The sequence below is a fragment of the Rhodococcus sp. AG1013 genome, assembly GCF_003350365.1.
Lineage (GTDB): Bacteria > Actinomycetota > Actinomycetes > Mycobacteriales > Mycobacteriaceae > Prescottella.
The window spans coordinates 1-115343 of the sequence record NZ_QQAT01000003.1 but is presented as its reverse complement, the minus strand read 5'-3'; the positions used below and the strand labels follow the sequence as shown (position 1 = coordinate 115343).

Genomic DNA, 115343 nt, shown 5'->3' with positions numbered 1-115343 from the left:
ACGGGCCCGCCCGGAACCCCTTACCGGGGGTGAGCGCGTTGCCGACGACGATCAGCAGCCTGCTGACCGGGCTGAGCAACGTGCCCAGCGCGACCAGCGGAACCGCCGACGCCAGGGCGAGCGGATACGCGCGCTGCCGACCCAGGGTGCGGGGGCCGACACCGATGGCCACGTAGTCGACGAGCACCATCACCACGATCGTGACCACCATGCCCCATACGGCTCCGAGCAGATCGATCAGCGCGCCCGCGAGCAGGACGGCGGCCGCGATCTCGCAGAGGATCCGTAGCAGGACCATGAGATTGACGTAGCGGGGACGGTCGGAGACGATCCGCACCAGCCGCGCCGCGCCCGGACGGTCGTCCTTGGCCAACTCGTCCACCCGCGCCGGGGAGAGCGTGTTCAGCGCCGAATCGACGGCAGCGAACAGACCACCGAGCGGGACCAGGACGACGGCGAGAACGATCAGGACGACGGCGTCACTCACCGGCCGATCACCGTCCGCCGGACATCACTGCTCGGGGCCATCGAAGAACCCGGCCTTGCCCAGCAACCGCTGGTCCCGGGCGGCGAGTTCGGCCTCACGTTCGGCGCGGCGCAGATCCTCGTACCATTCGGCCAGCAGCTGATTCTGCAGCCCGAACATCTCCTTCTCCTCCTCCGGCTCGGCATGGTCGTAGCCGAGGAGGTGAAGGACACCGTGGACGGTCAGCAGCGCCAGCTCGTGATCGAGCGAATGGCCCGCGTTCTGCGCCTGGTCGGCGGCGAAGGACGGGCACAGCACGATGTCACCGAGCATCGACGGACCCGGCTCCGGCGCGTCCGGGCGACCGCCGGGCTCGAGCTCGTCCATCGGGAACGACATCACGTCGGTGGGGCCGGGCAGGTCCATCCAGCGCATGTGCAGATCGGCCATCGTGGCCGAATCCACGAGCACCATCGACAGTTCCGCTGCGGGATGGACGTCCATCCGGGCGATCACGAAGCGCGCGACGCTGATCAGGTCCTCGTCGGAGACTTCCATCCCCGATTCGTTGGAGATCTCGATACTCATTTACGTCGCTCTTTCGTCGTCCGCGGGCGCGCGGTAGCCGTGCTGGGGCGGAAACAACCCTACCGCCGCTGCGAGCGCGACTGGACCGCTCGTCGGTGCGCACGGTTCCCCAGCGGCATGTCGGCCGCGCGGGTCGACTCGAAGCGGTCGTACGCGTCGACGATGTCGGAGACCAGGCGGTGCCGGACCACGTCGCTGCTGTCGAGAATCGCGAAGTGAATGCCGTCGATGTCGTCGAGGATCTCGGTGGCCGCCCGCAGGCCCGACCGCGCCCCACCCGGCAGGTCGACCTGCGTGACGTCGCCGGTGACGACGATCTTGGAGCCGAACCCGAGTCGGGTGAGGAACATCTTCATCTGCTCGGCCGTGGTGTTCTGCGCCTCGTCGAGGATGATGAACGCGTCGTTGAGGGTGCGGCCACGCATGTACGCGAGCGGCGCGACCTCGATGACGCCGGCCTGCATGAGCTTCGGGATCGCCTCGGGATCCATCATGTCGTGCAGCGCGTCGTGCAACGGACGCAGATACGGGTCGATCTTCTCGTGCAGCGTGCCCGGCAGGAAGCCCAGGCGCTCGCCGGCCTCGACGGCTGGACGGGTCAGGATGATCCGCGTCACCTGCTTGCTCTGCAGCGCCTGCACGGCCTTCGCCATCGCGAGGTACGTCTTGCCGGTACCGGCCGGGCCGACACCGAACACGATGGTGTTCTCGTCGATCGCGTCGACGTAGCGCTTCTGGTTGAGCGTCTTCGGCCGGATCGTCTTGCCGCGCCGCGACAAGATGTCCAGGCTCAGCACGTCGGCCGGCGACTCGGACAGACCCTGCGTGAGCATGCCGACCGTCCGGCGCACCGTGTCCGGCGTGATGGGCTGATTGCGGCGGACCAACGCGGCGAGCTGCTCGAGCACCCGCTCGGCGAGCGCGACGTCGGCGGGGGTGCCGGTGAGGGTGACCGCATTACCGCGGACATGGATGTCGGCGTCGAGGACCTGTTCGAGAGCGGTCAGGTTCTCATCGGAAGACCCGAGCAGGGGCGGCACCACCTCGGGCGGGAGTTCCATGCTCGAGCGCACGGTGCGCTCGGCCGGCTGCGTGGGATCCTGCGGGGAGTCGCTGTAACGCGACCTGCCGTTCTCGACTTGTTCACTCACGTGAGGGCTATGGCCTACTTCCAGGTCCGATCCGTCCACGACGGGCTGTCGTGTGTGCCCAAAGTCTAGCGCCCGACAGTGATCACGCCCACCGAGTTACCCCTCGGACCTACCGCCCGGTTCGCCCGGATCCCGCAACCAGCGCGCCGCCTCCGCCACGATGTCGGCCGCACGCTCGGGCGGCAGACCCAGCAGTACCAGACTCGCGGTCGCGAAGGTCTCGCCGCGGTCGTTGATCACACCCTGATTGGCGCGCTCGAGCAGCGTCAACGTCATACCCTCGTCCATCGCGACCAGAAGGTCGGCGGGCAGGTACGACGAGAACACCCCGTCCCGTTGGCCGCGCTCGACATTGCCGACCGTGGTCGCCCGCAGCGGGTCGAGCAGGTCGTGGATTCGGTCCTCCCCCAGTTCGCGACGAGCGAACGAGAGCAGAACCCGGAAGCGGTCGCCGATCGGCCACGTACGCAGCGCCAGCACCGCGAGCGCCAGGTCGGGTCGTTCGGGCAGGGGCGGGCCGGTGACGAGGCTCACCGCGATCGCGGCGGACGCCTCGGCGACCAGCCCTTCGATCAGCGCGTCCCGGTTCGGGAAATGCGAGTACACGGTCCGGCGCACCACCCCCGCCGCACGGGCCACCTCGTCCATGCTGGAGTCCGGATCGGCCGCGAACGCCGTGATCGCCGCCTCGAGAATGCGGGCACGGTTCGCCCGCGCCTGCGGCCGCTGTTGCGGCGGTGGCGAGGGGGACGTCGAGGACTCGGAACTCACGAAGCCATCCTCCCCCACCCGCCCGCCCGCCGATCGAACGTCGGATACCGGCAGGCGTGTTCGATCCGCGACCACGTGGCCTCCATCACACCCTTCTTGCACACTCGTGTGCAGATAACTAACTTGCACATCAGTGTGCAATGTTCTCGGCGCGGAGGACGCCCGGGGGTAGGGAGGGAACGACGATGACGGTCACGTTGACGCGATTGCCGGGGCTGGCCACCACACCGGTGGACCGCATGACGGAGCCGTATCGGCGACGATGGGCGGCACTGGGAGTGCTCTGTCTGAGCCTGCTGATCGTGGTGATGGCGAACACCGCCCTCATCGTCGCAGCGCCGGACATGACCCGCGACCTGCAGCTGACGAGTTCGGACCTGCAGTGGGTCATCGACGGGTACACCGTCCCCTACGCGGCGCTGATGCTGCTGTTCGGGGTCATCGGCGACAAGTACAGCCGCCGCGGCGCCCTGTTCGCCGGCCTGCTCGTCTTCGGCGGCGGCGCCGTGTTCGGCAGCCTCGCCGACAGCACGACGTCGGTGATCGCTGCCCGGATGATCATGGGCGTGGGTGCCGCGATCATCATGCCGGCGACCCTGTCCCTGCTGGTTGCGACGTTCCCCGCCGCGGAACGCGCCCGGGCGATCGCCGCGTGGGCCGCGACGTCGGGGCTGGCGATCGCGCTCGGCCCGCTGCTCGCGGGCTGGCTGCTCGAAAGCCGCTCGTGGCACTCGACCTTCCTCATCAATGTGCCGATCGCCGCGTTCGCGATCGTCGCCGCACTCGTGCTGGTCCCGCCGTCGAAGGCGCACAGCCTGGGCCGGATCGACTGGATCGGCGGGCTGCTGTCGGTGGTGACGATCGGCGCGCTCGTGTTCGCGATCATCGACGGATTCCACTTCGGCTGGACCTCGCGAGCGGTTGCCGCGGCCGTCGTCTCTGCTGTCGGACTCGCCGCGTTCGTGCTCTGGGAACTGCGGCACGAACAGCCCCTCCTCAACGTGCGCAAACTCGGCGAACGCACGGTCGGCGGCGCGGCGCTCGCGGTGCTGCTGGTGTTCCTCGCCGCGTTCGGCGCGATGTTCTTCGTCGCCCAGCAGTTCCAGTTCGTGCTGGGCTTCGGCCCGCTCGCGACCGGCGTCCGGTTGCTGCCGCTCGCGGTGGCGGTCTCGGTCGGCGCCGCGGCCAGCGCCCGCCTGGTCCCTCGGATCGGCACCCGCGCCGCCGTCGCCGGAGGGATGGCGGTGGCCGCGATCGGCGTGTTGCTGCTCGTCCGCGTCGACGCCGCGTCCGGGTACGCCGACTTCGTCCCGACGCTGGTGCTGCTCGGAATCGGTGTCGGGCTGTCGGTCTCACCCGCCACCGATGCGCTCATGGGCAGCTTCCCCGACAGCGACCTCGGTGCGGCCGGCGGACTCAACGACACCGCGATCGAACTCGGCGGATCGCTCGGCATCGCCATCCTCGGCTCGGTCCTCGCCTCGGCCTACAAGGACGGCATCTCCGGATTCCTCGCTGCGCTCCCGATCCCGAAACTCACGGGGCCACAGGCGGATCTGGTGGCGCAGGGACTCGAGGCCTCCGGCGAGTCGGTGGGCGGAGCCGCGATCGTCGCCGAGGAGATGTCGCAGAACATGCTCGCGCAGGCGCAGGCACAGCCGCTGATGGAGGCCGCCACCGCGGCATTCGCCGATGCGATCTCGCAGGCCAGTCTCGTGGGCGGCCTCGCGCTCGCGGTCGGCGCGGTGGTGGTCGCGGGCATCTTGCCCGGTCGGGCCGTCGACCGTGTCGGCATGGACAACTAAGGTACGGCGTCGGCCGATCATGCTGCTTGCGCGGTCGCACCAGCCAGTTTGCGGCCCGCGGGAAGCGAGAGGAGCGGCATCATGACGGAGGACGCGTCGTCGGGTGGTTTCCCGGACCTACAACGGGCTGCCCTACATCGGCCTGATCGAGGACGTGCGAGAGAGGTCGCCCGATGACTGACTGCCGAATCGCCGAGGTCGGGTTCACTGACACACACATCGTGCTGACGCTCACGAACGGCGACGTGCTGACGACCCCGATCGTGCGGTACATCCGCGTCGAGAAGGCGACACCCGCCGAGCGCGCCCGCTGGGTGCTCGCCGACGACGGGCACGGTGTGAACTGGCCGGAGCTGTGGAAACCCGACGACGAGGGCATGGTGAGCGTCTGGGAGATCCTCCAGGACCGGCTCTACGAGGCCTCGCTCGGTCGCTTGCAGCAGGCCGGCTGGGACGTGGATACCGTGTCGCAGCGCGACCACGAGCTGGTCGCCCTGTGGCGCCTGGAGGCCGACGTCAACAACGGCGGGTTCTTGCAGTTCTTCGGAAACTGGGGCGAGCGAAACCATCTCACCGCTGTCGCCGCGCTCGACCTGATCGGTGCACGCAGGGCCGCAGAGCTCGTCCGCGGGATGTACGCGGTGATCGAGCCGTACGCCGACAAGGTCGTCTCACTCGCCGATCTTCCGGGTCTGCTCACCGACGCCGACCACGACCGGCTGCAGGAGCTCGACGAGGCGTTCTGGGAGTACCCAGACCGGCTCGCGCGGCTCGTCGTGCAGCACTACGGCGTCGACACACACGACGACGGTGGCACACGATGATCACGACCGAAGAGATCGAACGCCGCACCGACGGCGACCGGCTGCCGCTTCTGACGCTGTCCGAGTTCTTCGACGGAAACACCCAGGAGGATTCCTTAGCGCCGAACCAGTGGGGCTACGGTCGTTCGCCGCTCGCGGAGATCGCCACGCGACTACGTGTACTCGAGGCGTCCTCCGACATCGCCTGGGTGCGTGTCGAGTTGCACCCCGACACCGGCGACGGCGTGATCGAGGCACCGCACGGAGGCGCGCCATGACCGAATCTGAATCACGTGCATTCGTCCCGACGGTGGGGGATGTTCTCATGTTTCCCATCGAGCGGATCGACCGGTACGGGGCGTGTCAGGTCGTCGCGGCCGACGAGACCGAGCGGCTGGCAACGGTCGCGGTGCTCGCGTGGACGGGCGCAGCGGTGCCGGACGTCACCGCGTTGGCCGGCGTGCCACGGATGGTGAAGGACTTCATGTTCTGGCGCCCCGAGGAGGTCGTGATGGAGGTGGCGCTCCCGGTGCCCGAGTCGTATCGGCGGATCGGGAGTCTGCCCGTGACCGGCGAGACCGTCTCGCGGTCCTCCGGGTCATGGGATTTCGAGCACGACATCGCGCGCCAGCATCGGTGGGACGTCACGCCGACCGAAACGACCTCGGCGTTCAAGGCGGCCCTGGACAGCGAGGAGATCGCGACAACTCCGGGCCTCGTCTACGCGCGCAACGGTGACCCGTACGAGGCGCGCTTGGCCGCGGCGCGCAGCTTCAGAGACGACGCCGGGTACCGGGTCGGCGACGATTTCTGCATGGAGTCGCTGCGGGCCTGGCCCGCGCTGTACCAGGTCACACTCCACTCCTGGCGCGATGACCTCGTGCCGTTCCTGGAATCGTCCCCGCTGGTCAACGAGTTGACCCTCACCGGGCACGGCCGGCGTGAACTCGACCTCTCCCGCACGAGCCTGGACCGACTGTCGGTGGACATCACGGGGCTGGAACGACTCGTACTCCCGCCGAGCCTGGACCTTCTGCTCCTGCACGGCGCGGGTGCGGTGAATCGCTTCGACTCGCGCGACGGTCTGCTCGACGGCCCGAGCGCCGAGACACCCGAGGCGCTCGCGATGCTGCAGGTCGTCGCCGATCAGGACGGCCGCTGGATCTCGGTGCAACTCACCGGGACGGTGCCGCCGGTGCGCGGACTCGACCGCGTGCAGGGACTGCGGATCGGAGCCATCGACGACCTGGACATCTCCGATGTCGCCGAGTGCTTCCCGAACACTTCCTGGCTGCACCTGTTCGGTGCGCCCGGTCTGCTCCGCGGACTGTCCGAGTTGCCGGCGCTGCCGACCTTGGAGACGCTGTGGCTGTGCGACCTGTTCGGCTACGAGCCCCGCGACTTCCCGGGGCCGGGCGAGCTGCCGGCGCTCACGAGCCTCGACCTCGACAGCATCCCCACCGACGTCGCCACCCGCGTGCGCGCGATGTACAAGAAGGCGTCGCACGTCTCGCTGAGCGTGCGCAGGCCCCGCAAACCCGAGTGGCTGGCCGAGAACTTCGAGAACCCGCTGCGGCACTGGGACGGACGCGACGGCATCCCGGCAGCAACAGCGAAGCAGGCCCGCACCGCATTCGTCACGGCGCTGCGGCAGGTGCGCGACGCCGACGCGTCCCGCACCGACGAGACCGGCTACGTGAAGACCGTGACAGCCTCGGTCACCGAATTCCTCGACGTCATCTCGGGCCTCAACCGCAAGCACCAGTTCCTGTACACCCTGGAACGCGACGAGGTGATCGACGCCGTCGACACCCTGACCACCGGTCTCCCGCCCGAGGCCAACCGCACTCTCGAACCGCTCATCGAGGAGGCACTCGACGACTGAACACCGCCGGGTCCTCGAACGGGAGCCAGTGACCGCTATACCTCGCCACCGACCGACCAAGGAGCCGGATCCAGGGCCGCGCGCAGCGACAGTTCCCAGGACCGCGAGCCGCGGTCGAGGAAATCGTTGTGGCCCTCCCCAGGCACCTCCCACAGCACCGCCCGATCCCCCGCCGCGACGGCCCTCTCCACGTACACGCGGCTGCCCGAGGCCGGGATACGCAGGTCCTCGGCACCGTGGAGGCACACCGTCGGGATCCCGGTCGGGACCCGGTGCAGTGGGGAGGCGTCGAGATAGATCTGCGGATCGCTCGCGTGGTCCACCCCGAACAGATCTTCGAGGACGACGCCGCCACGCCGGGTCGCGGACCGCGAGGCCAGGTCCAGGGCCCCGGCCTGGGACACCACCCGCTCGGGTCGGACGAGCGAATCTCGTTGCCCGGCAACCCAGACCGCGAGTTGCGCACCGGCCGAATGGCCGACGATCCGGACGTTGCCCAGATCCAGCGGAATCGGCGAGTGCTCCGGCAACAGTGTCGCGGTCGCGGCGAGCGCGGCAGCGATGTCCGCGCTCGTCTCGGCCCAGCGGCCGCCGGCACCGACACGGCGGTACTCGACGTTCCATGCCGCGACACCACGCCGGGCGAGCTCGACCGCAAACGCGGTCGCCAGATTCAGGTGGAAGTCGGCACTCCAATAGCCACCGTGGATCAGCATCACCACCGGCACCGGCACCGGCGCCTGCGCGCCGTTCGGAAGGTAGAGATGCCCGAACTGCTGTGGTTCGGGGCCGTACTCGATCTTCGTTCTGCTCATGACTATTGGAGCGGTGCCGTCGTCCAGCGATCCGTCAGCACACCGATCGCACCCAACGCGACGGCCGCGGCCGTCGACGTCCGCAGCACCGTCGGACCCAGCAGGACCGCGGTCGCGCCGGCCGCGGTGAGCGCGGCGACCTCGTCGTCGGATAGCCCGCCCTCGGGGCCGACGACCAGCATCACCTCGGGGGCGTCCCGCAGTGGGAGCGACGCGAGCGGCAACTGCGCCGACTCGTGCAGCACGGCGACGACGCCACCGCGTCCGACCACGTCGCGCACCCGCTCGAGCACCTGCGGGGTGTGATGGAGTTCGGCGACCTCGGGGACCAACGCACGGCGCGCCTGCTTGGCCGCGGCCACCGCGGCGTTCCGCCAGCGCGTGACACCCTTCTGAGTCTTGGCGCCCTCCCAGCGGGCCACGCACCGCGACGACTGCCACGGCACCACCGCGTCGATCCCGGCCTCGGTGGCCAGCTCGACGGCCAACTCGGAGCGTTCCGCCTTGGGCAGCGCCTGCACCAGCGTCACCGCCGGCGACGGCGGCCGCTGATCGCGGCGCGCGGTCACCTCGAGGTCGAGCCGGTCCTTTGCAGCGGCCGTGACCGTCGCGTCGGCGATCCCACCGCGACCGTCCGCGAGGAGCAGTCGCTCCCCCGGCTTGATGCGCCGCACCGTCGCGGCGTGACGGCCCTCGGGCCCGTCGAGCACGGCAAGCTGCCCGACGTCGGGCAGCGGATCGAGATAGAAGACGGTGGCGGCCATCAGCGGACCCCGCGTCGGTCAGCGTCCACTGAACGCATCACGCAGGCGGGAGAACAGGCCCCCGCTGTTCTGCGAACCGGTGGACACGACCTCTGCGTGGTCGCGGTCGCGGTGGTTCTTGAACTCCTGCAGCAGCTTGCTCTGCTTGCCGTCGAGGCGCGACGGGATCACCACCTCGAGGTGGGCGTGCACGTCGCCGCGGACACCCGAGCGCAGCTTCGGCATCCCGTGGCCGCGCAGGATCGACACCGATCCGGGCTGGGTGCCGGGGTCGACGGTGATCTCGGTGGGTCCGTCGATGATGGTGTCGAGCGTGACCGAGGTGCCGAGCGCGGCGTCGACCATGGGGACGCGGATGGTGCAGTGCAGGTCGTCGCCGTCGCGGACGAACACGTCGTGCGGCTGCTCGATCACCTCGACGTACAGGTCGCCGGGGTGGCCGCCGCCGGGGCCGACCTCACCCTGCGCGGCGAGCCGGATACGCATGCCGTTGCTGACACCGGCGGGCACCTTGACGGAGATGTCGCGGCGGGCGCGGACGCGGCCGTCGCCGCCGCACTTGTGGCAGGGGTCCGGGATGGTCTCACCGGCGCCACGGCACGTCGGACACGGACGCGACGTCATCACCTGGCCGAGGAACGACCGCTGCACGGACTGGACCTCACCCGCGCCGCCACACGTCTCGCAGCGGACCGGCTGCGAATCGCCGTGCGTGCCCGAGCCGGTGCAGCTGTCGCACAGGATCGCGGTGTCGACGGTGATGTGCTTGGTGACACCGGTGGCGCACTCGTCGAGGGTCAGCTTGGTGCGCAGCAGCGAATCGGCGCCCGGCTGCACGCGCCCCTTGGGCCCGCGACCGCCGCCACCGCCGCCACCGAAGAACGCCTCGAAGACGTCACCGAGACCACCGAAACCGGCTCCACCGAAGCCACCGGCACCCGCGCCACCGCCGGACTCCATCGGATCGCCGCCGAGATCGACGATGCGCCGCTTCTCCGGATCCGTGAGCACCTCGTACGCAGTGGAGACCTCACGGAACCGCGCCTGCGCCGACTCGTCCGGGTTGACGTCGGGGTGCAGCTCGCGGGCGAGCTTCCGGTATGCGCGCTTGATCTCCTGGTCGGTCGCGTTCGGCCCGACGCCGAGCGTGCCGTAGTAATCCCGTGCCACTTTGGGTATCTCGTCCTTCTCTACTTCGTTCGCATCACACGGTGAGCAGCTCCGGTGCCGGAAGTTCCGGGACCGGTGCGGGTGCCCGGCCGCACGCTATCGCTCGGCGAGTACCTCGCCGATGTACCTGGCAACGGCAGCCACCGAGGCAATTGTTCCCGGATAGTCCATCCGAGTCGGTCCGAGGACCCCCACACCGCCGAGGACGGTGCCGGCGGCCCCGTAACCGGTGGAGACCACCGACGTGCCGCGCATCTCCGCGACCTGGGTCTCCTCGCCGATCCGCACGGTCACGCGACCGGCATCCTGGGTGGCGGCCAACAGCTTGAGCACCACCACCTGCTCTTCGAGCGCCTCGAGCACCGAACGCAGCGACCCCGGCAATCCTGCCTGCATCGTGAAGTCGGCCGCATTGCGGGTGAGGTTGGCGGTGCCGCCGAGGACCAGCCGATCCTCGGGATGCTCCACCAGCGTCTCGACCAGCACGGTCGCCGACCGGACCACGGCGTCACGCAGGTTCTCCGGCGCATCCTCCGCGAGTTCGGACACCGCGATGGACGCCGCCGCGAGTCGCTTGCCTTCGAGCGCTCCGCCGAGCAGGGCCCGCAACCGCGACAGGTCCTCCTCGTCGATCACGTCACCGAGCTCGACGATCCGCTGGTCGACGCGCCCCGAGTCGGTGATCAGCACCAGCAGCAGGCGTGCCGGCGTGAGCGCCACCACCTCGAGGTGACGCACCGACGACGCCGACAACGTCGGGTACTGCACGACGGCGACCTGGCGGGTGAGTTGTGCGAGCAATCGCACACCGCGACGCAGGACGTCATCCAGGTCCACACCGGACTCGAGGAACTCGAGGATGGCGCGCCGCTCGGCCGACGACAGCGGCTTGACCTGGGCGATGCGGTCGACGAACTGCCGGTATCCCTTGTCGGTGGGCACCCGGCCCGAGCTGGTGTGCGGCTGCGTGATGTAGCCCTCGGCCTCGAGTACCGCCATGTCGTTCCGGATCGTCGCGCTGGAAACGCCCAGGTTGTGGCGTTCCACCAGCGCCTTCGATCCGATGGGCTCCTGGGTGGCGACATAGTCGGCGACGATCGCCCGGAGAACCTCGAATCTCCGTTCATCCGTACTCGACACCGCTGCACACCTCCACTTCGCCACGAGAACGGGACCCGACGTGGTGGCCCCCGGTACGCGGGCACCGCCGTGCTTCGTGCCCACCTCGCTACCCAGTCTAATGGCCGGGGCGATTCCGAATGCCGCAGGCCGCGCCGGGCATTCGGTACGAACCGAACAGCCGTCGCAGGCCGTAGGGTGACCGTCGGGGTGACCGGCATTGGTGATCCGGTCCACACGAGGAACTCAGGCGGCTAGAGCGATGATCTTCAAGGGTGTCAGGGACGGCAAGCCGTATCCGGAGCACGGGTTGACGCTGCGGGACTGGGCGCAGATCCCCCCGCGCCAGGTGCGGTTGGACGAGATCGTCACCACCACGAGAGTCCTGGAACTCGATCGACTGCTGTCGGAGGACTCCACGTTCTACGGCGACCTGTTCCCGCACGCGGTGCTGTGGGAGGGCAACATCTACCTCGAGGACGGCGTCCACCACGCGGTCCGGTCCGCGCTGCGCAATCGCGTCGTCCTGCACGCCCGGGTCTACGACTACGACGCCGCCCTCGCCGACGACTGATACCCCCGCCCCTCCGGTTCAGTCGAGGACGTCCCGGACCACGGCGTCGGCGAGCAGCCGACCGCGGTCGGTGAGGATCAGGTGGTCGTCGGCGATCGTCGCGAGTCCGTCGGCGACGACCCGCTCGGCGGCCGCACGCTCACCCTCGGACAGGTCCGCCAGCGGCAACCCGGTCCGCAGCCGCACGGTGAGCATCACCCGCTCCACGTGCACGTCCTCGGCACTGAGGGTCTCGCTGCCGCCGACCGGCAGCTCCCCGGCGGACAGGCGGTCCGCGTACCGCGCGGGGTGCTTGACGTTCCACCACCGCACTCCGCCGATGTGACTGTGCGCTCCGGGGCCGGCGCCCCACCAGTCGCCGCCGTCCCAGTAGCCCAGGTTGTGGAAGCAGCGGGCGTCGTCGTCGGCCGCCCAGTTCGACACCTCGTACCAGCGCAGGCCCGCCTCGGCGAGACGCGCGTCGATGCGCTCGTAGCGGGACGCGAGGACGTCGTCGTCGGGAGCAGGCAGCTCGCCGCGCCGGACCTTGCGGGCCAGCGCGGTGCCGTCCTCGACGATGAGCGCGTACGCGGACACGTGGTCGACGCCGGCACCGAGCACCGCGTCGAGCGAGGCGTCCAGGTCGGCGTCGCCCTCTCCGGGCGTGCCGTAGATGAGATCCAGGTTGACGTGGTCGAACCCGGCTGCGCGCGCCTCACGCGCGGCGGCCACGGCCCGCCCCGGCGTGTGGGTGCGGTCGAGGACCTTGAGCACGTGCGGTGCCGCGGACTGCATCCCGAGCGAGATCCGCGTGTAGCCGGCGCCGCGCAGCGCGCCGAAGAACTCGGGTGACGTGGACTCGGGATTCGACTCGGTGGTGACCTCCGCCCCGGGAGCCAGCCCGAAGCTGCCGCGCACGGCCCCGAGAACCTCCGCCAAACCGTCCGCACCGAGCAGCGAGGGCGTGCCCCCACCCACGAAGACGGTGTCGACCGCGGGCCCACCCGTGATGTCGGCGGCCTGCGCCAACTCCCGCTTCAGAGCCTCGAGCCAGGACTGCGGGGACGCGGACGTGCCCAGCTCCCCCGCGGTGTAGGTGTTGAAATCGCAGTAGCCGCACCGCGTGGCGCAGAACGGCACGTGGACGTAGATCCCGAACGGACGCGTCCCCACTCCCACCAGGGCCGAGTCGGGAAGCTCGAAGGGTATCGAGTCGACGGCAGGGGTCGAGGCAGCAGATCCACTCACGTCTCCAGTGTCCCAGCCGCCGTCATCGGCGCCACGTTCCCCCACGAGATCGGGACATTTCCCGAGAATTTGGGGGAAATATGTCCCCAGTGGTCGGCAGACGGCAAATCCCATGGCAGAATGGCCGCCATGACAGATACCGGGGTGCGATTGGTGGCCAGACGCCACGTCGACCTCAAGCGTGTCTGTAGCTGTTGTTGTCTGCCCTGCGGCGTGTAAAGCAGCCCGGCGTCCCCCTGCCCTGAGTGCAGTCGACGCTCGCCTGTGTTCGTCTCCCCGTTTCTGCCCGCTTATCCCGGCCGGCCGAGGACGATCCCCGCGAGGAAACAGCCCTCCTCCCCTGTCTTCGACCGGTGCACCGTGAGATTCACGAAATTCAGGAGCACCCATGACGTCGACCACCGACGCCGAATCCGCTGCGAGCCCGCCCGCGCCGGCTCGCGCCGCCCGCCCGAAGAAGCGCGCCTCCGAGGGCCAGTGGGCCCTCGGCTACCGCGAGCCGCTCAACGCGAACGAGCAGATCAAGAAGGACGACAACCCGCTCAACGTCCGCGCGCGCATCGAGAACATCTACTCGAAGCAGGGTTTCGACAGCATCGACAAGGCCGACCTGCGCGGCCGCATGCGTTGGTGGGGCCTGTACACGCAGCGCGAGGAGGGCTACGACGGCACCTTCACGGGTGACGAGAACATCGACCTGCTCGAGGCGAAGTACTTCATGATGCGGGTACGGTGCGACGCCGGCGCCCTCACCGCCGCGCAGTTGCGCACGATCGGCGAACTCTCGACCGAGTTCGGGCGCGACACCGCCGACCTCTCGGACCGCGAGAACGTCCAGTACCACTGGATCGAGATCGAGAACGTCCCCGAGATCTGGCAGCGGCTCGAGGCCGTCGGCCTCAAGACCACCGAAGCGTGCGGCGACTGCCCCCGCGTCGTGCTCGGATCCCCACTGGCCGGCGAGTCGTTCGACGAGATCCTCGACCCGACCCCGGCGATCGACGAGATCGTCCGCCGCTACATCGGCGATCCCGAGTACTCGAACCTGCCGCGCAAGTTCAAGACCGCGATCTCCGGGCAGCAGGACGTGGTGCACGAGATCAACGACGTCGCGTTCGTGGGCGTGAACCACCCCGAGCACGGTCCGGGCCTGGACCTGTGGGTGGGCGGCGGCCTGTCGACGAATCCGATGCTGGCGCAGCGCGTCGGCGTGTGGGTGCCGCTCGACGAGGTCCCGGACGTGTGGGAGGCGGTGGTCTCGGTCTTCCGCGACTACGGCTACCGCCGGCTGCGCGCGAAGGCGCGGCTGAAGTTCCTGATCAAGGACTGGGGCATCGAAAAGTTCAGGGAGGTACTCGAAACCGAGTACCTGAAGCGCAAGCTGATCGATGGCCCCGCGCCGGAGAAGCCGGAGCGCCCGATCGACCACATCGGCGTCCAGAAGCTGCGCAACGGCCTCAACGCGATCGGGTTCTCCCCCATCGCCGGCCGCGTGTCGGGCACCATCCTGACCAAGGTCGCCGCCGCGGCCGAGGGGGTCGGCTCCGACCGCATCCGCTTCACGCCGTACCAGAAGCTGATCGTGCTCGACGTGCCCGACGACAAGGTCGAGGAGCTGATCGCCGAACTGCAGCCGCTCGGCCTGCACGCCCGGCCGTCGCACTGGCGTCGGAACCTGCTGGCTTGCAGCGGTATCGAATTCTGCAAGCTGTCGTTCGTGGAGACTCGCAAGCGCTCGCAGGTGCTCGCGCCGGAACTCGAGGAGCGGCTCGCGGACATCAATGCCCAGTTGGACGTCCCGATCACGATCAACATCAACGGCTGCCCCAACTCGTGCGGCCGGTCCCAGATCGCGGATATCGGGTTCAAGGGCCAACTGGTCGACGACGGCGAGGGCAACCAGATCGAGGGATTCCAGGTCCATCTGGGCGGCAGCCTGGGCCTCGACAGCGCCTTCGGCCGGAAGCTACGCCAGCACAAGGTGACCAGCACCGAACTCGGCGACTACATCGACCGGGTGGTGCGCAACTTCGTGAAGCACCGCACCGAGGGTGAACGCTTCGCACAGTGGGCAGTTCGAGCAGACGAGGGGGATTTGCGTTGACGATCGACATCACCACGGCAACCCAGGACGAGCTCCGGGCACTTGCCGCGCAGGGCGCAGCGGAGCTGGACGGCGCGTCCGCTCGGGAACTGCTGCAGTGGACCGAGGACACGTTCGGGGCCGGGGCGAGCGAAGCGGCGGGGTACCGCAACAGCTACATCGTGGCGTCGAACATGCAGGACGGTGTGCTGGTTCACCTTGCGGCACAAGTGCATCCCGGCGTGGACGTGCTGTTTCTCGAGACCGGCTACCACTTCGCGGAGACCATCGGAACGCGCGACGCGGTGGAGCAGGTGTACGGCGTCAACGTCATCAACGCACAGGCCGAGGCTTCCGTCGCCGAGCAGGATGCGGCCGAGGGCAAGGACCTGTTTGCCCGCGAGCCCAATCGCTGCTGCGCGCTGCGCAAGGTCGCGCCGCTGAAGGCGACGCTGAAGAACTACCGGGCGTGGGTCACCGGCATCCGCCGGGTCGAGTCCCCCACCCGGGCGAACGCCCCGCTGATCTCCTTCGACGAGGCCTTCGGACTGGTGAAGATCAATCCCATCGCCGCGTGGTCGGACGACGACATGCAGGCGTACATCGACGAGCATTCGATCCTGGTGAATCCGCTCGTCGACGAGGGATATCCGTCCATCGGGTGCGCTCCGTGCACCGCCAAACCTCTCCCCGGCGCCGATCCGCGTAGCGGTCGGTGGGCCGGTTCCGCCAAGACAGAATGCGGGTTGCACGCCTCATGACAATCGACATCTCACTCCCCGAGCCGCGGCTTCAGCTGGACGGCACCAAGTTCGACACCCTCGACGCCCTCGAGTCCGAGGCCATCCACATCTTCCGTGAGGTGGCGGGCGAGTTCGAGCGCCCCGTGATCCTGTTCTCGGGCGGCAAGGACTCGACGGTGCTGCTGCACCTCGCGATCAAGGCCTTCTGGCCGGCGCCACTGCCGTTCGCGCTGCTGCACGTGGACACCGGGCACAACCTGCAGGAGGTGCTCGACTTCCGCGACCACGTGGTCGCGAAGTACAACCTGCGCCTGCACGTGGCCAAGGTCGAGGACTATCTCGCCGACGGCCGGCTCACCGAACGCCCCGACGGCATCCGCAACCCGTTGCAGACGGTCCCGCTGCTGGACGCGATCGCCGAGAACCGCTTCGACGCGGTGTTCGGCGGCGCCCGCCGCGACGAGGAGCGGGCCCGCGCCAAGGAGCGGATCTTCTCGCTGCGCAACGCGTTCGGCCAGTGGGATCCCAAGAAGCAGCGCCCCGAGCTGTGGAACCTGTACAACGGCCGGCACTCCCCCGGCGAGCAGGTGCGCGTGTTCCCGCTCAGCAACTTCACCGAACTCGACATCTGGCGCTACATCGCGCGCGACAACGTCGAGCTGGCCAGCATCTACTACGCGCACCAGCGTCCGGTCTACCAGCGCGACGGCATGTGGATGACGCCGGGCGTGTGGGGCGGACCGGCCGACGGCGAAGAGCTGCAGACGATCTCGGTGCGCTACCGCACCGTCGGCGACGGCTCGACCACCGGCGCGGTTCTGTCCGACGCCGCCGACAACGAGGCGATCCTCGCCGAGGTCGCCGCGTCGCGTCTCACCGAGCGCGGCGCCACCCGTGGTGACGACCGAGTTTCCGAAGCGGCCATGGAAGACCGCAAGCGAGAGGGCTACTTCTGATCATGAGCGACCTGTTGCGCCTGGCTACGGCCGGCAGTGTCGACGACGGCAAGTCCACTCTCGTGGGCCGGCTGCTGTACGACACCAAATCCGTTCTGGCCGATCAGATCGACGCCGTCACCCGCGCGTCGGTCGACAAGGGCCTGTCCACTCCCGACCTGTCGCTGCTCGTCGACGGCCTGCGCGCCGAACGCGAGCAGGGCATCACGATCGACGTCGCGTACCGCTACTTCGCGACCCCGCGCCGGTCGTTCGTGCTCGCCGACACCCCCGGGCACGTGCAGTACACCCGTAACACCGTCTCGGGCGCGTCCACCGCACAGTTGGTGATCCTGCTGGTCGACGCGCGCAAGGGTGTCATCTCGCAGACCCGCAAGCATGCCGCGGTGCTGGCACTGCTCGGTGTGCCGCGTCTGGTGTTGGCGGTCAACAAGATCGACCTCGTGGAGGATCCGGCGCAGGTCTTCGCCGACATCTCCGCCGAGTTCCGGTCCCTGACCGGTTCGCTCGGCTGGGCCGCCGAGGACGTCCTGGAGATCCCGGTGTCCGCGCTGCACGGCGACAATGTCGCGGTGCGGTCGGAGAAGACGCCGTACTACGACGGGCCGACGCTGATCGAGCATCTGGAGTCGGTGCCGGTGGACAGCGACAATGAAGGCAAGCACGCTGTGGGCCTGCGCTTCCCGGTGCAGTACGTGATCCGTCCGCGCACCGCCGAGTTCCCGGACTACCGCGGCTACGCCGGACAGGTCGCGGCGGGGTCCGTCGCCCCCGGCGACGAGGTGGTGATCCTGCCGTCCGGAACCCGGACGACGGTCGCCCGGATCGATACCGCCGACGGCGAACTCGACTCCGCGCATGCGGGACGCAGTGTGACGCTGGTGCTCGCCGACGACGTGGACGTCTCGCGTGGCGATACCATCGCCTCGCCGATCTCCGCCCCCGAGCCGATCGACACGTTCGACGCCACCGTGTGCTGGCTGGCCGAGAAGCCGCTGCGGCCGGGTGCGCGTCTGCTGCTCAAGCACGGCACCCGCACCACGCAGGCCATCGTCGGGGCCCTCGTCGAGCGCCTCGACGACCAGGAGCTGACGTCCGAGCTGAGCCCGGAAACCCTCGAGCTCAACGAGATCGGCAAGATCACGGTGCGCGTCGCGGAGCCGATCGTGGCGGACGACTACACCGTCAACCGCCACACCGGCTGCTTCCTGCTGATCGACCCGGCCGGCGGCAACACCCTCGCCGCCGGACTCGTCGGCGATGCGATCGCGGCCGTCGAACTCGGTGAGCGGGTCTGAGACCGTGACGCGGCTGATCACGGCGGCGGTGCCGCCAATGATCGCTGTCGCCCACGGCAGCCGTGACCCCCGATCCGCTCGGGTGGTCTCGGCTGCCGTGGCGGCGATCCGCGCCCGGCGGCCGGAACTCGACGTACGGCTGTGCTTCCTGGACCTGAACGCGCCGTCGGTCGATCAGGTGGTCGATGCGGTTGCTGCAGAGGGACATTCGACGGCCGTCGCCGTCCCGTTGCTGCTCGGCAGCGCATTCCATGCACGGGTGGATCTGCCCGGAATCCTCGCCGCTGCCCGGGCCCGGCATCCGCAGCTGACCGTGCTGCAGTCGGGCGTCCTGGGGCACGACCGCCGACTGATCGACGCGGTGCGCGACCGGATCACCACGGCCGGCGCCACCGCCGACGACGCCGACACCGGGGTCGTGCTCGCGGCGGTCGGATCGTCACACACCGCCGCGAACGACGACACCCGTAGGCTGGCCGCGGTCCTCGCGGAGGGTACGCGGTGGGCCGGCGCTGTCACCTGTTTCGCGACCTCCGCGGAGCCCACCGTCGGTCAGGCAATCTCCCTGCTGCGCTCGAGAGGGGTCGAACGCATCGTGATCGCCCCGTGGTTCCTCGCCCCCGGCCGCCTCACCGACCGCCTCGGTGCCGCAGCATTGGCGGCTGCCCCCGAGGTGCTGTTCGCCGACACCATCGGTGCACACCCCCATCTCGCGGACGTCGCGCTCGATCGATACGAAGCAGCGCTCGCCGTGGACGCCCGGATCGAACGGTCCGCTTGACGGTTCCTCGGTACTCGTTGCGGCTCAGGTGATGAGGCTTATTCCGGAACAGGTCGGGCGTTGCGTGTCCGTCGCCATGCGCTGACCGCAATCGCCACTGCTGCCACCGACAGGAGATCGGAGACCGTCAGACCGTGTTCCGGGCTCAGGCTCCACAGGACACCGCCCTCCAACGGGCCGTTGGCGAACACCCACACGACCGCAACGGAAACCAGTGCTGTGGCGGCGGGCCGAGTCGGCTTCGCCAGGCACCACGCCGAGAGAACAACCAAGATGTTCATCGTGAGGGCGGGATAGAAGTAGTCAGCCATCGAAAGTCTCCTGGTTCACACCGGCGATTGCGCACCATTCTCCCTTCTGCTCAGCCGGGCGAGCTGTTCGCCCCGTCCCGCTGAATCACGTTCGAAAGGCCATCCCGCGATCACCCAACGCCTCACCGAGGATCCGGATCGCCTTCGGGCCCACGCCGTGCATCGCAAGCAGTTCGGATTCGGTGTGCCGGGCAACGTCCTCGAGTGACGACAGTCCCGCACCGGCGAGCGCCCTGGTTGCGGGCCGACCGATCGCGGGAGGCAGGTCACCGCTGCCGGGCTCGGACACCTCGGGCATCGCCATCGCGGCCTTGCGGAGGTGACGGATCGTCGTCATACGAGGGATCGTAGGTGCCCGGACCGACGGCCGTGGCGTTCGGCACAACCGCTTTACCTCGAGTGAACTTCAGGTTCTAGCGTCGAGGACGACCCCCTGACGCCCCGACGAAGGACCTCGCGTTGACGACCGCCACCCCGATTTCTCAGCTCAACGGCGACTTCCGCCGGGCGTTCCGCGGCCACCCCGCCGGTGTCGCGATCATCACCGCGCAGGGCCACGACGGGCCTGTCGGACTGACGTCGTCGTCGGTGTCGTCCGTCGCGGTGGACCCGCCGATCCTCGGGTTCTCGCTGCAGTCCGATCGGGGCTCGGCCGCCGTCGTCGGATCCGCCGCCAGCTTCCTGGTGCACCTCCTGACCGCCGAGAACGTCGCCCTGGCACGGCTGTTCGCCACACCCGGGACCCGACGCTTCGGCCCCGAGATGTCCTGGTCGCAGCTCGAGACCGGTGAACCCATGATCCACGGAACCGGGCACGTCCTGCGCTGCACGCCCCTGTCGAGCGTGCATGCCGGCCCGGCGACCGTTCTGACCGCCGCCGTGGAGGACATCTACGCACCCGAGCACCTCGGGGCGCCACTGGTATACCAGGACCGGAGCTACCACTGCGTGAGTCCGTGGACGGCACTCCCCTGATCATTCGCTCGTTCGACTCGTCGATAGTCGCGCGAAAATCTTTACCGCAGCTTTATTCTCGTGGCCATGCAGCGAACTCTCCGCCGAGCCCGCCGAGCCCGCCGACGGGTCGGCGCCACGGCGTTCGCCCTCGCCGCCACAGCATCACTCGCACTCACCACCGCCACCGCGCCGGCATCCGCAGCAACTCCGGTGCTCCCGAATCCGGGATCCGCGATCGGTGACCCCTGGGAACTCCAGACGGTCATGCGCGCCGCGGCCGCGGTCGTCGACCACAGCGCACCGGGCATGTCGATCGCGATCGTCAAGCCCGACCCACACCAGCCGGGCGAGTCGATCACCACGACCTATTACTTCGGGTTGGCGGACAAGGAGAACAAACGCAAGGTCAGCCCGCAGACGCAGTTCGAGATCGCATCGGAGACCAAGACGTTCACGGGTGCACTGCTCGCGAAGAGGATCTATCGGGGCCTTGCGGAGCTCGACGACCCCGCCCAGGACTACGAGCAGAACGTCACGTTCCCGACGATGGACGGATCTGCCATCACGCTCGGGGATCTCGTCACCCACCGGTCCGGACTCACCGACGATCCGGGCAATCTGCATGCGGGCTGCCCGGGCGACGACCCCAAATGTGTGGACGCGAAGGCCCTGTACAACCGGACCCTCCTGTGGGAGGGGCTCGAGGCCCCCGGCGCACTCGCGAATCCCCCAGGCTCGACGTGGCTCTACTCGGATTTCGGGTTCGGCGCGCTCGGCACCCTCATGGCGGACGCCTTCGAACCGGGCCGTCCCGAGCCTCGGTTCGCCGACGTCGTCGAGCGTGAGCTGACCGGGCCCCTCGGCATGACGTCGACCGTCCTCGAGACACGAACACCGGACCTGGCCCAGCCGTACAGGAATGGAGCCAAAGCGGACCTCTGGAACAACACCGGCGCCCTCGCAGGCGGCGGTGGACTGATCAGCACCGTGTCCGACATGGCGAAATGGACCGCCGCGACCCTCGGCTTCGGCGACAGCCCGCTCGTTCCGGTGCTGCAGTCGATGCTCCGTCCCGTTCCGGGCGTTGCACCGCAATCCGATCCGACCATGCAGATGGGCATGGCCTGGCAGCTGTACCCGGCACAGAAGGGCATCGCGTATCCCTACGCGTTCAAGGACGGCGCCTCGAACGGCAGCACCAGCGCCACCTACCTCCTGCCCTCCGAGGGTTGGGGCGTGACCGTGCTCGCGAACGGTAAGAACGTGCTTCCCGACGGCCAGGAGAACCCGACGACCGATCTCGCCGCACTCGAGCTGATGCGTGAACTGGCTCCCGCCGGCCCGCTGTCGGGGGGAAGCAGCAGCGGATCACTGTCCTTCGGTTCCCTCGGCTCCTGAACCGGTACCGGATACACGAAGGCCCGGCCCCGTGCGGGACCGGGCCTTCGTTCTTCCCGCGCTACCCGGTGATGTCTGTGGGCCGGACGTACACCGTCTCGCCCTCCCGCAAGCCGAGCATCTCGGCGTCGCTGCGGGTGATCTGGGCCGAGAGTTCCTGCGCGCCGGTCTTGGGCTGCAACTCCACCCGCACCTCGAACCCGAGGTGCACGACGCGGGAGACTGTGGCCGCGAACGACTGCGGGATCTGGGTGCGCTCGAGCCGCAGATCGTGCGGGCGCACCAGCTGCCCGTTGAGCCGCGCCACGGGCCCGAGGAACGACATCACGAAGTCGTTGGCCGGGGTGTCGTACAGCTCCTGTGGGGTACCGACCTGCTCGATCCGCCCCTTGTTGAGGACCGCGATCCGGTCGGCGACGTCGAGCGCCTCCTCCTGGTCGTGGGTGACCAGGACCGTGGTCACGTGCACCTCGTCGTGCAGGCGCCGCAGCCACGTGCGCAGGTCGTCGCGCACCTTGGCGTCGAGCGCGCCGAACGGCTCGTCGAGCAGCAGCACCTGCGGGTCCACGGCGAGGGCGCGGGCCAGCGCCATGCGCTGACGCTGACCACCGGACAGCTGCGCCGGGTAGCGGTGCTGGAAACCGTCGAGTCCGACGATCGCGAGCAGGTCGTCGACCTTCTTGGCGATCTCGGCCTTGGGACGCTTGCGGATCTTGAGGCCGAACGCGACGTTGTCGCGCACCGTCATGTGCTTGAACGCCGCGTAGTGCTGGAACACGAAGCCGATGTCGCGCTTCTGCGGCGGTACCCCGGTGACGTCCTTCCCGGCGATCGTGATGGTGCCCGAGTCGGGCTGCTCGAGGCCGGCGATGGACCGCAGCAGCGTCGACTTGCCCGAACCGCTGGGCCCGAGCAGCGCCGTGAGCGAGCCCGACGGGATGTCGAGGGTGACGTCGTCGAGCGCGGCGAAATCGCCGTAGTTCTTGCGTGCCCCGGTCACGGTAATCATGTCGTGCTCCTCTTACGGTCGAGCAGAGTCATCAGCAGGAGGGTCACCACAGCGATCGACATCAGCAGTGTCGCCGCGGCGTAGGCCCCGAAGGTGTTGTGGTCATCGATGTAACGGAAGTGCACGAGCAGGGTCAGGGTCTGCGACTGGCCGGGAATGCCCGACGAGACCATGATGACGGCACCGAACTCGCCGAGAGCGCGGGCGACGGTGAGGACGATGCCGTACGTCAGGCCCCAGCGGATCGCCGGAAGGGTGATCCGGGAGAACGTCTGCCACTTGGACGCCCCGAGCGTGGCCGCGGCCTGCTCCTGCTCGTCCCCGATCTCGTGCAGCACGGGTTCCACCTCGCGCACCACGAACGGCAGGGTCACGAAGATCGTGGCGATCACCATGCCGGGCAACCCGAAGATCACCTTGAAGCCGAGCGACTCGACGCCGCCGAACCACCCGTTCGCACCCCACAGCAGGATCAGCGAGACGCCGACAACGATCGGCGACACCGCGAACGGAAGGTCGACGACGGACTGGAGCAGCCCGCGGCCGGGAAAACGACCCCGCACGAGGGCCAGCGCGGTGACGATGCCGAAGATGACGTTGATCGGCACCACGATCGCGACGATCAGCAGCGACAGGTTGAGCGCCGAGATCGCGGCCGGGGTGCTGATCGCGTGGTAGAAGGCGACGAATCCGTGCTCGAAGGTGCGGTACAGGATCACGCCGATCGGCACGATCAGGAGTACGAACAGGTAGCCGAGGACGATGGTGCGCAGGCTTATCCGCGCCCAGGGTGAGATCTTCACTGCGCCTGCTCCTCTCGGCGCTGGTTGCGCGCGGCGAAGATACGCAGCACGAACAACGTCGCGAAGGCGATTGCCAGCAGGGTCACCGACACCGCCGCCGCACTGACGGGACGGTCGATCTCGATCTGCTGCTGGATGTACTGCGAGGCCACCTGGGTCTCGCGCGGGATGTTGCCGCCGATCAGCACCACCGAGCCGTACTCGCCGATCGCGCGGGCGAAGGCGAGCCCGGCGCCACTGATGATCGCGGGTGCGAGCGTCGGCAGCACCACTCGACGGAAGATCGTCCAGTTGTTCGCGCCGAGCGATGCCGCGGCCTGCTCCACCTCGCGGTCGGCCTCCATCAGCACCGGCTGCACCGACCGGACCACGAACGGCAGGGTGACGAACGCGAGCGCCACGATCAGGCCGGGCTGAGTCGCATTGAGATGCACGTCGATCGGGCTCTGCGGCCCGTACAGCGACAGCAGCACGATGCTGGCGACGATGGTCGGCAACGCGAACGGAAGATCGATCAGCGACCCCACGATCCGCTTGCCCGGGAACTCGTCCCGCACCAGCACCCACGCGATCATCGTGCCCATCACCACGTTGATCAGGGCAACGATCACCGACACCACGATCGTCACACGGAGCGCCGCCAGGGCGCCGGGCGCGGTGACCGCGTCCCAGAACCCGGACCACCCGTCCTCGAACGATGTCACTGTCAGCGCCGCCAGGGGCAGCAACACGATGATGCTGAGCCACAACGCCGCGATCCCGATCCCCAACGGACCGACCGCGCCGGTGACGGCGAACCGGCGCCGGAAGCGTCCCTTCGGTTTCCGCGGTGGTGCGGCCGGCACGGTCGGCTGTGGCGCCTGAGTCGTCACTGTCGTCATCACTTCGTCGCGTTCTCGTAGATAGCGGCGATCCGGCCCGAGTCCTGCTCGAACAGATCCTTGTCGACGGTGTCCCAGCCACCGAGGTCGGCGACGGTCCACAGCTGCTGCGGTTCCGGGAAGTCGGCGGCGTACTCGGCCATGACGGCCGGGTCGACGGGCCGGAAGCCGGCCTCCGCCCACTGCCGTTGCGCCGCGGGGGTATACAGGAAATCACGGAACGTGACCGCGGTGGATGCGTTCCGACCGGTCGAGACCACCGCCACCGGGTTCTCGACCTTGAAGGTCACCGGCGGGGTCACGTGCTCCACCGGATCACCCTTGCGTTCGGTGAACAGCGCCTCGTTCTCGTAGCTGAGCAGCACGTCACCGGTCCCCTGCAGGAACATCTCGGTCGCCTCGCGGCCGGACTTCGGCTGCACCTTCACGTGCTCACCGATCAGCTTGCCGAGATAGTCGAGACCGGCCTTCGGATTCCGCCCGCCGTCGCTCGCGGCCGCATAGGGAGCCAGCAGGTTCCACTTCGCCGACCCGGAGCTGAACGGGTTCGGGGTCACGACCTCGACGCCCGGCCGGAGCAGGTCGTCCCAGTCGCCGATGTTCTTCGGATTGCCCTCGCGGACGACGAGCGTCACCACGGACCCGAACGGGACACCGCCGTAGGTGTCCTTGTTCCAGCTGTCGTCGACCAGCCCCTCCTCGACGAGGCGCGTGATCTCCGGCTCGACGGAGAAGCTGACGAGGTCCGCCTGGGCACCGTCCTTCACCTTCCGCGACTGGTCGCCGGACGCCCCGTACGACGGGTTGAACCGCACCCCCGCGCCCTCGCCGGTCTGGGCGAACGCGGCGGTCACCTTGTCGTAGCCGGGCTTCGGGACTCCGTAGGCGAACATGTTGATCGTGCCGCCGCTGCCGTCCGCACCGACGTCGACTCCGCCCATGACATCGCTCGAGCCGCCGCTACACCCGGCAAGAGCGACTGCTCCGACCGCGACGAGCGCAGTCAGGAACGAGCGGGACCGATGCTTCATACGGATTTACCTTCCTACAGTGCCGGCAGATGCAGAAGAGCTCGCGCCGAAGACCCCCGACCGGACGGTCGGTCGGTTCGAATGAGGCCTGGATGCGGGGAGGTGTTCGCGGTGCACGTCACCGCTTGAGCGGAACGGGAGGAGAGAGCGCGTTCGGATCGAACGCGCGTGTCACGACAGAGCGAACACCGAGACAGGAATCAACAACAGTCGATGTCGGCGACTGCGAGTCGGCCGACAGCGATCAACGCCAGTTCATGGCGGACCTGGTGCGCGACGACTACAGACACGCGGCAGACTTTAGCAGAGCACGGAACCGACGTCCGAATGGCGCGATCCGCCGGCACGGACGGTCAGCGGGTGAAGTACCAGGCGATGACGACCAGGACGATCAGCGCGATCAGCGCCAAGGTCACGCGTGAGCGCGGCATCAGGAACCCTCCACCTTCGTGTGTGCGTCCACCCGGACGTCGGAATCGGCCGGATCGGGGCGACCGACCGCCGCAAACAGCGCGGACAGCACGCGGTCGAGCGCCCAGGCGATCCCGAAGCAGGCAGGAATCATCACCGCGATCACCAGGACGACCTGGGGGATGAACGGCAGGCCGGCGACCCACAGTTCGGCGCCGTCCCACCAGTTCGCGAGTTGATCCACCCGACCACCCTAGCCGCTGACGAAACGGTGACCGAACACGGCGCATCAGTCGCCATGTTCGGTCACCGGCGGCACGGGAACCCGCGCGGTCCCTACTTCGTCGCGTTCTCGTAGATGACGGCGATACTGCCCGTCCCCTGCTTGAAGAGTTCCGCGTCGACGGCGGACCAGCCGCCGAGGTCCGCGATGGTCCACAACTGCTGCGGCTGCGGGAAGTCGGCCGCGAACTCCTTCGCGACAGCCGGATCGACAGGCCGGAAACCGGCCTCCGCCCACAGCTTCTGTGCCTCCGACGTGTACAGGTAGTCACGGAATGCGGTCGCCTGGGCAATGTTCGGACTGTTCGAGATCACCGCCACCGGGTTCTCGATCTTGAAGGTGGTCGGCGGGGTCACGTGCTCGACCGGATCACCGTTCCGTTCGGTGAAGAGCGCCTCGTTCTCGTAGCTGAGCAGCACGTCACCGGTCCCCTGCAGGAACGTCTCGGTGGCCTCGCGGCCGGACTTCGGCTGCACCTTGACGTGCTCGCCGACCAGCTTGCCGAGGTAGTCGAGACCGGCCTGCGGGTTCTTGCCACCGTCGCTCTTCGCGGCATAGGGGGCCAACAGATTCCACTTCGCCGAGCCGGAGCTGAACGGGTTCGGGGTCACGACCTCGATACCGGGCCGGAGCAGGTCGTCCCAGTCCTGGATGTTCTTCGGGTTGCCCTCACGGACGACGATCGTCACGACCGACCCGAACGGAATCCCCTTGTAGGCGTCGTTGTTCCAGTCCTCGTCGACGAGGCCGGCATCGACGAGGCGAGTGATGTCGGGTTCGACCGAGAAGTTCACGAAGTCGGCCTGCGCGCCGTCCTTGACCTTCCGCGACTGGTCACCCGAGGCCCCGTAGGACGGGTTGAATCGCACCCCCTTGCCCTCCTCGGTCTCGGCAAATGCGGCGGTGACCTTGTCGAATCCCGGCTTGGGAACCGCGTATGCGAACAAATTGATCGTGCCGCCGCTGCCGTCGGCGCCGGTATCGGCGCCACCGACGACGTCACTCGAGCCGCCGCCGCACGCGGTCAGCGCGACTGCGCCGATCGCGGCGAGTGCGGTCAGGAACGAACGGGAACGGTGCCTCATGGATTGCCTTCCTACCAGGCTCACAGGTGCTGTGGATGCCGTACGAGAACCGACCCGGCACATGCCGGGTCGAGAAGAGCGGAACGGAAAACGGAACACTGAAGTCGGAACTCGGACAGATGTCCTGGAGTTGACGGCGTTCGGCACGAGCCGCGCACGGGAAGTTCCCCGCGGCCGGCGGGGAACTGGGGTTACGACAGAGGTGCGGTCGAGACCGGATCTACGCGCAAGCGAACGCCGAGACCCGCATCAGCAACAGTGAATATCCGCAACTGCAAGCCCGCCGACGGCAATCAACGCCAGTTCATGGCGGATGCGGTGAGCGGCGGCAGCAGACACGTCGCCGACGATAGCAGACGTCCGTCCGTAATCGAACAGTCGGAACGATGCCGAAGAACCCGAACAACCCTGCCGGAGACCTCCGCCGAACTGTGGACGCTGACCGACGCACGGGTCGATGATGAGGGGATGACGTCGCAGGCCGAGCAGTCCGTGACCACGCCGATCAGAGATTCCGACGAGGTCGCACCGAGGCGTCGCAGCGTCTTCCCGCCGATCGACGACTACGCCTTCCTCTCCGACTGCGAGACGAACTGCCTGGTCGCACGCAACGGCGCGGTCGAGTGGATGTGCGTCCCGCGCCCCGACTCCCCCAGTGTGTTCGGCGCGATCCTCGACCGTAGCGCCGGACACTTCCAGATCGGACCGTACGGCCAGAACGTGCCGTCTGCGCGGCGCTACCTGCCGGGTGGGCTGATCCTCGAGACCACGTGGCAGACCCAGACCGGCTGGCTGATCGTGCGTGACGCACTCGTGATGGGCCCGTGGCACGCCAACGAACAGCGCTCCCCCACGCGCCGTCGGACACCGTCGGACTGGGACGCCGAACACATCCTGTTGCGGACCGTCAAGTGCGTGAGCGGCACCGTCGAGTTGGAGATGAGTTGTGAGCCGGCGTTCGACTACCACCGCGCCCCGGCGCACTGGGAGTACACCGGAAACGTGTACGAGGAGGCCACCGCCACGTGCCGCACCGCCGCCCCGGGCGAGCAGCCGACGCTGCGGCTGACGTCGAATCTGCGGCTCGGACTCGAGGGGCGCGAGGCCCGCGCGCGCACCCGCATGGTGGAGGGCGACAACGCGTTCGTGGCCTTGTCGTGGTCGGAGCCGACGGCCCCGCAGACCTTCGAGGAAGCCGCCGACAAGATGTGGCAGACCACCGAGTGCTGGAGACAATGGGTGACGATCGGGCGTTTCCCCGACCATCCGTGGCGGAGCCACCTGCAGAGCAGCGCACTGACTCTCAAGGGCCTGACCTACGCACCGACCGGCGCCCTGCTCGCCGCACCCACCACGTCACTGCCGGAAACCCCCGGTGGCGAACGTAACTGGGACTACCGGTACGCATGGGTGCGGGATTCGACGTTCGCGCTCTGGGGCCTCTACACCCTCGGGCTCGATCGTGAAGCCAACGACTTCTTCTCGTTCATCTTCGACGCTGCGCAGTCGGACGACGGCGATCCGGCCCCACTGCAGGTGATGTACGGGGTCGGCGGCGAGCACACCCTCGTCGAAGAGGAGCTCAGTCACCTGAAGGGGTACGACGGGGCCCTGCCCGTGCGGATCGGCAACGACGCCTACAACCAGAACCAGCACGACATCTGGGGAACCCTGCTCGACTCGGTGTACCTGCACGTCCGGTCCCGCGACCAGGTCCCCGAGACGTTGTGGCCGCTGCTCGAGCGGCAGGTCCAGGAGGTCATCGAACACTGGCGTGAGCCGGACCGCGGGATCTGGGAGGTGCGCGGCGAGCCGCAGCACTTCACATCGTCGAAGATCATGTGCTGGGTGGCGCTCGACCGCGGCGTCAAGCTCGCCAACCTGCACGGCGAGAAGGCCTACGCGGCGCGGTGGTCCGAGATCGCCGACGAAGTCAAGGCCGACATCCTCGAGCACGGCGTCGACGAACGCGGGGTATTCACGCAGCGCTACGGGCACCCGTCCCTCGACGCCTCACTGCTGCTGGCACCACTGCTGCGGTTCCTGCCCGCCGACGATCCCCGGATCCGGGCGACGGTCCTGGCGATCGCGGACGAACTCACCGAGGACGGACTCGTGCTCCGCTACCGCGTCGAGTCCACCGACGACGGCCTGTCCGGCAAGGAGGGCACGTTCACGATCTGCTCGTTCCTGCTCGTGTCCGCGCTCGTCGAGATCGGGGAGGTGCAGCGGGCCAGGGACCTGTGTGAACGGCTGCTTTCGTTCGCGAGCCCGCTCAAGCTCTACGGCGAGGAGATCGACCCCAAGAGTGGCCGACACCTGGGCAACTTCCCGCAGGCGTTCACCCACCTGGCCCTCATCAATGCCGTCGTCCACGTCATCCGCGCCGAGGAAACCGGCCACACCGGGACGTTCCAGCCCGCGCACGGCCCTTCGTGATCGTTGCGGAACGGCCGCGAATGTCGGTGGCCTGTGTGACGATCGACGCATGCTGGATCACCTCGGAATCCAATGTGCCGACCCCGCAGCCGGTGCAGCCTTCTACGACGCGGTGCTCGCTCCGCTCGGCGGTGTTCGAATCAAGGAGTACGGACCCGTCATCGGGTACGGCGTCCCGCCGCATCCAGACTTCTGGATCAGCCCGCGGGTACCCGCCGACGCCGGGTTCCGCGAGTCGCACATCGCGTTCGTGGCCGAGTCTCGCGCCGCGGTCGACGCGTTCTTCGCCGCGGCGGTCGAGTCAGGGGCGGAGGTGCTGCACAAGCCGCGTATCTGGCCGGAGTACCACCCGGACTACTACGGCGCATTCGTGCGCGACCCCGACGGCAACAACGTCGAGGCGGTCTGCCACCGCCCGGAGTAGCTGCGCCGACTCAGAACGTCCGGCGGAGCAGACTCTCCGCGTCGGCCGCGATCGCGCGCACCACATCGCCCGCCGGTCGTTCCGACGTCACGAGCCCGGCCGCCTCCCCCGCGTACACAACACCCTGATTGCTGTCCGCCGGATCGTAAGCGGCGGCGAGGGTTTCGTTGTCCGCACCCTTCGCGTGCCACTTCGCGGTGTAGTCGTTGGACAGCGCGCGACCACCCCAGCGGGCCGGCCACGGCTGATCGCGGGCCTGGTCGAAGATCGACGTGTAGACGGTGTCGGCGCTGCCGGCCTCGATCAGCTTCCGCCGCGCATACTCCGGGCCGATCGTCTCGGGGCTCGCGAGCAGAGCGGTGCCGATCATCGCGCCCACCGCACCTGCGGCGATCACCGCCGCCAGGCCGCGGCCGGTGCCGATGCCGCCGGCCGCGAGCACGGGCAGGCTCGTGGCGTCGAGCACCTCCTGCAGCAGCGGCAGCGTGCCGATCCGTCCGGTGTGCCCGCCGGCCTCGCCGCCCTGCGCGATCACGAGGTCGACGCCCGCCCGCTCCACCACACGGAGATCCTCGACGGTGTTGACCTGCGAGACCGCCAATGCGCCGGCTGCGTGCACCCGGTCGACGTAGGGTGCCGGATCACCGAACGACAGCGACACGACACGCGGCTTCTCGGCGAGCGCCGCCTCGAGCAGCGAGTCGTCGGCGTCGAGCGACCACGTCATGAGGCCGATGCCGAGTGGCCCGCCGCCGATCTCGCGGGCGACCGCCGACTCCGCCGCGATCCACTCCGGCGTCGAATAGCGCGCCGCACCGAGCAGCCCCAGCCCGCCCGCCCGAGTGACCTGACCGGCCAGTTCGCCGCCGGCCCGTCCGCCCATCGGGGCACCGAAGATCGGCACCTCCAGCCCGAGCTCACGGGTCAACCAGGTGCCGATCATCGCGTCCCCTCCTACTTGCCCTTGGGCTTGTCCGCCACCGACTCGTTCGACAGCGCCGCGACGAAGGCTTCCTGCGGGACCTCGACGCGACCGATGGTCTTCATCCGCTTCTTGCCCTCCTTCTGCTTCTCGAGCAGCTTGCGCTTACGGCTGATGTCGCCGCCGTAGCACTTCGCGAGCACGTCCTTGCGGATCGCGCGAATGTTCTCGCGCGCAATGATCTTCGAGCCGATCGCGGCCTGGATCGGCACCTCGAACTGCTGACGCGGGATCAGCTCGCGCAGCTTGGTGGTCATCTTGTTGCCGTAGGCGAACGCGGCGTCCTTGTGCACGATCGCGCTGAACGCGTCGACGGTCTCGCCCTGCAGCAGGATGTCCACCTTCACCAGCGCCGCCTGCTGCTCACCCGACTCCTCGTAGTCGAGGCTCGCGTAGCCCTTGGTCCGCGACTTGAGGGCGTCGAAGAAGTCGAACATGATCTCGCCCATCGGCAGCGTGTAGCGCAGCTCGACGCGGGTCTCCGAGAGGTAGTCCATGCCACCGAGCTCACCGCGTCGGGACTGACACAGCTCCATGATCGCGCCGGTGTACTCGCTCGGCGCGATCACGGTGCACTTGGCCATCGGCTCGTACACCTCGCGCACCTTGCCCTCCGGCCAGTACGACGGGTTGGTCACCTCGTGCTCGGCGCCGTCCTCCATCACGACTCGGTAGACCACGTTCGGCGCGGTGGAGATGAGGTCGAGGCCGAACTCGCGCTCGAGTCGGTCCCGGGTGATCTCCATGTGCAGCAGGCCGAGGAACCCACAACGGAAGCCGAAACCGAGGGCCACCGAGGTTTCCGGCTCGTAGGCGAGCGCCGCGTCGTTGAGCCGCAGCTTGTCGAGCGCGTCACGCAGCACCGGGTAGTCGGAACCGTCCATCGGGTACAGGCCCGAGTAGACCATCGGCTTGGGGTCGCGGTAACCGGTCAACGGCTCGGACGCGCCGTTGCGGAAGGTGGTGACCGTGTCGCCGACCCTCGACTGCCGCACGTCCTTCACACCGGTGATCAGATAGCCGACCTCCCCGACGCCCAGGCCGACGGTGGCCTTGGGCTCGGGCGAGATGATTCCCACCTCGAGCAGCTCGTGCGTGGTGCCGGTCGACATCATCGTGATCTTCTCGCGGGGACGGATCTTGCCGTCCACCACACGCACGTAGGTGACGACGCCGCGGTACGCGTCGTACACGGAGTCGAAGATCATCGCGCGCGCCGGACCGTCCGCGTCGCCGACCGGGGCGGGCACCTGCTTGACGACCTCGTCGAGCAGTTCCTTCACACCGACACCGGTCTTGCCGGAGACCCGCAGCACGTCCTCGGGTTCACAGCCGACGATGTGCGCGATCTCCGCGGCGTACCGGTCGGGATCGGCGGCCGGCAGGTCGATCTTGTTGAGCACCGGGATGATGGTGAGGTCCTTCTCCATCGCCAGGTACAGATTGGCCAGAGTCTGCGCCTCGATGCCCTGGGCGGCATCGACGAGCAGCACCGCACCCTCACACGCCTCGAGCGCGCGAGAGACCTCGTAGGTGAAGTCGACGTGGCCCGGCGTGTCGATGAGGTGCAGGACGATCTCTTCGGTCGTGCCGTCCTCGTTCTCGACCGTCCATGGCAGCCGCACGTTCTGCGCCTTGATCGTGATGCCGCGCTCACGCTCGATATCCATGCGGTCCAGGTACTGGGCGCGCATCGCGCGCTCCTCGACGACCCCGGTCAGCTGCAGCATCCGGTCCGCCAGCGTCGACTTGCCGTGGTCGATGTGCGCGATGATGCAGAAGTTCCGGATCTTCGCGGGATCCGTGAATGTTTTCTCTGCGAAGTTGCTGGTCAAGCCCTATTCCCTCGTCTCACTCGCGCACCTACATCGACCCGGTCCGGTTGCCTGTCCCGCACTGGTCCCGCACCAGAACCATATCCACCGCGTCCCGTGCCCGTTCATCATCTCCCGGCCACAGGTGCGCATAGACGTCCAGTGTGACAGCTGGCGACTTATGTCCTAAATACTGAGCCACCATCGGGACCGACGCACCCGCGAAAATCAGCGTCGACGCGAAGAGGTGCCGGAGGTCGTGGAAGCTCTTCCCGTCAGGCAGACCGCAGTCCCGGCGCACGATGACGCGTTGACGGAGAAGGCAGATCCTGGGCCTGATGGGAAGTGATGGTTCGATCGCGATCGGACGCAACGCGGCAATGACGTCCCCGTCAGGAACGGGCCATGTGGTGATTGGCTCCGGGGCAACGGTAACTGTTCCCGTCATAGGGAACGGCTCTGTCGCGATTCGACTCAACTCATCTGCGGGAGCCACCGCGGCAGCAGTCGGCTGCTCTGCTCAGGCGGCAGACAATGCCACTGCTGTCGGATATACGGCAAAAGCGACCGGAACCTACGACACCGCTTTCGGCTTCAGCACCACCGCCAGTTGCGGGTTCGGCGTGGCTCTTGGGCGGAATGCCGCAACGTCTGGCGACCAGAATGGCACGGCCATTGGATCTGGCGCGAAGTCGACCCACGCGAACTGGTCGTGAAGATCGGCGGCACCGACATCGTCATCGCAACCCAGCCATAGGAGCACCATGCAAATCACCTTCGAACTACCCGACGAACACATGCCCCGCGCATACCGAGTCGCCTGCTACAGCCTCGGTGGACACGATCCCGACACTTGCGCCGACCAGGCTGTGCACCTGCAACGGTTCGCACAGAAAATGGCGCTCGAACACGTCGCCTTCACCGAACGCCGGATGGCGGAACAGGAAGCCGTCGATGCACTCGAACCACTGGCATGACAATGGCCCCCACCCTCACCCGAGGAGTGGGGGCCACTTCTGCGTTCACAGGAACGGTTTCGCGTGCCGGTCAGCTAGCGGCGCTCAGTGCACCGGCGATGCCGAGGATAACGAGACCTCCGAAAGCCCAGCTGACAATGCCGGCAATGTTTTCGACCAGCGTGAACTCGGAGAACGAACCCATAGCTAACTCCTTCAAGTGATAGTGGCTGTACGGCAAATTCTGCCGGATGCCGAAAAACTAGCCGCTTGTGCTGGCTGTGTCACGTTGTGGTGTGGGGAGGGTATAGGTGAAATCGGCAAATTGACAGCCTCCCGAAGGTATGGCTGGCCGCCCCACTCAAAGGGGGGTGAGGCGCGCGGGACGGCTGCCGCCGGCTTCCCTCCGTCCACATCGCGCAACCTACGCGCCGGGTCCGACAATCACATCCGAGCCAGCAGCTCCGCCTTCTTCGTCGCGAACTCGTCCTCACCGAGCACGCCCATATCCGGCAGGTCCGCGAGCTTCTTGATCTGGTCGGCAATATCCGGCGCCGCGGCGGCCTGCATCACGATCGGGGCGGGAGCTGACGGAGCCGACGCATCGGCCTTCACCTTCCTGAACGCCTGGATGAACGTCTCAGCGCGGCCGTGCGCAACCTGCTTGATCTCTGCCGAACGGCCCGAAATCGAGATGCTGATGACCTCGCCGCCCATCTTCTTCGCGTGACCCAGTGACCCGATGGCTGAGAACTCGAACTCTTCAACCTGCGCGCCGAAGAGCGACTTGTCGAAGAAGAACAGGCGCTGCGTGGTCAGGACGAGCATGCCCTGCTTGCCGCCATAGACGCCCTGGGCGAGCTCGACGACGCGCTCATCGGTGTGGACGTACTGAGTGAGGGCTGAGGCCGCCTGGAATCCGAAGAACCGGCCCATCTTCACTGGTCCCGCACCAGCGTCGAAAGCGGGCAGATTCAGCCGACTCAACCGAACCTATAAAACAGCGTGACCTGCAGTAATGCGATCATCCCAGGTGGTGGGACTCGCCGTGCACGATGTGCGCGATGATGCAGGAGTTCCGGATCTTCGCGGGATCCGTGAACGTCTTGTCGGCGAAGCTGCTGATTTCCGGGCCCCTTACCTGGACTGGTACCGGCCCGTTGGCGGGCCACTGTCACGGCGCAAGGATGGTCCAATCACACGCAACGCCGATTTCTCGGTGCACGGTCGGCGGCACCGGACACAACTAAGCTCGGGCACCATGGCGAGCACGTGGGGCAGCATCGGCAGAAAGCTGGGAGACTTCGCCGTCGCGCAGGGCCCGAAGCTGCTGAAGCAATTACAGAACTCCGGGACCGTCAAACGCGCGACCGAGGCGATCAGTGGATCCGGACACCCGGGGGTCAAGCCCGGCCGCCCCGTCGCACACTCCTCGGCGCCCACCGCGCACCGCGCCCGCCGGATCGAATACTCCCCCAGCCTCGACGGGCAGGCCGATCCGGGCGAGGTCGTCTGGACGTGGGTCGCTTACGAAGAGGACCCGCGTCAGGGCAAGGACCGTCCGGTCCTCGTCGTCGGGCGGGACGGCCACACATTGCTGGGGTTGATGCTGTCGTCGAACCGCGAGCGGGACGACGACCGCAACTGGTTGGCCCTGGGCACCGGCACGTGGGATTCGGAGCACCGCCCCAGCTGGGTTCGCCTCGATCGCGTCCTGGACGTCCCGGAGGCGGGCATCCGTCGCGAGGGCGCCATTCTCGATCGCCCCCGCTTCGAGGCGATCGCCGCGCGCCTGCGGTCGGACTACAGCTGGAGCTGAGTTCTCGAACAAACGAAAGGAAGGGTCCGCCGCATCCCGTGCGGCGAACCCTTCCGTCACTTATTGCGGTCAGTCGTTGAGACGATCGAATCGACCGAACAGCGCGCGATAGATGACTGCACCGAGCGCGCCGCCGATCAGCGGGAAGACGATGAACAACCACACCTGACCCATTGCACCGTCCTGGAACGGAGCAACCGCGAAGCTGCGGGCCGGGTTGACGGACGTGTTGTCGATCGGGATCGAGATGAGGTGGATCACCGCGAGGGTGAAGCCGATGGAAACACCCGCGAGGGGCACATCCGAAAGCTGATCGGTCGAGGCGAGGACGACGAACACGAGCAGTGCCGTCAGCAGGATCTCGATCGTCATCGCCGCACCGATGCCGTAGCCGGGCTCGATGAGCTTGCCCAGCGGTCCGCTCTCCGCCGACGGACTGTGGATGCCCCAGCCGTTCGCGGCGAGTCCGTCGGTCTTTCGGTCGTAGGTCGGCAGGCTCTGCGCGATCGCATACACCGCCAACCCGGCGAAAAGACCACCGATCACCTGCGCGAGCGCGTACAGGCCGGCCTTGGCTGCGGAGATGCGGCCGAGGATGAAGTGGCCCAACGTCACCGCGGGGTTCACGTGGCATCCCGAGATCGGGCCGATCGAGTAGACGAGGAACATCAGCGTCAGACCGAACGCAAGCGCGATACCGAGCTGACCGACCTTGGCCCCCGCGAAAACTGCAGTACCGATTGCGGAGAAGACGAGCACGAAGGTCCCTACGCCCTCGGCCAGGTACTTCTTCAGATCGGAGATCGGCTCCTTCTCCGCAATCTCCTGTGCCGTGCCCTCAGCCCGGTACTTCTTCAGGCCGGAATTCGACCCCTCGTCCGCAATATCCTTGGCTGTCGACATACACCCACCTCTCGAACCGCGTTGCCTGCGTTGTCGATCGGGACTTTACGTACAAGAAGGTCGGTTTCCCGGGATTTCGGATAGGCCCGAGTCCGAATCGGTATGCGGGAGCGCCGGTTCCGCCACGAAAACGCGAACCGGACGACCGTCGGTTTGAGATCGCCGTGCCGATGCTGGTAGTGTCGTCGGTCGGCGCACCCATGCGCTCAGAGCTTTTCGACAGTAACCAGCAAAGACGACAGGATTTTACGCGTGGCCAATATCAAGTCCCAGGTGAAGCGGATCCGCACCAACGAGCGCAACCGACTCCGCAACCAGTCGGTCAAGTCCTCGCTGCGTACGGCGATCCGTTCCTTCCGCGAGGCCGCGGCAGCCGGTGACAAGGACAAGGCCAACGAGCTCCTCGTCGCCACCAGCCGCAAGCTCGACAAGGCAGCCAGCAAGGGCGTCATTCACGCCAACCAGGCTGCCAACAAGAAGTCGGCGCTTGCGCAGGTCGCCAACTCTCTCTGACAAGTTTCTGACGGTTCCGCCGTCGCAAGCTCTGTAGAAAAGAGCCCCCGATCATCGATCGGGGGCTCTTTTCCGTGCGCGGACGAGGCGGTGTGGAACTCGGACTGGCGGGAGGCGGATCCGGCCGGGACACGACCCCGACCCCGCCCGAATCCGGCCGGTCGGCGCCCGTCAGCGGCCGCCGTGGAGCGCCACGACCCGCTGGACCGCCCACTCGACGGCGAAGTCCGCGTCGGCGGCCTGGCCCTTCACGTCGGCATTGAGCTTGGCGACCACCTGCAGCGCCTCACCGATCGATGCCGGGTCCCACCCGCGCGCCTGTCCCTGCGCTTTCTTGATCTTCCACGGCGGCATTCCCAGCTCCGACGCCATCCGGAACGGGTCGCCCCGGCCGGCCGAGCCGACCCGCGCGATGGTGTGGACCGCGTCGGCGAGGGCATCGGCGAGGAGGACGTGCGGGACACCGCGATGCATGGCCCACCGTAGGGCCTCCATGGCGCCACGCCGATCGCCGGCCACCGCCTTGTCGGCGACATCGAAGCCCGACACCTCGGCCTTGCCGGAGTAGTACCGCTGGACCGCGACGGCGTCGATCTTGCCACCGGTATCGGCCACCAGCTGCGAACACGCAGCGGCCAGTTCACGCAGGTCCGATCCCACGGATTCGACGACCAACTCGATTACCTCGGGCGAGACTCGCACACCCGCGGCACGGAACTCTCCCCGGACGAATTCCACCCGCTCACCGGGCTTGAGCTTGGCGCACTGGTGCACGGTGGCACCCGACTTCTGGAGCACACCTGCCATCGCCTTCGCCCGGCCGGCGCCGGAGTGGAGCACGACCAGCACCACGCCCTCGGGGAGGTCCGCGGCCGCGTCCTGCACGAGGGCCACCGCGTCCTTGCCGGCCTCGGCCGCGGCCTCGAGCACGAGCACCCGATCCTCCGCGAACAGGGAGGGGCTGAGCAGTTCCGCCAACTCCGGAGCACTGGTGTCCCCCGCGCGCAACCGCGAGACCGGAACGTCCTCCGCCGCCGAACCGGCCGCGGCGCGGACGGCGGCGATGACCGAGGCGACCGCCCGCTCGACCAACAACTCCTCGTCACCGAGAACGAGGTGGAGCGATTCGGGCCGCGTAGAGGTGCTCACCGGACGATGGTGCCATGAGAGCGCCCCACCACCGCAAGTGCCCCGGACCCGGACCGAACCACCGCGACGTCGCCGTCGCGGTCGGTTCGCATCGTCACCGCGCCGAGTGCGCCGACCTTCGCGACGATGCCGGGATTGGGATGCCCGAACAGGTTGTCGGCGCCCACGCTCACGACCGCGACCCGGGGCCGGACCGCGGCGAGGAATTCCGGTGCGGTGGTGCGGGATCCGTGGTGCGGCAACTTCAGGACGTCCGCGCGCAGCGACACCCCCGAGCGCAGCAACGCCCGCTGGCCGGACTCCTCCACGTCGCCGGTCAGCAGGATGCGGCCGGCGGGAGTCTCGGCCATGATCACCAGCGAGCCGTCGTTGGCGGCGTCGTCGGCGGCCGCGGGGTCACGCGGCGTCGGGACCAGAGGACCCAGCACCGTCATCCGCAGGTCGGCCACCGTCAGTTCGCGCCCCGGTTCGAGCCGCAGCAGCCCGGCTCCGGCCCGTGAGGCGGCGGCCGACACGAAGCGGAAGCCGCCCCGGGGAAGGTCGGCCGGACCGATCGCCACCGCGCCGACTGCCCGGTCGCCGAGGACGCCGTCGAGTCCGCCGTAATGGTCGGCGTGTAGGTGGGTGATGATCACGAGCGCGATCTCGTCCACACCGAGACGGCGCAGGCACTGGTCCATTGCCCGCGGCTCGGGTCCCGCATCGACGACGACGGCCCGACCGTCGCCCGCCGCCAGGACCAGACCGTCGCCCTGACCGACGTCGCACGCGATGAACCGCCAACCGGCCGCGGGCCATCCCGGCGAGTACAGCCGCGTCGGTACCCATATCGTCGCGACACCGATGCCGAGCGCCAGCAGCATGCGGCGCGAAGATCGGTACCGCATCGCCAACCCCGCCAGCACGACGCCGACCGACACGATCACCGCTCCGGTCAGCCCACCGGCGACGACCACCGTCCCTCCCGGCACCGCCGCGGCCCGGTCCGCCACCTCGAGGAGCCACCACAGCGGCGGGCCCGCGATCCGGACGACGAGGGCGGCCGCCGGGAGCCACACGGACGCCAGGATCGCCGTCACCGCCCCGACGATCGTGATCGGTGCGACCACCGGCGCGACGAGGACGTTCGCGACGATCGACACCACGCTCACCGTGCCCGACATCGCGGCCACGAGCGGTGCGGTCACGACGAACGCCGCCACCGCGACCGCCCACGTCTCGGCGAGCCAACGCGGCCAGCCCCGCGCCCGGAGCCGTTCCACCAACACCGGAGACACCAGCACCAGTCCGGCGGTCGCGGCCACCGACAGCGCGAACCCGAAATCGACAGCGAGCGCCGGAAACAGCGCGAGCAGCACGATCACCGAGCCGGCGAGTGCGGGGATCGCCTGCTTCCGCCGTCCGGTCGTCAACGCCAACAGTGCGATACAGCCCATCGCCGCGGCGCGCAGCACACTCGGGGAGGGCCGGGCGACCACGACGAAGGCAGCCAGCGCCACGCCCGCCAACAGCGCCCCGGCGCGCGGGCCAACCCCGATCCCCCGCACCACCAACAGGACTGCACCGAGGACGATCGAAATGTTCGCGCCGGACACGGCTGTCAGGTGCGAGAGCCCGGCCGCGGTGAACTCGTCCTTCACTTCCTGCGGCAGCGCGGAGACATCGCCGACGACGAGTCCGGGCAACAACCCGGCCTGATCCGCGGGGAGTGCCTCGGCGGTCGCCGTCGCCAGCCGATCACGGATCGCCCCCGCCCAGCGCTGGATCACGGGCGGTGGGCCGACGCCGGACGGCGGACCGGTGGCCCGCACCACGGCGACGGTGAGGTCACTGCGCTGCGGTGTGTCGAGACGACCCCGCAGTGTGAGCCGCTGTCCGGGAAGCAGGGCAGCCCATTCGGGCCCCTCCGCGAACACCAGAACCGCGCCGCCCGCGCGGATCTCCGTTCCGCGGTCGGTGACCGCGCGCAACGACGCCCGGATCATCAGCTGACGCCCGCCCCCGAACCCTGCGCTCCGCAGCGGCTTCGGATCGTCGTCGAGCACCACGGACAGGGTTGCCGAACCACCGGCCTCGGCGCGCTCGGCGAGGGGATGGGCTTCCACGGCGTGGGTGCGCACCGCGATCGCCACCGCAAACCCGGATCCGATCAGCGTGGCCGCCAAGAGACCCGCCGCGATCATCGCCCACCGCGATCCGCGCGCGTCGGCGCCGGTCCGACGGCGCACGAGAATCGGAACGGCCAGCACCGTCCCGACGCACGCGAGGACCACCGCCGCCACCACCGCGCAGCGCCACCCGGCGTGCAGTCCCAGGAGCATGACACCCCAACTCACGAGCGCGGCCGGAACCAGTCTGAGATCGAGCTGGTGCTCCCGCTCCGTCACAGCACCACCAGTTCGCGCAGCTTCGCCAGCCGCGCCGGACCGATACCGTCCACCTCCCCCAGTTGCGCGATGTCGGTGAACTTGCCGTTGGTCTGGCGCCACGCCACGATCGCGGCGGCGGTGACCGGGCCCACCCCCGGCAGCGCGTCCAGCTCCGCCTCCCCGGCGGTGTTCAGGTTGACCTTGGCGACGGCCTTCGCAGTCGCGCCGGGTGTGGCCGCCGCCGCGCTCGCCCCCGAGCTCACGCGGGCGCTGCCGACCGTGACCGGCGCGCCCTCGGCCGGGGCGACCCCCACCAGTATCTGGTCGCCATCGTCGACACGCTCGGCCATGTTGAGCCCCAACACATCCGCGCCGGGTCGCGGGCCGCCGGCCGCGGCGAGCGCGTCGGCGATCCTCGACCCCGGTGGCAGCAGCACCAGACCCGCCTGATTGACCAAGCCCACGACACTCACCACCACCTGGGCAGCCGGTTCCGGGGGTGCGGGCAGCGCCGCCTGTGGGGAGACGCTCTCGGCAACTTCGGTGTCTCCGGCCCCGACGTCCCGGACCTCCACGGCAGGCAGCGGCGGAACCACCTGTGCGGTGGGCCTGTCCCGCCACACCGTCACCGCCGCGATTCCCGCCGCCACCAGCGCGACGACGACGAGCGCCGCGGCACCACGACGACCGGGACTCAGCCGGGCGCCGGGCCAGCGCGGAGACGGACGTTCGGGGCCCGGTTCGGCGGAGAAATCGTCCGCCTCGGTTGCCTCGGCCAGCCACTCGGGAGCCCAGGCGCGTGGGTGCGCCTCCCCCACAGCGTTATCGGAGTCGTCGTCGTGGTCGCGGCCGCTCGACCCGACACGAGCCGACGGCGGCAGCACGGCAGCCGAGGCGAGCCGTCGCCGCACCCGCGCACGATCCTGATCGGTACCCATGACGCCGACGGTAGGGTCCCGCCGCGACGGCGGAACCCCGGAGAGCCCGCCGGAAAGAAATCCTGTGGATCAGAGATCGGCTGTGGATGACGGCCCGGAATCGTGTTCCGGCAGCGCCGCGTCGGCGCCCCCGGGACAGACGACGATGCCGATCGCACCCGGTCCGACGTGCGCGCCGAGCACGGACCCGATCTCGGTGACGATCAGTTCGCTGACATCCGGGATCCGTTCCTTCAGCTGCGCGGCGATCTCCTCGGCACGCTCGGGCGCCTGCGAATGATGCACCGCGATCGCCGCGCGCTCCGCGCCCGCCTGCTCCACGGCCGCATCGACCAGTTTCGCGAGCGCCTTCGTCGAGGTCCGTGTCTTCTCGCGCAGCACCAGCTTGCCGTCGACCAGGTGCAGGACCGGCTTCATCGCCAACGCGGTGCCGAGCAGCGCCGCAGCGGTTCCGATCCGGCCACCGCGTCGCAGATGGTCCAGGCGGTCGACGACGATCGACGTCCGTCCGCGCGCCGCGACCTCGACGGCTCTCTGATACACCGACTTGAGGCTGCCTCCCGCGCGCGCGACCCGCGCCGCGGCCAGCGCCGGGTAACCCAGACCCATCCCCGTCGACTCCGAGTCGACGATGCGGACCATCTCCCCCAGCTTGTGCGCCGCCTGCCGGCCCGCCTCCCACGTGCCCGACAGCTGCCGCGAGATGTGGACGGCCACCACCCCGTCGCCGCAGCTGTCGGCCAACGCCGCCGCATACGCGTCGCCGAGTTCTCCCGGAGACGCGCCCGAGGTGGTCACGCCCGACAGATCGTCCGGGACGTCGTCGATGCCGTCACGCAGATCCGTGCCACCGCTGAGCAGATGCAGCGGGACGACCCGAATGCCGTACCGGTCCACCAGTTCGGGCGACAGACAGGCGGAGGAGTCGGTGACTACGACGACAGGCACGCCACTACCCTATTTCGATCTCGTCGGAGGTGTTCGAGCGACGGACGTTCTTGATCGCGTCGATCATCGCGGCCGCCACCTCCTCGTGCGCGTCCCAGCCCCAATGGATTCCGTCCGGATTCGCACGATCCGAGAAGACGTTCTCCCGCACCGCGGCCGCGAGATCCACCATCGGCACACCCTTGTCCGACGACCATGCCTCGAGGGCACGGACCGCGGGGGCACGCCCGGTGTGCACACGACCGTAGGCATCGCAGCGATGCACGGACGGATAGGTGCCGATCACCGGCAGGTCCGGGCGGATCGCTGCCAACGCGTCGCGGCAGCTCTCCAGGTACTCCACCGACAGCTTGGGCGGCAACGCCACCGGACGTCCCAGCTTCGACAGCCGTGGCTGCAGCCATTGGTAACCGGACCGGACGACGCGCCGCAACGCCGGCGGCCGGATGTAGCGCAGCTGTTCACGCAGCGCCGTCGGCAGCGGTGACGGCAGCGAATCCATGCCGCCGACCGCGAAGACGACGGCACCGGCCTGCGGCACCGCGGCCCACACCCGCGGGTCCTGTGTGATCGCCCACCACGCGTCACGGCTGGTCCAGCCGATGCGCGCGACGAGTTCCACCCGCCAGCCCAGTTCCTTCGCGACCAGGGTCGGCCAGATCCGCGGATGGTCGGCCGGCAGCCCGCCCTTCGGCCCGTAGTAGGCCAACGAGTCGGCGACGACCAGCAGCACCGGCTGCCCCGAGCTGCCACCGACGGCGGGGCCGTCAGAGGACGTCACTGGCCACGCTCGCTGACGCGTTCCACACATCCAATCGCCATACCGGATCTGTCCCCTCCCCGTGTCCGCTGAGCTGCACCCAGCTGGTGTTTCCTAGTCCACCGAGCACCGGCCACCGATCCACCGGCAGGTCGAGCAGTCGCGCCGTGAGCGCGGCGATGAGGCCGCCGTGTGCGACCAACACCAACGGATCCGAACCCCAGGATTCGTACCGTTCGAGCTGATCGAGCACGACGGGCAGGCTGCGGGCCGCGACGTCGATCCGGCTCTCACCGGCGGGCGGCGCCCATTCGGCGTCGGTGCGCCACCGTGCGCGCGCACCGGGCGAGATGACGTCGACGTCGGTGTGGGTGAGGCCCTGCCAGTCCCCCAGGTGGGTCTCCCGGAGCCGGGCATCGGTCTCCACCGGCAACCCGATGTGGTCGCCGAGCGCGAGCGCGGTGTCGTGCGCGCGGCGCAGATCCGACGACACGATCGCGAACGGACGCTTGTCGGCGAGCGCCTGCGCCGCCGTCTTCGCCTGCGCGCGGCCCAGATCGGACAGGTCGGTGTCGAGCTGTCCCTGCATCCGGTCCGACGCGTTGTATTCCGTCTGACCGTGCCGCAGCAGGATCAGACGTTTGACCGCGGGCACCGCCGCGGCCGAGGTCACTGCTCCGGCTCCCCGGCGTCGTCCGCCGGATCGGGCTCGATCGACAGCTGCCGCGGCTCGACACCCTCGACCGGGATCTCCGGGCAGTCCTTCCACAGCCGATCCAGCGCATAGAAGTTGCGCTCGTCGGTGTGCTGGACGTGGACGACGATGTCGACGTAGTCGAGCAGCGCCCAGCGACCCTCACGGGTGCCCTCGCGTCGCACGGGCTTGTGCCCGGCCTCGCGCAGCTTGTCCTCGACGTTCTCGACGATCGCGTTGACCTGACGCTCGTTGGGGGCGGAGGCGATGACGAAACAGTCCGTGATCACCAACTGCTCCGAGACGTCGAGCACCACCACGTCCGAGGCCAACTTCTCGTCGGCCGCCAGTGCCGCGATGCGTGCCATCTCCATGGCGTCGTTCGATGCGCTCACTCAGTGTTCTCCCGGTTCTGCTTGTACTGAAGATTGTGAAGGGTCTGCGGGTGCTTCGCCGGGCGACTGTCGCGCCGGAACCGGCTCGGACATCGTGACCGCACCGTCCAGGCGTGCCACACCGCTCGGCTGGTACAGGTTGCGCTTGCTGATGTACTGGACCACGCCGTCCGGCACGAGGTACCAGACGGGCCGGTGTTCGCTGGCCCGCAGTCGGCACTCCGTCGACGAGATCGCCAGGGCCGGAATCTCGATCAGGGTCACCGCGTCGCGCGGCAGCCGCTCGAGGTGCGACGAGAGGTGCTCGGTGTGCAGCTCGTAGCCGGGCCGCGAGACGCCGACGAACTTGGCGAGCGCGAACAGTTCCTCCCAGTCCTGCCACGACAGGATGCTCTCGAGCGCGTCGGCGCCCGTGATGAAGAACAGTTCGGCGTCGGGATGCTGCGTTCGCAGGTCCCGCAGCGTGTCCACCGTGTAGGTGACCTTGGCTCGGTCCACGTCGACGCGGCTCACCGAGAACCGCGGATTCGACGCCGTGGCGATCACCGTCATCAGGTAGCGGTCCTCGGCGGGGCTGACCTCGCGATCGTCCTTCTGCCACGGCTGACCGGTGGGGACGAAGATCACCTCGTCGAGGTCGAATCGATCCGCGACCTCACTGGCCGCCACGAGGTGCCCGTGGTGGATCGGATCGAAGGTGCCACCCATCACGCCCAGGCGGCGCCGTCGGGTGATCGCTGTCGGCTGCTGCACGATGATCCAGCTTACGGGTTGACGCAGCTCACGAATTCACACAGGCAGCAAACCGGCAACCACCGCGGCCAGTTGCTGCGCGGATCGGCACTCGTGCATGTCGATCACCTCGTTGTAGACCAGCGCCGCCGAGTCACCCGTACCCCACTGACCACGCGGTTCCGGGTTGAGCCAGTGCGCGTGCTTGGCGACCGACACCAGGTGTTCGAGCGCGGGAAGACCGGGATCGCGGTAGTTGTTGCGCCCGTCACCCAGGACCAGCAGCGAGCTGCGGCTGGTGATGGATTGCGCGTACCGCTCCGCGAACACCCCGAGCGCGTGACCGTAGTCCGAGTGTCCGTCGTACGTGATCAGGTCGGCTTCCCGGACCATCCGCGACATCGCGACGCCCAGGTCGGAGCCCGTGTCGAAGAACCGGGTGACCTCGTCGGTGGTGTCGATGAACGCGAACACCCGCACCCGCGAGAACTGCTCACGCAGAGCATGCACCAACAGCAACGTGAAATGGGAGAACCCGGCCACCGAGCCGGAGACGTCACACAGCAGCACCAACTCGGGCCGGGCCGGGCGCGGCTTACGCTGCACCAGATCGATCGGGACGCCGCCGGTGGACATGGACTTGCGCAGCGTTCGACGCAGGTCGATCGCGCCCGCCCGCGCCCGACTGCGACGCACCGCCAGCCGGCTCGCCAGCAGCCGCGCCAGTGGGGTGACGCTGCGCCGCAGGGCCGTCAGCTCCGCGTCCGACGCACGCAGGAAGTCGACCTCCTCGGCGAGCTTGGGCACGCCGTAGCTCGCGACCCTCTCCTTGCCGATCTGTTCCGCGGACCTCCGCCGGGTCTCCGACTCGACCATCTTGCGGAAGTCCGTGATCCGCTGCACCGCGGCGCGCTTGGCCACCTCGGAGGCGTAGTCCCCCGCAGGTCGTTCGCCGTCCTGCTGATTGCCGAGCAACCCGGAGAGGATCTTCTCGATCAGCCTGTCGGGGGCGACGTTGCGCAGCGCCTGGTACGCCGAGAACGACGGCCCGTTGGACGATTCGTACCGGCCGAGTTCGTCGACCATCTGCGCGACCAGCACCTCGAGCTGTTCGAGGGCCTCGGGCGAGTCGTCGGAGAGGAGTTCGGCCAACAGCTCCCGCAGCGCGTCGAGGTCGACCTCGCCGTCGGGCGACCGTGGCAGCGACCGGTCGATGCCACTGTCATCGCGCGCACCGACTCCGACGGGGAACCACAGGTCGAACAGCGCGTCGAAGGTCGCGCGGTGCGTCGGGCGGCGCAGCAGCGAGCAGGCGAGCCCCTCGCGCAGCGCCTCGCGGTCCAGGAGATCGAGAACCGACATCACCTGGCCGGCGTCGACGGTCTCGGACGGGCCGACCGAGATCCCGCGGCGCCGCAGCGCCTCGACGAAGTCGACGAGATGACCCGGAATTCCGTGCGGCGCCGGCGGACCTCCACGGCGGTGTGCTGGCGACGTGGCCATCGGCTCGATCCCCTCAGTTGAGGCGCAGCTCGGCGGCGGCGCGCTGCTGATCGGCCCGATGCTTGAGCACGACACCCATCGTGGCGCGGACCGCGTCGTCGTCGAGAGTGTCGAGACCGAGCGCGAGCAGCGTGCGACCCCAGTCGATGGTCTCCGACACCGACGGCACCTTCTTGAGCTGCATGCCGCGCAGCACGTTGACGGTGCGCACGAGTTGCTCGGCGATGGCCTCCGGCAGTTCCGGGACGCGGCTCGCGAGGATCCGGCGCTCGAGCTCGGCGTCGGGGAACTCGAGGTGCAGGAACAGGCAGCGACGCTTGAGCGCCTCCGACAGCTCCCGTGTCGCGTTGGAGGTGAGCACCGCGAAGGGCTTGCGCGTCGCGGTGATCGTGCCGAGCTCGGGAATGGTGACCGCGAAGTCGCTGAGGACCTCGAGCAGCAGGCCCTCGATCTCGACGTCCGCCTTGTCGACCTCGTCGATCAGCAGCACGGTCGGGTCCTCGCGGCGGATCGCGGTCAGCAGCGGGCGCGACAGCAGGAACTCCTCGGAGAACACGTCCTGCTTGGTGGCGTCCCAGCTGTGATCGCTGCCGGCCTGGATCCTGAGGATCTGCTTCGCGTGGTTCCACTCGTACAACGCGCGAGACTCGTCGACGCCCTCGTAGCACTGCAGGCGCACCAGTTCCGCGCCCGACGTCTGCGCGACGGCGCGGGCCAGTTCGGTCTTGCCGACGCCGGCGGGGCCCTCGATCAGGAGCGGCTTGCCCAATCGGTCAGCGAGGAACACCGCGGTGGCGGTCGCCTTGTCGGAGAGGTAGCCGGTCTCGGCGAGTCGCGCGATGACGTCGTCGACGCTCGCGAACAGCGGCGGTGCAGTCGGCAGGGCCCGGTCCACACTCGCTCCTTTCGGGCCGTCAGGCCGGTCGGGTATGACCGTCTCCCCAGACAGTCCACTTGGTCGAGGTGAGCTCGCCCAGGCCCATGGGGCCGCGGGCGTGGAGCTTCTGCGTGGAGATCCCGATCTCTGCGCCGAACCCGAACTGTTCACCGTCGGTGAATGCGGTCGAGGCGTTGACCATAACCGCGGCGGCGTCGACGCGGGCGGTGAACTCGCGCGCGGCGGACAAATCGGACGTCACGATGGCCTCGGTGTGGCCGGTGCCGTACCGGTCGATGTGCTCGACGGCCGCGTCGAGACCGTCGACGACCTTGAGCGCGATGTCGAGAGTCAGGTACTCCTCGGACCAGTCCTCCTCGGTGGCCGGGACCAGTCCGGGCAGGTCGCCGTGCACGGTGACGCTCTGCATCTGCAGGGCCTGCAGCAGCTGCGGCACCGCGGTGTCGGCGATCGCGGCGTCGACCAGCAGCGTCTCCGCGGTGTTGCACACGCTGGGACGCCGGGTCTTGGCGTTGAGGACGATCTTCTCTGCCATGTCCAGGTCGGCCGCGGAGTGGATGTAGACGTGGCAGTTGCCGACACCGGTCTCGATGGTGGGCACGGTGGCGTCGCGCACCACCGCGTTGATCAGCCCGGCGCCACCGCGCGGGATGACGACGTCGACCAGACCGCGGGCCTGGATCAGGTGGGTGACACTCGAGCGGTCCGCGCTGGGCAGCAGCTGCACGGCGTCCTCGGGCAGTCCCTCCGTCGCGAGGGCGGCGCGCAGCACCTTCACGAGCGCGGCGTTGGACTCGGCCGCCGACGACGATCCGCGCAGCAGCGCCGCGTTACCGGACTTGAGCGCGAGGCCGAACGCATCGACCGTGACGTTGGGGCGGGCCTCGTAGACCATGCCGACCACACCGAGCGGGACGCGGACCTGGCGGATCTCGAGCCCGTTGGGCAGCGTGGAACCGCGGACGATCTCGCCGACCGGATCCTGCAGGCCCGCGACCTGACGCAGGCCGGACGCGATGCCCTCGACCCGATCGGCGGTCAGCCGCAGCCGGTCGAGCAGCGATTCCTCGGTACCGGCCGCACGCGCGGCCTCGATGTCCTCGGCATTGGCGGCCAGGACGGCGTCGGTCGCGGCGAGAACGGCATCCGCGGCCGCATGCAGGGCGGCGTCCTTCTGCGCGGTGGTCAGCAGCGCCAGCACACGGGACGCGACACGCGCGCGGCGAGCGGCGCCGTGCACCGCCTCCCGAGTGTCCCCGGCTTCGCCGGCTGCGGGTGAAGTATGCGTCGCGGCAGTCATCTCTACAGATTAGCGACCGCGCCGGGCGCATAATCTATCTGCCCACGCGCCGTCTGCGTAAGGAAATGTCATTGTCACGACACGAGACGATCCCCGAAGCGCCCTCGGAGGGGTACAGCCGCGGACTGAACTCGCGCACCATCCAGATGATCGCCCTCGGCGGCGCGATCGGCACCGGGTTGTTCTACGGCGCCGGCGGTGCGATCGAGGAGGCCGGACCGTCACTGATCCTGGTCTACCTCGCGGCCGGTCTCGTGATCTTCGTCATCATGCGGGCGCTCGGCGAACTCCTCACCTACCGGCCGATCTCGGGCAGCTTCGCCGAGTACGCCGAGGAGTTCCTGGGCCGGTTCTTCGGGTTCGCGACCGGCTGGGCGTACTGGGCGGTGTGGGCCGCGACCTGTATGGCCGAGATCACCGTCGCCGGCAAGTACGTCGAGTACTGGTGGCCGAGTGTGCCCACGTGGCTGACTGCACTGGTGGTGCTGCTCGTGTTGTTCGGCGCCAATCTCATCTCGGTGAAGCTCTTCGGTGAGGCCGAGTTCTGGTTCTCGGCCATCAAGATCACCGCGATCCTGGGCATGATCCTCATCGGCATCGGGGTGCTCACGATCGGCTTCGGTCACGCGACCAACCCGACCGTGACGAACCTGTGGGCCGACGGCGGTGTGTTCCCGAACGGATTCGGCAGCGCACTGATGAGCCTGCAAGTGGTGATGTTCGCGTACGTCGGCGTGGAACTGGTCGGTGTGACGGCGGGCGAGGCCGAGAATCCCAAACAGACGTTGCGCAAGGCGATCAACACCCTGCCGTTCCGCATCGGGCTGTTCTATGTCGGTTCTCTCATCGTCATCCTGTCGGTCGCGAGCTGGCGGGACTTCGAGGCCGGCAAGAGCCCGTTCGTGGAGGTGTTCGAGCAGATCGGCATCCCGGCAGCCGCCGGCATCATGAACTTCGTGCTCCTCACCGCGGCACTGTCGTCGTGCAACTCCGGCATCTACTCGACGGGGCGGATGCTGCGGAGCCTCTCGCTGCGCCGCCAGGCGCCCGCGGCGTTGAGCCGGCTCAGCAGCCGGCAGGTTCCGTACGCGGGTCTCACCATGTCGGCCGGCGCAATGGTCATCGGCGTCATCGTGAACGTCCTGTCTCCCGATCGCGCCTTCGTCTACATCACGTCGGTGTCGACGATCGGGATCATCTTCGTGTGGGGCGTGATCCTCATGTGCCACCTCCGCTACCGCCGATTCGTCAACAGCGGCGCGCTGCCGGCGTCCGACTACCGACTGCCCGGCGCACCCTACACGAACTGGATCGCACTCACATTCCTGGCGTTCGTCGTCGTGCTGCTCTTCTTCACCGAGACCGGCCGGATCGCGCTCGCCGTCGGCGCCGTGTTCGGCGCGTTGGTCGTCGGCGGCTACTACGCCCTCCTCGGGCGCGCTTCCTCTCGCTACTGAGGGCACGGTCACCGACGACGCCGCCGTCGAGCGTGCCGTCGGGGCCACGGTGCTCGGAAATGCCATCGACTAGTTCTGCGCCTACGCCTACCTCACGACCACGATCGGCAAGGCCTTCGTCCCGGACGTCGGCGCTCGTCGTTCTCGTCCGAGGGCGAGCGTCTCGGCCTCTAGGAGGACGAGCGCGACCAGGGCGAGGGCTGCGCCGATCCAGCCGACACTGGGGTACCCGAATCCGGCAGTGAGTGCGAGTCCACCGAGCCAGGGGCCGACGCTGATGCCGACGTTGAACGAGGCGGTACTGCCTGCCGCGACGAGCGCCGGTGCCGCCGGAGCGATTCCGAAGACCCGCGCGTTGAGCGCGGGGTTGGCACCGAACCCTGTCGCTCCGAGGAGGAACACCAGGATCACCATCGGAAGAACCGATTCGGCGGTCAGCGCGATCAAGGCCGAGCAGACGAGCAATCCGGCGAACCCGACCCCGAGGACCCGAACGGGCCACCTGTCGAAAGCCCGACCCCCGACCGCGATGCCCAGCAGCGCCCCGACGCCATAGACCGACAGCACCGCGGGAACCCACGCCGGCGCAAGCCCGGTGGTGTCGATCAGCAAGACACCCAGGTAGGAGAACGTGACGAGCAGCGCCGCCGTCGAAGCCGCGGTCATTGCATAGGACAGCCACAGACGGGGCCGCGCCATCGCTCGAAGCTCATCACGAACCCGCGGCGACTCACTCGGCGTCAGGGCGGGCACGCGCGCCGCGACACCGGCCATCGCCGGCACCGACAGGACGACCACCGCCCAGAATGCGGCACGCCAACCGAAATTCTGCCCGATCCAGGTACCGGCGGGCAGCCCGATCACCGTCGCCACGGTGAGTCCACCGGCGACGATGCTCATCGCGCGGCCGCGCCGGTGACCGGGAACCAGTTCCATCGCGGTGCTCGCGGCGACGGCCCAGAACCCCGCGTACACGAACGCACCGATGAACCGGCTTGCGAACAGCGCCTCGAAGCTCGAACTGGTGGCCCCCACCACGTGCGCGAGGACGAACACCCCGATGAACAGCAGCAGAGCGCGCCGACGGGGCCACCGCAAGGTCGCGATCGTGAGAACTGGGGCTCCGATGACCATCCCGAGCCCGAAACCCGAGATCAACAGGCCCGCCTGCGGGACCGAAACGCCCAGGTCGACAGCAATATCGGGAACCAGCCCGGCCAGCATCAGTTCGCTGGTGCCCTGGGCGAAGATCGCGAAACCGAGGACGAAAACTGTCGTCGGCATCAGAGCATCACCCCGCCGCCGACGCCGATCCACTGTCCCTCAGCCGTAGCCCGCCGATCCATGTACCCCACTCCATTTCTTTAGTGACCGTTACAGAAAGCAGACCCTAGCACCTTGTGTAGCGCTTGCTCTAAAATGTGACCCATGGTGACAACGCTTCGCGGGCGCCCTCGCTCGTTCGATCGAGATGCGGCGTTGGACAAGGCGATCCGACTGTTCTGGCGCCAGGGCTACGAGGCCACCTCGGTGCGCGATCTCACCGAAGAACTCGGTATCGGGGCCCCGAGCCTGTACAACGCGTTCGGCGACAAGCAGCAACTCTTCGCCGAGGCGCTTCAGGTGTACGTCGAGCGCTACGGCGGCTTCATCGACCGCGCGCTGGCCGAGGAGCCGACCGCGAAGGCGGCAGCAGCCCGGGTCTTCCGCGACGGCCCGCTGCGCTACACCCGCCCAGACCTTCCGGCCGGCTGCCTCGTCGTCGATGGCGACGCGGGCACATCCAACGCCGAGGTCGCAGCGTTGCTGACCGAACTCCGCACGAGCAACGTCACGGCGTTCGCCGCAAAGATCCGGACCGATATCCACGCGCACGTTCTGCCGGCCGACACGGACGCCGTCACACTGAGCCGCTACACATTGACGGTGCTGAACGGCTTGGCCCACGCCGCCCGCCAGGGGGCCGGCCGGGTCCAACTCGAGGGCGTCGCCGAGCTTGCCCTGCGCGCCTGGCCCTGAGTGGCCGCCACCGCAACCCCGACCGTCGGACGAACGCCGACCCGTCGCGAGACCGCACGACCCAGGCGCGCCGACCTCGCCGCGCCTAGGGTCGGGGGATGTCCGCGAACAGAGTGGTCGTAGTCGGCAGCATCAACATGGACCTGGTGGCCCGGACACCTCGGATGCCCGCGCCGGGCGAGACGATCCTGGGCACAACCTTCGCAACCACCCCGGGCGGCAAGGGTGCCAACCAGGCGATCGCGGCCGCCAGGGCGGGCGCGGACGTCGCCTTCGTCGGCGCGGTGGGCGACGACACCTTCGCGCTCGACCTCCGCCAGGCTCTCGTCGACGCCGAGGTCGACGCCGAGCGACTGCGGGAGGTGTCGGGCCCCAGCGGGGTCGCCGTGATCACTGTCGACGACGACGGGCAGAACTCGATCGTCGTGCTCCCCGGCGCCAACTCGCGCGTCCTCGACCTCACCGACGAGGAGCTGAGGCCGGTCGCCGACGCCGACGTCCTGTTGTGCCAGTTGGAGATTCCGGTCGAGACGGTGACCGCGGCGGCCCGGCACGGCTCCGCGCACGACACCGTCGTGATGCTCAATCCCTCTCCGGCACGGCCCCTTCCGGACGAATTGATCGCTTCGGTCGATGTCCTCGTCGTCAACGAGACCGAGGAGCAGCAGCTCGGCGGGGACACCCTCGCGCGGGTGGCGCACGTCGTGACGACCCTCGGCGCAGACGGCGCGCGCTACCGCGGCCCGCAGGGCGACCGGGTGCAGGTCGGCTCCCCCGACGTCGATGCCGTCGACACCACGGGAGCCGGCGACGCCTTCACCGGCGCACTCGCGTTCGCGTGGGACCGCGGCCCGTGCGACGCCCTGACCTTCGCCTGCGCGGCGGGCGCGCTGGCCACCACCCGCCCGGGCGCGAGCGCTGCGTCGCCGACGCGCGCGGAGATCGAGGCGCTCCTGTCCGAGAACACCTGATACCGAATTCACTTGGCACGCTCGGCTTCCATCCGTACGGTCCCCCTGTGAACACACCGATCGCACCCGCGCTGCGCCCGTGCCTCGGGCCTCGGGAGTGGCCCGCCCTCGTGCGCATCTGGCGCAGCGCCGTCGAGGCCACCCACGACTTCCTGACACCGGACGACGTCGACTTCTACGAGTCACGGATGCTCGGCGACTACCTCCCCGCCGTCGAGGTGACGGTCGCGACGGTCGACGGGCTACCGGCCGGATTCTCGGGGCTGGCCGGAAGCTCCCTCGAGATGCTCTTCGTCGACGGCGCACGCCTCGGTCGCGGCGTCGGATCCGCACTCCTGCGCCGAGCGGTAGCCGAGCATCCCGATCTGCACCTGGATGTGAACGAACAGAATCCCCGCGCGGTCGACTTCTACCGGCACCACGGCTTCGTCACGACGGGTCGCTCGGCCACCGATGCCGACGGGCGCCCGTTCCCGATCCTGCACATGGCACGCGCGACACACCCCAGCGACGGGGGTTCCCGCCGCTGATCCGACCGTCGTCGCCGGCCTGTCGGCCCCCTCGGGCACGATGGACCCATGACGACCGCGACCACTGCAGATCTCCGTGACGAGGCCGAACGGTTGCTCCGGGAGCTGGCCGGCCCGCAGGCCACGCTCCGCGAGGACCAGTGGACCGCGATCGAGGCGCTGGTCGTCGGACGACGGCGCGCGCTGGTGGTGCAGCGCACCGGCTGGGGCAAGTCGGCGGTGTACTTCATCGCTGCGAAGCTCCTGCGGGCGCACGGGCACGGGCCGACCGTCATCGTCTCGCCGCTGCTCGCCCTGATGCGCAACCAGGTGGCCTCGGCCGAACGCGCCGGCGTGCGCGCGGCGACGATCAACTCCGGCAATATGACGGAGTGGGACGAGATCCACCAGCGCGTCGCGGCCCGGGAACTGGACGTGCTGCTGGTCAGCCCCGAGCGTCTCAACAATCCCGACTTCCGGGACCAGGTGCTGCCGTCGCTCGCCGCCGACGCCGGTCTGGTCGTGGTCGACGAGGCGCACTGCGTCTCGGACTGGGGTCACGACTTCCGGCCCGACTACCGCCGGATCCGCACCCTCGTGGAGGAACTGGGCGAGGGGATTCCCGTCCTCGCGACGACCGCGACCGCCAACGACCGCGTCGTCGCGGACGTCTCGGCGCAGCTGGGTGTCGGCGGCGCCGAGACCCTCGTGTTGCGCGGCGGCCTCGAGCGCGAGTCGCTGCACATGTCGGTGGTCCGGATCGCGAACGCCACCCAGCGCGCCGCGTGGCTCGCCGAGCACCTCGACGAACTGCCCGGATCCGGGATCATCTACACCCTGACCGTGTCCGCGGCGCGGGACCTGGCGAGCCTGCTGGCCGACCGCGGCCACCGCGTCGCCGCGTACACCGGGCAGACCGACGCCGCCGAGCGGGAGGCACTCGAGACCGACCTGCTGAACAACGACGTCAAGGCGCTGGTCGCCACGTCGGCGCTGGGGATGGGCTTCGACAAGCCGGATCTGGGTTTCGTGGTGCACCTCGGCGCACCCTCGTCCCCGATCTCGTACTACCAGCAGGTGGGCCGCGCCGGCCGATCGACCGACAGCGCCGAGGTGGTGCTGCTGCCCGGCAGCGAGGACCAGCAGATCTGGAGCTACTTCGCGTCGGTGTCGTTCCCCCGCGAACACATCGTCCGGAAGGTGATCGACGTCCTCGACACCGAACGTCCGCAGTCCACGCAGGCCCTCGAACCGCTCGTCGAACTCAACCGGACGCGACTCGAACTGGTCCTCAAGGTCCTCGACGTCGACGGCGCGGTGCGTCGGGTCCGTGGCGGCTGGGTCGCCACGGGGCAGCCCTGGACGTACGACGCGGAACGCTACGGCCGCCTCGAGGTGGCACGCCAGGCCGAGCAGGAAGCCATGCTCGAGTACGAGCGCACCGACGAGTGCCGCATGACGTTCCTGCGCCGCCAGCTCGACGACCCCGGGCTGGGCGACGGGGACGGGCGCTGCGGCCGCTGCGACAACTGCGCGGGCCCCAAGTACAGCGCCACGGTCAGCGAGGCGGCGGTCGCCGACACCAGACAGCGGCTCGAACGGCCCGGCATCGACCTGCTCCCCCGCAAGCAGTGGCCCACCGGCATGGCGAAGCTCGGAATCAGCCTGTCCGGCAAGATCACCGACGGCCCCGACACCGGCCGCGTCCTGGGCCGACTGTCCGACCTCGGCTGGGGACAGCGCCTGCGGACGCTGCTCGACGGCCCCGACGTGCCCGTGCCCGACGCCGTCGTCGATGCGTGCATCAAGGTCCTGGCGGCCTGGGATTGGGCGGAGCGGCCCGCCGCCGTCATGTGCCTCGAGTCCACCACCCACCCGGTGCTCATGCGGTCCCTGACCGCCCGGCTCGCCGAGGTGGGTCGCCTCACCGACCTGGGAGTGCTGCACGAGCGGCCGGACCATCCGCCCGTCTCGGCGGCCAACTCGGCCTACCGTGTCGCGGGTCTCGACGGCGCGTGGGAGGTGCCCGATCTCACCGGAATCGACCGCCCGGTGCTGCTGCTCGACGCCGTCACCGACACGGGTTGGACGCTGACAATGGCGGCGCGGATCCTCCGCCGGGCAGGAGCTCCCTCCGTCCTTCCTTTCGCGCTCGCCACCCCCAAGTGATACCGAACGTGACCAGGCTCACATTGAGTGCCCCACCTGCACGACTGCGGGGTCTCATCTGCCCGATTTCCGGGGATCCGTGAAATCGTGACGCAGGGTTGTTACGTTCGATTCATCAATGACGCCAATACAAACGCGAGTTACCCCGACCACCGTGCCGGACGCGGTGGAGTTCCGTAAGCCACAGATCTCAGACGGAGTCCGGCTCTGGGAGATCGCCAAGGATTCACAGACGCTCGACGTCAACTCGAGCTACTCATACCTGTTGTGGTGTAGAGACTTTCAAGACACGTCGATCGTCTCCACCGTCGACGGCCGGGTGACCGGATTCGTCACCGGATACATTCGCCCCGAGGCCCCGGACACCCTGTTCGTGTGGCAGGTGGCCGTCGATGCCGCCCAGCGAGGCCGGGGACTGGCCGGACGCATGCTGAACGATCTCCTCGACCGCGTTGCGCTGCAAGGCGTCTGGAATCTGGAGACCACGATCAGCCCGGACAATGTCGCGTCGATCGCGCTGTTCACGTCCGTCGCCCATCGCAGAGGTTCGACGATCACCGACCGGAAGCTGTTTTCCCCGAACGACTTTCCCGACGCGCATGCAGCCGAGGACCTCTACACGATCTCGCCGCAGCACGCTTCCTGAGGAAGGAACACTCACTCATGACCACTGTCGAGACCAGCATTTTCGAATCCCTCGAGTCCGAGGTGCGGAGCTACAGCCGGAACTGGCCGACCGTCTTCGAGTCAGCGTCCGGAGCCTGGATCCGCGACGAGACCGGCCGCGACTACCTGGACTTCTTCGCCGGGGCGGGCGCCCTCAACTACGGGCACAACAACCCCGTCATGAAACAGGCCCTGATCGACTACATCGCGAGCGACGGCATCACCCACGGCCTGGACATGTCGACCGTGGCCAAACGCGACTTCCTGAAGAGCTTCCAGCGCAACATCCTCGAGCCCCGCGGGCTCGACTACAAGGTCCAGTTCCCCGGTCCCACCGGAACGAACTCGGTGGAGGCCGCGCTGAAACTGGCCCGCAAGGCCACCGGCCGCGAGTCGGTCATCAACTTCACCAACGCTTTTCACGGTATGACGTTGGGTGCACTGTCGGTCACCGGCAACTCCATGAAACGTGCCGGCGCAGGTGTGCCGTTGGTGCACGCGACGCCGATGCCGTTCGACAACTACTTCGGTGGAGTCATGGAGGACTTCCACTGGTTCGAGCGCGTCCTGGACGACTCGGGTAGTGGACTCAACCGCCCGGCCGCGGTGATCGTCGAGACCGTGCAGGGCGAGGGCGGCGTCAACGTTGCCCGGCCGGAATGGCTGCGCGCCCTCTCCGAGCTGTGCACCCGCCGCGACATCCTGCTGATCGTCGACGACGTGCAGATGGGGTGCGGGCGCACCGGCCCGTTCTTCTCGTTCGAGGTCGCGGGCATCACTCCGGACATCGTCACGCTGTCGAAGTCGATCGGCGGTTACGGCCTGCCGATGGCGCTGACCCTCTTCAAGCCGGAGCTGGACCTGTGGGCGCCGGGCGAGCACAACGGCACGTTCCGCGGCAACAACCCCGCGTTCGTGACCGCGACGGCCGCCCTGGACCACTACTGGTCGGACGACGCACTGCATCGGGCCACGCTCGCCAAGGGCGCGCGGATCAACCAGATCTTCTCGAACCTGGCTGTCACCTTCGACGGCGTGAGCACGCGCGGCCGCGGCATGGTCCAGGGTCTCGTGTTCGACGATCCCGGGATGGCCGTGAAGGTGTGCGGCATCGCATTCGACGAGGGACTGCTGGCCGAGACGTCCGGCCCGTCGGACGAGGTGGTCAAGCTGCTGCCGCCGCTCACCATCACCGACGCCGAACTCGATCACGGGCTGAGCATCCTGGCCGAGGCCACCGCCAAGGTCTTCGCCTGACCGCGCCCACGCCCACACTTCAGCGACGAGAGGAACTCTCATGATCGTTCGCACGACCGACGACATCACCGACACCGACCGCGACATCACGAGCGACGACGGCAACTGGCGCAGCAAGCGCATCGTCCTCGCCGGCGACGGCGTGGGATTCTCGTTCCACGAGACCACGATTCGCGCCGGATCGGTCAACGAATTCCACTACGCCAACCACATCGAGGCGGTCTGGCTGGTCGAGGGCGACGGCATCCTCACCGACCTCGACAGCGGCGAGGTGTACCAGTTGCGGCCCGGGTCGATGTACCTGTTGAACGGCCACGAACGGCACCGCGTGGAGCCCGTCACCCAGATGCGCATGCTGTGCGTGTTCAACCCCCCGGTGACCGGTCGCGAGGTGCACGACGAGAACGGCGTCTACCCGCTCGTCTCCCTCGACGAGACCGAGGCCGCGGCGTCGTAGGTTCCGCCGACAGCGCGCGAAGACACGTGGTGGCCGGGTCGATTCGTCGACCCGGCCACCACCGTCGTCAGTTCCGGCCCGCCGGCCGCAGGGATCAGCCGATCCGCTGCATCTCGATGGTCGGATCCTCCATCGGGGGAATCTCGTCCGCCGCCGGTTCCTGCCGGCGGCGCCACCAGATGGTGAAGGCCACCGCCACGACGACGAGCGCGGCGAGTGCGGCGACCGCGATCCAGAAGCGCGGCCCGTAGTAGCCGACGAGCACCATGCGGATTGCGTTGCGGGCCCACGTCAGCGGCATCAGCGCGTGCAGCCACTGCACCGGCGTCGGCATCTGCTCGATCGGATAGACCGCGCCGAACGCGAAGATCTGGATCATCAACGCGCCGAGCGCGATGAAGGTGCCGTTGACCGCACCGAAGACGACGGTGAACAGCCGACCGGACGCGACCGCCGCCGCGCCGACCAGGATCATCACCGCGATCATCGCGACCACGCTCGGCGGGTCCACATCGGCCACCACGAACGCCACCACCGACAGCGTCAGGGCCGCGACGAGGGTCACCAGCGCCGGGATCCGGTAGCGGCGCAGGCCCTCCCGGACGACGCCCGCGTGGACGCGCTGCGGGCGGCCCGGCCGCGGTCGGACCACGAACCACATCAGGATGCCGCAGAGGAACAGCAGCACGGACATCACCGCGGGCACGGCGCCCGGACCGAACCCGGCGGCCGGGTTGGGGTTGCGTTCGGCAACCGCGACCGGCGAGGACAGCAGGTTCGCGGTGGTGGCGCGCTCCTGCTCGCTGAACTGCGGCACCTGCTTGGCGCCGTCGGACAGTCCGGTCGCGAGCTGGGTGCTGCCTTCGTCGAGCTGGCCGACGCCCTTCGAGAGTTCGCCGAGGCCGTCACGCAGCTGGACACTGCCGGGGGCGAGCTGCCCGAGCCCGGCCGACAGTTCGTTCGCACCGGTCGCGAGCTGGTGCGCGCCCTGCGAGAGCTGGCCGAGCCCCGAGTTCAGCTCGCCCGCGCCCGCCGTGGCCGCCATCAGGCCGCCGCGGTAGTCGGCCGTCGGGTCGGTGAGCTGACGCGCGAGTTCGCGTGCCCCGTCCCGCAGTTCCGCGAGCTGACCGCCGATCTCGCCCGACTCACCGACGATGGCCAGCACGGGGCCGGTCACCATGTCGACGATCTCGCTGATCTGCTTGGCGCCGGCACCGAGCTCGTCGGTGCCACCGACGAGCTGGTTCAACCCGGCGCTGAGTTCACCAGATCCGGCGGCCGCTTCGTCGGCGCCCGTCGCGAGCTGGCCCGCGCCGGTGGCGAGTTCCCTGCCTCCCGCGTTCGCCTGCCCGAGTCCGGTCGCGAGCTCCTGACTGCCCGCGTACAGCTGGTTGGTGCCGGCCAGGGCCTCTCCGGTGCCGTCGGAGAGCTGCTGCGCGCCGGCGGCCGCCTCACCCATCCCCTTGCCCACGTCGCCGAGTCCGACGAGGACCTGGTCGACGGACTGCTCACCGATCGACTCGGAGACCGCGGACCGCACCTGTGCCATCACGCTCTCGCCGACAGGAGTCGCGACGAGGCTGTTGTAGTCGTTGTAGACGACGTCGAGCTGGGCCTTGCGCCCGTTCCCCGTCGCGGCACTCGCGACGTCGGCGCTGAACGTCTCCGGGATGACGACGGAGAAGTAGTAGGTGCCATCGTCGACACCGGTCTGTGCTTCCTGCGGCGAGACCACCTTCCACGAGACGTCGCCACTCTCGACGAGGGCGGCCACTACCTCGTCTCCGGCGACGATGCGAGTGCCGTCGACGTCGGCGCCCGCATCGGAGTTCACGATCGCGACGGGCATCCGGTTCACGGTGTCGCCCGGATCCCACAGGGCCCACATGTAGAACGCCGCGAAGGACAGCGGCGCGATCACGACGATCGCGAGGATCGTGCGAATCACGTGAGCGCGGCGAGCCGACGGGCCTGCGGCACTGCTCTGGGTTGGCACCATGAAGGGCTCTCTCTCGTGGTCCGAGGCGCGCCGGACGAACGTGTGGCCGCCGACGACGCTGGACATACGTCCAAATCGGACACGATAGAGAGTGCCGGACCTCGGGGTGGGCGCTTTCACGAAATTGCCCACCCCGATCGGCCGATCAGCTCACGGGGTCGGGGAAGAACAGCTCCCGCGCCCGGCGGGCCACCTCCTCCGGTGGGACGTCCTCGACCCGGGTGCAGACGGCCCAGCGGTGGCCGAACGGGTCGAGGAACACCCCGTGCCGGTCACCCGAGAAGGTGTCCGCCACGGCCGTGATCAGGTGCGCGCCCGCACGCACGGCGGCGTCGACGAACGCGTCGGTGTCCTCGACGTACACGACGAGCGACGAATGCACCCAACCCTGCTCGGGCGCCTTCAGCCCGAAGTCCGGCATCTCCTGGGAGAGTTGGAGCATCGAGTCGCCGATCCGGATCTCGGCGTGCATCACGGTGCCGTCCGGGGCGTCCATCCGGTCGACGATCACCGCGCCCAGACCGCGGACGTAGAAGTTCAGGGCGGCGTCCCCGTCGGGGACGGCCAGGTACGGCGTCAGGGTTCGGTATCCGTCGGGGATCGGTTTCACTGTGGTCATGGCGACAATTCTCGAACGCCGACGGCGGTCGTGGATTGAACGGATCGGACACGCGCCTACCCTGGATCGGGTGATCGACCGAATGCTCGACCTGCTCCGCGGCCGTCGCGTGTGCGTACTGACCGGCGCGGGCATCTCCACCGATTCCGGGATCCCGGACTACCGCGGACCCGACTCTCCCCCGCGCAACCCGATGACCTACCAGCAGTTCGTCGGCGACCCGTCGTTCCGGCGGCACTACTGGGCCCGCAATCACCTCGGGTGGCGGCACATGGATGCGGCCCGGCCCAACGCGGGCCACCGCGCGCTCGCGGCACTCGAGAACGCCGGCGTCGTGCACGGCGTGATCACCCAGAACGTCGACCTGCTGCACACCAAGGCCGGCAGCCGGCACGTCATCGATCTGCACGGCAGCTATGCGCAGGTCCGTTGCCTCGACTGCGGCAACCGGATGTCGCGGATGACGCTCGCCGAGCGCCTCGACGCCGCCAACCCCGGCTTCGCCGAGACCGTCGCCGCCGCAAGCGGTGTGGAGATCGCCCCCGATGCCGACGCTGTCGTCGAGAGCACCGAGCACTTCCGGATGGTCGACTGCGCCGCGTGCGGAGGCATGCTCAAACCGGACATCGTGTACTTCGGCGAGAGTGTCCCGAAACCGCGGGTCGCGGCGTCGTTCCAGATGGTCACCGACGCCGACGCCCTGCTGGTCGTCGGCTCGTCGCTCACCGTCATGTCCGGGCTGCGATTCGTGCGCCGCGCCGCCCGCGACGGCATCCCGGTCGTCATCGTCAACCGCGGTACCACCCGCGGCGACGAGTTCGCCGCCCTCAAACTCGAGCAGGGCAGCTCCGAGGTCCTGCAGTCCCTCGTCGCCGCCCTGCCAGGCTGATCGGGCTCGCTACAGCGGCACCAGATCGTCGGCGTGGACCACCGGGCGGTGCATGTCCGCCGGCAGATCCGTGGTCGAGCGCCCCAGCATCTCCTCGATCTCGGTCGAGTCGTACGCCACCACGCCGCGTGCCACCGGACGTTCCTCCGGGCCGATCAGCGAGACCACGTCGCCGCCGTAGAAGCGGCCGCCGACCGCGGTGATGCCGGCCGGCAGCAGCGATCGCCGACGCTCCACGACTGCCCGTACCGCGCCGGCGTCCAGGTGCAGCGCGCCCTGGGTGTCGGCCGCATGACGCACCCAGAACTTGCGCGCCGACATGCGATGCGGCCGAGCCGCGAAGACCGTGCCGACATCGGCGGTGGTGAGGGCGGTCGCCGCGTCGGAGGCCGCGGTCAGCAGCACCGGGACACCCGAATCGGCGGCCAGACGCGCGGCGGAGAGCTTGGACGCCATCCCGCCGGTGCCGAGCGCGCCCCCGGAGCCGGCCACCACACCGTCGAGATCCTCGGGGCTGTTGACCTCGGGAATCAGTGTGGCCCCGCCCTTTCGGGGATCACCGTCGTACAGTCCGTCGACATCGGAGAGCAGCACCAGCGCGTCCGCACCCACCAGGTGCGCGACCAGCGCAGCGAGCCGGTCGTTGTCACCGAACCGCAGTTCGGTGGTCGCGACGGTGTCGTTCTCGTTGACGATCGCGACCGCATGTAGCGCCCGCAACCGGTCGAGAGTGCGCTGCGCGTTGCGGTGCTGTGTGCGACGGGCGATGTCGTCGGCGGTGAGCAGCACCTGACCGACGGTGCGGCCGTACCGCGCGAACGACGTACCCCACGCGTGGGCCAGCGCCAGCTGACCCACGCTCGCCGCAGCCTGCTTGGTCGCGAGATCCCTTGGGCGGTGGGTCAACCCGAGCGGCGCCAGGCCCGCGCCGACCGCGCCGGACGAGACGACGACCACGTCGGACCCGGCCCGCATCCGCGCCTCGAGCGCGTCCGCGAGCAGGTTGAGCCGGCCCACATCCAGTCCGCCGATCAGGCTGGTGATCGCCGACGACCCGATCTTGACGACGATGCTGCGCGCCGACGCGATGGAGGCTCTGGTCTCACTCACTTGTCTTTGGGATCCTCACTCGGCAGTCCGCGCCGCGCCCGCTGCGCATGCTTACGTTCGGCGGCTCCGATGCGGTCGACCTGGTCCAGTCGCGCGTCGGTGCCGCGGCCGGTGCGGACGATGTCCACGCCCGCCGCCGTCTGCGGCTCCCATTCGAAGCCGACGTCGCCGATGGTCACGAACGCGCCGGGCTCGGCGCCCTGCTTGACCAACTCGTCCTCGACGCCGAGGCGGGCCAGGCGGTCCGCCAGGTAGCCCACGGCCTCGTCGTTGTCGAACGCCGTCTGTCGCACCCACCGCTCGGGCTGGGTGCCGCGGACGATGAAGCCGCCCGGGTTCTCCGGGTCGGCAATGACGCTGAATCCGGTCTCCTTCGCGGCGATCGGACGGATCACCTGCCGCTTCGGCTCCGCCTTGGGATGCGCCTCGCGGTAGTCGTCAACCATCTTCGCGAGCGCGAAGGTCATGGGCCGCAATCCGTCTCGGCTCACCGCGGAGATCGTGAACACCGGCCAGCCGCGGGCCTCGAAGTCCGGGGTCACCATCTCGGCGAGCTCGGCGGCCTCGGGCACGTCGGCCTTGTTGAGGATCACGATGCGCGGCCGGTCGGCGAGGTCACCGAGGCCGGCGTCGCCCTGGAGCGCGGGCTGGTACGCCGCCAACTCGGCCTCGAGCGCGTCGACGTCGGAGATGGGGTCCCGACCCGGCTCGAGGGTCGCGCAGTCCACGACGTGCGCGAGCACCGCGCACCGCTCGAGATGCCGCAGGAAGTCCAGGCCGAGGCCACGACCCTGGCTGGCCCCCGGGATCAGCCCCGGCACGTCGGCCACCGTGAACGTCGTGTCACCACTCGACACCACACCGAGGTTCGGCTGGAGCGTCGTGAACGGGTAGTCGCCGATCTTCGGCTTGGCAGCGGAGAGGACGGACACCAGCGACGACTTGCCGGCGGACGGGAAGCCCACCAGCCCGACGTCGGCGACGGACTTGAGCTCGAGGACCAGGTCCCCTTCCTCGCCGTCCTCGCCGAGCAGCGCGAAGCCCGGGGCCTTGCGCGCCTTGGACGCCAGCGAGGCGTTGCCGAGGCCACCGCGACCGCCACGAGCTGCGACGAATCGGGTACCGACCCCGACGAGGTCGGCCAGGATGTTGCCCGCCTTGTCGAGGACGACGGTGCCGTCGGGCACCCTGAGGGTCAGATCGGAGCCGTTGGCACCCTCACGGTTGCCACCCATCCCCTGGGTGCCGTTGGTCGCCTTCGCGCGGGGATGGAAGTGGAAGTCGAGAAGGGTGTGGACGTTGCCGTCCACCTCGAGCACGACATCCCCGCCGCGACCACCGTTTCCACCATCGGGGCCGCCGAGCGGCTTGAACTTCTCGCGGTGGACGGAGGCGCAACCATTGCCGCCTTTTCCGGCGCTGACGTGCAGCACCACGCGGTCAATGAATCGGGACATGACTGCCGGATCCTTCCTCAGTCAAAGATCTTGCGGTTGATGCAGTGTGACGGAGACGACGCACTGCGGTGAAAACGACAGTAGGGGCGGGCAGGGTTTGAGACCCTGGCCCGCCCCTACTGGGAGATCGGAACGGAATCGGACTCGTCACCGAGTCCGAACCGTAAGTGGCAGCAGACCTAGGCCTCTGCCGCGACCGGAACGATGTTCACGGTCTTGCGCCCGCGCTTGGTGCCGAACTCGACGGCGCCCGCAGCGAGAGCGAACAGGGTGTCGTCACCGCCACGACCGACGTTGACGCCGGGGTGGAAGTGGGTGCCACGCTGGCGCACGAGGATCTCACCGGCGCTGACGGACTGGCCGCCGAAGCGCTTGACGCCGAGTCGCTGTGCGTTTGAATCGCGACCGTTACGGGAGCTGGATGCGCCCTTCTTATGTGCCATGTCGAATCCCTCCAGGAATCGGTGAAAAGCTCGAGCTACTTGATGCCGGTGACCTTGAGGACCGTCAGCTTCTGACGGTGACCCTGGCGCTTGTGGTAGCCGGTCTTGTTCTTGAACTTGTGGATCCGGATCTTCGGGCCCTTGGTGTGCTCGACGACCTCACCGGTCACGGAGATCTTCGCCAGCTTGTCGGCGTCGGTGGTCAGCTCGGACCCATCGACCACGAGGACCGGGGCAAGCGAGACAGCGGTGCCGGGCTCACCCTCGATCTTCTCGACCTTGACGAGGTCACCAACAGCGACCTTGTACTGCTTTCCGCCGGTCTTGACGATCGCGTACGTTGCCATCGGACGGCTACCCCTTGCTACTTCGAACGTGCTCGCGCCGCTGCCCTAAAGGCTTTCAGTGCTGCGCGACTGGTCTGGTGTGGCGGCTACCCCTTGCGCGCCCGTGGTATGCCCAAATCGGGCGCAGCAGAGCGGTATCGCCGGGTAGCGACCGGTCAAGATTACGGGACGGCGACCGTCAGGGTCAAACTGGCCGGTCGACCGGTCCCGATGTGGCACTCCGCCGCCCCGTGTCACATACGGAGCGGCGGCCTACCACGGTATTCGTCAGGCCTCGGCATCCACCGGCGGGCCCGCGGGACGTGCAGCGGCACGACGGCGGCGCGGACGACGTGCCGGGGGCACCTCACCGTCCGACGACTCCGAGGGCCCTGCTGCCTCCACTGACGCCTCTGCGACCGCAGGAGCCGCCTCTTTGGGCGCCTCGGGGGCAGCGGACGGCACCGACTCGGGCTCCGGAGCGGACTCGGGCTCCGTGACCGGAATCACGAACACCGTTCCCGTGTCGGAGGTCTCACCGACCGGGGCGGCTGCCGCACGGGACACCCGCCGGCTGCGGCGGCGTCCCCGGGGGGCCGCCTCCTTCTCCGTGTCGGCGTCGGACGCCGCGGGCGTCTCGGGTTCGGGCTTCGTCTCGGGTTCGGGCTTCGGCTCGGACTTCGCCTGGGGTTCGAGTTCGACCCCGGCCTCGTGCGACGCGTGCTCGTCCGGATGCGACTCGTGCTCGCCGTGATGCGAGGCCATCGCGAGCGCCACCGGATGCGCCCGCTTCACGGTCGCGTCCGCAGCCGACTCTTCCGGACTCGGGTGCGGATGCGCCTGCTGCCCGTCTGCCACGGGTTCCGGCGCAGCCGCGGCGGCGCGGTCACGACCGCGCTTCTTGCGGCCACCCGACTCCTTGGACTGGCCCCGGCCACCGTCGTCGGTCGACTTCACCTCGACGGGTTCGCTGTGCACGATGATCCCGCGACCGTGGCAGTGCTCACACGTCGTCGAGAATGCCTCGACCAGTCCGGTGCCCAGCTTCTTGCGGGTCATCTGGACCAGGCCGAGCGACGTGACCTCGGATACCTGGTGCCGCGTGCGGTCCCGACCGAGCGCCTCGGTGAGTCGACGCAGGACGAGATCGCGGTTGGACTCGAGCACCATGTCGATGAAGTCGACGACGATCATGCCGCCGATGTCGCGCAGGCGCATCTGCCGCACGATCTCCTCGGCCGCTTCGAGGTTGTTACGGGTGACCGTCTCCTCGAGATTGCCGCCGGCACCGGTGAACTTGCCGGTGTTGACGTCCACGACGGTCATCGCCTCGGTGCGGTCGATCACCAGCGTGCCACCCGAGGGCAGCCACACCTTGCGGTCGAGCGCCTTGGCGAGCTGCTCGTCGATGCGATGCGTCTCGAAGACGTCCGGGGTGCCGGACTCCACGACGTGCCGCTCCACCCGCGGCAGCAGATCCGGTGCGACGGTCTTGATGTAGGTCTCGACCGTGCTCCAGGCCTTCTCGCCCTCGATCACGAGCTTCGAGAAATCCTCGTTGAACAGGTCGCGGACGACCTTCACAAGCAGATCGGGCTCCTCGTACAGCGCCTGCGGCGTGCCCGACTTGCCCTCCTTCGCCTTCGCGGCCTGTTCCTCGATGGTCGCCCACTGCGTCTGCAGTCGGGTGACGTCGCGCGACAACTCTTCCTCGCTGACGCCCTCCGACGCCGTGCGAATGATCACACCGGCGTCGGCCGGGACGATCTCGCGGAGGATCTCCTTGAGGCGCTTGCGCTCGGTGTCGGGCAGCTTGCGGCTGATACCGGTCGACGTGCCACCCGGCACGTACACCAGGAATCGTCCGGCCAGGCTGATCTGCGTCGTCAGGCGCGCGCCCTTGTGACCGACCGGATCCTTGCTGACCTGGACCAGCACCTGGTCGCCGGGCCGCAGGGCCTGTTCGATCTTGCGGGAATTGCCGCCGAGACCGGCCGCCTCCCAGTTGACCTCACCGGCGTAAAGCACGCCGTTGCGGCCACGCCCGATGTCGATGAACGCGGCCTCCATGCTGGGCAGCACGTTCTGGACGCGACCGAGGTAGACGTTGCCGACCATCGACGACGAGGACGACCCCGTGACGAAGTGCTCCACCAGAACGCCGTCCTCGAGGACCGCGACCTGCGTGGATGCCGCCGGGTTGGTGCCGCCGACCTTCTCGCGGACAACCATGACCCGGTCGACCGCCTCGCGGCGTGCCAGGAACTCGGACTCGCTCAGGATCGGGGGACGGCGACGGCCGGCGTCGCGGCCGTCACGACGGCGCTGACGCTTGGCCTCGAGCCGCGTCGAGCCGCTGATGCCCTGGACCTCGTCCTTGACGGCGCGGGCCTTGTTGCGCGGTTCACGCTCGTGGACGACGGTGTTCGGCGGATCGTCCTCGGACGAGACCTCCCCGTCGCTGCCGCCCTTGCGCCGACGGCGGCGGCGACGACGACGGCTGCTGTCGCCGGACTCGTCCGACTCGGCGTGCTCGTCCTCGGCGGACTCGGGAGCCTCGGCCGCTTCCACGGCGTCGTCCTCGGAAGCCGTCGCCTTGTCGGCCTCGTGAGCCTTCTCGGCGTTGTCGGCCTTGTCGGCCTCGTCTGTGTCGTCCGACTCGGCGCCGTCGGCCTGCTGCTCTCCACGGCCTCGACCGCGGCCACGGCGTCCACGACGACGGCGGCGCTGCTGCTCGCCGCCCTCGCTCTCGCCGCCGTCGGCGCTCTCGGCGCCCGCGGCGGTTTCGGTGTCTTCGGTGCTCTCCGTGTCTTCCCGGGCACCGGAGGTCGCCTCCGCGTCCTCGGCGACGGCGGCCGGCGCGGCTTCGTCGGCCGCGGTCTGCGACTCGTCGGTCACCTCGGGGGCGGCGGCCGCGCGACGGCTGCGACGACGACGCGGTGCGGTCTCGGCGGCGGCCGCTTCGGGCTGGAGGAACAGCGGGGCCTGCACCACCGCGGGTGCGGCGGCCGACTCGTGCTCGGTGCCGAGTTCGACGTTGGTGAAGAGCCCGGTGAAGTCGTCGCCGGAGCGGGCCGACTCGACGGGCGTGGCCTCGGCGGGGGCTTCGGTCTCGGTGGCGGCCTCGATCACCGGCTCTGCGGCGACCTCGACCTTCGGGGCGGCCTTCTTGCGCGCCCGCTTGCGGGGCGCGGGCTTCTCGGCGGGCGCGGGCTCCGCGGCGGGCTCGGGCTCGACCGGGGCAGCCTCGGCGGAGGCGGTCTCCACGACAGGCTCGGCGGCAGGCTCCGCCGGAGCGGTCTGCGCGGCACCGGACACGGTGGCGTGGATGCGCTCGGCGATATCGCGCTGGAGGCTGGACTGCGCGCTGCGCAACTCGGTGCCCAGCGCTGCGGCCTCCGCGAGCACCTGCTTGCTCGTGACACCGAGCAGCTTGGCGAGCGCGTGCACGCGGATCTTCTCGGGGAGCACCGGGGTGGTACTCGGGTCGACCGACGCTTCCGCGATCGGTTCCTGAACAGTTTCGGGCGGCGCTTGATCGGCCACGTATTCTCCTCGAGCCCCCGGGCGCGTCCACCCGTCTTTCATCGGATGTGACGCGGCCGCGCGGGGGCGATGGTTGTGTACTCGCACCGGGGGTACGAGATTGTATGGTCTCGCTCCACGTGGTTCACAGTGTCCGTTAATCACTGCGGAATCGCGCGGTGCCTGGCTGGATGGCGGCGATCCACGGCGCGAGCGCCTGACCGTTCACGACGTGAGCGCCTGATCATCCAGCGTGCCGCACGGAACAGGGATTACCTGCGCCGGTAGGGCAGCGATGACGGGCTTCGCACCGTGGTGTCATCCGATCGGATCCGCGTGGAGCAAAATTGCGGTCCGACCGATTTCAGTATCCCACACCTGGGCCGGGTGTCCTCTCATCGGCGCACCGGTAGGTGGCAAAACAAAGGGACGCTCCGCGGGCACGACGGCCCGGGAGCGTCCCGAGTTGTGGGCCTCAGGCCCGAGCGAGCTGGGGAAACCAGAGCGCGATCTCACGCTCGGCCGACTCGACGGAGTCGGATCCGTGGACCAGATTCTGTCCGCCGTCGAGGGCCAGGTCGGCACGGATGGTGCCGGGGACCGCCTTCTCGACCGGGTCGGTACCGCCGGCGATCTGACGGAACGCGGCGATCGCGCGCGGGCCTTCGAGCACAGCGGCCACGAGCGGCCCGGAGGTGATGAAGTCGAGCAGCCCCGGGTAGAACGGCTTGCCTTCGTGTTCGGCGTAATGCGTCGCGGCGACATCGCCGGGCGCCGTCCGCAGTTCCATCGCCGCAATGGTCAGACCCTTGCGTTCGATGCGGGAGAGGATCTCGCCGACATAGCCACGGGCCACGCCGTCGGGCTTGATCAGTACCAGGGTGCGCTCAGTCACGGCGAACAGCCTAGACGGTCAGTCTCGTTGCCCCGGCAGCAGACCCCGCTCGATCCGGCGCGCGATGTCCTTGCGCAGGTACACGATGTACAGCCACACCGCACCGAACAGAAGACCGATCACGCCGAGCGCGGTGTCGATGAAGAAGCCGAGGATCGTGAGAACCTGCAGCGCGAGGTTGAACTTCATCGCCCACGGTCGTCCCTGCACTCCGGCGCCCAGGATCATCAGCAGCGCCAGCACACAGATGTACAGGCCCGACGCCCACGTCAGGCCCTTCGAGTTGACGACGGCAACGACGGGCAGCGCCAACAGCACCACGATCGCCTCGAGGATGAGGGTTCCCGCCATCACACCGCGGAAGCCCTTCCACGGATCCTTCGCCGGCGGCTGGAACTGGGGTTCTGGGGTGTCGCTCACGCGGGGTCCTTTCCGAACAGGGAGCGGGCAACGCCCGCGGTGACGACCGAACCGGTGACGACGACGCCCGCCCCCGAGACTGCCTCACCGGGCTCGGCGACCTCCTCGGCCAGCCCGATCGCGGTCTCGAGCGCGTCGGCCAGGGTGGGCGCGACGACGACCCGCTCGTCGCCGAACCGTGCCACGGCACGGTTCGCGAGGTCCTCGACATCCATCGCCCGAGGCGATCCGTTGTGCGTGACGACGAGCTCGTCGAATACAGGCTCGAGTGCGTCGAGGATGCCGTCGACGTCCTTGTCCCCCATGACGCTGACGACACCGACGAGCTTGCGGAAGTCGAACTCGGCAACCAGCGCGGCCGCCAGGGCCTGCGCCCCGTGCGGGTTGTGCGCGGCATCGAGGAACACGGTCGGCGCGCTGCGGACCCGTTCGAGACGGCCCGGGTTGACGACGGACGCGAAGCCCGCACGGATCGCATCCGCGTCGAGCTGCCGGTCGGGTCCGGCGCCGAAGAACGCCTCGACCGCGGCGAGCGCGAGCGACGCGTTGCGCGCCTGGTGCTCGCCGTGCAGCGGCAGGAAGATGTCCTCGTACACGCCGCCGAGGCCCTGCAGCTCGAGCTGCTGGCCGCCGATCGCGATCTGCCGACGCAGCACCCGGAACTCCGAGCCCTCACGCGCCACCGCTGCGTCCGCCTCGACGGCCCGGCGCAGCAGCACGTCCATCACCTCGGGGCTCTGCTCGGCGATGATCGCGACGGTGTCGATCGGGGCGACGCCCTCGACTCCGCTCTCGCGACCCTTCTTGATGATCCCGGCCTTCTCCCCCGCGATCGACTCGAGGTCGGGGCCCAGGTACTCGACGTGGTCGAGCCCGATCGGCGTGATCACCGCGACCTGGGCGTCGATGACGTTGGTGGCATCCCACTTGCCGCCCAGACCGGTCTCGACGACCGCGACGTCGACCGGCGCCTCCGCGAAGGCGGCGTAGGCCATCGCCGTGGTGACCTCGAACTTGCTCATCGCGGGACCACCGGCAGCCTCGGACTGCCGGTCGATCATCGCGATGTACGGCTCGAGCTCGCGGTACGTGTCGATGTAGGTGCGCACCGGGATCGGCGCGCCGTCGATGCTGATCCGCTCGGTCGCCAGCTGCAGGTGCGGACTGGTGGTCCGGCCGGTCCGCCGATGCAGGTGGGTGAGCAGGGCGTCGATCATCCGCGTCACCGACGTCTTGCCGTTGGTGCCGGCGACATGGATGGCCGGGTAGCTGAGCTGCGGCGAGCCGAGCAGATCCATCAACGCGGAGATCCGGGTCAGCGACGGCTCGATCTTGGTCTCGGGCCAGCGCTTGTCCAGTTCCGCCTCGACGAGCGCGAGTTCGGCGAGGTCGACCGGGGTGGGATCTCCCGGGCGTTCGGTGCTCACGCTCCGCCCAGCTCCTTCAGACGTGCGGACATGCGGGCGATCTCCTCCTGCGCCACCTGCTGACGGGCGCGGATCTTGTCGACGACCGCGTCGGGGGCCTTCGCGAGGAACGCCTCGTTGGACAGCTTCGCGGTGGTGCCCGCAAGCTCCTTCTCGGCGGCCGCGAGGTCCTTCTCCAGACGCTTCTTCTCGGCGCCCAGGTCGACGGTGCCCGACGTGTCGAGTTCCACGGTCACGGTGGCCTTGCTCAGGCGCACCTCGACCGAGGCGGTCGCGGAGAAGCCGTCGGCGGGCTCGGTGAGCTTGGCGAGTGCCGCCACCGAGGCGAGCTGGCCCTCGACGTCGGCGTCGGCCGCACCGGACAGGCGCGCGGCCACCTTCTGCGACGGCTTGAGGCCCTGGTCGCTGCGGAAACGACGCACCTCGGTGACGAGGCGCTGCATGTCCTCGATCCGCTGCGCGGCAACGGGATCCGCGGCAACGCCGGTGGCGGTCGGCCAGTCGGCGATCACGACGGACTCGCCACCGGTGAGCACCTTCCACAGCGTCTCGGTGACGAACGGGATCACCGGGTGCAGCATCCGCAGCAGCGTGTCGAGGACGTTTCCGAGGACCGCCTTGGTGCCCTCGGCGTGGTCGGAGCCCTCCGCCAGCTGCACCTTGGCGAGCTCGAGGTACCAGTCGCACACTTCGTCCCACGCGAAGTGGTAGAGCGCCTCGCACGCCTTGGAGAACTCGAACTTCTCGAATGCCTCGTCGACCTCGGTACGGACCTGCTCGAGCCGGTCCAGGATCCAGCGGTCGGCGTCGGTGAGCTGATCGCGCGCCGGCAGGTCCGCGACGACGGCACCGTTCATCAGCGCGAACTTGGTGGCGTTGAACAGCTTGTTCGCGAAGTTCCGCGACGACTGCGCATGGTCCTCACCGACGGCGAGGTCGCTGCCCGGGTTGGCGCCGCGGGCGAGCGTGAAGCGCAGCGCGTCGGCGCCGAAGCGGTCGACCCAGTCGAGCGGGTCGATGCCGTTGCCGCGCGACTTCGACATCTTCTTGCCGAACTGGTCGCGGACCAGGCCGTGCAGGAACAGGTCCTGGAACGGCACCTTGCCGCCGCCCACCGCGTCGTCGCCGGCCACGTACGTGCCGAACATCATCATCCGGGCCACCCAGAAGAACAGGATGTCGTAGCCGGTGACGAGAACGCTGGTGGGGTAGAACTTCTCGATCTCGGGGGTCTTGTCGGGCCAGCCCATCGTGGAGAACGGCCACAGGCCCGACGAGAACCACGTGTCGAGGACGTCGGGGTCCTGCTCCCAGCCCTCGGGTGCGGTCTCGTCCGGGCCGAAGCACTGCACCTCGCCGTTCGGTCCGTACCAGATCGGGATGCGGTGGCCCCACCACAGCTGGCGCGAGATGCACCAGTCGTGCATGTTGTCGACCCATGCGAACCAGCGCGGCTCCTGGCTGGCAGGGTGAATGACGGTGTCGCCGTTGCGAACCGCGTCACCGGCGGCCTTGGCGAGCGCATCGACCTTGACCCACCACTGCATCGACAGCCGCGGCTCGATGGTCTCGCCCGAACGCTCGGAGTGGCCGACGCTGTGCACGTACGGGCGCTTCTCGGCGACGACGCGGCCCTGCTCGGCGAGCGCCTCGCGGACCTTCACGCGGGCCTCGAAGCGGTCCATGCCGTCGAACTGCGTTCCGGTGTCGGCGATCTTGCCGGTCTTGTCCATGATGGTGGGCATCGGCAGGCTGTGCCGGACGCCCATCTCGAAGTCGTTGGGGTCGTGCGCGGGCGTGATCTTCACGGCGCCGGTGCCGAACGCGGGGTCGACGTAGTCGTCGGCGATGATCGGGATCTGCCGGCCGGTGAAGGGGTGCTCGAGCGTGGTGCCGACGAGGTGCTTGTAGCGCTCGTCCTCGGGGTGGACGGCGACCGCGGTGTCACCGAGCATCGTCTCGACACGGGTGGTCGCGACGATGACGTGCGGCTCGTCGTCGTTCAGCGAGCCGTAGCGCAGCGAGACGAGCTCGCCCTCGACCTCCTCGAACTTCACCTCGATGTCCGAGATCGCGGTCTGCAGCACCGGCGACCAGTTGACGAGGCGCTCGGCGCGGTAGATGAGGCCGTCGTCGTACAGGCGCTTGAAGATGGTCTGGACGGCGCGCGAGAGGCCCTCGTCCATCGTGAAGCGGTCGCGGGACCAGTCGACGCCGTCGCCGATGCGACGCATCTGGCCCTGGATGGTGCCGCCGGACTCGCGCTTCCAGTCCCAGACCTTCTCGATGAACTGCTCGCGGCCGAAGTCTTCCTTCTTCTTGCCGTCCGCGGCCAACTGCTTCTCGACGATCGTCTGCGTCGCGATGCCGGCGTGATCCATGCCGGGCAGCCACAGCACCTCGAAGCCCTGCATGCGCTTGCGGCGGCACAGCGCGTCCATCAGGGTGTGGTCGAGCGCATGGCCCATGTGGAGGCTGCCGGTGACGTTCGGCGGCGGCAGCACGATCGAGTAGCCGGGATTGTCGCTCGACGGGTCGGCCGTGAAGTAACCGGCGTCTACCCAGCCCTGATACAAGTCGGCCTCTACCGCACTGGGATCCCAGCTCTTGGGGAGGGCGTCTGCGGGGTTCTGGGGAGTCTCTGGCGCACTGGTCACCCCCCAATCGTAGTCAGTGCCGCCGAATCGTCCGGACCCGGCTCGGCGCCCCCATCGCCCCCGCCCCTCCCCCTCGCGTTTTGCGCACTTATCGGTCCCGGCTCGGCCCGTCCAGGAACGACAAGTGCGCAAATCGGCGGATCAGGATCCCAGTACGTCGGGCAGCGGGACGTCCTCCTCGAGCACGTGCTCGGCGAGGAACGACTCCACCACCTGGTACCAGATCTTGGCGTGCTGGGGGCTGAGCACCCAGTGGTTCTCGTCGGGGAAGTACAGGAACCGGTGGTCGGTCTCCCCCTGGGCGTCGGCGGGCAGCCCCGACTCGGACAGCAGTTCGTACCAGAGCCGCAGTCCCTCACCGATCGGCACGCGGTAGTCCTTGTCGCCGTGGATCACCAGCATCGGGGTGACGATGTCGGCGACGTACAGGTGCGGGGAGTTCTCGAACGCCATCTCGGGCGTCATCTCGCGCTGCCAGTACCAGGCGGCGTCGGTGGTGGGACCGAACTGGTCCAGCGCCCACAGGCTCGCGTGCGTGACGATCGCCTTGAAGCGGTCGGTGTGGCCGGCGATCCAGTTCGCCATGTAGCCGCCGAACGAGCCGCCCATCGCAGCCGTTCGCTTCGCGTCGATCTCCGGCAGCGCCTCCGCGGCGTCGGTGATCGCCATCAGATCGGTGTAGGGCGCCTTGCCCCACTGTCCCCAGCCGCGTTGGACGAAGTCCTGACCGTATCCGGTGGACAGCGCGGGATCCGGCAGCAGCACCGCGTACCCCTTGGCGACCAGCAGCCACGGGTTCCAGCGCCACGACCAGGTGTTCCACGAATTCAGCGGGCCGCCGTGCACCCACAGCAGCAGCGGCGCCGGGCGTTCCGCCGACGCCGAGTCGGGCAGTGCCAGCCACGAGCGCAGCGGGGTGCCGTCGGCGGCCTGCCCCACTACCTCGGCGAGGCGGCCGGGCAGCCGGGGCGACACCGACGGGGCACGCAGTTCCGTGACGGAGCCGACGTCGCCGACGAGGGCGATCCGCACCGGGTGCGGCGGCCGCGCGTACGAGGCGCGCATCGCGTACACCGCGGAGCCGTCCGGGGCCGGACGCAGATCGGTGTAGGCGGCGTCGTCGGCCGTGAGCGCCGCCGGTACCCCGCTGCGCAGCAGGAAGATCGGGCCGCGACCGCGGTCGTCGGCGGTGACGAGCAGGCCGTCACCGCCCGGCAGCCACGCGACGGCCGTCGGCCAACGATCCCAGCCCGGGGCGAGATCCTCGACGACCCCGCTCGCGAAGGTGATGCGGTGCAGCGTGATTCGCGGCGCCTGCTCCGGATCCCCGTGGGATTCACGCAGGTACACGACCTGCGTGCCGTCGGGCGAGATCGCCGGATGCAACACGTCCGCCGTGTCGTCGTCGACGAGCGTGGTGCGCTCCCCCGTCGCCACGTCGATCCGCACCAGGATCGTGCGCATCGTGCCGAGAACACCCGGGACCGACCAGGTGCTGACGACGAACGATCCGTCGTCGGCGAGCGCGTAGTCGGCGTCGCGCAGCGCGACGCCCGGCATCGGCGTCAGGTCGTCGAGCACGATTTCCTCGGCGGCACCGCCGCTGGTGGCACCGGCCAGCAGGTGCGGGACGTCGGGGCCGAGGTCGTGGTCCCAGTGCCGCACCGGGTATCCGGTGTGCAGGACGGCCGAGACCTTCTTGTCCTTGCGCTCGCCGCGGATCCGCTCGTCGTCCTCGGCCGCCCCGGAGGCCCCGAGGACACCGGTGCTCACCACGACGCGCGCCGCCGACCGCGCGGCACGCACGCCCGCGATCCCGCCACCGCGTCCGGCCACCCGGCAGGCCTCGCCACCGGCGGCGGGCAGGCGCCACAGTGACGCCGCCGTGTCGTCGGAGTCGTCGGGCGAGGGCCGCGTCGACGTGAACAGCAGATCGCAGTCGTGGGTGAACGCGGCGCCGGATTCACCCTTCGATCCCCACGTGAGCCGCCGCGCGGGGCCCGCACCGGCCGGATCGATCTCCCACAGCGCGGACACGTACTTGGTGGCCGTGTCGTCGAGCACCGCCTGCGCGACGACGAGCCGGGTGCCGTCCGGGGACAGCTCGAGGCCCGACATGCGAGGCAGGGCGAGGTAGTCGTCCAGGTCCTGGAAGGGGGTGCCGAGAGAGTGCTGCGGGGTCGAGGTCACCCCTGATTGGTACCACGCCGAGACGGCCCGTGACGGCCGTCACGGTGCACGTTCACGATGCGATCACCGCGGATTGCGCCACATCTTCCACAGTGTCGGACCACCGTTCGGGATCACGATCTCTCCGGTGACCTCGAACCCGAAGCGTTCGTAGTAGGGGATGTTCGCGTGCTTGCTGGATTCGAGGTAGGCCGGCGCCGCCTCGGCATCGCAGCGGGACAGGCGCGAGTTCAGCAGTGCCTTGCCGTAACCGCCACCGCGGCCTGCCGAGGAGGTGCCGATGGTCGCCAGATACCAGTGCGGTTCGGTGGGATGTGCCGACTCGAGCGCATGCGAGACCTCGGCACCGACGCGCAGGTACCGGCCCAGTGCGCGCGCCACGGTCGGCAGGCTCAGGAAGGAATCGAACGCCGACTGCTTCCACCGGCCCGGCGGATCCCACAGCGCACCGCCGACGATGGTGCCGTCGGCCGACTCGGCCAGCTCCGCACCCCCGCCGGAGAGATGGTGGTAGCGGATCTCCGCCGCGAACAACCGGGTCAGGCCGGCCGGCCGCTTCGAGGCGTCGGGCAACATCCAGCTCATCACGGGATCGTCGTCGAACGCCTCGGCCAGCGCACGTGAGAGCGCGGGAATGTCCGGTCGGGTCACGGGTCGCACGACGGCTGCCATAACCGCGAGAGTACCGGCCGGGTCAGCCCAGCAGCGGTGCGATTCGGGGCGGGATCTGCTGCAACGCGTACGGCAGGCTCAGCACGGTGCTCCACGTCATGGCCTCCGCCGCCTCGTCGTCGAGGATGACCGCGCGCCCGTCCTCGACGACGTCGAGTGTCCGATAGATCGGCGTCTTCGCGAGCTCGGCGCGGAGATCGTCGCCGAACCCGCCCCCCGCGTACCAGACGAGGAGGTCGACGTTCGCGAGCGACAGCTGCTCGGTACTGATCTCGGCAAAGTTCGTCTTGCGGATCTGCTCGGTCACAGGCGGATTCACGAATCCGAGTTCGGTGAAGAAGCGAACCTTGGGGTCCTCCGGTCCGTACACCCCGAACTGGCCGGGCCCCTTCAGCGCCCCGACGAGCACCGTCTTGCCGGCGAACACCGGGTTGGCGAGCGCGACATCGGTGAACTGCTGCTGCACCCCCGACACCAGTTCGGCGGCTCGGTCCTGCCGCCCCAGTGCCTCCCCCAGGATCATGGTCTGGTCCTGCCAGCGCACGCCGTAGTCCGCGACCCCGGCCGGTTGCGCCACCGTCGGGGCGATCGCGGAGAGCTTGTCGTACTGGCCCTGCGTGAGACCCGAATACGTACCCACGATGAGGTCGGGCGCGACGCCCGCCACCTTCTCGATATCGATGCCGGTGCTCGCGCTGCCGATGATCGGCAGTTCCGCGTCGCCCAATTCGTCCTGCGCCCACGGCCACACCGCGCTCGGGTAGTCGCCGTACCAGTCGAACACCCCGACCGGCACCGTCCCGAGAGCCAGCAGTGCGTCGTGGTCGTTGTAGCCGACGCTCACCACCCGCTTGGGCTGGGCGGGCACCGTGGTCTGCCCGTACTTGTGCGCCACGGTCGCGCCGGGGGCGTCGTCGGAATCGCCGCCACCGGATTCCGCGCCGGCGCATGCCGCCGCGAACGCGAGCAGCGCACCGGTGCCACCGATCAGGAACCTCCTCCGCGAGAGGGCACCCATGTCCCGGCGCCCGACCGCCCCGAAGCCGTGTCCAGGTCCGCAATCCCCCATAGGTAGACCCTCCGTTCGCGACCACAGCCAGCACTCGAGTAGGTAAGGCTCACCGACCCTACCCCGCGGTTCGGTGCGTCGGACCGTGCATCGCGGGAATTCCGGGGCCAGTATGGGTCCATGACGCGTAAGGGTCCCCGGGAAGACATCGACGAGAACGACCTCGTCGTCAGCCACACGAAGGACTACGCGGCCGGCGTGCCGGCCGTGCTCGTATCGATGGAGCGTGCCGTGGAGCAGATGGGCATCGCCCGCACCGCGCGCACCCTCACCCGCCTCAACCAGCGCCACGGGTTCGACTGCCCCGGCTGCGCCTGGCCCGAGACGCCCGGACACCGCAAGCCCGCCGAGTTCTGCGAGAACGGCGCCAAGGCGGTCGCCGAGGAGGCGACGCTCCGGACCGTCACCCCCGAGTTCTTCGCCGCGCACCGGATCTCCGAGCTGGACGAGCACACCGACTACTGGTTGGGCCAGCAGGGCCGGCTCGCGCACCCGATGGTGCTGCGCCCCGGCAGCGAGCACTACGAACCGATCGGGTGGGACGACGCCTACCGACTGATCGGCGACCACCTGCGCGGGCTCGGCAGCCCCGACGAGGCCGTGTTCTACACGTCCGGCCGCACCAGCAACGAGGCGGCGTTCCTCTACCAGTTGATGATTCGCAGCTTCGGCACCAACAACATGCCGGACTGCTCCAACATGTGCCACGAGTCGTCGGGCAGCGCGCTCACCGAGGCGATCGGCATCGGCAAGGGCTCGGTGTCGGTACCCGACCTCGAGCAGGCCGATCTCATTCTCATCGCGGGACAGAACCCGGGCACCAACCACCCGCGCATGCTGTCCACCCTCGAGAAGGCGAAGGCCAACGGCGCCAAGATCATTGCGATCAACCCGTTGCCGGAGGCAGGCCTGCGCCGGTTCAAGGACCCGCAGAAGGTCGGCGGCGTCCTCGGCCGCGGAGTCGACATCGCCGACGACTTCCTGCAGATCCGACTCGGCGGGGACATGGCGCTCTTCCAGGGCCTGGGCCGACTGCTGCTCGAGGCCGAGGACCGCGCACCGGGCACCGTCGTCGACCGCGCGTTCGTCGATCGGCACTGCGCCGGGTTCGAGGAGTACGCCGACCACGTGCGCGCCGTCGACCTGGACACGGTCGTGGAGGCGACCGGCCTGACGATGCAGCAACTCGAGGACACCGCCCGCGCGCTGGCCGAATCCGACCGCACCGTCACGTGCTGGGCGATGGGACTCACCCAGCAGGCGCACGCGGTCGCCACCATCCAGGAGGCCGTGAACCTGTTGCTCATGCGCGGCATGATCGGCAAGCCGGGCGCCGGCGTGTGCCCGGTCCGCGGCCACTCCAACGTTCAGGGCGACCGCACCATGGGCATCTGGGAGAAGATGCCGGAGGAGTTCCTGGCCGCCCTGGACACCGAGTTCTCGATCGAGAGCCCGCGGCGGCACGGGTGGGACACCGTCGACGCGATCCGGGCGATGCGCGACGGCCGCGCCCGGGTGTTCATGGCAATGGGCGGCAACTTCGTCGCCGCCACCCCGGACACCGCGGCCACCGAGCAGGCGCTGCGGAACTGCGAACTGACCGTGCAGGTTTCGACCAAGCTCAACCGCAGCCACGTCGTGCACGGGCGCACCGCGCTGATCCTGCCCACCCTCGGCCGCACCGACCTCGACGTCCAGGCCACCGGCAAGCAGTTGGTGTCGGTGGAGGATTCGATGTCGATGGTGCATCTGTCCCGCGGACGGCTGAAGCCGGTGAGTGAGCACCTGCACAGCGAGGTCGCGATCGTCTGCCGGCTCGCACGCGAACTGCTCGGGTCCGAGCATTCGGTGCCGTGGGCCGAGTTCGAGGGCGACTACGACCTGATCCGGGATTCGATTTCCCGCGTCGTGCCGGGCTGCGAGGACTACAACACCCGGGTGCGCCGACCCGACGGCTTCCAGCTACCGCATCCGCCGCGAGACGCACGCGAGTTCCGGACCCACACCGGCAGGGCCAATTTCGCGGTCAACGCGCTCGAGTGGGTGCCGACCCCGCCCGGACGGTTGATCCTGCAGACGATGCGCAGCCACGACCAGTACAACACCACGATCTACGGCCTCGACGACCGCTACCGCGGTGTCAAGGGTGGGCGGAAAGTGGTCTTCGTCAGCGCCGCCGACATCGCCGAGATGGGTCTGTCCGACGGGCAATCGGTGGACGTGGTCTCCGAATGGACCACCGCGGACGGCACGGTCGAGGAGCGGCGCGTCCACGACTTCCGGATCGTCGAGTACAGCACGCCCCGCGGCAACGCGGCCGCCTACTACCCCGAGACGAATCCGCTGGTTCCCCTGGATCACGTTGCTGCCAAGTCGAATACACCCGTATCCAAGGCTATCGTCGTCCGGCTCGAACCGGCCCGGGCCGGCTGATGGGACGCGTCACCGCCCGGCGGCCCGTCCTGCGCATCACCCCGGACGGGACCCGGCACCGCCCGGACACCCTGGCCGTCGAGGAACCTCTCGAGATCCGCCTCGGCGGGCGGTCCCTCACCGTCACGATGCGCACGCCCGGCAACGACATCGACCTGGTCCACGGGTTCCTGCTGGCCGAGGGCATCATCGGCAGCGTCCAGGACGTCTCGGTGATCCGGTACTGCGACGGCGTCGACGACGACGGCGCCAACACCTACAACGTCCTCGACGTCGAACTCGGGCCCGACGTTCCGGATCCGGGCACCCGGGGTCGACGCGAGTTCCTCACCACGTCGGCGTGCGGGGTGTGCGGGAAGGCATCGCTCGACGAGGTCGCGACCCGCAGCCGCTTCACACTGTCCGACAGCACAATCGAGGTCACCGCAGCCGCGCTGTCCTCGATGCCACCCACTCTGCGTCGGGGCCAACGGGTGTTCGAGGCCACCGGCGGGCTGCACGCCGCCGGGTTGTTCACGACCGACGGCGCGCTCCTCGCGCTGCGTGAGGACGTCGGTCGCCACAACGCGGTCGACAAGGTCGTCGGCTGGGCGCTGACCGGGCGCCGGATCCCCCTGTCCGATGCCGTCCTGATCGTCAGTGGCCGGGCCTCGTTCGAACTCGTGCAGAAGGCCGCGATGGCCGGCATCCCACTGCTCGGCGCCGTGTCGGCGCCGTCCTCACTGGCGGTCGACCTGGCCCGGGACCAGGGGATGACACTCGTCGGGTTCCTCCGCGGCGAGAGTATGAACGTCTACACCGGCGAGCACCGCATCAAGCGGTGACGGCATGTCCCGCCCGGGGACCTACGTGCCGACTACCACGTCACCGCGCAGTGCGGCGACGACGACGGTGCCGTCGAACTCGTCAACACCGTCGCCACCCTCCCCACCGGTGAACCCGTGGCGCTACTCGCAGCCGTTCGGACCGTTCTAGCAGGTGCCCGCGGGTGTCCCCCCCGCCTGCAACTGCTGGAAGAACTGCTCGGCGTCGCCGAAGGAGTCCGCAACCGCGGCGCGATGATCGGCGCCCTCGTAGGTCTTGTAGCCGACCGTCGACCCGCTGTCGCACAACGCCTTCGCCAACGCCTTCGATCCCGGCTCGGCGACCAGCGTGTCGGCGGTGCCCTGCAGGATCATCGTCGGAACCGAGAGCTTCAGCTGCGCCGGCTCCTGCTTCTTCAGGTAACCGATCAACTTGTCCATATCCGCGCCGGGCGCGAACGCCTGGTCGACGGGCACCGACGGGATCACGTCGCGGATCTGCGCGACGCAGCCGTTGCGGGCCGCGGTCAGCAACGCCTTGGAGGTCGGTGTGACGTACGAATCCGCGTCGATCGACGGATCGGCCGCCTCCGCGCCGAGCAGGATCAGCGGCAGGAACGCGAGGGCCGGTGCCACTGCGGGGTTTCCGGAGGCCAGGTACGCCGGCGTCTGGCTCGTGCCGTTGCCCGGCGCGATCGCGACCGCGCCCCGCAGATCCAGCTCCGGCGCCCGCTCCGCACCCTGCGCGGCGGTGAACAGCGTGGCGTGCCCACCCTGGCTGTGCCCCATCGCGTACCACTGGTTGCTGATCGAATCGTCGAGGTCGCGGCTCGCGCGCACGATGTCGACGACGGCGTTGGCCTCCGTCCCACCGTCCATGTACGGGTGCCCGCCCGGCGTGCCCATGCCGACGTAGTCGGTCTGCACGACGACGTACCCGTCGGCGACGTAGCGATCGAGGGTCTCGTCGACCACGCCGAGGTAGTCGTGCGCGAGGCCGTCGTCCGAATCGGCGGACGGCGCGCAGATGTCGGAGACACCCGTGGTGCCGTGCGCCCAGCTGAGGACGGGCCACCCGCCGTCGGGTGCGGCGGTCTTCGGAATCGACACCGTGCCCGACACGACCACGGGATCGCCCTGCGCGTTCTGCGAGACGTACGTGATGAGCTCGCTGCGGGCCGCGCTGGGCAGGACCGGGGCGCCCCGCAATTGCTGACTCGACAGCAGCTGACCCGGTTCCAGCGTCGCCGCACCGTCGGCCTCGGCCGAGCTGTTACTGCTGCATCCCGCCGCCACCAGCGCGACCGACGTGGCCGCCACGAGCGTGAAGAGTCCCACGCCCCGTGTGCGGCCGCTCCCGGCCTTCGTCAGTGTGTTCACGAACAACCTCCAGATTAAGAAACGCGTCTTAGCCCGATGAAGATAGCTCATTCAGTACGCTGTCGGCTATGAATTCGCCGAACGCTCGCGACACGATCCTCGAAGTCGCCGAACGTCTCATCGCCGAACGAGGCATGCACGGGGTGTCCGCGAGGGAGATCGTGAGAACCGCGGGGCAGCGCAACAATTCGGCACTCACCTACCATTTCGGCTCGTGGGACGGCCTGCTCGAAGCGATCTGGCTCGAGCACATGGGCTCCATCAACGCGCTCCGCGCCGACATGCTCGCGAACTCCGGCGACTCCGACCGCCTCGCCCATCTGGTCGCTTGCTACATCCACCCCTTCGTCGCGGAGGTCGCGGCCCGCGAGCCGTCCTACTGGGCACGGTTCAACGAACAGTGGCTCACCGGGGTCCACCTGGACTTCGTCTCGACACCGACATCGCTGGTCCCCGCCGATCCCAGGTACCCCCGGATCGGCGGGATGAAACTACTCCAGGAACTGTTCGCCGGCATCACCGACGAACTCACCCACCTGACTCCCGACGCCCGCGCACGGAGGGTGGCCATGATGGCCCGATTCGTCGTGTCGGCGATGGCCACCTGGGAGCGAGAAGCCACCGCCGGGACGACTCGCGACCTCGAGGCGTTCGAAACCGAGCTGACCTCGCTCGCGATCGCAGTTCTGCGCGCCACCTGAGACGGCCGGATGCTGGTGCACCACATCGGAATCGGAGGGACACTGCCCCGCACGCGCCGCGGGTGCGACGAGGGCCCTGAGCCGACACCGGAACCCGGTCGGCGCACAGCAACGTGCGCCCGGCCGATTCGGACCTGATCCGAATCAACCGGGCGCACGAGGCGTGGTGGAACTGGCGGAGAGTCCTTGTTCAGGACCACCCGGTACCTATGCCGACTTGTCGCGACGCTCCCGCTCCGGCTTGCGCGGCACGATCGTCGGCAGGACGTTGTCGTTGACGGTCTCCGCGGTGACGACCACCTTCGCGACATCGTCACGACTGGGGATGTCGTACATCACCGGGAGCAGGACTTCCTCCATGATCGCGCGCAGCCCACGGGCACCCGTGCCACGGTGGATCGCCTGATCCGCGATCGCCTCCAGCGCGTCCACCGTGAACTCGAGTTCGACGCCGTCCATGTCGAACAGGCGGGTGTACTGCTTGACGAGCGCGTTCTTCGGCTCGGAGAGGATCTTGACCAGAGATTCCTTGTCGAGATTGGTCACCGACGCCACGACCGGAAGCCGGCCGATGAACTCGGGAATAAGACCGAACTTGATCAGGTCCTCGGGCATGACCTCCGCGAAGTGGTCCTGCGTGTCGATCTCGGCCTTCGAGCGGACCTCGGCGCCGAAGCCGATGCCGCGCTTGCCGACCCGATCGGAGACGATCTTTTCGAGACCGGCGAACGCACCCGCCACGATGAAGAGCACGTTGGTGGTGTCGATCTGGATGAACTCCTGGTGCGGGTGCTTGCGCCCACCCTGCGGCGGCACACTCGCCTGCGTGCCCTCGAGGATCTTCAGCAGCGCCTGCTGCACACCCTCACCGGACACGTCCCGCGTGATCGACGGGTTCTCGCTCTTGCGGGCGATCTTGTCGACCTCGTCGATGTAGATGATGCCGGTCTCGGCGCGCTTGACGTCGTAGTCGGCGGCCTGGATCAGCTTCAGCAGGATGTTCTCGACATCCTCACCGACGTATCCGGCCTCGGTCAGTGCCGTCGCGTCCGCGATCGCGAAGGGCACGTTGAGCATCTTCGCCAGCGTCTGCGCGAGGTAGGTCTTGCCGCAGCCGGTGGGGCCGAGCATGAGGATGTTCGACTTCGCCAACTCGACGGTCTCACCGCGCGCGTCCCGACTGCGGTCGCCCGCCTGGATGCGCTTGTAATGGTTGTAGACCGCCACCGCCAACGTCCGCTTCGCAGCGTCCTGACCGATCACATAGTTCTCGAGGAAGTCGCGGATCTCCGCGGGCTTGGGCAGCTCGTCGAGCTTGACCTCACTGGACTCCGCCAGCTCTTCCTCGATGATCTCGTTGCACAGATCGATGCATTCGTCGCAGATGTAGACCCCGGGTCCCGCAATGAGCTTCTTGACCTGCTTCTGGCTCTTACCGCAGAACGAGCACTTGAGCAGATCGCCGCCGTCACCGATGCGTGCCATCTCGTAAGGTCCCTACTTCCTTGTCTACGTGCGAGCACCCTCACCCGAATCCCCGCGGATCGCTGTTCAGCGATCGCGTGCCCTCGGCTCAGGATCGAAGGCCCATGGTGTGACCGTACCCGCAGATCGGGAACGAGGTCGACCAAAAGCCGGTGATTCCCACACGGCGAACACGATTCCGACACATGAATCACATCCGCGTGAAGAACGCGGAATGCCCCAGCTTGACGGGTGTGCACCCCGGTCCGCCGCAATCCGATCACTCGGCGTGTCGGCGAACCGGGATGCCCCACATCACTTCTGGGCGGACAGCTTCCGGTACTGGAGGACGTCGTCGATGATGCCGTACTCCTTCGCCTCTTCCGCCGTCAGAATCTTGTCGCGGTCGGTGTCCTTGCGGATGACGTCCGGATCCCGGCCGGTGTGCTTCGAGAGCGTGGTCTCCATCAGTCGGCGCATGCGCTCGATCTCCGCGGCCTGGATCTCCAGATCGGAGACCTGACCCTGGATGCCACCGGTCGCGGGCTGATGGATCAGCACACGGGCGTTCGGCAGCGCGAGGCGCTTGCCGGGCGTGCCGGCAGCGAGCAGGACGGCTGCGGCCGACGCGGCCTGGCCGAGGCAGACCGTCGTGATGTCGGCCCGCACGTACTGCATCGTGTCGTAGATCGCCATCAGCGACGTGAACGAGCCGCCCGGCGAGTTGATGTACATGGTGATGTCGCGGTCCGGGTCGAGCGACTCGAGCACCAGCAGCTGCGCCATGACGTCGTTCGCCGACGCGTCGTCCACCTGCACGCCGAGGAAGATGATGCGCTCCTCGAACAGCTTGTTGTAGGGGTTGGACTCCTTGACGCCGTAGCTGGAGTGCTCGATGAACGAGGGCAGGATGTAGCGCGACTGAGCGCCGGCCGGAGCCTGGCCGCCGAGCGCGTGGGCGGCACGGGGATCGAAGAGGTTGGTCATCAGTTCTCCAAGATGGTGTGGGCGGAAGGTCGGATGCGTTGCGGGCTAGTTGCCTGCGCCGCCCGCCTGCCGCGCGCGGGTGATGACGTGGTCGACGAAGCCGTACTGGAGCGCTTCCTTCGCGGTGAACCAGCGGTCACGGTCCGAGTCCGCAGTGATCTGCTCGACGGTCTGGCCGGTGTGCTCCGCGATGAGCTCGGCCATCTCGCGCTTGGTGTGCGCGAACTGCTCCGCCATGATCGCGATGTCGGACGCGGTGCCGCCGATGCCGGCCGACGGCTGGTGCATCATGATCCGCGCGTGCGGCAGGGCGTACCGCTTGCCCTTGGTGCCGGCCGACAGGAGGAACTGCCCCATCGAGGCGGCCAGGCCCATGCCGAAGGTCGCGACGTCGCACTCGGCGAACTGCATGGTGTCGAAGATCGCCATGCCTGCCGTGACCGAGCCGCCGGGCGAGTTGATGTACAGGGAGATGTCCCGGGTGGGGTCCTCTGCCGACAGCAGCAGGATCTGGGCGCACAGCTTGTTCGCGATGTCGTCGTCCACCTGCGTACCGAGGAAGATGATGCGCTCGCGAAGCAGGCGTTCGTACACCGAGTCGCTGAGATTCAGACCGGAGGTGGCTGAAGTCATGGCGGGATTCTGGTAAGTCACGGTACCTGCCTTCTCGATAAGTCGTTGGTTCCTGACACTGACACTAACGAAGTAGGGCGGCACCGGAGTCCCGGTGCCGCCCTACTTCGCTGAAAGCGGAAATACTCGCGCCCACCGGGGGTGGCAGGCGTCGTTCCGCCGGGGTGCTACTTGTCGTCGCCCTCGGCCTCGGCCTCGTCGGCCTCCGCCTCTGCGGTGCCGAACATCTCGGCGGTGTCGATCGCTGCACCGGCGGTGTCGGTGACGGTCGCGGCGTCGACGACACCGGCAAGCGCCTTGCCACGTCGCACGTCCGCGAAGACGGCGCCGAGCTGGTTGGCCTGCTGGATCTGCTGGATGAACTGCTCCGGAGCCATGCCGTAGCGCTGCGCCTGGAACAGGATGCGCTCGGTGAGCTCGTCCTGGCCGACGGTGGTGCCCGCGGCGTCGGCGATGGCGTCGAGCAGCAGCTGGGTCTTCACCGAGCGCTCGGCAGCCTCCTTGGCGTCCGCGTCGAACTGCTCACGCGTGGTGCCCTGCGACTCGAGGAGCTCGTTCAGCTTCTCCTCGTTGTGGTCCAGACCGTGGATCGCGTCGTGCAGCGCGGCGTCGACCTCGGCCTTGACGACGGCCTCGGGCAGCGGGACCTCGACGGTCTCGAGCAGAGCCTCGAGCACCTTGTCGCGGATCTGGCCGGCCTGCTCGACCTTGCGGACGCGTGCGACGCGCTCACGCAGGTCGGCCTCGAGCTCTTCGAGGGTGTCGAACTCGCTTGCCATCTGGGCGAACTCGTCGTCGGCCTCGGGCAGCTCGCGCTCCTTGACGGAACCGACGGTGACGGTGATGACCGCCTCCTGGCCCGCGAACTCGCCGGCGACCAGCTTGGAGGTGAAGTCCTTCGACTCGCCGGCCTTGACGCCGACGATGGCCTCGTCGAGGCCCTCGATCAGCTGTCCCGAGCCGACCTCGTGGGACAGACCCGACGCGGTGGCCTCCGGAACGGCCTGGCCGTCGACGGTGGCGGACAGGTCGATCGACACGAAGTCGCCGTCCTGAACCTCACGCTCGACACCCTTCAGGGTGCCGAAGCGCTGACGCAGCGACAGCAGCTGCTCGGCGACTGCCTCGTCGGTGACCTCGATCGGGTCGACCGTGACGGCGACGGTGGAGAAGTCCGGCAGGGTGATCTCGGGGCGGACGTCGACCTCGGCGGTGAACGTGAGCTCCTGGCCGTCCTCGAGCTTGGTGATCTCGATCTCCGGCTGGCCGATGACCTTCACCTCGGAGGCGTTGACGGCCTCGGAGTAGCGGGACGGGAGGGCGTCGTTGACGACCTGCTCGAGCACCGCGCCACGACCGACACGAGCCTCGAGCAGCTTGGCCGGAGCCTTGCCCGGACGGAAGCCGGGGAGACGGATCTGCTGCGCGAGCGCCTTGTAGGCCTTGTCGAAATCAGGCTTGAGCTCCTCGAAGGGCACCTCAACGTTGATACGGACTCGCGTCGGGCTGAGCTGCTCGACGGTGCTCTTCACGGATCTGGCTCCTTCGTGTGGTGGTGCTCTTTGATTCGATATCTCGTGTCTCTTCGTGGCAGGACCGGATTGTCGGCCCTGCCACGCGTCTGGTCGGGGTGACAGGATTTGAACCTGCGACCCTCCGCTCCCAAAGCGGATGCGCTACCAAGCTGCGCCACACCCCGTCAGAACAGGCCTCCGCCAACCTCGCGAGGACCCGAGGCAGAATCCTACGGCCCCCCGATTATGAAATCCAAAGCGAGGTTGGGTACAGTCTCATCTCGCAGACGACATCGCTGGCGATCCCACAAATGTCGTATGCACGGGGATGTAGCTCAATGGTAGAGCCTCAGTCTTCCAAACTGATTACGCGGGTTCGATTCCCGTCATCCCCTCCACACGGAGGAAACCCCCACCGTTCGGATATATGTCCGAACGGTGGGGGTTTTTCTTGTTTCCGCCCCTTCGGAACCCATCACCCATCCGACCCCGCGCCGCCCCCGCCGAGCGCACGCGAATCTGCCGCCCGACCAGACCACCGTCGAGTGACTCTTGTCACATTACTCGGAGCTTCGGCCGCTTCGTGATTCCCGCCGCACACCAGGGATGCCTGACCTAAGTTGGAACCTGTTACAGATTTCCGACTTCCACCCCCGAAGGAGTGCCGGATGCACACCCCACTTTGCGACGATCTCGGAATCGAGTTCCCGATCTTCGCCTTCACCCATTGCCGCGACGTCGTGGTCGCCGTCAGCAAGGCCGGCGGATTCGGCGTTCTCGGCGCCGTGGGGTTCACACCCGAGGAACTCGAGATCGAGCTGAAGTGGATCGACGAGCACATCGGCGACCACCCCTACGGCGTCGACATCGTGATCCCGAACAAGTACGAGGGCATGGACTCGAATCTGTCCGCCGACGAACTGACCAAGATGCTGCAGTCGATGGTGCCGCAGGAGACGCTCGACTTCGCTCGCGGCATCCTCACCGATCACGGTGTCCCCACGCCGGCCGACGGCCACGAGAACTCGCTGCAGCTGCTCGGCTGGACCGAGGCCACCGCCACCCCGCAGGTCGAGGTGGCACTCCAGCACCCGAAGGTCACGCTGATCGCCAATGCCCTCGGCACCCCGCCCGCGGACATGATCGAGCACATCCACGCGTCGGGCCGGAAGGTCGCGGCGCTGTGCGGATCGCCCTACCAGGCCCGCAAGCACGCGGACGCCGGCGTCGACATCATCATCGCGCAGGGCGGCGAGGGCGGCGGCCACTGCGGCGAGGTCGGCTCGATCGTGCTGTGGCCGCAGGTCGTCAAGGAGGTTGCCCCGATTCCCGTGCTGGCGGCGGGTGGCATCGGCAGCGGCCAGCAGATCGCGGCCGCGCTCGCCATGGGCGCCCAGGGCGCGTGGTCGGGTTCGCAGTGGCTCATGGTCGAGGAGGCCGAGAACACCGCCGTCCAGCAGGCCGCCTACGCGAATGCCGGCAGTCGCGACACGGTGCGCAGCCGCTCGTTCACAGGCAAGCCCTGCCGGATGCTGCGCAACGACTGGACCGAGGCGTGGGAGAAGGCAGGCAACCCGGAGCCCCTCGGCATGCCGCTGCAGTACATGGTGTCCGGCATGGCCGTGGCCGCCACCCACAAGTACCCCGACGAGACCGTCGACGTCGCGTTCAACCCCGTGGGTCAGGTCGTCGGCCAGTTCACCAAGGTGGAGAAGACCGCGGCGGTCATCGAACGTTGGGTGCAGGAGTACCTCGAGGCCACCGGAACCCTGGAGCGTCTGAACGAGGCCGCCAACGCCTGACCGGCACTCGCACTAGTCGGGCAGGAGCGGGACGCTGTCACCACCGTCGCGACCGAGCAGCGCGGCGCGGGTGACCGCGACCGATCCGAATTTCGCCCGCACCGCGTCGAGCGCGCCGTCGAGGCGGACACCGTCGGACTCCTTCGACGAGCTCCCGGTGTCCGGCTCGAACGGCAGCGCGAGCTGTTCGGCGCCTTCCGCGTCCAGGTTCGACAGCGCGACACCGATCAGCGTCAGTCCCCGCTCGGCGATCAACGGCCGCGAATGCTCCAGCAACGATCGCACCGCACCGAGAATGGTCTCGGTTCGTGCCGAGGCCTCGCCGAGGGTCACCGAGCGGGTGGCACGCCCGAAGTCCGCGAACCTCATCCGGATCACCACCATGCGGCACACCCGTCCGGCCGCCCGCAGACGCCTCGCCACACGGTCCACCAGCGCGGCGGCGATCGTCTCGATCTCGGCGAAGCTTCGCACGCGACGCCCGAGGGCACTCTGCGCCCCGATCGACCGACGCCGTCGCCCCGTCTCGACCCGCCGCGGATCGCGCGCCCACGCCAGCGCGTGCAGGTGCCGGGCGGATCCCGATCCGACCACGGTGGACAGTTCGCGCTCGGACAGCGCCGCGAGTTCCGCGACGGTCCGAACGCCGTATCCGTGCAGCTTCGCGGAGGTCACGGCCCCGACACCCCACAGTCGTTCGATCGGCAGTGGATGCAGGAACTCGAGCTCGCGATCCGGCGGCACCAGCAGCAGCCCGTCGGGTTTCCCCACTGCACTGGCGACCTTGGCCAGGAACTTCGTCCGCGCGATGCCGACCGTGATCGGCAGCCCCACCTGTTCGCGCACGTCTCGGCGCAACCGCTCCGCGATCTGTCGCGGACTGCCGCTGATCCGGCTCAACCCGCCGACGTCGAGGAATGCCTCGTCGATCGAGATGCCCTCGACCAGGGGTGTCGTGTTCCGGAAGACGTCGAACACCTCGCGGCTGGCCCGCGCATACGCGGACATCCGGGGCGGGACGACGATCGCGTGCGGGCATCGCCGCCGCGCCTCCGATCCGCTGCTCGCGGTGCGTACCCCGAACGCCTTCGCCTCGTAGCTGGCCGCGAGGACCACTCCCCCGCCCACGATCACCGGCCGCCCCCGCAGGCCCGGATCGTCGCGCTGCTCCACCGAGGCGTAGAACGCGTCCAGATCGGCGTGCAGGATCGTGGCCTCGGCACGCTGCGGCGGCGGGGAACGATCGACGACGTCGGACACGAACGTATGTTCGCATCGACCACCGACAGGATTCGAGACACGATCACGCCACGCCCGCCCCCGGTATCCTTGACAATGTCCGATTTGACACCACCGGAAGGTCCCCCGTGGAACTCCTCCTCATCGTCGCCGTGATCGGCGCCGTCGTCTTTCTGGTGATGAAGAGCCAGAACAAGAACAAGGGCCACTCGGCGAACCAACTCGAAGACGCCAAGGCGGAAGCCCGCCAGTCGATCGAGCGCCTGGGTGGCCAGGTCTACAACCTCGTCGGCAGCGACGACGCCTCCAAGCAGGCTCTCGCCGACGCCTCCGAGCGGTACACCGCCGCCGGTTCGCAGATCGAACAGGCCACGACGCCCGTGCAGGCGCGTCTGGCGAAGCAGACCGCGCTCGAGGGTCTGTACTACATCCGCGCCGCGCGCTCCGCGATGGGCATGGATCCGGGTCCCGAGATCCCGAGCATCGACGGCCAGAAGTCGGCCGGCTCGGTCACCGAGGACCGCGACATCGAGTTCGAGGGCCGTCAGGTCTCGGCGTCACCCAATCCGTCGGCTCGCACACCCAACTACTACCCCGGCGGCCGCGTCGCCGGACGTCCGGTCCCCGCAGGCTGGTACTCCGAGCCGTGGTGGAAGCCCGCGCTCGTCGCCGGCGCGTGGGGTGTCGGTTCGATGTTCCTGTTCTCTGCGATGTTCTCCGGGATGTCCGGGGTGGGATACGACGCGCAGGGGTTCGCCGACGGCTACGGCGACGGCTACCAGGACGGTATGGACGCAGCCGACGGTGACGGCGGCGATGCCGGCACTGACGGCGGAGACGGCGGAGACGCTGGCGGCGATGTCGACTACGGCGCCGCGGGCGACGGCGGCGACTACGGCGGAGACTGGGGCGGCGGAGATTTCGGCGGGGGCGACTTCGGCGGAGGCGACTTCGGGGGCTTCGACTTCTAGTCGGCCTGACAACCGGGGCACCAGAACAGGTTGCGCCCTTTCATAACCGAGTGAGAGATCGGCGTGCTGCAGATGCGGCACGCCGATCCTGCTCTGCGGTAGGTGTAGGTCCGCGGCCGGTCCTTCGCGTACGACGGCTCGCCGTGGTCGTCCTCGGGCCGCACGACGTGCATCCTGCCGCGGCGGACCCCGACCTTCATCAGTTCGACGAGGTCGTCCCACATCGCGTCGAACTCGGCGCGGCTGACGCGCTTGCCGGGCCGCTCCGGGTGGATCCCGTGCCGGAACAGGACCTCGGCACGGTAGACGTTGCCGACGCCGGCCAACACGGCCTGATCCATCAGCATCGCGCCGATCGGAGTCTGCGACTTCGAGATCCGCGCCCACGCCCGGTCCGGGTCGGCGTCCTTGCGCAGCGGATCGGGACCCAGGCGGGCCTCGATCGCGGCGACCTGCGGCGGATGCAGCACCTCACAGGCGGTGGGACCGCGCAGGTCGGTGCCGAACTCGGCGCCGATCATGCGCATCCGGACCTGCCCGACGGGCGCCTCGAGCGGGAGCGCGGACTCGGTGAACTTGCCGTACAACCCCAGGTGGACGTGCACCACGAGACCGTTCTCGTAGTGGTGCCACAGGTGCTTGCCCCACGCATCGGAACGCACGAGGACGCGGCCGTCGATCAGGGCCGCGTCCTCGGCAAATCTGCCCTGCGGGCTCGACACGTACACCGGCGATCCCGCGAAACGCTGCTGATGCAGGCGCGCGAGACGGTGGAGAGTGTGGCCCTCGGGCACGTTCTGCTTACCTGTTCGTTCAGGCTTCGGGGGCTGCGGGCACGGCCGGCGCCACACCCGTCTTCTCGTACTCGGCGAGGATGTCGATGCGACGCTGGTGACGCTCCTCGTCGGACCACTCGGTGGCGAGGAAGGCGTCGACGATCGCGAGGGTCTCCTCGAGGGAGTGCATGCGGCCGCCGATGCCGATGAGCTGCGCGTTGTTGTGCTGGCGGGCCAGCTGCGCGGTCTCGACGCTCCACGCGAGGGCGCAGCGGGCGCCAGGAACCTTGTTCGCGGCGATCTGCTCACCGTTGCCGCTGCCACCGAGGACCAGGCCCAGGCTGCCCGGATCGGCGACGACGCGGCGGGCCGCCTCGATGCAGAAGGCCGGGTAGTCGTCGACGGCGTCGTAGACGTGTGCACCGCAGTCGATGGCCTCATGGCCGTTCGCGGTGAGGTGTTCGATGATCTGGTTCTTGCGTTCGAAGCCGGCGTGGTCGGCACCCAGGTATACGCGCATGACCTCAATTCTGACAGGTCACGTCGCCGCGGCGATCGTGGGGACTCGAGGAGGAGAACCCGCGCGTCGAGTCACCCGGTACCGGCGCCGGGAGCGCCGGCCCGTCGAAACGTCGATCCACGCCAGGTGGGCATGGGCCGCTTCCCCACCGCGACCTCGAGCGCCGCGCGTCCGGAGAGCCGCGTGGAATCCAGAATCGGCAAGGGCGAGTGCTCGGGCCGCACGAGCAGAGGAATCTCGGTACACACCAACGCAACCGCGTCGCAGCCGGCGGCCGCGAGCCTCTCGATGAGTGCAACGAACGACGCCCGCGTCTGTGGTCGGAAATCCCCGTGGACCAGTTCGTCGAAGATTGCCGAGTGGACCATGGCCTGATCGGCGGTATCCGGAACGACGGCGTCGATGCCCCGCGCGGCCAGTTCTCGGGGGTACAGCGGTCCCTGCATCGTGAAGCGCGTTCCCAGGATGCCGACGCGGGCGTGCCCGGCCTGCTGGGCAGCATCCGCGACGATGTCGACCAGATGCAGCCCGGGCAGGGCGAGGTGATCGCCGTCGGCCTCGAGAGCGAGATGCGCCGTGTTGTCCGGGCAGACGAAGAAGTCGCACCCGGCTCGCGCGAGGCGTTCGACACTGGTGGCGAGCACCGCCCGCACCCTCTCTCTCGACCCCCGGAACGGTCACTCGGCGACCGGACCTCAGTCGAACTGGGGATCCTCGGTGCGGGTCCGCTTGAGCTCGAAGAAGTGCGGGTACGACGCCAGGGCGACGGTGCCGTCCCACACCTTGCCGGCATCCTCACCGCGCGGGATGCGCGAGAGGACCGGGCCGAAGAAGGCGGTGCCGTTGACGTGGATGGTGGGGGTACCGACGTCGTCGCCGACCTTGTCCATGCCGGCGTGGTGGCTGCGGCGCAGTTCGGCGTCGAACTCGTCGGTGTCGGCGGCCGCCGCCAGCTCGGCGGGCAGGCCCAGTTCGGCGAGGGACTCGACGACGACGTTCGTCAGATCCTGGTCGCCGCCGTTATGGATCCGCGTGCCCATCGCCGTGTAGAGGGGCAGCAGGATGTCGTCGCCGCGCTGCTGGGCAGCCGCGATGAGAACCCGCACCGGGCCCCAGGCCTTGCCCATCTTCTCGCGGTACTCCTCGGGAAGCTCGCGTCCCTCGTTGAGGACGGCGAGGCTCATGACGTGGAAATTGGCCTCGATGTCGCGGACCTCGGTCACCTCGAGGATCCAGCGCGACGTGATCCAGCACCAGGGGCACAGCGGGTCGAACCAGAAGTCGACGGTGTCCTTCTTGCCGGTCTTGCCGGAGTTTGTCTGTGCTTCCGCGCTCACGCGTGTCTCCCTCGTTCTGCGGTGCGACAGATCCACGTCACACCTCTCGATTGATAGACAACCATGCGCGTGCGGGAATGCTTCCCGCACACCTCGGAGCAACGTTACTGTCGATGGAGGACAGCCAGTAGCCACACTGGAACGGAGCCTCCCCGTGACATCCCACGAGTCATCGAATCGCACGTTCGTCATCGTCGGCGGCGGCCTGGCCGGCGCCAAGATCGCAGAATCGTTGAGAGACAGAGATTTCGACGGGTCCATCGTCCTCCTCAGCCAGGAGGACCATCTCCCCTACGAGCGACCACCACTTTCCAAGGAACATGTCGCCGGCAAGAAGGATCTGCCCGATTTCACCGTCCAGCACGGGGACTGGTACCGAGACCACCACGTGGACCTGCGTCTGGGCACCACCGCGACGGCGCTCGATCGCGACCGCAAGTGCGTGGTGCTGCCGGACGGTTCGACACTCGGCTACGACCGACTCGCGCTCGCGACCGGATCCCGTTCGCGTCGCCCACCGATCCCCGGCGCCGACGCGACGGGCGTGCACTACCTGCGCACCATCGACGAATCCGACGCCCTGATCGCGGCGCTGTCCCCGGGAGCCCGACTGGTGATCGTCGGCGCGGGCTGGATCGGACTCGAGATCGCGTCGGGGGCGCGCGGTCGCGACGTCGCGGTCACGATCGTGGAGTCGGCCGAATTGCCGCTGCTCGCAGCGCTGGGCCGGGAGATGGGTGCCGTGTTCGCCGATCTGCACCGCGAACACGGCGTCGACTTCCGTTTCGCGTCCAAGGTCGAGGAGATCACCGTCACCGACGGGCGTGCGGACGGCGTCCGACTGGGCGACGGGACGGTGCTGCCCGCCGACGCGGTGCTGGTCGCTGTCGGCGCGCAACCCAACATCGAGATCGCCGAGGCCGCCGGGCTTTCGGTCGACGGTGGCATCCTCGTGGACGGCACGCTCACCACGAGCGACCCGGACATCGTCGCGGTCGGCGACATCGCCGCCCAGCAACATCCGCTGCTGGCGGCACGTGTCCGCGTCGAACACTGGGCCAACGCGCTGAACCAGCCCGCGATCGCGGCCGCGACCATGCTCGGCCACCCGGTCGAGTACACCAACCTGCCGTACTTCTTCACCGACCAGTACGACCTGGGCATGGAATATGTGGGCTGGGCACCGAAGTACTCGAAGGTGGTGACCCGCGGCGACGTCGGAGCACGAGAGTTCCTGGCGTTCTGGCTCGACGAGGAGAACCGGGTGCTCGCCGGTATGAACGTCAACATCTGGGATGTCACCGACGACATCAAGGCGCTCGTCGCGTTCTCCGGTCCTGTCGACCCCGCCCGGCTCGCCGACCCCGCCGTCCCCCTCACCGAACTCGCCACCTGACCCCGCGATTTGCGCACTTCTCGGTGCCGCGGGTGCCCGCGTCGCAACGATAAGTGCGCAAATCGCGAGAGGAGGGCGGCGCGTGATGGGATAGCGGGGAGTCGATTGTCCATCCGTGATGAGGAGATCTTTGTGGCCCCACCGAATCTGACCCGCGAACAGGCCGCCGAACGCTCGGCGCTGCTGACCGTCGACAACTATCGCATCGAACTCGATCTCACCGACGGCGACGGCCGACCGGGCGAGAGCACCTTCCGGTCCCGCACCACCGTCACGTTCGCGGCGACGGCCGGAGCGTCGACGTTCATCGACATCATCGCCGACACAGTGCATTCGGCGGTCCTCAACGGCACCCCGGTCGACGTGTCGTCGTACGACGAGGCCACCGGGATCACGCTGAGCGGCCTCGCGGACAGCAATGAGCTCGTCGTCGAGGCCGACTGCCTCTACACCAACACCGGCGAGGGACTGCACCGCTTCGTCGACCCCACCGACAATGCGGTGTACCTGTACTCGCAGTTCGAAACCGCCGACGCCAAGCGGATGTTCGCGTGCTTCGACCAGCCGGATCTCAAGGCCACCTTCGACATCTCCGTCGTCGCGGCGGAGGACTGGAAGGTCATCTCCAACGCCGAGACCGTCGAGCCGCTGGCGGCCGCTCCGGGCCGCCACGTCTTCCGCACGACCCCGCGCATGAGTACGTACCTGGTGGCACTGATCGCCGGCCCGTACGCGCAGTGGACCGACAGCTATTCCGACGAGCACGGACACATCCCGCTCGGCATCTACTGCCGTGCATCGCTCGCCGAGTACATGGATGCCGAACGCCTGTTCACCGAAACCAAGCAGGGCTTCGGCTTCTACCACCGCAACTTCGGTGTGCCGTACGCGTTCGGCAAGTACGACCAGCTGTTCGTGCCGGAGTTCAATGCGGGCGCGATGGAGAACGCCGGCGCAGTGACCTTCCTCGAGGACTACGTGTTCCGCTCCAAGGTCACCCGCTACTCGTACGAGCGGCGCGCCGAGACGGTGCTGCACGAGATGGCCCACATGTGGTTCGGCGATCTGGTCACGATGCGCTGGTGGGACGACCTGTGGCTCAACGAGTCGTTCGCGACGTTCGCGTCGGTGCTGTGCCAGACCGAGGCCACCGAGTACACCAACGCATGGACCACCTTCGCCAACGTGGAGAAGTCCTGGGCGTACCGGCAGGACCAGCTGCCGTCGACGCATCCGATCGCCGCGGACATCCCCGACCTCGCGGCCGTCGAGGTGAACTTCGACGGCATCACGTACGCCAAGGGCGCCAGCGTGCTCAAGCAGCTCGTCGCGTACGTGGGCCAGGAGCCGTTCATGTCCGGCCTGCGCGACTACTTCGCCGAGCACGCGTTCGCGAACGCGACGTTCGACGACCTGCTGCGCGCGCTGGAGAAGGCGTCCGGTCGTGACCTGTCGAGCTGGGGCGCGCAGTGGCTCAAGACGACCGGCCTGAACATCCTGCGCCCGGACTTCCAGATCGAGCCGGACGGCACGTTCGCCCGGTTCGCCGTCCTGCAGGAGGGCGCCGAGCCCGGCGCCGGCGAGACCCGCGTGCACCGTCTCGCGGTCGGTGTCTACGACGACGACCCTGCCACCGGCAAGCTGGTCCGTACGCACCGCGTCGAGCTCGACGTCGAGGGCGCGAGCACCGACGTGCCCGAGCTGGTCGGGGTGCCGCGCGGCAAGCTGATCCTCGTCAACGACGACGATCTCACCTACTGCTCGCTGCGGCTGGACCGCGATTCGCTCGACACCCTGGTCGGCCGGATCGGCGACATCGCCGAGCCGCTCCCCCGCACCCTCGCATGGTCGGCGGCGTGGGAGATGACCCGGCAGGCGGAGATGCGGGCACGCGATTTCGTGAGCCTCGTCCAGCGCGGCATCGGCGCCGAGACCGAGGTGGGTGTCGTCCAGCGACTGCTGCTCCAGGCACAGACGGCGCTGTCGGCGTACGCCGAGCCCGGCTGGGCGGACGCATTCGGCTGGCCCGCGTTCGCGGACCGGCTGCTCGAGCTGGCCCGCGAGGCCGAGCCCGGCTCCGACCACCAGTTGGCGTTCGTCAACGCGCTCACCGGGTCGCAGCTGTCGGCATGGCACACCGAGGTGCTGCAGGAGCTGCTCGACGCCGACCCCGCGAAGCTCGGACTGTCCGGGCTGGTCGTGGACACCGACCTGCGCTGGCGGCTCGTCCACGCGCTGGCCGCGGCCGGTCAGGTGGACACGGACGGTACCGAGACGCCGTTCATCGACGCGGAGGCGGAGCGCGACCCCACCGCCGCGGGTGCCCGTCAGGCGGCGGCGGCGGCGGCGGCCCGGCCCCAGGCCGCGGTCAAGGAGCAGGCCTGGACGACCGTGTTCGACGACGACACCGTCCCGAACATCACCGCCCGCGCGATCATCGGCGGCATCGTCGCGCCCGGCCAATCCGAACTACTCGAGCCGTACGTGGCCCGATACTTCGCGGAGATCCCGGCGGTGTGGGAGCGCCGGTCGAGCGAGGTGGCGCAGACCGTGGTGGTCGGCCTGTACCCTTCCTGGTCGATCAGCGAGGCGTCCGTGGCCGCGGCCGACGAGTTCCTGTCGGGTGAGCACCCGCCGGCGCTGCGCCGCCTCGTCGTCGAGGGCAAGGCAGGCATCGTCCGGTCGCTGAAGGCCCGGGCGTTCGACGCGACCTGACCGACAGCGTCCGATCCCCGGAACGCCGATGACCCGATGTCACAGCGGTTCAGTTCGACTGAACGCATGTGACATCGGGTCACCGGGGTGAAGCGGAAAGTGCAGGGACTACTTCGGGGCGATCGCGGCGCTCATCACGCGCAGCGCCGAGACGAGACCGTCGATGAGGTCGCCCTCGCCGAAGGACGCGACGGCGGCGGTGACACCGAGCTGCGTGATCCGGTCGGTGACACGGTTCTCGACGCCGCGGCCACCACGGATCTCGACGACACGCTGGTTCGGCGACACGGCGATCAGGATCGATCGCTCGGCCTCCGGGGTGTTCGGGAAGACCGCGTCCGCACCGGCGGCCGGGTTCTCGCCCAGGTCACCGACGTAGATGTTGAAGCGCACCTTCGTGGCGCGCGTCGCGTCCGTGAGGGCGTCATCGAGGGCCACCAGCTGGTCGGTGGTGAAAGGCAGCAGGTCGTCGAAGGACTCGCCGATGCGGTGCACACCGGAGATGCGACCGCCGGAGGTCACGACGGTGCCCACCGGCAGATCCGCCGCCGCTACCGCCGAGGACTGGAGAACGTCACCACTTGCCACTTGCCGAACCTCCGATCAGATCTGCACCGGCAGCGTGTCCGGCGTGGTGACCATGCGAGGTCACCTCGTCGACAGCGCTCCACAGGACCGGCTGATGGGTCCAGCGCTGACCGAGGCGGTACTCGGTCGGAACGAAGCCGGGCGACTTCTTGGTCATGAAGGACAGTCCCGCGACGATCGCGATCACCAAGACGGGAATCCCTACGAATATCAGCACTGTCTCGAGAATGCTCACGACGCAAACCGTAGCCGAGTCCTGCCGAAATGGAAGCGTCGGGGCCGAATCATGCCTCGGCTCGCGTGGTGACACATAAATGCATCAGGCCGCACCCTCGCCCAGATAGGGCAGCCAGGTCGGATGCACCTCGGTGGTAGTCGACAGCAGCCGCCAGTGCGGACCGGACGGGGGCACCAGCGCGGTCCTGAGCGTCCACCCCAGTTCGGTGAGCAGTTTGTCCGCTTTGCGGTGATTACACGGCGCGCAGCACGCGACGCAGTTCTCCCACGAATGCCCGCCGCCGCGGCTGCGCGGCACGACATGATCGATGGTCTCGGCCTTGTCCCCGCAGTATCCGCAGCGGAAGCGGTCGCGGTGCATGAGCGCGGCGCGGGTCATCGGGACACGGGTCCGGTACGGAACCCGAACGTAGTTGCGGAGCCGGATGACGAAGGGCACCTGGAGGGAGTAGCCCTCCGAGTGGATCACGGGGCCGAGCGGGTCCTCGTGGACCGGGTCGGCTTTGTCGCAGACCATCAGCACGACGGCGCGTCGCGCGGGCAGAGCGGTGAGAGGTTCGAACGTGGCATTGAGCAGCAGCACCCGACGTTTGTTCCAGGAGGTCACGGTGCCGAGACCCGGCAGACCGAGCCCGGACGATCCGGGCTCGGGGATGACGTGCAGCGGAAAAGCCCCCGACGTGCAGTTTCCCCGCACATCAGTGGGCACGAGTTGTCGATGCGCTCGCGCGCTCTGTCGATGTGTCATGCGACCTCCGCGAAGACTGACCCCAGTTGACCACGGATGATCGGCTCCCGCACACCCATTTCCGCGAAAAATTTGCCGCACGGGCGGTGAACGAACGGTGCCGTGCACCACACCCGGACCGGCTCAGGCATCCTCGAGGCATGCTCGACTCGAAACCGGGCACAATGGGACGGGACATGACTGAAACGAACCCCACCACGCAGCAGACCTTCTACGAGGCAGTGGGCGGAGCCGAGACGTTCCGCAAGCTCACTGCGCGCTTCTACGAGGAGGTGGCGACGGACGAGGTGGTCCGGCCGCTGTATCCCGAGGAGGACCTCGGGCCGGCCGAGCGCCGCATGCGTATGTTCCTCGAGCAGTACTGGGGCGGGCCACGCACCTACTCCGAGGAGCGCGGACATCCCCGCCTGCGGATGCGCCACAATCCGTTCCGGATCGGCCCGATCGAACGGGACGCGTGGCTGCGCTGCATGCACACCGCGATCGCCTCGATCGATGAGCAGACGCTGGACGAACCGCACCGCCGCGCCCTGATCGACTACATGGACATGGCGGCCGCGTCGATGGTCAACTCGCCGGTGTAGCAGCCACAGTTTCCGGACGGATCGTTCGAAGGTCCTCGATGCGGCACTATGAATGACTGTGACGCCCCGCGAGGACCAGCCGACCAGCCGCATCACCGGCGACGCCCGTTCGTGGTGGTCCGACGCCGTTTTCTACCAGGTCTATCCGCGGTCGTTCTCCGACTCGAACGGCGACGGCATCGGCGATCTGGGCGGCGTGATCGACCGCCTCGGCTACCTCGAACTGCTTGGCGTCGACGCGCTCTGGCTCAGCCCCGTGATGCGGTCGCCGATGGCCGATCACGGCTACGACGTCTCCGATCCGCGGGACATCGACCCCCTGTTCGGCGACCTCGCGACGATGGACGAGCTGATCGTCGAGGCGCACGCGCGCGGCATCCGGGTCACGATGGACCTCGTTCCCAACCACACGTCCAGTGAGCATCCCTGGTTCCGGGAGGCCCTCGCCGACGGTCCGGGCAGCAGCACCCGAGACCGCTACATCTTCCGCGACGGCCGCGGCCCGGACGGCGCGCAGCCGCCCAACAACTGGCCGAGTGTCTTCGGCGGGCCCGCGTGGACGCGGATCACCGAGCCCGACGGCACCCCGGGCCAGTGGTACCTGCACATCTTCGCGCGCGAGCAGCCCGACCTGAACTGGGACAACCCCGAGGTGTTCGCCGACCTCGAGAAGACCCTGCGGTTCTGGTTGCACCGCGGCATCGACGGGTTCCGCATCGACGTCGCCCACGGCATGGCCAAACCGGAGGGGCTCCCCGACCACGACTGGAACACCAACGAGCTCCTGAAGAACGACGACGACGATCCGCGGTTCAACAACCCGGCGGTGCACGAGATCCATCGGGGGATCCGCCGGGTCATGAACGAGTACCCGCACGCAATGGCGGTCGGCGAGATCTGGGTGCGCGACAACGAGCGGTTCGGCGAGTACGTACGCCCCGACGAACTGCACCTCGGCTTCAATTTCCGGCTCGCCGAGACGGCGTTCGACGCCGACGCGGTGCGCGCCGCGATCGAGAACTCGCTCGACGCCGTGGCGCATGTCGGTGGCACCCCCACGTGGACACTGTCGAACCACGACGTGGAACGCGAGGTGACCCGGTACGGCGGCGGCCCCCGCGGCGTGACCCGCGCCCGCGCGATGGCACTGGTGGAGCTCGCGTTGCCGGGCGCGGCGTTCATCTACAACGGCGCCGAGCTCGGCCTCCCCAACGTCGATCTCCCCGACGCAGCCCTCCAGGACCCGACGTGGGAGCGATCCGGCCACACCGAGCGCGGGCGCGACGGGTGCCGGGTCCCAGTGCCGTGGGAGGGCGACCGACCGCCCTTCGGCTTCTCGACGTCGCCCGACACGTGGCTGCCGATCCCGCCGGCGTGGACTCCACTGACTGTGGAGTCCCAGCTCGAGGACGTCGACTCGACCCTGTCGCTGTACCGCGCAGCACTCGAGATGCGAGCCAACCTCCCGGAATGCTCCGGGCCCGGAATCGATTGGTACGGAAGCCCTCCCGGCTGCTTCGGGTTCCGTCGCAGCGGCGGCCTCATCTGTGTGTTGAACACGACGGACGCCCCGATCCAGCTGCCTCCGGGCACGGTGCTGCTCGCGAGTGCACCCCTCGCCGACGGGCTGCTGCCGGCCGATTCGGCGGCCTGGCTGGTCTGATTCGCGGGTCTCCCGCCCAGCGGGAGATTCGATTTCGGACCCCTCCGAGCGCTCCCTAGTGTCGTGGACGCGACGTGACGTGCCACACAGGCACTGTGTGCCGCGTCCCCCAGGCACCCCGAGGAGACCCGCGATGTCCGCGACCGATTCGATCCAGACCGACCAGTCCGCCGAGCCCACCTGGGATCACGAGGTGGATCTGCTGGTGGTCGGCAGCGGCGCAGGCGGTTTCACCGCCGCGCTGGCCGGCGCCGCCGAACGACTGGACACCCTGCTCATCGAGAAGGCGGGTGTCTACGGTGGCACCACGGCATTGTCCGGCGGCGGTGTGTGGGTACCGAACAACCCGCTGCTGATCCGCGAGGGCCTGGCCGACTCCCGCGAGGACGTCCGCCGCTACCTCGATGCGGTCCTCGGCGACCGGGTTCCGTCGGCGAACCTCGATGCCTTCATCGACGAGGGCCCCAAGACGCTCGCGTTCCTGGAGACGTCGAGCCGCCACATGCGATTCCAGTGGTGCACGGGCTACTCCGACTACCACCCCGAGCAGCCCGGCGGCCGTCCTGCGGGACGCACCATCGAGCCGCTGCCGGTCGACCTCAAGGAACTGGGCGCCGACCAGGATCTGCTGCGCCCGGCCGCGCTCGCGACCCCGCCCGGACTGTTCATCACGTCCAAGGACTTCGTGCAGCTCAACATGGTGATGCGGACGTGGAAGGCCCGGCGCACCGCGCTCAAGACCGGGTTCAATGCCGTCAAGGCGATCCTGCTGCGGCGCCATATGGACACCCTCGGCCGTGCCCTGATCGCCCGGCTCCGCCTGGCGCTCAAAGACGCCGGGGTGCCGCTGTGGCTGAACACGCCCATGCAATCCCTCGTGACGGATTCCTCGGGTGCCGTCATCGGACTGGTCGCCGAGCGCGGCGGCCGACCGGTGCGAATCCGGGCCCGCCACGGCGTGCTGCTCGCGACCGGCGGGTTCGAGTTCAACGACGACATGCGCAAGGCGAACCTGCCGGAAGGCGGCCGCGACAACTTCAGTGCCGCGTCGTCCGACAACACCGGCGACGGCATCATCGCGGGCCGGAACGTCGGCGCTGCAGTCGATCTCATGGACGACGCGTGGTGGATGCCGTCGTTCCAGCGGCCCGACGGCATCGTCCAGGTGATGGTCGCCGAGCGGTCCGTCCCGCGGTCGATCATCGTGGATCAGCACGGCAAGCGGTTCACCAACGAGGCCGCCCCGTACGTGACGTTCGTGCACGATCAGCTGGCCGGCGGTCACGAACCCACGTGGTTCGTCTTCGACGAGCGCGCCAAGAAGCGCTACCCGATCGGTGGCATCATGCCGGGCCGGAAGTTCCCCAAGGCGTGGATCGACGGCGGCCTGATCGCCGTCGCCGACACGATCGAGGAGCTGGCCCGCAAGATCGATGTCCCGGTCGCCGGACTCACCGAAACCCTCTCGCGTTTCAACGGATTCGCTCGAAACGGACGGGACGGCGACTTCCACCGCGGCGAGAGCGCGTACGACAACTACTACGGCGACCCGAGCCTGCCGCACCCCACGCTCGACGTCATCGACACCGCCCCGTACTACGCACTGCGGATGCGGACCGGAGACCTGGGAACCAAGGGCGGACTCATGTACAACGAGAACGGTCAGGTCCTGCGCGCGGACGGCAGCGTCATCGACGGCCTGTACGCGACCGGTAACACGTCCGCCTCGGTCATGGGCAACGACTACGCCGGCGCGGGTGCCACCATCGGTCCCGCGATGGTGTTCGGCTACATCGGTGCCCGCCACGCCTCCCGCGGCAAGTGACGTCGCGTCTCGGAAAGAAGGTTGAACCCATGAGTGAGGATTCGAATATGCTGTCCGACAAGGTCGTTCTCGTCACCGGCGGCGCCCGCGGCCTCGGCGCGGCATTCGCCCGCCAGATCGTCGAAACCGGCGGCAAGGTGGTGATCGCCGACGTCCTCGACGACGACGGCCGCGCCACGGCCGCCGACCTCGGCGACGCCGCACGTTACGTCCACCTCGACGTCACGGATGCCGAAGGGTGGCGTGCTGCAGTCGAATTCACGCTCACCAAGTTCGGAACGCTGAACGGCCTGGTCAACAATGCGGGCATCTCCACGGGCCAGTACATCGAGCACGAACCGCTCGAGCACTTCCGGAAGGTCCTCGACATCAACCTGGTCGGCGTCTTCAACGGAATCCAGGCGGTCGTCGCGCCGATGCGCGCGGCCGGCGGCGGATCGATCGTGAACATCTCGTCCGCCGCCGGGCTCATGGGATTGGCCCTCACGGCCGGCTACGGCGCCTCCAAGTGGGGCGTGCGCGGGCTGTCGAAGATCGCCGCCGTCGAACTCGGGACGGACCGCATCCGCGTCAACTCGGTGCACCCCGGCATGACGTACACGCCGATGACCGCCGACATCGGGATCCAGCCGGGTGAGGGCAACTTCCCCAACACCCCGATGGGGCGCGTGGGCGAGGCCGACGAGATCGCGGGCGCGGTGACGTATCTGCTCTCCGATGGGGCGTCGTACGTCACCGGCGCAGAGATCGCGGTGGACGGCGGCTGGACCACCGGTCCGACCGTGAATCGCGTCATGGGTCAATAGCGCCGTTCGGCAGAACCCCGGCCGTGGGTGCCCGCTTCGGGCAGCTAGCCCAGCCCACGGCCGGGGTTCGCCGCATCTCGGAACCCTTGACAAACTTGGTGCTCTGTCTCACTGTCGAAACATGACGACGACGATGTCCGGCCAAGCGTCCTACGTCCCCCGCTCGGGTGAGTCCTGGCGCGACCCGTGGGGGATGTATGCGGCCCTGCGCGACCACGATCCCGTGCACAACGTCGTGCCGGCCGACTCGCCCACGGACGATTTCTGGGTGCTCACCCGCCACGAGGACGTGTACGCGGCATCGCGGGACGCCGAGACCTTCTCGTCCGCCGAGGGGCTGACCATGACCTACGGCGAGCTCGACAAGATCGGGCTGCGGGACAATCCCCCGCTGGTGATGCTCGATCCGCCGGTGCACACCAACTTCCGCCGGCTGGTGGCGCGTGGCTTCACCCCGCGTCAGGTGGAGGCCGTCGAACCCGAGGTCCGCAGGTTCGTCGTCGAGCGACTCGAGGAACTGCGCGCCGCCGGCGAGGGCGACATCGTCACGGCCCTGTTCAAGCCGCTGCCCAGCATGGTGGTCGCCCACTACCTGGGTGTGCCGGCGGAGGATCGCGGCCAGTTCGACGGCTGGACCGACGCGATCGTCGCGGCCAACGCCACCGGCGATCCGCTCGAGGCGGCAACCGCGGTCGGCGACCTCATGGGCTACTTCGGCGGCCTCATCGAGCGCCGCCGAGCCGAGGCCGACGCAGGCAATTCCGGCGACGACACCATCTCGCATCTCGTCGCGGCCGGGATGGGCTCCGACGGCGACTTCGCGGGCATCCTGTCGATCCTCGGATTCGCGTTCACGATGGTCACCGGCGGCAATGACACCACCACCGGAATGCTCGGCGGCGCAGTGCAACTGCTCACGCAGCGCCGGGACCAGCGTCAGCTGCTGCTGGACGATCCGTCGCGCATCAACGTCGCCATCGAGGAACTCCTGCGACTGACGTCCCCCGTGCAGGGCCTGGCCCGCACCACCACCCGCGACGTCACCATCGACGACGTCCCCATTCCCGCGGGACGCAAGGTGCTGTTGGTGTACGGCTCCGCGAACCGTGATCCCCGCGTGTACGGCCCGGATTCCGAGGAACTCGACGTGCTGCGTAACCCGCGGCAGATCATGACCTTCAGCAACGGCAACCACCACTGCCTCGGTGCGGCGGCCGCCCGCATGCAGGCGCGGGTGGCGCTCGAGGAACTGCTCGCCCGATGCCCGGACTTCGAGGTCGACATCGACGGTGTCGAGTACGCCGCCGGCAACTACGTCCGCCGGCCCACCCACGTCCCGTTCCGAGCCGTCGGACGATGACCTCCGAAACCGTCGGGGCGCCCGGCACTTCCGGATCCTGGCTGCAGGACGAACGCAACGAGGCGGCGGCCGGGAAGATCCTCGACGCCGCCGCCGAGTTGTTCGTCGAACGCGGTGTCTCGGCAACGGGAATGGCCGAGGTCGCCAAGGCCGCCGGGTGTTCGCGCGCCACGCTGTACCGCTACTTCGAGAACCGTCGCGCGCTGCACCGGGCGTACGTCCACCGGGAGGCACGTCGACTCGGTGAGCAGATCGCCGCGAGGGTCGCACCCATCGACGACGCCCGGGCGCGGGTGACCGAGGCCGTCCTGCTGGCGATCGACGAGGTTCGCTCCACCCCGACACTGGCGGCGTGGTTCGGCCTCGGCGACGCCGGCCTCGCATCGGAACTGGCGAGCACGTCCGAGGTGATCGAAGTGATCGGCACCGCATTCCTCGCCGATGTCTGGCACAGCGATCACGCCGAAACCGTCCGCCGCGCACGCTGGTTGGTACGCGCCATCGTCTCGCTGCTGACGGTGCCCGGTGCCGACGCCGCGGACGAGCGGACGATGGTCGAGCAGTTCCTGGTGCCGGTGCTGATCGCCCCCGGGACGGCCGACCGTCCTACGCCGTGAAGAGCGGGATCGCGCCCGCACGGCGCGCGTAGACCGACCCGAACCGGGCGTCCAGGCGCACCCACGACGGGTGGGCGCGCACCCGGACCAGTTCGTCCTCGGCGATGCGGTCCAGTTCGGTGTCGGCGGTCGCGGCACCGCCGTCGGCCAGCGGCACGAATCCCATTCCGGTGAGCGCGAACACGGTGCGCATCGAGACGTCGACCCGGGCATCCCCGCCCTCGACCTCGAGAACCTTCTGCTCGAGCAGCGACGTGGGCGGGCCCTGCGCGCTGCCGTGCTCCTTCGCCAGCGCGGCGCCGCGCTGCGCCAGCCCGAGCAGGACCCGGGCGGGCACGTCGTCCACGTGCACGAATCCCGACTCGGGCGGCAACGCGCCGCGCCACGCCGAATCCATCGCGAAACCCGGGTCGATCTCCGCGCCTGCACCGGGCTCCGACAGCGCCCGCAGCAGGACGTCGGCACCCGCCGTCGTGTCCTGCGGACGAATCCCACCGGCCACGACTCGCGCCGCGATGGCATCGAATCCTGTTGCCGCCCAGACAGACAGCCTGCCGTCCGACCGCTGCCGCAACCGCACCACCGCGGCCTCGTCGAGACGCAGGGCGCGCCCGACGAACACCGCCAGATCGGCGCGATCCGCGGGGCCCGGAACCGTCAGAACGCGCTCACGCACGCTTCCAGCTCTCCAGGTACTCGCGCTCGGGGGCCGTCAGCCGACGCAGCCGCTGGGTGCCGATGTCGAAGGCCGCGATCTGGGTGGACGCGACGATCGCCGGCGGCGTCGTGGGCGCGGCGCCCCCGGGCCGGACCTCGTACGCGATCGTGAAGTCGACGGCGCGGACCTGCTCGATCCACATCAACACGTCGAGCGGGCTGTCGTCGTGCCGGAGCTGTCCGCGGTAGCGCACGTGCAGGTCGGCGATCACCGCGCCGTCGCGCAGCGTCACCGTCGGCGAGTTGTCCTCGAACAGCCACGGGATCCGCGCCTCCTCGAGCAGCGTCACCATCCGCGCGTGGTTGATGTGCTGGAACGCGTCCATGTCGGACCAGCGCACGACCACCTTCGTGTGGAATCCGACGTGCGTGCCGACGACCGCGCCGTTCGATCCCGCTTCCTGCGAAACGCTCAGTAATGACTCTCGCGACCCGCTCAACGTCCAACCTCCGATCGGGTGCCCACTCCCCGCACCATGCTGCGTACCTGACGCGCCGCCACCGAGAGCGTCGCGAGGTCCAGCGTTCCAGACTCGAAGATCTCCGCGAGCGCGGACCTCGCCCGCGCCAGTCGCGACGCGTTGGTCGACTCCCAGTAGTCGATCTTCTCCTGCGACGTCTCCGTCGGTTCACCGCCGACCAGCACCTCCAGCGTCAGCGAGCGCAGCGACCCGTACAGGTCGTCCCGCAGCGCGAGCCGCGCCAGCGAATGCCAGCGGTCGCCGCGCGCCAGATCGGAGACCGCCGTGAGCAACCAGTCGATGCCCAGGTGCGCGTCGAGCGAGTAGTACAGCTCGGCTACCTCCTCGCCGTCCCGCTCGCAGATGTCGGCGACGTCCATGATGTCCAACAGCGGATACAGGTCCAGCAGGCGGTACACCTCGAGTGCGAGATCCCGTGGTGCGCCGTCCGCGATGGCCGCCCGCGACCGCTTCTCGAGGTCCGTCACATGGTGTCCGCGCAGCCAACCGGGAACCTTCGGCGCCAGCCGTCGGTACCCGGTGGAGTAGCGGCTGATCTCGGCGCCGACCGCGATCGGCTGCGGCCGGCTCGACAGGAACCACCGCGATGCCCGGTCGAGCACCCGGCGCGACTGCAGCATCAGCACGTCCGAGACGGCCGACGGCATGTCGGCGACGCGGACCCGCTCCCACACGTCGTGCAGGCCGAAGATCTCGGTGGCCGCCGCGTAGGCGCGGATCGCGTCCGTGCTCGACGCGCCGGCGTCCTCCGCGAGCCGGTAGGCGTAGGTGATGCCGCCGTTGTCGATCGCCTCGTTCGCGAGCATCGTCGCGACGATCTGCCGCCGGAGCGGGTGTGCGCGGATCGCCGAGTTGAACCGCTCACGCAGGGGCAGCGGGAAGTAGCCGGGCAGCCTGGACGCGAAGAAGTCGCTGTCCGGCAGTTCGGTCCCGAGCAGGTCCTGTTCGAACGCCAGCTTCACGTGCGCCATCACGGTCGCCAGCTCGGGTGACGTCAGGCCGGCGCCGGCCTGAGCCCGACGGTTGAACTCCGCCTCGGTGGGCAGCGCCTCGAGCTTCCGGTCGAGGCCGTGGTGCGAGATCAGGGTCGCGATCAGTCGACGGTGCACGCCGAGCGTCTGCGACGCACTGGCGCGGGACATACCCAGCTGGTTGTTCTGGGCGATGTTGTCCGCCAACACCAGTCGCGCCACGTCGTCGGTCATCGACTCGAGCAGAGGATCACGGTCGTCCTGCCCGAGAGCCCCGCTGCTGACCAGCGAGTCGAGCAGGATCTTGATGTTGACCTCGTGATCGGAGCAGTCGACCCCGGCCGAGTTGTCGATCGCGTCGGTATTGATCTTGCCGCCGTGCAAGGCGTACTCGATCCGACCGAGTTGCGTGACACCGAGATTGCCGCCCTCCCCGACCACGCGGGCCCGCAGGTCGGCTCCGTGCACCCGCACGGCGTCGTTGCTCTTGTCGCCCACGGCCGCGTCCGACTCGGACGCCGCCTTGACGTAGGTGCCGATACCGCCGTTCCACAGCAGATCCACCGGCGCGGTCAGAATCGCCTTCACCAGGTCGGGCGGTGCCATCGTGGTCACGTCGGCGTCGAGTCCGAGCGCCTCGCGCACCTGGGCACTGACGGGCACCGACTTCGCGGTGCGGGCGTAGACGCCACCGCCCTCGCTGATGAGAGCGGAATCGTAATCCGCCCACGACGACCGCGGCAGCGCGAACATCCGGCGCCGCTCGGCGAACGAGCGGGCCGCGTCCGGATCGGGATCGAGGAAGATGTGGCGGTGGTCGAACGCGGCCACCAGTCGGATGTGTTCGCTCAGCAGCATGCCGTTGCCGAACACGTCGCCGCTCATGTCACCGATCCCGACCACCGTGAAATCGTCTGCCGCAACGTCGAGTCCGAGTTCCCGGAAGTGCCGCTTGACGCTCTCCCACGCGCCGCGGGCGGTGATGCCCATCTCCTTGTGGTCGTAGCCGGCCGAGCCTCCCGACGCGAACGCGTCGCCGAGCCAGAAGCCGTAGCTCGCCGCAACGTCGTTGGCGATGTCGGAGAACGTGGCCGTCCCCTTGTCGGCCGCGACCACGAGGTACGTGTCGTCCTCGTCGCGCCGGACCACCCGCTGCGGCGGCACGACGGCGCCGCTCACGCGGTCGACGTTGTCGGTGACATCGAGCAGGCCCGAGATGAACGTCCGGTAGCAGGCGATGCCCTGATCGCGCACGGCCTGCCGGTCGACACCCGGATCACCCGTCGGCGCAACGGGTTGCTTGACGACGAACCCACCCTTCGAGCCGACGGGCACGATCACCGCGTTCTTGACCGCCTGGGCCTTGGCGAGGCCCAGGATCTCGGTGCGGAAGTCGTCTCGCCGGTCCGACCAGCGCAGGCCGCCGCGCGCGACGGGACCGAACCGCAGGTGGACGCCCTCGACCTCGGGCGAGTACACGAACACCTCGAATCGCGGCCTCGGCTTGGGCAGTTCCGAGATCCGACTCGGCTCGAACTTCAGGGACAGGAAGTCCCGCGGTGCGCCGTCGTCGCCGCGCACGAAGTGGTTGGTGCGCAGTGTCGCCTGCACCAGACCGAACAGCGCGCGCAGGATGCGGTCCACATCGAGGCTCACCACCTCGCCGATCGTGGCCCGCAGGTCGCGCTCGAGGGCCCTGGCCTGCTTCGGGGATGCGGCCTCCGGGTCGAACAGGGCCTCGAACAGGTCGATCAACGACCGGGCGATCTCCGGGTGCGCCAGCACCACCGACTCGATGTGCACCTGGCTGTACGCGAACCCGGCCTGCCTCAGGTACTTCACGTACGCCCGCAGGACCGACACCTGATGCCAGTCGAGACCCGCCCGCAACACCAACTCGTTGAACCGATCCGCCTCACAGAGCCCGTGCCACACCGCGGTGAACGCCGCCGTGAAGCGGGACCGCAGCAGCTCCCCCGGGCCACCGTCACGGAGATCCTCGATCGAGTCGCGCAGCAACTCCGGAGGCACGGACAAGCCGAAGTCGTATATCCAGCAGTGCATCCCGTCCGGCCGCACGATCAGGTACGGCCGCTCGTCGAGGACCTCCACCCCGAGGCTGTGCAGCACCGGGAGCACGTGCGAGAGCGAGATGCCCTCGCCCGCGAGGTACAGCGCGAACTGCCACTGCCCCTCCGGCGCCGAACTGTCGTGATAGAGCCGCAGAGCGATCGCGTCGGGCTGCAGGGCGCAGAGCCGGCCGATATCGGCGATCGCTCGTCCCGCGTCGAAGTCCTCCTTGTAGCTCTCCGGAAGGATCGCGGCATACTGTTGCGCCAGAACAGGGTCCACCGACGGATCATCGGCGACCGTATCCGCGAAATGGTCGTCCCAGCTGCGGCTCGCCGCGGCCAGCAGGTTCTGGATCCGCAGCCGGTTCGCCTCCGACGTATCGACCGGCGCGTGCGGGCGCCCGACCGGTTTGCGAATCGTCACGTGCAACAGGGCCAGATCGCCCTCGGTGACACGCGCGGTGTATTCGAGCGAGCCACCGCCCAGCTCGTCGAGCAGGATCTGTTGCATCGCCAGCCGCACCCGCGTCGTGTAGCGATCCCGCGGGAGATAGACGAGACACGAGACGAACCGGCCGAATCCGTCCTCCCGCATGAACAACCGGACCTGACGGCGAAGCCCGATGTTGAGCACCGCGGTGATCGTGTCGAGGAGCGTGTCGGTGTCGATCGAGAACAGTTCGGTGCGGGGGAACGACTGGACCACCTCGAGCATCGCCTGCCCCGAGAACGACCCCAGGTCGAACCCGGCCCGTTCGATCGCCGTCCGCACGCGCCGCGCGATCACCGGGATCTCGAGGACGTTCTCGTGCATCGCGGTCACCGTGAACACCCCCAGGAAGCGGTGTTCACCGACGATCGCGCCGTCGTCGGCGAGGATGCTGACCCCCACGAAGTACGGATACACCGAGCGGTGCACGGTCGCCGGCGCCGATCCCTGCGTCAGCACCAGCAATGGCCGATCCGGAATATCAGCCGCGAGAGGAAGATTGACGCGCTCGTCGGCGAGAACGTCCGACCGCAGCACGCCCAGGCCGCTGTCCGGCACCGACCGCTGGGCCCGTCCGCCGGCCGTGTCCCGCTCGCCCAGCTCGTAGCGCCGATACCCGAGCACCGCGTAGTGACCGTCGGCCAGCCAGCGCAACAGGTTCGCGCAGTCCTTCAGCTCGTCGGCCGACCGCCCGGGCGGTGGGTCGCCCGCACGGACGTCGAGTTCGGTCGCGAGCACCAGCTGCAGGGCCCGCATCGATTCGGTGTCGGCCACCACCTGACTCACGTCCGAGAGGACGTCGCCGATGGACGCCTCGAGTGCGTCGAGCACCGCGCCCTCGGTCGCCGGATGCAGCTGCACATGCATCCACGACTCTTCCAGGCAGCCGGGAGACGGATCGTGGATCGACGCGGCCGGCAGAACCGCCTCCAGATCGCCGGCGGCGTCGCGGCGCACCGCGAAGATCGGGTGCACCACCTCGCTGATGGCCGCGTCGAGGCGGCCGACGAGGGCGGTGACGGACTCGACGAGCAGCGGCATGTCGTCGGTGACGATCTGCAGCGCCGCGCCGAGCCCGGTGCCGTCCGACGGGCGGTGGACCCGAGTCACGGCCCACCCCGGTTTCCGGTGGCGGGCGAGCGTGACGTGCTCGCGCAGAATGGCGTCCGAACGACCGTTCAGGACGCTGTCGCCTTCACCGGCCGACGTGTGGCGGAAGTAGGCGGCAGCGAGATCCGGCAGACAGGCCCGCAACTCGGCGGGCAGTTCGAGAGACCAGTCGGAATCGGCAGAATCCGTCATTACGACGCTCCATCCCTGTTCGAGGTCACCGCGGGTGGCTCACTGGCGAGCCTAACCGCGGTGACCCCGAGCGGGGTGGATCTCCCGTCCGACCGGGGTGTGCGAGGTCTTCGGTGCCGCTACGCGGGCGCCGCCGCCGGCAGGTAGCGACCCAGAACCGCGCGCTCGGGCTCGGTGAGCGGTCGCGACCGCTCGGCCCGGACATCGAACGCCACCATCAGGGCGTCACCGGATGCACACACGTTGCCGTCCGCGTCCTCGATGACGTGGCGCAGGGTGAACGACGACGTCCCCAGGTGCACCACCGACACCGTCACCCGGACCGTGCCGGAGGTGGCGGTGATGGGACGGAGGAACTCGGCGTCCATCTTGCGGACGACGGCCGCCCCGGGTGCGGCGTCCACGGACGCCGCACCCTCGGCCAGGAAGAGCGAACGCGCCTCCTGCAGGTACTCCACTATGCGGGTGTTGTTGACATGTCCGAGCCTGTCGGAGTCACCCCACCGCACCTGGATCTCGCAGCTGTAGACCAGGGACGGAGCGGACACGGGATCAGTCCCGGGTGAGCTTGCGGTGCGTGACGCGATGCGGACGGGCCGCGTCGGCGCCGAGGCGCGCAACCTTGTTCTCCTCGTATGCCTCGAAGTTGCCCTCGAACCAGTACCAGGCGGCCTCGTTGTCGCCGAAGGCACCTTCCCACGCCAGGATGTGCGTGCAGGTCCGGTCCAGGAACCAACGGTCGTGGGAGATCACGACGGCACAGCCGGGGAACTCCTGCAGCGCGTTCTCGAGCGAGCTCAGGGTCTCGACGTCGAGGTCGTTGGTCGGCTCGTCGAGCAGGATCAGGTTGCCGCCCTCCTTGAGGGTCAGCGCCAGGTTCAGGCGGTTGCGCTCACCACCGGAGAGCACGCCCGCCGGCTTCTGCTGGTCCGGGCCCTTGAAACCGAACGCGCTGACGTAGGCACGCGACGGCATCTCGTTCTGGCCGACCTCGATGAAGTCGAGTCCGTCGGAGACGACCTCCCACACGTTCTTCGTCGGGTCGATGTTGGCGCGATTCTGGTCGACGTAGCTGAGCTTGACCGTCTCGCCGACCTTCACGGTGCCGGAATCCGGCTGCTCGAGCCCGACGATGGTCTTGAACAGCGTGGTCTTGCCGACGCCGTTGGGGCCGATCACACCGACGATGCCGTTGCGCGGCAGCGTGAACGAGAGGTCCTTGATGAGCAGACGGCCGTCGAAGCCCTTGTCGAGGTTCTCGACCTCGACCACCACGTTGCCGAGGCGCGGCGGGGTCGGGATCTGGATCTCCTCGAAGTCCAGCTTGCGGTGCTTCTCGGCCTCCGTGACCATCTCGTCGTAGCGGTCGAGGCGCGCCTTGTTCTTCGCCTGACGGGCCTTGGCGCCCGAGCGGACCCACGCGAGCTCGTCCTTGAGGCGCTTCTGCAGCTTCTGGTCCTTCTTGCCCTGGACCTCGAGACGGGCGGCCTTCTGCTCCAGGTAGGTGGAGTAGTTGCCCTCGTAACCGTGCAGGCGTCCGCGGTCGACCTCACAGATCCACTGCGCGACGTGATCGAGGAAGTAGCGATCGTGGGTGACCGCCAGGATGGCGCCGGGGTAGGCGGCCAGGTGCTGCTCGAGCCACAGGACCGACTCGGCGTCGAGGTGGTTGGTGGGCTCGTCGAGGAGCAGCAGGTCGGGCTTGCTCAGCAGCAGCTTGCACAGCGCGACGCGGCGCTTCTCACCACCGGAGAGGTGGGTGACGGGCTCGTCCGGCGGCGGGCAGCGCAGCGCGTCCATCGCCTGCTCGAGCTGCGAGTCGATCTCCCACGCGTTGGCATGGTCGAGCTTCTCCTGAAGGGTGCCCATTTCCTCCATCAGCTCGTCCGAGTAGTCGGTGGCCATCAGCTCGGCGATCTCGTTGTACCGCTTGAGCTGCACCATCGTTTCGCCGAGACCCTCCTCGACGTTCTCGCGGACCGTCTTGGTCTCGTCGAGGTGCGGCTCCTGCATCAGGATGCCGACCGATGCGCCGGGCGCGAGGAAGGCCTCGCCGTTGCCCGGCTGGTCCAGCCCGGCCATGATCTTGAGGATGCTCGACTTACCGGCGCCGTTCGGGCCCACCACACCGATCTTGGCGCCCGGGTAGAAGCTCATGGTGACGTCATCGAGGATGACCTTGTCGCCATGCGCCTTGCGCACCTTTTTCATCGTGTAGATAAACTCAGCCACCAGCACTCCTCGTTTTGAATCCCGTCCATGCAGGTCAGCCCATACGGCGACCCGCTACGCGAGTGCCAGCC

Annotated in this window: 109 protein-coding genes, 2 tRNA genes and 1 pseudogene (1 of these 112 running past the window's edge); 42 read left to right on the top strand and 70 right to left on the bottom strand. The window is 68.7% G+C overall.

The features are described 5' to 3' along the window. The 4 genes from DEU38_RS05395 to DEU38_RS05380 form a co-directional block, all read right to left on the bottom strand. Window positions 1-487: the 5' portion of a hemolysin family protein gene (locus tag DEU38_RS05395; protein WP_114719098.1), read on the bottom strand. The gene continues 839 nt to the left of window position 1, outside the view; the window shows 487 of its 1326 coding nt (coding positions 1-487); the start codon lies at window positions 485-487; the stop codon falls past the left edge of the window. A gap of 24 nt (window positions 488-511) precedes the next feature. Further along, window positions 512-1054 (bottom strand): rRNA maturation RNase YbeY, encoded by a 543-nt coding sequence (ybeY, locus tag DEU38_RS05390; RefSeq protein WP_114719097.1) that lies wholly within the window; start codon window positions 1052-1054, stop codon window positions 512-514. A 59-nt stretch (window positions 1055-1113) separates the two neighbouring features. Continuing rightward, a complete protein-coding gene (locus DEU38_RS05385) occupies window positions 1114-2205 on the bottom strand; it encodes a PhoH family protein (protein WP_114719096.1) in 1092 nt (363 codons plus the stop codon). 96 nt (window positions 2206-2301) lie between these two features. Next, window positions 2302-2976, bottom strand: coding sequence for a TetR/AcrR family transcriptional regulator (locus tag DEU38_RS05380; RefSeq protein ID WP_114719395.1), 675 nt, complete (start codon window positions 2974-2976; stop codon window positions 2302-2304). Window positions 2977-3161: 185 nt separating this feature from the next. On the opposite strand from DEU38_RS05380, the gene DEU38_RS05375 reads away from it, so the two are divergent. The 4 genes from DEU38_RS05375 to DEU38_RS05360 all read left to right on the top strand — a co-directional run bounded on the left by DEU38_RS05375 (window position 3162) and on the right by DEU38_RS05360 (window position 7469). Next, window positions 3162-4781 (top strand): MFS transporter, encoded by a 1620-nt coding sequence (locus tag DEU38_RS05375; RefSeq protein WP_114719095.1) that lies wholly within the window; start codon window positions 3162-3164, stop codon window positions 4779-4781. A gap of 173 nt (window positions 4782-4954) precedes the next feature. Beyond that, window positions 4955-5605, top strand: coding sequence for a DUF4375 domain-containing protein (locus tag DEU38_RS05370; RefSeq protein ID WP_114719094.1), 651 nt, complete (start codon window positions 4955-4957; stop codon window positions 5603-5605). Beyond that, entirely contained in the window at window positions 5602-5862 is a 261-nt protein-coding gene (locus tag DEU38_RS05365) for a hypothetical protein (RefSeq protein WP_114719093.1), read from the top strand. Before DEU38_RS05370 ends, DEU38_RS05365 begins: the two co-directional genes overlap by 4 nt. Further along, the gene (locus DEU38_RS05360) at window positions 5859-7469 is read left to right on the top strand and encodes a hypothetical protein (protein ID WP_114719092.1); all 1611 of its coding nucleotides are present in this window, start codon (window positions 5859-5861) and stop codon (window positions 7467-7469) included. Before DEU38_RS05365 ends, DEU38_RS05360 begins: the two co-directional genes overlap by 4 nt. A gap of 35 nt (window positions 7470-7504) precedes the next feature. Here the strand turns inward: DEU38_RS05360 and DEU38_RS05355 are convergent, their stop codons facing one another. The 4 genes from DEU38_RS05355 to hrcA all read right to left on the bottom strand — a co-directional run bounded on the left by DEU38_RS05355 (window position 7505) and on the right by hrcA (window position 11358). Further along, a complete protein-coding gene (locus DEU38_RS05355; protein ID WP_114719091.1) occupies window positions 7505-8284 on the bottom strand; it encodes a S9 family peptidase in 780 nt (259 codons plus the stop codon). A 2-nt stretch (window positions 8285-8286) separates the two neighbouring features. Further along, window positions 8287-9048 (bottom strand): 16S rRNA (uracil(1498)-N(3))-methyltransferase, encoded by a 762-nt coding sequence (locus tag DEU38_RS05350; RefSeq protein WP_114719090.1) that lies wholly within the window; start codon window positions 9046-9048, stop codon window positions 8287-8289. An 18-nt stretch (window positions 9049-9066) separates the two neighbouring features. After that, window positions 9067-10218: a molecular chaperone DnaJ gene (gene dnaJ / locus DEU38_RS05345; protein ID WP_114719089.1), complete on the bottom strand. Its 1152-nt coding sequence runs from the start codon at window positions 10216-10218 to the stop codon at window positions 9067-9069. Window positions 10219-10314: 96 nt separating this feature from the next. Next, window positions 10315-11358 (bottom strand): heat-inducible transcriptional repressor HrcA, encoded by a 1044-nt coding sequence (gene hrcA, locus DEU38_RS05340; protein WP_114719393.1) that lies wholly within the window; start codon window positions 11356-11358, stop codon window positions 10315-10317. 241 nt (window positions 11359-11599) lie between these two features. Between hrcA and DEU38_RS05335 the strand changes: the two genes are divergently transcribed. Continuing rightward, window positions 11600-11911 carry a type II toxin-antitoxin system VapB family antitoxin gene (locus DEU38_RS05335; RefSeq protein WP_031938276.1) on the top strand — a complete coding sequence of 104 codons (312 nt, stop codon included), beginning with the start codon at window positions 11600-11602 and terminating at the stop codon, window positions 11909-11911. Between the two features lie 18 nt (window positions 11912-11929). Here DEU38_RS05335 and hemW read toward each other — a convergent pair whose 3' ends face one another. Next, window positions 11930-13138, bottom strand: a complete 1209-nt coding sequence (hemW, locus tag DEU38_RS05330; protein ID WP_258557639.1) for a radical SAM family heme chaperone HemW — start codon at window positions 13136-13138, stop codon at window positions 11930-11932. A gap of 120 nt (window positions 13139-13258) precedes the next feature. Here hemW and DEU38_RS29760 point away from each other — a divergent pair, with 120 nt between their 5' ends. The 6 genes from DEU38_RS29760 (at window position 13259) to DEU38_RS05305 (ending at window position 18999) form a co-directional block, all read left to right on the top strand. After that, complete coding sequence (locus DEU38_RS29760; protein ID WP_397484320.1) at window positions 13259-13357, top strand: Ms4527A family Cys-rich leader peptide; 99 nt, start codon at window positions 13259-13261, stop codon at window positions 13355-13357. Between the two features lie 169 nt (window positions 13358-13526). Beyond that, a complete protein-coding gene (locus DEU38_RS05325; protein ID WP_114719087.1) occupies window positions 13527-15242 on the top strand; it encodes a nitrite/sulfite reductase in 1716 nt (571 codons plus the stop codon). After that, on the top strand, window positions 15239-15982 hold the full coding sequence (locus tag DEU38_RS05320; protein WP_114719086.1) for a phosphoadenylyl-sulfate reductase: 744 nt from the start codon (window positions 15239-15241) through the stop codon (window positions 15980-15982). Before DEU38_RS05325 ends, DEU38_RS05320 begins: the two co-directional genes overlap by 4 nt. After that, entirely contained in the window at window positions 15979-16920 is a 942-nt protein-coding gene (cysD, locus tag DEU38_RS05315; RefSeq protein ID WP_114719085.1) for a sulfate adenylyltransferase subunit CysD, read from the top strand. The genes DEU38_RS05320 and cysD overlap by 4 nt, the downstream gene beginning before the upstream one ends. Before the next feature lie 2 nt (window positions 16921-16922). Continuing rightward, window positions 16923-18218 (top strand): sulfate adenylyltransferase subunit 1, encoded by a 1296-nt coding sequence (locus DEU38_RS05310; RefSeq protein WP_114719084.1) that lies wholly within the window; start codon window positions 16923-16925, stop codon window positions 18216-18218. A 28-nt stretch (window positions 18219-18246) separates the two neighbouring features. Further along, the gene (locus tag DEU38_RS05305) at window positions 18247-18999 is read left to right on the top strand and encodes a sirohydrochlorin chelatase (protein ID WP_114719391.1); all 753 of its coding nucleotides are present in this window, start codon (window positions 18247-18249) and stop codon (window positions 18997-18999) included. Between the two features lie 38 nt (window positions 19000-19037). On the opposite strand, the gene DEU38_RS05300 is transcribed toward DEU38_RS05305, so the two are convergent. Together DEU38_RS05300 and DEU38_RS05295 are read right to left on the bottom strand one after the other, a co-directional pair. Then, a complete protein-coding gene (locus DEU38_RS05300; RefSeq protein WP_114719083.1) occupies window positions 19038-19310 on the bottom strand; it encodes a hypothetical protein in 273 nt (90 codons plus the stop codon). Window positions 19311-19395: 85 nt separating this feature from the next. Beyond that, on the bottom strand, window positions 19396-19647 hold the full coding sequence (locus DEU38_RS05295) for a hypothetical protein (RefSeq protein ID WP_254622571.1): 252 nt from the start codon (window positions 19645-19647) through the stop codon (window positions 19396-19398). 122 nt (window positions 19648-19769) lie between these two features. On the opposite strand from DEU38_RS05295, the gene DEU38_RS05290 reads away from it, so the two are divergent. Then, complete coding sequence (locus DEU38_RS05290; RefSeq protein WP_114719082.1) at window positions 19770-20285, top strand: flavin reductase family protein; 516 nt, start codon at window positions 19770-19772, stop codon at window positions 20283-20285. A gap of 66 nt (window positions 20286-20351) precedes the next feature. Then, the gene (locus DEU38_RS05285) at window positions 20352-21665 is read left to right on the top strand and encodes a serine hydrolase (RefSeq protein ID WP_114719081.1); all 1314 of its coding nucleotides are present in this window, start codon (window positions 20352-20354) and stop codon (window positions 21663-21665) included. A 61-nt stretch (window positions 21666-21726) separates the two neighbouring features. On the opposite strand, the gene DEU38_RS05280 is transcribed toward DEU38_RS05285, so the two are convergent. From DEU38_RS05280 to DEU38_RS29750, 8 genes are all read right to left on the bottom strand, one after another. Next, on the bottom strand, window positions 21727-22674 hold the full coding sequence (locus tag DEU38_RS05280) for a sulfate/molybdate ABC transporter ATP-binding protein (RefSeq protein ID WP_114719080.1): 948 nt from the start codon (window positions 22672-22674) through the stop codon (window positions 21727-21729). Further along, window positions 22671-23477: a sulfate ABC transporter permease subunit CysW gene (cysW, locus tag DEU38_RS05275; RefSeq protein ID WP_114719079.1), complete on the bottom strand. Its 807-nt coding sequence runs from the start codon at window positions 23475-23477 to the stop codon at window positions 22671-22673. Before cysW ends, DEU38_RS05280 begins: the two co-directional genes overlap by 4 nt. Then, the gene (gene cysT / locus DEU38_RS05270) at window positions 23474-24358 is read right to left on the bottom strand and encodes a sulfate ABC transporter permease subunit CysT (protein WP_397484317.1); all 885 of its coding nucleotides are present in this window, start codon (window positions 24356-24358) and stop codon (window positions 23474-23476) included. Before cysT ends, cysW begins: the two co-directional genes overlap by 4 nt. Then, entirely contained in the window at window positions 24358-25389 is a 1032-nt protein-coding gene (locus tag DEU38_RS05265; RefSeq protein WP_114719077.1) for a sulfate ABC transporter substrate-binding protein, read from the bottom strand. Before DEU38_RS05265 ends, cysT begins: the two co-directional genes overlap by 1 nt. A 200-nt stretch (window positions 25390-25589) precedes the next feature. After that, entirely contained in the window at window positions 25590-25679 is a 90-nt protein-coding gene (locus DEU38_RS29755; RefSeq protein ID WP_397484315.1) for an Ms4533A family Cys-rich leader peptide, read from the bottom strand. Window positions 25680-25819: 140 nt separating this feature from the next. After that, a complete protein-coding gene (locus tag DEU38_RS05255) occupies window positions 25820-26044 on the bottom strand; it encodes a hypothetical protein (protein ID WP_114719075.1) in 225 nt (74 codons plus the stop codon). Between the two features lie 92 nt (window positions 26045-26136). Further along, window positions 26137-27168 carry a sulfate ABC transporter substrate-binding protein gene (locus DEU38_RS05250; RefSeq protein WP_114719074.1) on the bottom strand — a complete coding sequence of 344 codons (1032 nt, stop codon included), beginning with the start codon at window positions 27166-27168 and terminating at the stop codon, window positions 26137-26139. Between the two features lie 249 nt (window positions 27169-27417). Beyond that, window positions 27418-27507 (bottom strand): Ms4533A family Cys-rich leader peptide, encoded by a 90-nt coding sequence (locus tag DEU38_RS29750; RefSeq protein WP_368077022.1) that lies wholly within the window; start codon window positions 27505-27507, stop codon window positions 27418-27420. Window positions 27508-27636: 129 nt separating this feature from the next. On the opposite strand from DEU38_RS29750, the gene DEU38_RS05245 reads away from it, so the two are divergent. Beyond that, window positions 27637-29607, top strand: coding sequence for a glycoside hydrolase family 15 protein (locus tag DEU38_RS05245; RefSeq protein WP_114719388.1), 1971 nt, complete (start codon window positions 27637-27639; stop codon window positions 29605-29607). Window positions 29608-29656: 49 nt separating this feature from the next. Further along, the gene (locus DEU38_RS05240) at window positions 29657-30031 is read left to right on the top strand and encodes a VOC family protein (protein ID WP_114719073.1); all 375 of its coding nucleotides are present in this window, start codon (window positions 29657-29659) and stop codon (window positions 30029-30031) included. Window positions 30032-30041: 10 nt separating this feature from the next. Here the strand turns inward: DEU38_RS05240 and DEU38_RS05235 are convergent, their stop codons facing one another. The 3 genes from DEU38_RS05235 to DEU38_RS05225 are packed head-to-tail and all read right to left on the bottom strand — an operon-like array spanning window position 30042 to window position 33275. Then, window positions 30042-30974 carry a nitronate monooxygenase family protein gene (locus DEU38_RS05235; protein ID WP_114719072.1) on the bottom strand — a complete coding sequence of 311 codons (933 nt, stop codon included), beginning with the start codon at window positions 30972-30974 and terminating at the stop codon, window positions 30042-30044. Between the two features lie 11 nt (window positions 30975-30985). After that, window positions 30986-32848: a translation elongation factor 4 gene (lepA, locus tag DEU38_RS05230; protein WP_114719071.1), complete on the bottom strand. Its 1863-nt coding sequence runs from the start codon at window positions 32846-32848 to the stop codon at window positions 30986-30988. Between the two features lie 28 nt (window positions 32849-32876). Further along, window positions 32877-33275 (bottom strand): tyrosine-type recombinase/integrase, encoded by a 399-nt coding sequence (locus DEU38_RS05225; protein WP_114719070.1) that lies wholly within the window; start codon window positions 33273-33275, stop codon window positions 32877-32879. On the opposite strand from DEU38_RS05225, the pseudogene DEU38_RS29745 reads away from it, so the two are divergent. Next, a pseudogene (locus DEU38_RS29745) lies at window positions 33166-33393 on the top strand (hypothetical protein); the annotation flags it as partial. The gene DEU38_RS05225 and the pseudogene DEU38_RS29745 overlap by 110 nt on opposite strands. Before the next feature lie 8 nt (window positions 33394-33401). On the opposite strand, the gene DEU38_RS28985 reads toward DEU38_RS29745, so the two are convergent. Further along, on the bottom strand, window positions 33402-33593 hold the full coding sequence (locus DEU38_RS28985; RefSeq protein WP_258557638.1) for a hypothetical protein: 192 nt from the start codon (window positions 33591-33593) through the stop codon (window positions 33402-33404). Between DEU38_RS28985 and DEU38_RS05215 the strand changes: the two genes are divergently transcribed. Beyond that, the gene (locus DEU38_RS05215) at window positions 33592-33804 is read left to right on the top strand and encodes a hypothetical protein (RefSeq protein ID WP_114719069.1); all 213 of its coding nucleotides are present in this window, start codon (window positions 33592-33594) and stop codon (window positions 33802-33804) included. The genes DEU38_RS28985 and DEU38_RS05215 overlap by 2 nt on opposite strands. 423 nt (window positions 33805-34227) lie before the next feature. Here DEU38_RS05215 and DEU38_RS05210 read toward each other — a convergent pair whose 3' ends face one another. After that, window positions 34228-34719, bottom strand: a complete 492-nt coding sequence (locus DEU38_RS05210) for a PH domain-containing protein (protein WP_147283455.1) — start codon at window positions 34717-34719, stop codon at window positions 34228-34230. A gap of 325 nt (window positions 34720-35044) precedes the next feature. Between DEU38_RS05210 and DEU38_RS05205 the strand changes: the two genes are divergently transcribed. Beyond that, complete coding sequence (locus tag DEU38_RS05205; protein ID WP_114719067.1) at window positions 35045-35602, top strand: type II toxin-antitoxin system PemK/MazF family toxin; 558 nt, start codon at window positions 35045-35047, stop codon at window positions 35600-35602. Between the two features lie 69 nt (window positions 35603-35671). Here DEU38_RS05205 and DEU38_RS05200 read toward each other — a convergent pair whose 3' ends face one another. Next, window positions 35672-36505 (bottom strand): aquaporin, encoded by an 834-nt coding sequence (locus DEU38_RS05200; RefSeq protein ID WP_114719066.1) that lies wholly within the window; start codon window positions 36503-36505, stop codon window positions 35672-35674. A gap of 252 nt (window positions 36506-36757) precedes the next feature. Between DEU38_RS05200 and rpsT the strand changes: the two genes are divergently transcribed. Continuing rightward, window positions 36758-37018, top strand: a complete 261-nt coding sequence (gene rpsT / locus DEU38_RS05195; RefSeq protein ID WP_114719065.1) for a 30S ribosomal protein S20 — start codon at window positions 36758-36760, stop codon at window positions 37016-37018. 171 nt (window positions 37019-37189) lie between these two features. Here rpsT and holA read toward each other — a convergent pair whose 3' ends face one another. The 11 genes from holA to DEU38_RS05140 all read right to left on the bottom strand — a co-directional run bounded on the left by holA (window position 37190) and on the right by DEU38_RS05140 (window position 48704). Beyond that, the gene (holA, locus tag DEU38_RS05190) at window positions 37190-38167 is read right to left on the bottom strand and encodes a DNA polymerase III subunit delta (RefSeq protein WP_114719064.1); all 978 of its coding nucleotides are present in this window, start codon (window positions 38165-38167) and stop codon (window positions 37190-37192) included. Then, on the bottom strand, window positions 38164-40554 hold the full coding sequence (locus DEU38_RS05185; protein ID WP_114719063.1) for a ComEC/Rec2 family competence protein: 2391 nt from the start codon (window positions 40552-40554) through the stop codon (window positions 38164-38166). Before DEU38_RS05185 ends, holA begins: the two co-directional genes overlap by 4 nt. Next, entirely contained in the window at window positions 40551-41474 is a 924-nt protein-coding gene (locus DEU38_RS05180; RefSeq protein ID WP_114719062.1) for a ComEA family DNA-binding protein, read from the bottom strand. The genes DEU38_RS05185 and DEU38_RS05180 overlap by 4 nt, the downstream gene beginning before the upstream one ends. A 69-nt stretch (window positions 41475-41543) precedes the next feature. Beyond that, window positions 41544-42422, bottom strand: coding sequence for a DegV family protein (locus DEU38_RS05175; RefSeq protein ID WP_114719061.1), 879 nt, complete (start codon window positions 42420-42422; stop codon window positions 41544-41546). A 4-nt stretch (window positions 42423-42426) separates the two neighbouring features. Beyond that, window positions 42427-43203 (bottom strand): diglucosylglycerate octanoyltransferase, encoded by a 777-nt coding sequence (octT, locus tag DEU38_RS05170; RefSeq protein WP_114719060.1) that lies wholly within the window; start codon window positions 43201-43203, stop codon window positions 42427-42429. Beyond that, window positions 43190-43855, bottom strand: a complete 666-nt coding sequence (locus DEU38_RS05165) for a histidine phosphatase family protein (RefSeq protein ID WP_114719059.1) — start codon at window positions 43853-43855, stop codon at window positions 43190-43192. The genes octT and DEU38_RS05165 overlap by 14 nt, the downstream gene beginning before the upstream one ends. Further along, on the bottom strand, window positions 43852-44271 hold the full coding sequence (gene rsfS, locus DEU38_RS05160; RefSeq protein WP_114719058.1) for a ribosome silencing factor: 420 nt from the start codon (window positions 44269-44271) through the stop codon (window positions 43852-43854). The genes DEU38_RS05165 and rsfS overlap by 4 nt, the downstream gene beginning before the upstream one ends. Beyond that, the gene (gene nadD, locus DEU38_RS05155) at window positions 44272-44979 is read right to left on the bottom strand and encodes a nicotinate-nucleotide adenylyltransferase (RefSeq protein WP_254623011.1); all 708 of its coding nucleotides are present in this window, start codon (window positions 44977-44979) and stop codon (window positions 44272-44274) included. 81 nt (window positions 44980-45060) lie between these two features. Next, window positions 45061-46506, bottom strand: a complete 1446-nt coding sequence (locus DEU38_RS05150; RefSeq protein ID WP_114719056.1) for a VWA domain-containing protein — start codon at window positions 46504-46506, stop codon at window positions 45061-45063. A gap of 13 nt (window positions 46507-46519) precedes the next feature. Further along, complete coding sequence (locus DEU38_RS05145) at window positions 46520-47401, bottom strand: MoxR family ATPase (protein WP_114719055.1); 882 nt, start codon at window positions 47399-47401, stop codon at window positions 46520-46522. Between the two features lie 19 nt (window positions 47402-47420). Then, window positions 47421-48704 carry a glutamate-5-semialdehyde dehydrogenase gene (locus tag DEU38_RS05140; RefSeq protein ID WP_114719054.1) on the bottom strand — a complete coding sequence of 428 codons (1284 nt, stop codon included), beginning with the start codon at window positions 48702-48704 and terminating at the stop codon, window positions 47421-47423. Between the two features lie 65 nt (window positions 48705-48769). Here DEU38_RS05140 and DEU38_RS05135 point away from each other — a divergent pair, with 65 nt between their 5' ends. Further along, window positions 48770-50161: an amino acid permease gene (locus tag DEU38_RS05135; RefSeq protein ID WP_114719053.1), complete on the top strand. Its 1392-nt coding sequence runs from the start codon at window positions 48770-48772 to the stop codon at window positions 50159-50161. An 87-nt stretch (window positions 50162-50248) separates the two neighbouring features. On the opposite strand, the gene DEU38_RS05130 is transcribed toward DEU38_RS05135, so the two are convergent. Then, window positions 50249-51445, bottom strand: a complete 1197-nt coding sequence (locus DEU38_RS05130) for a Cmx/CmrA family chloramphenicol efflux MFS transporter (RefSeq protein ID WP_114719052.1) — start codon at window positions 51443-51445, stop codon at window positions 50249-50251. 144 nt (window positions 51446-51589) lie between these two features. On the opposite strand from DEU38_RS05130, the gene DEU38_RS05125 reads away from it, so the two are divergent. From DEU38_RS05125 to DEU38_RS05095, 7 genes are all read left to right on the top strand, one after another. After that, window positions 51590-52180, top strand: a complete 591-nt coding sequence (locus tag DEU38_RS05125) for a TetR/AcrR family transcriptional regulator (protein WP_174911395.1) — start codon at window positions 51590-51592, stop codon at window positions 52178-52180. 98 nt (window positions 52181-52278) lie between these two features. After that, window positions 52279-53151 (top strand): ribokinase, encoded by an 873-nt coding sequence (locus DEU38_RS05120; protein WP_114719051.1) that lies wholly within the window; start codon window positions 52279-52281, stop codon window positions 53149-53151. Window positions 53152-53198: 47 nt separating this feature from the next. Beyond that, window positions 53199-53681: a GNAT family N-acetyltransferase gene (locus DEU38_RS05115; protein WP_114719050.1), complete on the top strand. Its 483-nt coding sequence runs from the start codon at window positions 53199-53201 to the stop codon at window positions 53679-53681. 48 nt (window positions 53682-53729) lie between these two features. After that, a complete protein-coding gene (locus tag DEU38_RS05110; protein WP_114719049.1) occupies window positions 53730-55829 on the top strand; it encodes a RecQ family ATP-dependent DNA helicase in 2100 nt (699 codons plus the stop codon). 118 nt (window positions 55830-55947) lie between these two features. Next, a complete protein-coding gene (ectA, locus tag DEU38_RS05105) occupies window positions 55948-56475 on the top strand; it encodes a diaminobutyrate acetyltransferase (RefSeq protein ID WP_114719048.1) in 528 nt (175 codons plus the stop codon). Between the two features lie 17 nt (window positions 56476-56492). Further along, the gene (gene ectB / locus DEU38_RS05100) at window positions 56493-57752 is read left to right on the top strand and encodes a diaminobutyrate--2-oxoglutarate transaminase (RefSeq protein ID WP_114719047.1); all 1260 of its coding nucleotides are present in this window, start codon (window positions 56493-56495) and stop codon (window positions 57750-57752) included. A 40-nt stretch (window positions 57753-57792) separates the two neighbouring features. Next, a complete protein-coding gene (locus DEU38_RS05095) occupies window positions 57793-58209 on the top strand; it encodes an ectoine synthase (RefSeq protein WP_114719046.1) in 417 nt (138 codons plus the stop codon). Window positions 58210-58303: 94 nt separating this feature from the next. Here the strand turns inward: DEU38_RS05095 and DEU38_RS05090 are convergent, their stop codons facing one another. Continuing rightward, entirely contained in the window at window positions 58304-60208 is a 1905-nt protein-coding gene (locus DEU38_RS05090) for a YhgE/Pip domain-containing protein (RefSeq protein WP_114719382.1), read from the bottom strand. A 145-nt stretch (window positions 60209-60353) separates the two neighbouring features. Then, window positions 60354-60827, bottom strand: a complete 474-nt coding sequence (locus DEU38_RS05085; RefSeq protein WP_114719045.1) for a VOC family protein — start codon at window positions 60825-60827, stop codon at window positions 60354-60356. Between the two features lie 70 nt (window positions 60828-60897). Between DEU38_RS05085 and DEU38_RS05080 the strand changes: the two genes are divergently transcribed. Then, the gene (locus DEU38_RS05080) at window positions 60898-61716 is read left to right on the top strand and encodes an NAD-dependent protein deacetylase (protein ID WP_181818671.1); all 819 of its coding nucleotides are present in this window, start codon (window positions 60898-60900) and stop codon (window positions 61714-61716) included. A gap of 9 nt (window positions 61717-61725) precedes the next feature. Here the strand turns inward: DEU38_RS05080 and proB are convergent, their stop codons facing one another. From proB to DEU38_RS05020, 12 genes are all read right to left on the bottom strand, one after another. Continuing rightward, window positions 61726-62826 (bottom strand): glutamate 5-kinase, encoded by a 1101-nt coding sequence (proB, locus tag DEU38_RS05075; RefSeq protein WP_114719043.1) that lies wholly within the window; start codon window positions 62824-62826, stop codon window positions 61726-61728. Beyond that, entirely contained in the window at window positions 62823-64283 is a 1461-nt protein-coding gene (obgE, locus tag DEU38_RS05070; RefSeq protein WP_114719042.1) for a GTPase ObgE, read from the bottom strand. The genes proB and obgE overlap by 4 nt, the downstream gene beginning before the upstream one ends. A 179-nt stretch (window positions 64284-64462) precedes the next feature. Next, complete coding sequence (gene rpmA, locus DEU38_RS05065; protein WP_013416501.1) at window positions 64463-64726, bottom strand: 50S ribosomal protein L27; 264 nt, start codon at window positions 64724-64726, stop codon at window positions 64463-64465. A gap of 35 nt (window positions 64727-64761) precedes the next feature. Next, a complete protein-coding gene (gene rplU / locus DEU38_RS05060) occupies window positions 64762-65073 on the bottom strand; it encodes a 50S ribosomal protein L21 (protein ID WP_005512259.1) in 312 nt (103 codons plus the stop codon). A 267-nt stretch (window positions 65074-65340) separates the two neighbouring features. After that, window positions 65341-68598 carry a translation initiation factor IF-2 N-terminal domain-containing protein gene (locus tag DEU38_RS05055; protein ID WP_114719041.1) on the bottom strand — a complete coding sequence of 1086 codons (3258 nt, stop codon included), beginning with the start codon at window positions 68596-68598 and terminating at the stop codon, window positions 65341-65343. Window positions 68599-69052: 454 nt separating this feature from the next. Next, window positions 69053-69472 carry a nucleoside-diphosphate kinase gene (gene ndk, locus DEU38_RS05050; RefSeq protein ID WP_114719040.1) on the bottom strand — a complete coding sequence of 140 codons (420 nt, stop codon included), beginning with the start codon at window positions 69470-69472 and terminating at the stop codon, window positions 69053-69055. An 18-nt stretch (window positions 69473-69490) separates the two neighbouring features. Beyond that, window positions 69491-69892: a DUF4233 domain-containing protein gene (locus DEU38_RS05045; protein ID WP_114719039.1), complete on the bottom strand. Its 402-nt coding sequence runs from the start codon at window positions 69890-69892 to the stop codon at window positions 69491-69493. Beyond that, window positions 69889-71319, bottom strand: a complete 1431-nt coding sequence (locus DEU38_RS05040; RefSeq protein WP_114719038.1) for a folylpolyglutamate synthase/dihydrofolate synthase family protein — start codon at window positions 71317-71319, stop codon at window positions 69889-69891. The genes DEU38_RS05045 and DEU38_RS05040 overlap by 4 nt, the downstream gene beginning before the upstream one ends. After that, window positions 71316-73976: a valine--tRNA ligase gene (locus DEU38_RS05035; RefSeq protein ID WP_114719037.1), complete on the bottom strand. Its 2661-nt coding sequence runs from the start codon at window positions 73974-73976 to the stop codon at window positions 71316-71318. Before DEU38_RS05035 ends, DEU38_RS05040 begins: the two co-directional genes overlap by 4 nt. A 141-nt stretch (window positions 73977-74117) precedes the next feature. Beyond that, entirely contained in the window at window positions 74118-76094 is a 1977-nt protein-coding gene (locus DEU38_RS05030; protein ID WP_397484375.1) for a S9 family peptidase, read from the bottom strand. A 135-nt stretch (window positions 76095-76229) separates the two neighbouring features. Beyond that, on the bottom strand, window positions 76230-76838 hold the full coding sequence (locus DEU38_RS05025) for a GNAT family N-acetyltransferase (protein ID WP_114719035.1): 609 nt from the start codon (window positions 76836-76838) through the stop codon (window positions 76230-76232). A gap of 22 nt (window positions 76839-76860) precedes the next feature. Then, window positions 76861-77856 (bottom strand): iron-siderophore ABC transporter substrate-binding protein, encoded by a 996-nt coding sequence (locus DEU38_RS05020; RefSeq protein ID WP_181818670.1) that lies wholly within the window; start codon window positions 77854-77856, stop codon window positions 76861-76863. A gap of 171 nt (window positions 77857-78027) precedes the next feature. On the opposite strand from DEU38_RS05020, the gene DEU38_RS05015 reads away from it, so the two are divergent. Beyond that, window positions 78028-80340 (top strand): FdhF/YdeP family oxidoreductase, encoded by a 2313-nt coding sequence (locus DEU38_RS05015; RefSeq protein ID WP_114719033.1) that lies wholly within the window; start codon window positions 78028-78030, stop codon window positions 80338-80340. After that, complete coding sequence (fdhD, locus tag DEU38_RS05010) at window positions 80340-81164, top strand: formate dehydrogenase accessory sulfurtransferase FdhD (RefSeq protein ID WP_114719032.1); 825 nt, start codon at window positions 80340-80342, stop codon at window positions 81162-81164. The genes DEU38_RS05015 and fdhD overlap by 1 nt, the downstream gene beginning before the upstream one ends. A 147-nt stretch (window positions 81165-81311) precedes the next feature. Here fdhD and DEU38_RS05005 read toward each other — a convergent pair whose 3' ends face one another. Next, on the bottom strand, window positions 81312-82523 hold the full coding sequence (locus DEU38_RS05005) for a S9 family peptidase (protein ID WP_258557636.1): 1212 nt from the start codon (window positions 82521-82523) through the stop codon (window positions 81312-81314). A 68-nt stretch (window positions 82524-82591) separates the two neighbouring features. Between DEU38_RS05005 and DEU38_RS05000 the strand changes: the two genes are divergently transcribed. Next, window positions 82592-83224 carry a TetR/AcrR family transcriptional regulator gene (locus DEU38_RS05000; RefSeq protein WP_114719030.1) on the top strand — a complete coding sequence of 211 codons (633 nt, stop codon included), beginning with the start codon at window positions 82592-82594 and terminating at the stop codon, window positions 83222-83224. A gap of 207 nt (window positions 83225-83431) precedes the next feature. Here DEU38_RS05000 and clpX read toward each other — a convergent pair whose 3' ends face one another. The 5 genes from clpX to DEU38_RS04975 form a co-directional block, all read right to left on the bottom strand. Then, complete coding sequence (clpX, locus tag DEU38_RS04995; protein ID WP_114719029.1) at window positions 83432-84709, bottom strand: ATP-dependent Clp protease ATP-binding subunit ClpX; 1278 nt, start codon at window positions 84707-84709, stop codon at window positions 83432-83434. A 294-nt stretch (window positions 84710-85003) separates the two neighbouring features. Then, on the bottom strand, window positions 85004-85675 hold the full coding sequence (locus DEU38_RS04990; RefSeq protein WP_114719028.1) for an ATP-dependent Clp protease proteolytic subunit: 672 nt from the start codon (window positions 85673-85675) through the stop codon (window positions 85004-85006). 45 nt (window positions 85676-85720) lie between these two features. Further along, a complete protein-coding gene (locus DEU38_RS04985; RefSeq protein WP_258557635.1) occupies window positions 85721-86329 on the bottom strand; it encodes an ATP-dependent Clp protease proteolytic subunit in 609 nt (202 codons plus the stop codon). 146 nt (window positions 86330-86475) lie between these two features. After that, a complete protein-coding gene (gene tig / locus DEU38_RS04980) occupies window positions 86476-87840 on the bottom strand; it encodes a trigger factor (RefSeq protein WP_114719027.1) in 1365 nt (454 codons plus the stop codon). Between the two features lie 90 nt (window positions 87841-87930). Beyond that, a tRNA-Pro gene (locus DEU38_RS04975) sits at window positions 87931-88007 on the bottom strand. Window positions 88008-88146: 139 nt separating this feature from the next. Between DEU38_RS04975 and DEU38_RS04970 the strand changes: the two genes are divergently transcribed. Both DEU38_RS04970 and DEU38_RS04965 read left to right on the top strand, forming a co-directional pair. Then, a tRNA-Gly gene (locus tag DEU38_RS04970) sits at window positions 88147-88220 on the top strand. Between the two features lie 270 nt (window positions 88221-88490). Next, a complete protein-coding gene (locus DEU38_RS04965; protein ID WP_114719026.1) occupies window positions 88491-89624 on the top strand; it encodes a nitronate monooxygenase in 1134 nt (377 codons plus the stop codon). A gap of 12 nt (window positions 89625-89636) precedes the next feature. Here DEU38_RS04965 and dinB read toward each other — a convergent pair whose 3' ends face one another. Next, window positions 89637-90884, bottom strand: a complete 1248-nt coding sequence (dinB, locus tag DEU38_RS04960; RefSeq protein ID WP_114719025.1) for a DNA polymerase IV — start codon at window positions 90882-90884, stop codon at window positions 89637-89639. Window positions 90885-90991: 107 nt separating this feature from the next. Here dinB and DEU38_RS04955 point away from each other — a divergent pair, with 107 nt between their 5' ends. Then, entirely contained in the window at window positions 90992-91834 is an 843-nt protein-coding gene (locus DEU38_RS04955) for a GA module-containing protein (RefSeq protein WP_114719024.1), read from the top strand. Here the strand turns inward: DEU38_RS04955 and DEU38_RS04950 are convergent. From DEU38_RS04950 to DEU38_RS04935, 4 genes are all read right to left on the bottom strand, one after another. Beyond that, window positions 91831-92628, bottom strand: coding sequence for an Fpg/Nei family DNA glycosylase (locus DEU38_RS04950; RefSeq protein ID WP_114719023.1), 798 nt, complete (start codon window positions 92626-92628; stop codon window positions 91831-91833). The genes DEU38_RS04955 and DEU38_RS04950 overlap by 4 nt on opposite strands. A gap of 19 nt (window positions 92629-92647) precedes the next feature. Further along, window positions 92648-93130 (bottom strand): ribose-5-phosphate isomerase, encoded by a 483-nt coding sequence (locus DEU38_RS04945; protein WP_031936551.1) that lies wholly within the window; start codon window positions 93128-93130, stop codon window positions 92648-92650. 71 nt (window positions 93131-93201) lie between these two features. Next, window positions 93202-93783, bottom strand: coding sequence for an aspartate/glutamate racemase family protein (locus DEU38_RS04940; protein ID WP_114719022.1), 582 nt, complete (start codon window positions 93781-93783; stop codon window positions 93202-93204). 42 nt (window positions 93784-93825) lie between these two features. Continuing rightward, the gene (locus DEU38_RS04935) at window positions 93826-94467 is read right to left on the bottom strand and encodes a DsbA family protein (protein ID WP_114719021.1); all 642 of its coding nucleotides are present in this window, start codon (window positions 94465-94467) and stop codon (window positions 93826-93828) included. A 154-nt stretch (window positions 94468-94621) separates the two neighbouring features. On the opposite strand from DEU38_RS04935, the gene DEU38_RS04930 reads away from it, so the two are divergent. Both DEU38_RS04930 and pepN read left to right on the top strand, forming a co-directional pair. Continuing rightward, a complete protein-coding gene (locus DEU38_RS04930) occupies window positions 94622-95863 on the top strand; it encodes an NAD(P)/FAD-dependent oxidoreductase (RefSeq protein ID WP_114719020.1) in 1242 nt (413 codons plus the stop codon). A 132-nt stretch (window positions 95864-95995) separates the two neighbouring features. Beyond that, window positions 95996-98578: an aminopeptidase N gene (gene pepN, locus DEU38_RS04925; RefSeq protein ID WP_114719019.1), complete on the top strand. Its 2583-nt coding sequence runs from the start codon at window positions 95996-95998 to the stop codon at window positions 98576-98578. Window positions 98579-98686: 108 nt separating this feature from the next. On the opposite strand, the gene DEU38_RS04920 is transcribed toward pepN, so the two are convergent. The 3 genes from DEU38_RS04920 to DEU38_RS04910 form a co-directional block, all read right to left on the bottom strand. Next, a complete protein-coding gene (locus DEU38_RS04920) occupies window positions 98687-99166 on the bottom strand; it encodes a DUF5130 domain-containing protein (protein WP_114719018.1) in 480 nt (159 codons plus the stop codon). Then, window positions 99153-99401 carry a hypothetical protein gene (locus tag DEU38_RS04915; RefSeq protein ID WP_114719017.1) on the bottom strand — a complete coding sequence of 83 codons (249 nt, stop codon included), beginning with the start codon at window positions 99399-99401 and terminating at the stop codon, window positions 99153-99155. Before DEU38_RS04915 ends, DEU38_RS04920 begins: the two co-directional genes overlap by 14 nt. An 84-nt stretch (window positions 99402-99485) precedes the next feature. Beyond that, window positions 99486-100151, bottom strand: a complete 666-nt coding sequence (locus DEU38_RS04910; RefSeq protein ID WP_114719016.1) for an HNH endonuclease — start codon at window positions 100149-100151, stop codon at window positions 99486-99488. A gap of 176 nt (window positions 100152-100327) precedes the next feature. Here DEU38_RS04910 and DEU38_RS04905 point away from each other — a divergent pair, with 176 nt between their 5' ends. The 6 genes from DEU38_RS04905 (at window position 100328) to DEU38_RS04880 (ending at window position 107006) form a co-directional block, all read left to right on the top strand. Continuing rightward, the gene (locus tag DEU38_RS04905; RefSeq protein WP_174911480.1) at window positions 100328-100735 is read left to right on the top strand and encodes a globin; all 408 of its coding nucleotides are present in this window, start codon (window positions 100328-100330) and stop codon (window positions 100733-100735) included. Window positions 100736-100787: 52 nt separating this feature from the next. Continuing rightward, window positions 100788-102398 (top strand): glycoside hydrolase family 13 protein, encoded by a 1611-nt coding sequence (locus tag DEU38_RS04900; protein ID WP_114719014.1) that lies wholly within the window; start codon window positions 100788-100790, stop codon window positions 102396-102398. Between the two features lie 133 nt (window positions 102399-102531). Further along, window positions 102532-104223 (top strand): FAD-binding protein, encoded by a 1692-nt coding sequence (locus tag DEU38_RS04895; protein ID WP_114719013.1) that lies wholly within the window; start codon window positions 102532-102534, stop codon window positions 104221-104223. 29 nt (window positions 104224-104252) lie between these two features. Next, window positions 104253-105029 (top strand): SDR family oxidoreductase, encoded by a 777-nt coding sequence (locus tag DEU38_RS04890; RefSeq protein ID WP_114719378.1) that lies wholly within the window; start codon window positions 104253-104255, stop codon window positions 105027-105029. Window positions 105030-105150: 121 nt separating this feature from the next. Further along, window positions 105151-106389 carry a cytochrome P450 gene (locus DEU38_RS04885; RefSeq protein ID WP_114719012.1) on the top strand — a complete coding sequence of 413 codons (1239 nt, stop codon included), beginning with the start codon at window positions 105151-105153 and terminating at the stop codon, window positions 106387-106389. Continuing rightward, window positions 106386-107006 (top strand): TetR/AcrR family transcriptional regulator, encoded by a 621-nt coding sequence (locus tag DEU38_RS04880; RefSeq protein WP_114719011.1) that lies wholly within the window; start codon window positions 106386-106388, stop codon window positions 107004-107006. Before DEU38_RS04885 ends, DEU38_RS04880 begins: the two co-directional genes overlap by 4 nt. Here DEU38_RS04880 and DEU38_RS04875 read toward each other — a convergent pair. The 5 genes from DEU38_RS04875 to ettA form a co-directional block, all read right to left on the bottom strand. Next, window positions 106996-107682 (bottom strand): hypothetical protein, encoded by a 687-nt coding sequence (locus DEU38_RS04875; protein WP_114719010.1) that lies wholly within the window; start codon window positions 107680-107682, stop codon window positions 106996-106998. The genes DEU38_RS04880 and DEU38_RS04875 overlap by 11 nt on opposite strands. Continuing rightward, a complete protein-coding gene (locus DEU38_RS04870) occupies window positions 107675-108139 on the bottom strand; it encodes a thioesterase family protein (RefSeq protein WP_258557666.1) in 465 nt (154 codons plus the stop codon). The genes DEU38_RS04875 and DEU38_RS04870 overlap by 8 nt, the downstream gene beginning before the upstream one ends. Before the next feature lie 20 nt (window positions 108140-108159). After that, complete coding sequence (locus tag DEU38_RS04865; protein WP_114719009.1) at window positions 108160-113040, bottom strand: NAD-glutamate dehydrogenase; 4881 nt, start codon at window positions 113038-113040, stop codon at window positions 108160-108162. A gap of 119 nt (window positions 113041-113159) precedes the next feature. Continuing rightward, window positions 113160-113588: a thioesterase family protein gene (locus tag DEU38_RS04860; protein ID WP_114719008.1), complete on the bottom strand. Its 429-nt coding sequence runs from the start codon at window positions 113586-113588 to the stop codon at window positions 113160-113162. 4 nt (window positions 113589-113592) lie between these two features. Further along, window positions 113593-115272, bottom strand: coding sequence for an energy-dependent translational throttle protein EttA (gene ettA, locus DEU38_RS04855; protein WP_114719374.1), 1680 nt, complete (start codon window positions 115270-115272; stop codon window positions 113593-113595). Window positions 115273-115343 lie beyond the last annotated feature (71 nt).

Excerpts from the sequence above, each read along its gene's own strand:
- DEU38_RS04945 (WP_031936551.1), bottom strand. The coding sequence starts at position 93,130 with ATGCGCGTATACCTGGGTGCCGACCACGCCGGCTTCGAACGCAAGAAC.
- DEU38_RS05375 (WP_114719095.1), top strand. The coding sequence starts at position 3,162 with ATGACGGTCACGTTGACGCGATTGCCGGGGCTGGCCACCACACCGGTG.
- DEU38_RS05030 (WP_397484375.1), bottom strand. The coding sequence starts at position 76,094 with ATGTCGGGCCTCGAGCTGTCCCCGGACGGCACCCGGCTCGTCGTCGCG.
- DEU38_RS05355 (WP_114719091.1), bottom strand. The coding sequence starts at position 8,284 with ATGAGCAGAACGAAGATCGAGTACGGCCCCGAACCACAGCAGTTCGGG.
- DEU38_RS04895 (WP_114719013.1), top strand. The coding sequence starts at position 102,532 with ATGTCCGCGACCGATTCGATCCAGACCGACCAGTCCGCCGAGCCCACC.
- DEU38_RS05265 (WP_114719077.1), bottom strand. The coding sequence starts at position 25,389 with ATGAAGCATCGGTCCCGCTCGTTCCTGACTGCGCTCGTCGCGGTCGGA.
- clpX (WP_114719029.1), bottom strand. The coding sequence starts at position 84,709 with ATGGCACGCATCGGTGACGGCGGCGATCTGCTCAAGTGCTCGTTCTGC.
- DEU38_RS28985 (WP_258557638.1), bottom strand. The coding sequence starts at position 33,593 with ATGGTGCTCCTATGGCTGGGTTGCGATGACGATGTCGGTGCCGCCGAT.
- DEU38_RS05280 (WP_114719080.1), bottom strand. The coding sequence starts at position 22,674 with ATGATTACCGTGACCGGGGCACGCAAGAACTACGGCGATTTCGCCGCG.
- DEU38_RS05245 (WP_114719388.1), top strand. The coding sequence starts at position 27,637 with ATGACGTCGCAGGCCGAGCAGTCCGTGACCACGCCGATCAGAGATTCC.
- DEU38_RS04885 (WP_114719012.1), top strand. The coding sequence starts at position 105,151 with ATGACGACGACGATGTCCGGCCAAGCGTCCTACGTCCCCCGCTCGGGT.
- DEU38_RS05150 (WP_114719056.1), bottom strand. The coding sequence starts at position 46,506 with ATGGCCACGTCGCCAGCACACCGCCGTGGAGGTCCGCCGGCGCCGCAC.
- DEU38_RS05285 (WP_114719081.1), top strand. The coding sequence starts at position 20,352 with ATGCAGCGAACTCTCCGCCGAGCCCGCCGAGCCCGCCGACGGGTCGGC.
- DEU38_RS05240 (WP_114719073.1), top strand. The coding sequence starts at position 29,657 with ATGCTGGATCACCTCGGAATCCAATGTGCCGACCCCGCAGCCGGTGCA.
- DEU38_RS04905 (WP_174911480.1), top strand. The coding sequence starts at position 100,328 with ATGACTGAAACGAACCCCACCACGCAGCAGACCTTCTACGAGGCAGTG.
- rplU (WP_005512259.1), bottom strand. The coding sequence starts at position 65,073 with ATGGCAACGTACGCGATCGTCAAGACCGGCGGAAAGCAGTACAAGGTC.
- DEU38_RS05310 (WP_114719084.1), top strand. The coding sequence starts at position 16,923 with ATGAGCGACCTGTTGCGCCTGGCTACGGCCGGCAGTGTCGACGACGGC.
- nadD (WP_254623011.1), bottom strand. The coding sequence starts at position 44,979 with ATGGGTGGCACCTTCGATCCGATCCACCACGGGCACCTCGTGGCGGCC.
- DEU38_RS05090 (WP_114719382.1), bottom strand. The coding sequence starts at position 60,208 with ATGGTGCCAACCCAGAGCAGTGCCGCAGGCCCGTCGGCTCGCCGCGCT.
- DEU38_RS04965 (WP_114719026.1), top strand. The coding sequence starts at position 88,491 with ATGCACACCCCACTTTGCGACGATCTCGGAATCGAGTTCCCGATCTTC.
- DEU38_RS05130 (WP_114719052.1), bottom strand. The coding sequence starts at position 51,445 with ATGCCGACGACAGTTTTCGTCCTCGGTTTCGCGATCTTCGCCCAGGGC.
- ybeY (WP_114719097.1), bottom strand. The coding sequence starts at position 1,054 with ATGAGTATCGAGATCTCCAACGAATCGGGGATGGAAGTCTCCGACGAG.
- DEU38_RS05135 (WP_114719053.1), top strand. The coding sequence starts at position 48,770 with ATGTCATTGTCACGACACGAGACGATCCCCGAAGCGCCCTCGGAGGGG.
- DEU38_RS05300 (WP_114719083.1), bottom strand. The coding sequence starts at position 19,310 with ATGGCTGACTACTTCTATCCCGCCCTCACGATGAACATCTTGGTTGTT.
- DEU38_RS05180 (WP_114719062.1), bottom strand. The coding sequence starts at position 41,474 with ATGGGTACCGATCAGGATCGTGCGCGGGTGCGGCGACGGCTCGCCTCG.
- DEU38_RS05225 (WP_114719070.1), bottom strand. The coding sequence starts at position 33,275 with ATGACGGGAACAGTTACCGTTGCCCCGGAGCCAATCACCACATGGCCC.
- DEU38_RS05360 (WP_114719092.1), top strand. The coding sequence starts at position 5,859 with ATGACCGAATCTGAATCACGTGCATTCGTCCCGACGGTGGGGGATGTT.
- DEU38_RS05140 (WP_114719054.1), bottom strand. The coding sequence starts at position 48,704 with ATGACTGCCGCGACGCATACTTCACCCGCAGCCGGCGAAGCCGGGGAC.
- DEU38_RS05210 (WP_147283455.1), bottom strand. The coding sequence starts at position 34,719 with ATGGGCCGGTTCTTCGGATTCCAGGCGGCCTCAGCCCTCACTCAGTAC.
- obgE (WP_114719042.1), bottom strand. The coding sequence starts at position 64,283 with ATGTCCCGATTCATTGACCGCGTGGTGCTGCACGTCAGCGCCGGAAAA.
- cysT (WP_397484317.1), bottom strand. The coding sequence starts at position 24,358 with ATGACGACAGTGACGACTCAGGCGCCACAGCCGACCGTGCCGGCCGCA.
- DEU38_RS04865 (WP_114719009.1), bottom strand. The coding sequence starts at position 113,040 with ATGACGGATTCTGCCGATTCCGACTGGTCTCTCGAACTGCCCGCCGAG.
- DEU38_RS05370 (WP_114719094.1), top strand. The coding sequence starts at position 4,955 with ATGACTGACTGCCGAATCGCCGAGGTCGGGTTCACTGACACACACATC.
- DEU38_RS05015 (WP_114719033.1), top strand. The coding sequence starts at position 78,028 with ATGACGCGTAAGGGTCCCCGGGAAGACATCGACGAGAACGACCTCGTC.
- DEU38_RS05325 (WP_114719087.1), top strand. The coding sequence starts at position 13,527 with ATGACGTCGACCACCGACGCCGAATCCGCTGCGAGCCCGCCCGCGCCG.
- DEU38_RS05020 (WP_181818670.1), bottom strand. The coding sequence starts at position 77,856 with ATGGGTGCCCTCTCGCGGAGGAGGTTCCTGATCGGTGGCACCGGTGCG.
- DEU38_RS29760 (WP_397484320.1), top strand. The coding sequence starts at position 13,259 with ATGGCCGCCATGACAGATACCGGGGTGCGATTGGTGGCCAGACGCCAC.
- DEU38_RS05125 (WP_174911395.1), top strand. The coding sequence starts at position 51,590 with ATGGTGACAACGCTTCGCGGGCGCCCTCGCTCGTTCGATCGAGATGCG.
- rpmA (WP_013416501.1), bottom strand. The coding sequence starts at position 64,726 with ATGGCACATAAGAAGGGCGCATCCAGCTCCCGTAACGGTCGCGATTCA.
- DEU38_RS04880 (WP_114719011.1), top strand. The coding sequence starts at position 106,386 with ATGACCTCCGAAACCGTCGGGGCGCCCGGCACTTCCGGATCCTGGCTG.
- DEU38_RS05085 (WP_114719045.1), bottom strand. The coding sequence starts at position 60,827 with ATGACCACAGTGAAACCGATCCCCGACGGATACCGAACCCTGACGCCG.
- DEU38_RS05120 (WP_114719051.1), top strand. The coding sequence starts at position 52,279 with ATGTCCGCGAACAGAGTGGTCGTAGTCGGCAGCATCAACATGGACCTG.
- DEU38_RS05200 (WP_114719066.1), bottom strand. The coding sequence starts at position 36,505 with ATGTCGACAGCCAAGGATATTGCGGACGAGGGGTCGAATTCCGGCCTG.
- DEU38_RS04890 (WP_114719378.1), top strand. The coding sequence starts at position 104,253 with ATGAGTGAGGATTCGAATATGCTGTCCGACAAGGTCGTTCTCGTCACC.
- DEU38_RS05000 (WP_114719030.1), top strand. The coding sequence starts at position 82,592 with ATGAATTCGCCGAACGCTCGCGACACGATCCTCGAAGTCGCCGAACGT.
- DEU38_RS05235 (WP_114719072.1), bottom strand. The coding sequence starts at position 30,974 with ATGATCGGCACCTGGTTGACCCGTGAGCTCGGGCTGGAGGTGCCGATC.
- DEU38_RS04900 (WP_114719014.1), top strand. The coding sequence starts at position 100,788 with ATGACTGTGACGCCCCGCGAGGACCAGCCGACCAGCCGCATCACCGGC.
- DEU38_RS04910 (WP_114719016.1), bottom strand. The coding sequence starts at position 100,151 with ATGACACATCGACAGAGCGCGCGAGCGCATCGACAACTCGTGCCCACT.
- DEU38_RS04990 (WP_114719028.1), bottom strand. The coding sequence starts at position 85,675 with ATGACCAACCTCTTCGATCCCCGTGCCGCCCACGCGCTCGGCGGCCAG.
- ectA (WP_114719048.1), top strand. The coding sequence starts at position 55,948 with ATGACGCCAATACAAACGCGAGTTACCCCGACCACCGTGCCGGACGCG.
- DEU38_RS05205 (WP_114719067.1), top strand. The coding sequence starts at position 35,045 with ATGGCGAGCACGTGGGGCAGCATCGGCAGAAAGCTGGGAGACTTCGCC.
- ectB (WP_114719047.1), top strand. The coding sequence starts at position 56,493 with ATGACCACTGTCGAGACCAGCATTTTCGAATCCCTCGAGTCCGAGGTG.
- DEU38_RS05025 (WP_114719035.1), bottom strand. The coding sequence starts at position 76,838 with ATGGCAGCCGTCGTGCGACCCGTGACCCGACCGGACATTCCCGCGCTC.
- DEU38_RS05110 (WP_114719049.1), top strand. The coding sequence starts at position 53,730 with ATGACGACCGCGACCACTGCAGATCTCCGTGACGAGGCCGAACGGTTG.
- DEU38_RS05215 (WP_114719069.1), top strand. The coding sequence starts at position 33,592 with ATGCAAATCACCTTCGAACTACCCGACGAACACATGCCCCGCGCATAC.
- fdhD (WP_114719032.1), top strand. The coding sequence starts at position 80,340 with ATGGGACGCGTCACCGCCCGGCGGCCCGTCCTGCGCATCACCCCGGAC.
- cysD (WP_114719085.1), top strand. The coding sequence starts at position 15,979 with ATGACAATCGACATCTCACTCCCCGAGCCGCGGCTTCAGCTGGACGGC.
- DEU38_RS05335 (WP_031938276.1), top strand. The coding sequence starts at position 11,600 with ATGATCTTCAAGGGTGTCAGGGACGGCAAGCCGTATCCGGAGCACGGG.
- DEU38_RS05095 (WP_114719046.1), top strand. The coding sequence starts at position 57,793 with ATGATCGTTCGCACGACCGACGACATCACCGACACCGACCGCGACATC.
- DEU38_RS05350 (WP_114719090.1), bottom strand. The coding sequence starts at position 9,048 with ATGGCCGCCACCGTCTTCTATCTCGATCCGCTGCCCGACGTCGGGCAG.
- DEU38_RS05365 (WP_114719093.1), top strand. The coding sequence starts at position 5,602 with ATGATCACGACCGAAGAGATCGAACGCCGCACCGACGGCGACCGGCTG.
- DEU38_RS05250 (WP_114719074.1), bottom strand. The coding sequence starts at position 27,168 with ATGAGGCACCGTTCCCGTTCGTTCCTGACCGCACTCGCCGCGATCGGC.
- DEU38_RS05295 (WP_254622571.1), bottom strand. The coding sequence starts at position 19,647 with ATGACGACGATCCGTCACCTCCGCAAGGCCGCGATGGCGATGCCCGAG.